This window comes from Alistipes sp. (assembly GCF_020026455.1).
In the GTDB taxonomy this organism is placed as follows: domain Bacteria; phylum Bacteroidota; class Bacteroidia; order Bacteroidales; family Rikenellaceae; genus Alistipes.
Window position 1 is genome coordinate 1 of the sequence record NZ_JAHHQJ010000016.1, and the last position, 82,519, is coordinate 82,519.

The window sequence follows — 82,519 nt, forward strand, 5'->3', positions numbered from 1 at the left end:
TGCTGTTTTTTGGCGGCCGGTTTTTTGTCTGTCGACTTTTTGGCGGCCTGTTTTGTCCGCCGACTTTTTGTCTGTCGGTTTTTGGGCGGTTGGTTTTTGTTCGTCGCCCCTCGATCAGCTGGTTTTTGCCCGCCGGGAACCGATGCAGCCATGCGCTGCTGCCGCTGTTCCGGGATATTTTTCCCTCCCCGGGTTTTTTCCAAAGGGGAACAATAACCCCCGCCCTCTTGTCGAGAGGGCGGGGGCTGTTGTGTCGAAAACTCCGAAAACGAGGTTGCGGCCTCTCCCGACGGGCCTGACTTCCGCTTCGTGAGCGATTAATTTCCGGGATTCACCCCATTGGGGCCTTCGCTCCGCACGCCCCCCCCCGGAACCGTGCCGCGCACCTATTCCAGTGTCCGGGTATCCTTGAAATAGATCTCCAACAGCTCCTTGGCGGCGATGAACGACGAAATTTTGTCCTCCAGCACCCGCTTCTCATACTCCCCGATGCGCGCCTCCACGGCCGGATCGCGGTAGAAACTCCCGCGCAACGCCTCGTTGATCGACTCGTACATCCAGTATTTGTTCTGCCGGTTGCGGTTGTACTGGAAATAGCCGTTTTTCTGAATGTGCTCGAGGTACTCCTCCACGCCTTTCCAAACCTCCTCCAGTCCCGTCCGGGCGACCGCCGACGAGGTGTAGACCTTGGGCCGCCATTCCGATTCGGGCAGGGGGAAAAGTCGCAATGCGCTCTGGAACTGGGTCTGTGCCAGTTCGGCCTTGTGTATGTTCTCTCCGTCGGCCTTGGTGATGACCATCAGGTCGGCCATTTCCATGATGCCGCGCTTGATGCCTTGCAGTTCGTCCCCGGCGCCGGAAATCTGCAGCAGCATGAAGAGGTCGACCATCGAGTGCACGGCGGTTTCCGACTGTCCGACACCCACCGTTTCGATGAAGACGACGTCGAAGCCCGCAGCCTCGCACAGCACGATCGTCTCGCGCGTCTTCCGGGCCACTCCGCCGAGCGATCCGGCCGAGGGTGAGGGGCGCACGAAGACCGACGGGTTGTTGCAGATGCTCTCCATGCGGGTTTTGTCGCCGAGAATCGAGCCGCCGCTGCGCTCCGACGACGGATCTATGGCCAGCACCGCCAGTTTGTGGCGCAGCCCCGCGACCATGTTGCCGATGGCCTCGATGAAAGTCGATTTGCCGGCTCCCGGAACGCCCGTGATGCCGATGCGGACCGATTTTCCGGCGTGTGGGAGGCACGCTTCGATGATCTCCTGCGCCTGTGCATAGTGCTCGGGGTTCGACGACTCGACGAGCGTGATGGCCTGCGAGAGGGTGGTGATGTTGCCGGCGAGAATGCCCTCGACATACTCGTCGGTAGAGAGTACCCGCTTCTTGCGCCGCTTGAAGTAGGGGCTTATTATTGGTTGTGCTTCAACTCCTTGCGTTACGTTTAGCGCAGTGTCGTGATGCGTGTCGGCATACTCTTTTTCGTAATGGTCTATCCTGGTGAATGACATGGTGCGTCAGTGTGTTGGTTGTTCGATTATTTTTTCATTGATTTGCAGTGAGTTGCCCATCCACAGGGCGCGATACCTGGCGTCGGTCAGCACTCCGAACGGCAGGTAGTTGACGCCGAATGCCGTGAAGATCTTTTCGGCGTTGAGACCCACGGAGATACGCTCCGAGAGATAGGGGCGCAGCAGCGGGGCTATTTTCTCGGGGCTCTCCTTCGTCAGGATGATCACGCGCAGTTTGGTTCCCGGTTTGGATGTGATCTCCTTCAGACGTTCGAGCGAGGTTTTGCATGCGGGATTCGCCGAATGGAAAAACTCGATGTAGGTCGTCTGGGCCGGGCCGGGCTGGCGGTTGTCGAGCCATGTCTGGATTTTGAGGTCGGGAACGCGTTCGTCGAGGGCGATGTTCTGGGCCGTGGCCCGCGCGGATGCGATTCCCGTGGCCAAAAGCCATATAAGCAGCACTTTCTTCATAGGAGGCCTTGTTTTATTCGTAAAGATAACAATTTTTTGGCATATGAGCCAATTTTTTGGGGGCAACTTATGAAAATCGGGTTCGGTGCGGGTTCGGAAGCACCTTGCGAAGTCTGCTTGCGAAGCCCTTCGGATATCTTGTGTTTCGGTATTTTGTAACGAAATAAAACTGTTGTTAAACAGATAAATAAATCAATTTATCTACACCGTAGCTTTAAGTTGTCGGGAGGTTGCTCTGCGCGACTTCTGAGGCATCTTGCAAAGTCTGCTTCCGGAGCTCTTTAGATGTGTCATGATGCAATTTTTTGACGAGAATAAATTGCTTATAAACAGGAAAGTAAATTTATTTATCTCTACTGTAACTTCAAGTTATGGGGAGGGGCTTTGAGAATTGATGATGGAGGTATTCCGGTCTGCACTCCGACGGGTCGATCGTGGTTCCCGGTCGGGGTTCCCGGGCGGGCGCTCGGGGGCGTTGGTGGGCGCTCGGGGCGTGGAGTTATGCGGAGCCGGATTGGAGTGTCTGCGCTTGGATCATCCCCGCGCCTCCGGCCTTCACGCCGCAGGCGGCCGCAGCAAAGCGACTTTTCGGACATTTCCTGCGAATTTCAGGTTTGAAGTTATTTCCAAAAAAATGCTCCGAATTTTGGCGGTTCTGGAAGATTGGATTATATTTGTGTTCGCAAAATAACAACGAAGGAAATAACATCTCAAATATTCACTAACTTAAATTTAAATTTTGTTATGAAAGTTTCTCACATCGAGCATCTTGGCATTGCCGTGAAGAGCCTCGACGAGGCGATTCCCTATTGGGAGAACGTATTGGGCCTGAAGTGCTATGCCATTGAGGAGGTCGCCGACCAGAAGGTTCGCACGGCGTTCTTCATGCTGGGGCAGACCAAGATCGAATTACTGGAGCCTACTTCGGAGGAGTCGACCATCGCAAAGTACATCGAGAACCGCGGTGTCGGCATTCACCACATGGCGCTGGCCTGTGAAAACATCGAGGAACAGCTCGCAGACGCCGAGGCCCAGGGTATCCGTCTGATCGACAAGACCCCCCGCAAGGGCGCCGAGGGCATGACCATCGCCTTCCTGCACCCCAAATCGACCCAGGGCATTCTGACGGAGCTTTGCGAAAACAAAAACAAGTAGGATTATGAACCAGATACAGGACAAGATCAACAAACTGATCGAGAACCGCGAAACGGCGCGTCTCGGCGGCGGCCAGAAGGCGATCGACAAACAACACGATAAGGGTAAGTACACGGCCCGCGAACGTATTCAGATGCTTCTCGACGAAGGTTCGTTCGAGGAGTTCGATATGTTTGTGACCCACCGCTGCTACGATTTCGGCATGGATCGTAAGCACACGTTCGGCGACGGAGTAGTCACGGGCTACGGCACGATCGACGGACGTCTGGTCTACGTTTTCGCCCAGGATTTCACCGTGACGGCCGGTTCGCTGTCGCTGTCGATGTCCGACAAGATCTGCAAGGTGATGGACATGGCCATGCGCAACGGCGCACCCTGCATCGGCATGAACGACTCGGGAGGTGCGCGTATCCAGGAGGGTGTAAACGCCCTGGCCGGGTATGCCAACATCTTCCAGCGCAACGTGATGTCGTCGGGCGTCATTCCGCAGATCTCGGCCATCTTCGGCCCCTGCGCAGGCGGTGCGGTCTATTCACCCGCGCTGACCGACTTCATCATCATGAAGAAGGAGACCTCGAACATGTTCCTCACCGGCCCGAAGGTCGTGAAGACCGTGACGGGAGAGGACGTGACGCAGGAGCAGTTGGGAGGCGCCCAGATGCACACCACCAAGTCGGGCGTGGCACAGTTTGCCGTCGACACCGAGGAGGAGGGTATCGAGCTGATCAAGAAACTGATCTCCTACATGCCGCAGAACAACATGGAGGATGCCCCGCTGGCGGTCTGCACCGATAAGATCACCCGTCTGGAGGATTCGCTCAACGAGATCATCCCCGACAGCGCCAACAAACCCTACGACATGGCAGAGGTCATCCGCGCCATCGTCGACAACGGGGAGTTCCTCGAATCGGCTGCAGGCTATGCCAAGAACATCATCACCTGCTTCGCACGCTTCAACGGCCAGTCGGTGGGTATCATCGCCAACCAGCCCAAGTTCATGGCCGGTGTGCTGGACATCAATGCCAGCCGCAAGGCTGCACGCTTCGTACGTTTCTGCGACGCCTTCAACATTCCGATCGTGACGCTGGTCGATGTGCCGGGCTTCCTGCCGGGTACGACCCAGGAGTACGGCGGCGTGATCACCCACGGTGCCAAGTTGCTGTTCGCCTACTGCGAGGCCACCGTGCCGAAGATCACCGTGACGCTGCGCAAGGCATACGGAGGCGCTTACATCGTCATGTCTTCGAAGCACATCCGCGGCGACATCAACTACGCATGGCCGACGGCCGAGATCGCCGTGATGGGCGCCAGCGGTGCTGTCGAGGTGCTCTACGGCAAGGAACTGAAGGAACTGGCCGACAAACCGGAGGAGAAGGCCAAGTTCATTGCGGAGAAGGAGCAGGAGTACAACGACAAGTTCTCCAACCCCTACAATGCCGCACGTTACGGCTATATCGACGACGTGATCGAGCCGCGCAACACGCGTTTCCGCGTGATCCGCGCCCTGCAGTCGTTGGCTACGAAGCGGTTGCAGAACCCCGCGAAGAAACATTCGAACATTCCTCTCTAACAGACTGAAAAGATGACTATACTGACAGTTATGGACTGGGGATGGTCCGAGGTGCTTTGGGTGTCGCTGATCGGTTTTTCGCTGGTGTTCATCCTGCTGGTGGCGCTGATTTTCATCATGAAGGCCTTCGGGGCCTGCTTCCGGGCACGTCCGGCAAGCGGCAAGAAGGTCGACGTCACGCCGATGATCAGCGAGGAGGAGATCGCAGCCATCGCTACGGCGCTCAAGATCTACAAGGGCGCCCTGCACGACCGCGAGTCCGAGGTGCTGACCATTCTCAACATCAAGCGGGCCTATTCGCCCTGGAATTCGAAAATTCACGGTTTAACCCAGCTTCCCGACCGGAGATAGGTCCCTGCGTCGGAACAAGACAACCCAAAAAAGAAAATGAAAGATTACTCTTTGAAAATCAACGGACATAATTACAATGTCCAGATCGACGACGTGAACGAGGCTTCGACGGTAGCGCACGTCGTGGTCAACGGCGTGGATTACGAAGTCGAGATCGAGGGCTCGAAAACCTCGACGATCTCCAAACCTCAGGTTGCACCGGCTCCCAAGTCGGCCAACAGCGCCATGATCACCCCCGCGACGGCCGCACCTTCGCCGCGCATCGCTCCCGCAGCTGCGGCGGCGGGTTGCAGCGTGAAATGCCCGCTGCCGGGTACCGTGTTGAGCGTCAAGGTGGCTGTGGGCGACAGCGTCACGGTCGGACAGACCCTCGTCGTGCTCGAAGCCATGAAGATGGAGAACAACATCGACGCTGACCGCGCCGGTGTCGTGAAGCAGATCCTCGTGCAGCAGGGTGCTACGGTCATGGAAGGCGACGTTTTAATCGTAATCGGATAGGACTATGTGGAATGCATTGACTTCCGGCTCCAATTTCGTGCTGGAAAGCCTTGAAACCTTTGCCGAATCGACAGGCGTGGCCGGTCTTTTCGCCAATATGGGGTGGGGCAGTCTGATCATGATCTGTGTGGCCTTCTTTCTGCTGTATCTGGCCATCAAACACAAGTTCGAACCGCTGCTGCTGCTGACCATTGCCTTCGGCATGCTGCTGACGAACCTTCCCGGAGCAAACCTCTATCACACGGAGCTGTTTGCCGGAGGACATGTCCACTGGGATATTTTTGTTGCCCAGGCGGGACTCCTCGACTACCTCTATCTGGGTGTGAAGCTCGGCATCTATCCCTGCCTTATCTTCGTGGGCGTGGGCGCCATGACCGACTTCGGACCGCTGATCGCCAATCCCAAGAGCTTCCTGCTGGGTGCTGCGGCGCAGATCGGTATCTTCCTGACCTTCATCGGCGCTTATGCGCTCGGATTCTCGCCTTCGGAGGCCGGTTCGATCGGCATCATTGGCGGTGCCGACGGCCCCACGTCGATCTATCTCACCGCAATCCTGGCTCCCGAGTTGCTCGGCCCGATCGCCGTGGCCGCCTACTCCTACATGGCTCTTGTGCCGGTGATCCAGCCGCCGATCATGCGACTGCTGACCTCCGAGAAGGAGCGTAAGATCAAGATGCGCCAGCTGCGTCCGGTGTCGAAGACCGAGAAGATCCTCTTCCCGCTGACCATTACGGTGATCATCGCCCTGCTGCTGCCGTCGGCCGCTCCGCTTGTCGGCTGCCTCATGCTGGGTAACCTGATGAAGGAGTGCGGTGTGGTGGATCGTCTGTCGAAGACGGTGCAGAACGAGCTGATGAACATTGTCGTCATCTTCCTGGGTCTCACGGTGGGAGCTACGGCTACGGCCGAGGCGTTCCTCAATCCGCGGACGCTGTTCATCCTCGTGCTGGGTGTGATCGCTTTTGCGATGGGAACCGCCGGCGGTGTGCTACTCGCCAAGCTGATGAACCTCTTCGCCAAGGACGAAAACAAGATCAACCCGCTGATCGGTTCGGCCGGCGTTTCGGCCGTCCCGATGGCCGCCCGCGTGTCGCAGACCGAGGGTCAGAAGGCCGATCCCTCGAACTTCCTGCTGATGCATGCCATGGGTCCCAATGTGGCCGGTGTGGTCGGTTCAGCAGTTGCTGCGGGTATTCTGCTCTCGTTCCTCGGATAGGAAATAGCATTCCGGGTGCAGTGCCCGGAGTTTGACTAAGGGAGGGTCCGGATTTGCCGGGCCCTCCTTTTTGATTTTTTGCTCTCCGGTCTTCTCCTTTTTATGGTGTTTTCCTTTTTTGGGGGGGGCTTGGGGCGAGTCTTTCTTTGGTGTTCTCCTTTGGGGGACTTGGGGGAAGTTCTCCTTTTGCATATTCTCCTTTGGGGTTCTTCCTTTTTTATGTTCCCGGACCGTTGCTGGCTGTGTCTCGCTTGTCCTATTGACGAATCTGAAAACTCCCGCCTTACCGTGTGGTGACGCTTGGCTTTGCGTTGCAGCCCGTTGTTGTTGTCCTGCGCCGCACTGGGCTCTGTGGCGGGCGGCCACGGGCGCAGCGGAAGCTGCCGGAGCGGCGAAATCCCGAGAAAACGCCCTGCGGCGTTATAAGGCAGTCCGGGGAGTGCGCTTCTGATTCGTGATGCCTCAATGCCCCTGAATTCGGGGCCGTTGCGGTTTTTTTGCGCGGTTTTCGATTTTGATTTTCATTTGTTTTTGCAGATCGAAAACTTTTTCGTACCTTTGCGCACCCGCAATGTGCGGGAAACGGATTACAATAAGTTAAATTAAACGTAAAAACAGTGGATTCATTAAGCTACAAGACTATCTCGGCGAACGCTGCGACCGTCACCAAGGAATGGGTGGTGATCGATGCTACGAACGAGGTATTGGGACGTCTTGCATCGCAGATCGCGAAGATCCTCCGAGGCAAGAACAAGCCCAGCTACACCCCCCACGTTGACTGCGGTGACTACGTTATCGTCATCAACGCCGAGAAGGTGAAGCTCACGGGCAACAAAATGACCGACAAGGTCTACACGCGTCACACCGGATACCCCGGCGGCCAGCGTTTCGCTACGCCTGCCGACTATCTGGCAAAGAAACCGACCTTCCTCATCGAGAAGGCCGTCAAAGGCATGCTGCCCAAGACCCGTCTGGGCGACAAGCTGCTGTCCAACCTGAAGGTCTATGCCGGCGCAGAGCATCCCCACGCCGCACAGAACCCGAAGACTATTAAATTAAACGAGATTAAGTAAGAGTTATGGAAGTTGTAAACACCGTAGGTCGTCGCAAGGCCGCTGTGGCTCGCGTATACGTGAAGCCGGGTAAGGGTCAGATTACAATCAACCGCAAAGCGCTTGAAGTTTACTTCCCGCTCGAAATTCTCCAGTATCAGGTGAAGCAGCCCCTGCTGGCTACCAACACGGCGGAGAATTACGACATCGTCATCAACCTCGATGGCGGTGGTATCACGGGACAGGCTTCGGCCGCTCGTCTGGGTATCGCACGCGCTCTGTGCGAAATCGACGCCGAGATGCGTCCGGTGCTGAAGAAGGCCGGATTCCTCACGCGTGATTCCCGCGAGGTTGAGCGTAAGAAGCCCGGTCAGCCCGGTGCACGCCGCAAGTTCCAGTTCAGCAAGCGTTAATACGCACGACCGGAATTTCGGCAACGCACGGCGTCGGTTTCAAACCATGCGGACTACCTGTATATTATATATTCACGTATTACCGTCCGGTTGCCGCGCCGCGGAAAACTCCCCGGGACCGGCCAGGCTGCTACCCGGAGTGTTGAAGAAAAGAGAATTAAAATTAATCAACGAATTGAATTAAAATGTCACGTACAGATTTTAATACATTATTGGAAGCCGGTGCGCACTTCGGTCACCTGAAGCGCAAATGGAACCCCAAAATGGCTCCTTACATCTTCATGGAGAAGAACGGCATCCACATCATCGACCTGCACAAAACTCTCCTGAAGATCGATGAGGCTGCTGCGGCCATCAAGCAGATCGCCAAGAGCGGTCGCCGCGTGCTGTTCGTAGCAACCAAGAAGCAGGCCAAGGAGATTGTTGCCGAAAAGGTGGCTGCCGTCGGTATGCCCTACGTCACCGAGCGTTGGGCTGGCGGTATGCTGACAAACTTCCCCACCATACGTAAGGCCGTCAAGAAAATGGCTACCATCGACAAGATGGCTTCCGACGGCACGTTCGATAATTTCTCCAAGCGCGAGAAGCTCCAGATCTCCCGCCAGCGTGCGAAACTGGAGAAGAACCTCGGTTCGATTGCCGACCTGACGCGTCTCCCGGCTGCTCTGTTCGTCGTGGACGTTCAGAAGGAGGCCAACGCCGTGAAGGAGGCAAAGCGCCTCAGCATCCCCGTATTTGCAATGGTAGACACTTGTTGTGATCCGACCGACATTGATTACGTTATCCCTGCAAATGACGATGCCACCAAGTCGATCGCCGTGGTTCTCGAAGCCATGTGCGCCGCTATCGCCGAGGGCACCGAGGAGCGCAAACTCGAAAAGGAGAAGGAGGCACAGGAGGCTGACGCCGAGGGTGCAACCGTAAAGAAGGAGGGCAAGCCCCGCATCAAGAAGGCCGTGAAGGCTGCGATCGATGCCGAGGAGGCTGTCGTGGCAGAGGTTGTCGCCGCTGTCGAGACTCCCAACGAGGAGGCTGTAGCCGCTCCGGCAGAAGCAGCCGAGACCGCCGAGGAGAAGGCGGAATAATTGAATTTACGAACCTTATAGAGAAAGGACAAGATTATGGAAATCAAAGCTGCTGATGTAATGAAGCTCCGCAAAATGACCGGCGCCGGCATGATGGACTGTAAGAAAGCCCTCATGGAAGCCGAAGGTGATTTTGCTCGCGCTCAGGATATTATCCGCGAGAAAGGTAAGCTCATCGTTGCCAAGCGCGCCGACCGCACCGCTACCGAGGGTGTCGTCGTTACGAAGATCGTAGGCCAGAAGGCTTACATCCTCTGCCTGGCATGCGAGACCGATTTCGTGGCTCAGAACTCCGAATATACGGCTTCGGCCGAGGCCATGCTGGAGGTTGCCGTGAAGAACGACGCTGCCGACCGCGATGCGCTGATGGCTGCTAAAAATGAAGAAGGCCGCACCGTCGAGGAGATGGTGACCGAGAAATCGGGTCAGACGGGCGAGAAGATCGAGTTGGCCTACTACGGCCGTATCGAGGCTCCCTACTGCGCCGCTTACGTGCACTTCAACAAGAAGCTGGGTACGATCCTGGGCTTCAACAAGGAGATTCCCGCCGAGGTTGCTCACACCGTGACCATGCAGGCTACGGCCATGGCTCCCGTTTCGATCTCGGAGGCTGACTGCCCCGCAGAGGTTGTGGAGCACGAGCGCAAGATTGCCGTGGAGGCCATGAAGCAGGATCCCAAGAACGCCAACAAACCCGAGGCTATTCTGGAGAAGATCGCCGAAGGAAAGATGCGCAAGTTCTTTGAGGAGAACACGCTGCTGGCCCAGCCGGTGGTAGGTGAGAAAGAGTCGATCGCCGACTATATCCACAAGGCGGACAAGGAGGCTACGGTTGTGGCTTACAAGCGGTTCGCTCTGGGCGAGTAGGCTTCGATCCCGGACGGAAAATTCCGCATATCGTTCGAAATCCCCGAATGGGACGTACTTCGGTACTCCCGTCCGGGGATTTCTCTTGTTGCGTGTACCGTCTCTGCTTGAAATCTGTAGCGGGAGTGTTCCTCTGCCGAGCAGAAACCCGTGGCCGCCGGCATGGGGCCTGTGCACGACAAGCCCGGGCCCGCCGGGGAGTGGGAGGCTGGTTGCTGCCGGCCTTGTGCGAGCGGGAGAGTGTCGCTTTGTCCATTGTGCGGTCGAAGGTGTGAAGCGGGAGAAGCGGAGGAGTACCGGGGAGCGGTGGAAAATGCGGCAGCTGCGGCGGAGTATGGCGCAGGATGCAGAGCCATGGTGCGCAACATGTGGTGGGCAGAGGTGAGCGGTCGTGCTGCGATGGCGGAATGTGGGGACTACGGCGGCGAATGTGGTGCGAAATGCACAGTGATGCAGGGTCGCGGCGGAAAATGCGGTGAAATGAGGTGGCGGTGGAATGCTGCTGCGATGGTGGAATGCGGGGCCTGCGGCGGATGCAGAGGCCTGCGCGGATGCAGCGGCCTGCGGCGAAATAATGCGGGGGCGGAGTGTTGCGGAAAGGGTGGGTGGAGCCTATCAGGGCTCCACCTTTTCGATTTTACCCAGTTTCACATACCACAGATAACCCTCGGCCGGGGCATAGCCCATTTCGCCCAGCAGGCGGAGGTATTCGCGCATCTGCCGCCGGTAGCGTTCGGCGTCGTGCATGCCGAATTTGTAGTCGACGACGATGACCCGCCGTCCGTCGATCATCACGCGGTCGGGACGCCGTGTCGACGCTCTTCCGGGGATGATGATTTCGTTCTCGTTGCGCACGCGTTCCCAGCCTCCGCCGAACCATTCGCGCACCTCGGGGAGTTCCAGGGCCCGGGCGATCATTTGACGCAGGGTCGCGGCCTCGGATTCGGACAGCGTGCCGTCGGCCTGCATGCCGCGCACGGCCTCGTGGATCTCGGCTTCGTCGTCGGCCTGCTCGAAGGCCTTGTGCATCAGGATGCCGAGGTTCCGGGGCGAGAGTTCGACCTGGCCGTCGTCCTCGAAATAGCGTTGCGAGGGGAGCCGCAGCCGCAGATCAGCCTGCGCCGTGGGATACTCTTCCAGGATGACGTGCTCGGCCTCGGAGCGTTTCGATCCGCCCGCGATGGGTCCCGCAAACTCCCCGAAAGTGTAGTGTTCGCCCGTCTCGTCGATGGTGCAGCGGCCTTCGAAATCGCCCGCCAGCGCCTTGTCTCCCTCGGTGGTGATGCCCTGGAGCAGCAGTCCCCCGACCGTGCGGCCGCCTTTCTGCGGGATGAAGATGTGCAGCGACTCGGCGGCGCGCGTGAGGGCTACGTACAGCAGGTTGACGTTGTCGACGTGGGCGTAGACCAGCTCGCGGAAGTATTCCGGAGAGAAGTCCGATTCGCCCATCGCCTTCTTGTACCTGACCGGGAAGCGGCCGATGGCTTCGGCTCCGTTGCCGCGGGCCTCGGCCCAGACGATGTTCTGCACCGCGCCGCTCGATTTGGGGTCCAGCGGCCATGAGCAGTAGGGGATGATAACGGCCCGTTTTTCAAGCCCCTTGGCCTTGTGGACGGTGGTGATCTCGACCGTCGCAACGCTCTCTCCGACCGACAGCGAGCGGTTTTTGCCCGTCTCCTCCCACCAGCGGAGGAACAGCGCGATGTCGGCGATTTTCGTCGCGCAGAACGCGATGATCTGCTCGTGGATGGCCTGAAGATAGGCCGTCTGCCGGCGGTCGCCCTGCAGGGAGTGGCGCATGACGATCCGTTCGAACGCCTCCTCGGGCGACAGAAGCCGCACCGAGCGGAAAAAGTCGCGTTCCGGGTCGTCGAGCGGCCGGTCGAACGGGTGGCCGAGGTAGTGGTTGTAGACGGCGCGCGAGAGCGAGTCGTCGGGATTGAGCGCCAGCCGCAGGGCCGCGGCGATGAACGAACTGATGGGGGCGTTGCCCACGATCAGAGCCTCCTGAGTCATCACGTCGAAGCGGTAGCGCGGCTCCTCGTTGCGGCGTTTGAAGTCGAGCAGCTCGGCGGCGACCTTCGCGCCGTCGGTGGCCCCGCGCACGAGGATCATGATGTCGCACGGGCGGAATCCCTTGTCGATCAGCGCGCAGATGCGTTCCACGACGGGTGGACGCTCGGCGAAAGTCTCGATCGAGACATAGCCCGGGTGTTCGGCCTTGCGGCGCGGGAGCTGTGCGTGTCCGCGGTAGGCGTCGGCAAGGGTGTCGCGCAGTGCGGCGGCCTCCGCAGGGGCGATGGAGCCTTCCTCGGAGGCTTTTGCGAGGGTTTCGTTCAGCGCACGGTTGTCCGCCGCGACGATCCGTTCGATGATGTTGTTGTTGAAGGCGACCACCGCCGGGAGGCTCCGCCAGTTCTCCCGCAGCACCTCGACTTCGGTGTCGCCCGCACCCAGCGCCTGCTGGGCCGCGTCGTGGAGGATCTTCCAGTCGCCGCCCCGCCAGCGGTAGATCGACTGCTTGATGTCGCCCACGATCAGCACCGAGGTCGCCTCCGACTGCGCCATGGCGTTTTGCAGCAGGGGCAGGAAGTTTTCCCACTCCTTCAGGGAGGTGTCCTGGAATTCGTCGATCATGAAGCGCTCGAAACGGTTGCCCACCTTCTCGTAGATGAACGGCGCGTCGTTGTGGCCGATGAACTCCGAGAGGACGTATTTGGTTTCCGAAAGGAGCATCATGTTCTGCTCGTCGCACAGCTGCTGCACCCGCTTGTAGAGATCCGAAAGCAGGGCAAAGCTGCGGTAGTTCTCCTTCACGAGGTCACAGGTGTTCCAGCTCCTGCAGTTGGTGTCGTAGATGTCGCACATCTCGTGCAGCAGGGGCTGCAGCTCGGGGGCCAGCGCCTGAGCGGGAGATCCCTTGGCGGCCCAGCCTTCGGGCGAGGCGGCCATCTTGGCCACCGTCGCGCCGTAGGGTTTCAATTCGCCCGCGGCGACGGTGAAGAACCAGTTGGCGAAGCTGCGGCTCTTGCCCGAAAAGTCGGCGGCCGTAAGCCCGGCCCGGGAGATGATCGCAACGGCCTTTGCGGCGGTCTGCTGCAATTGTGTTTTGGTCGCCGCGGCCTCTGCCGTGACGCGCGATACGATCCGTCCCAGCTCTTCGCGCGAGCGCGACACCGACAGCACATCCTTGTTCTTCTCCTTGAAGAGCTCGCCGCCGAGCGACAGGATCCCGTCGCGTATGTCCCATTTGCGGCCTTCGTCGATACGCTCCTGCACGAACTCCGTGAGCCAGCGTTGCAGGTCGCGGTCGACGGTGATCTGTTCGATGAGCGTGTCGGCGCCCTTCGACAGCACCGACGTCGTCTCGATCTCGACGTTGTAATTGAGGTCGATGCCCAACTCCTTGATGAAGGCCCGCAGAATGCGCTGGAAGAAGGTGTCGATGGTCAGCACCGTGAAGCGCGAATAGTCGTGCAGGATTTTCGAACGCACCTCGGCGGCACGTTTGCGCACCGAGCGCTCGTCGAGCGAGAGCTCGCGGCAGAGGTTGGCCAGATAGGGACTTGCGGCTCCCGAGGCCAGGAGGTGGATCTCCTTCAGAATACGCGATTTCATCTCCTCGGTGGCCTTGTTCGTGAAGGTCACGGCGAGGATGTGGCGGTAGAGACCCGGTTGCTCGATCACGTCGCGGACGTATTTGTAGGCCAGCTGGTAGGTTTTCCCCGATCCGGCACTTGCATTCAGAATCTTCGCTCTCACTGTCCGAAATTTCGTTTTAATGGGTAAAAATACAAAACAAATCCCGAACTTCGCAATAATTTTGTAATTTAGCGGAGCTAAAACAAGATCTTGATATGAAGAAAATGATTCTGACGGCCGTGATGCTGGCCGCCGCAGTGCTCTGTCGGGCGCAGCAGCCCGCCGAAAGCGGGGAACACCGCGAATGGCTCACGTCGTTTACGGCCGTCGAGGTGTCGGCGCCGCTCGACGTCAAATTCGTGCAGGTACCCGATACTGAAGCCCCCAAGATCATCTACGACACCAAAGGTTCCTATACGACCAAATTCCGCGCCGAGGTGAAGGACAAGGTCCTGCACATCACGGAGCGCTCCGATGCCCGCCGGCCCGAACGTACGTCGGTGACGGTTTATTACAACTCGCTGGAGCGCATCGCCATTGCCGACGCCGTGGCGACGTTCGACAGCACGCTGGTGGCCACGGTCCTCGACCTGACCGTGGGCGGCATGGCGCAGGTGAAGGCTCGGATGGATGTCAAGGATCTGAAAATGGAGCTTACGGGCAAGAGCTCGGCGACGCTGACGGGTGCGGTGCGCTATCTCTCGCTGTTCGTCTCGACCGGAAAACTCGACGCCGCAGCTCTGGAGGTGATGGCCGCCGAGGTCAATGTCTCCAGCTCGGGTATGGCCGCACTGTGGGTGACCGACCGTTTCCTGGGCAAAACCTCGACTGGGGGCAAGATCACCTACAAGGGGTCTCCGTCGATCGTGCGCAGCGGCGCGAAGTTCATGGGTGGCGACATAACCCGTCTGGAGTAAGGTTTCTGGCGCTCCGGCGGGGCGTTGAGCCGTTGCCGGGGTGCTGTTTGCGGCTTCCGGCCGCGCCGGTCGTTCCGCTCATCCCCCGAATCTCCGCCCCGGGCAGGGGCTTGTTGGTCTCGCTATGAAAACTTTCCTATCCGAAGTCGCCCGCGACCTTTACGAACGCTACGGCGAAGGGCTTTCCGAAAGGGCGATCCTCTTTCCGTCGCGTCGTGCGCGGCTGTTCTTTGTCGATGCCCTGGCGCAGATCGCCGGGCGCCCGATGTGGCAGCCGCAGTGGGTTACGGTCGACGACCTGACGACCGAGATCTCGGGGCTCCGCACCGGGGACCGCGTGCGGCTGATCACCGAACTCTATAAAATCTACTCGGAATACCACGCCGAGCCGTTCGACAAGTTCTATTTCTGGGGCGACATGCTCTTGACGGATTTCGACACCATCGACAAATACCGGATCGACGCCGCGATGCTGTTCCGCAACATCTCGGAGATCAAGGAACTCGAGGCCGATATTTCGTACCTTACGCCCGCGCAGCTGCAGATCCTGCGCTTCTGGTCGACACTCGCCGACGAGACCGACCTCTCGGAGGAGAAGCGCCGCTTCCTGGCAATCTGGAAGACCCTGGGGCCGGTTTACGCCCGCTTCCGCGAACGGCTCTCCGAACTGGGCATCGCCTACAACGGCATGGTCCAGCGGGCCGCCGCCGACCGCATCCGCGGTGGGGGATATGCCTTCGCCGAGGCACGGCGCTATGTCGTGGTGGGATTCAACGCCCTGTCGGAGTGCGAAAAACAGCTGTTTCGATTCCTCTCGACGGCTGCCGAGACCGATTTCTACTGGGATTACGATTCCTACTACAAGGACCGCCCCGAGCAGGAGGCCGGGATGTTCGTGCGCGAGAATGTCGTGCAGTTCCCGCCGAGCGGAGAGGTGTCGCATGACAACATGGAGCGCCCGAAGGAGTTGACCGCCGTGGCCGCTGTGTCGAATGCCGTGCAGTGCAAGCATGCCGCCGCAATCCTGCGGGAACTGGCCGCCCGGGGGCCGCTGGACAAGCGTACCGCCGTGGTGCTGACCGACGAAAACCTGCTCCTGCCGCTGCTCTATGCCCTGCCGCCCGAGATCGGGAAGGTCAACGTCACGATGGGCTATCCGCTGCGTGCCAGCCTGGCCTACACCTTTATCGAACGCCTCGTGGAGCTGCAGGCCCACCGCCGCACGAAGGGTGCCGGCTGCACGTTCTACCATGCTGACGTCGTGGGCATTCTCGCGCATCCCTACGTTGCCGACAGCGACCTCCGCGAGACCCGCGCCATGCAGGACGAGATCGTGCGTGAACGGCGCATCTCGGTTGACGCCGCATGGCTGGGGCGCAACGACCTGCTGCGGATGATCTTTTCGCCCGCCGCCGCGTGGCGCGAACTCTCCGACTGGCTGCTGCGGGTCGTAGCCGCCGTGGCCCGGACGCCCTACGAGGGCGATGACAGGCGTCAGCGGGTGGAGTTTCTGGCCGTGATTTCGGAGGAGATTTCCAAATTGTGCAATTCGCTGGATCAGTGCGACATCGAATTGACGACGGAGGTTTACACCTCGCTGCTGCGCCGCCATTTGCAGACCGTGCGCATCCCCTACGAAGGCGAGCCGCTCGAAGGGCTTCAGGTCATGGGGATCCTCGAAACCCGCAACCTCGATTTCGAAAACGTCGTCCTGCTCTCGATGAACGACGACAACTTCCCGGGCAACCACATGGCGCAGGCGTCGTTCGTGCCCTACAACCTGCGGGCGGCCTACGGACTGCCTACGCCCGAACATCACGAAGGGGTCTATGCCTACTATTTCTATCGCCTCGTGCAGCGCGCCCGGCGGGTGTGGATGCTCTACTGCTCGCACGCCGACGACAAATCGACCGGCGAACCGAGCCGCTACATCTACCAGCTCGACTACGAGAGTGGATTCCCGGTTCGCAAGGTCGAGGTGGGGGTGGATGTCAACCTTGCCGAGACTGATCCGATCGAGGTGGCGAAGGACGAGGGAATCATGCGGCGTCTTGGGCGCTTCACCGATCCTGAATCGAAGGCCTCGCTCTCGCCGACGGCTTTCTTCCGCTATGTGGCCTGCCCCCTGCGGTTCTATTTTCACTCCGTGGCGCGGCTGCAGACCGACGACGAGATCGCCGAGGAGGTCGACGCCCCGATGTTCGGTACGATTCTCCATGCCGCGGTGCAGAAACTCTATGCCCGGATCGTGGGTGAGGCGCACCCCGGCGAGACCCTGCGGGCGATGATCCGCACGGGAGAGATCGCCGCGGCGGTCGAGGCGTCGATCAACGAGAATTATTTGCAGGATCCCGAGGCCACGACCGACGACTATACGGGCAACCTGCTGTTGGTCAAAGATATCGTTACGCGCTACCTGCGGGGCGGGGTGATGCCCTACGATGCGGCGCACGATGGCTTCACGGTCACGGGGCTGGAGCAGGATGTGGCCTATTCGTTCCCGTTCCGGGCGCAGGGCCGGGCGCAGGCCGTGAAGTTCGCCGGCATTGCCGACCGCATCGATGTGCTGGATGACGGAACGCTGCGTGTGGTGGACTACAAGACCGGGGCGCCGCATCTGGAGTTCGCCGGGGTGGAGAGCCTTTTCCGCGGTGAGGGCAAACAGCGGCTTTCGAACATCGTCCAGACCCTGCTCTATGCCATGATGCTCTACCATACGCGCGGCGTTGATGCCGAACCCGCGCTCTACTACGTGCGGGCGATGAACCGTCCCGACTACCTGCCGACGCTCGACGACAAGCAGACGGGCATCCGCGGCGGGCGTTACACGCTCTATGCCGAACGCTTCGAGGAGTTGGTGGGCGAAACACTGGCGGAACTCTACGATCCGGCGGTTCCCTTCCGCCAGTGTGAGGACGCCGACACCTGCAAGTTCTGCGATTTCAACGTGATTTGCAAGCGGTAGCTTTGCGCCTGCGGCCTTTCGGACGGCTTTTCAGAAGGTTTTTCGGACAGCCTTTCGGACGGCCTTTCGGATGACCCTTCGGGCGGCTGTTGGCTGTTATCGGGAGGCGTTTCGGACGGTGGTCGGCTGTTGCCGGAGAGGCCTTTTGGGCTGTGGTCGGCTGTTGCCGGGGGAGCTTTCGGGACTGTCCGGAGTGGTTCGGAGCCGGCGGAACTGTCGGGTCTTGTCAGGGTCTGTCGCGGGCGGCCGGGAGTAGTTGGGGCCTTGTCGGGAACGGTCGGGCTCTGCTGGGACTGGTCCGGAGCCGATGGAAGCAGTCGGGAACAGCTGGAGTTGGCCCGGAGCCGGCGGGTGCGGCCGGGCGTTATCGGGAGCAGTCGGGAGTCAGAGTTTCACTACGAAATAGGATGCGCCGCTGCGGCGTGCCGCCTCGATGCCGATCGGCGAGTCTTCGAAGATCAGCGTCTGGCGCGGTGTACAGCCTTCGCGGCGCATGGCCTCCAGAAAACAATCCGGAGCGGGCTTCGGATGCTCCACATCGGCGCCCGAGAGGATGCCGTCGACACGGCCCAGCGGTGCTGCGGGGCCTTCTTCGTCGGCATGGGGCCCTGTGACGGATCTCTCGTCCCCTGTTGCGGGGCCGCCGATTCCCAGATGGCGCATCACGTTGTCGATGTTGGCCCGGCTGCCCGTCGAGACCACCCACACACGGCCGCCGCCGGCACGGAACTGTTGGCAGAAGTTCCACAGGGGCTCGTTGAGCCGCACGGTGTCGAAAAACGTGGGGTAGAGGGCGATTTTGCGCAGACGCAGCCGTTCGCGCTCGGCGGGGTCGGCGATTCCGAAGCGTGTGAGAAACTCGTTGCACCGCATTCCGAAGTAATTGGCGGCGTATTCCTCCTCGGAGAGGGTGTAGCCCGCTTCGGCGAGGGCTGCCACGTAGGAGAGCGTGTTGGCCCGCCGGGTATCGGCCAGCGTGCCGTCGAAATCCAAAAGGAGCAGGCGTATTTGCATGGCGGATTATTTGTCGGTCGTCGGTTGGTAACTCTGCATGGTGCGAATATGCCGCCGGGTGCTCCGGACGGCTTCGATGCGCCGGATGACTCGGATCTCCCGGATGCCCCGGCGGGGTAGTTTGCCGCTGGAAAAAGGCTCGGGAATGCTGCCGAAATCCGTTCTCTGATTGTTGGCCATGCTCCGGGGATTAGTCGAACGACTGCATGCCGGTCCGGGCGATGCGCATCAGGCGTTGGTACTCGGCAGGGGTCAGCTCCATGAAGAAATAGTGGATCGGGTCGACGCGCATGCCGTCGAGCCGCACTTCGTAGTGGAGGTGGGGCGCCAGCGAAAGACCCGTGTCGCCCGAGAGGGCGATGATGTCGCCCCGCCGCACGCTCTGGCCCTTGCGGACGTTGATCTTGGAGAGGTGGCTGTACGAGGTTTCGTAGCCGTTGCCGTGGTCGATCACCACGGTCTGCCCCTGCGTAGCGTTGCGCTGCGTCGCATCGCGCACCACACCGTCGGCCGTGGCGAAGACACGCGAACCCTCGGGGACGGAGTAATCCACGCCCTGATGCGATTGCAGCGTCTTGTAGAAGGGGTGGATGCGCATGCCGTAGGAGGTTGTCAGCAGCGTCAGCTGCTTGTTGATCACGGGCTGGATCGAGGGGATGTTGTCGCACCTGCGGCCCGCCGTGTCGATGCGTGCCTGCAGGTCGAGGTACGAGGCGTTGAGTCTTTCGAGCTGCTGTTCCATCTTGTTCACCCGCTCGCGCAGTTCGCGTTTAAGCTGGCGCGTCGAGCGTCCCACAATCTTTTCGTAGGTCGAACTCTGCCGCTGTTCGTGCTCCGAGTCGAAATCGTAAGGCTCCGACTCGAAGAGGATGCGGAAGACGTTGCGGTCGCGTTCCGAGAGGTTCCCCAGGACGGTTGCCAGCGAGTCGTAGCGGGCCGACAGCACGGCATATTCGCGCTGCAGACGGTCGGTCGAATGCTTCATCTGGTATTCGAACGGCGTGTCGAAGAAGATCGAGAAGCCCACGTAGTAGAGCACCGCCATCCCCAGCCACACGAAGAGGTGGACCGTGGCGCGGATGATCCGTTGCTTGCGCCGTTTGCGCCTGCGCAGACGCTCTAAATCCTTTTTGCCAGCCATGTCAAAGCTTTTCGAAGTTGGTCTCGCGCATGTTCTCCATCAGGCGTTCGTACTCCTCGGAAGTCATGTTGCGGTTGAAATAGTTGATCGGGTTGACGGGCACGCCCTTGTGGATCACCTCGTAGTGGAGGTGGGGGCCCGTCGAACGCCCCGTGTTGCCCGTTTTGGCGATGATCTGGCCGCGCGTGACGCGCTCGCCGGGTTTCACAAGCACTTCGTTCAGATGGGCGTAGCGCGTCTTGTATCCGAATTCGTGGTTGAGCAGCACCTGCTTGCCATAGCCGCCGTTGAAGCCCTTGTCGGCGGCGATCTCGACCACGGCGTCGCCCGTGGCATAGACCGGAGTGCCGCGGTCGCAGCCGAAGTCGACGCCCGTGTGGGGGCGGATGTAGCCCAGCACGGGGTGCATGCGGCGTGTGCTGAAGGCGCCGATGTGGTTGTTGTGCAGCGCCGAGCGGTCGATGGGCCAGATGGCCGGGACGGCCGCCGAAAGCCGCTCCTTGTTCCTCGAGAACTGCTGCAACTCGTCGAACGACACCGATTCGAGGTAGATCGTCCGGGCCAGGGCGTCCAGCTGCCGCCATGTGCCGATCATCAGCGGGGCGTAGTCGTCGGCGGCAAGCGGAGCGTATTTGGCTTCGGGGTAGGGCTGCCACACGCCCGGGATCGAGAGCGTGTCGGTCGAGAAGAGCGAGCGGTAGACGTAGTTGTCGCGGTGGCGTATTTCGTCGACGTGCTGCTGGGCGCTGCGGATGCGGTCCTGGAGGATGCGGTATTTGATCACCAGCTCGCGGTTGTCGCGCAGGATGCGGTACATCTTGGGGGTGTAGAAGAAGTAGGAGAAGAGGACGTTGGCGATCGACACGAAGATGAATCCGATCAGGATTTTGCGGATCAGGCGGTAGGTCCGGAGCCGGAACGGAGCCGTCATCACGCCGTGTGTGAGCAGCTGCGCCTCGTGCGTCAGCTCCTCTGCACCGGTCCGAAGTGTTTCGCTCCCGAATCTGTGTCCTTTTTCGCCCATCGCGGAAAAATCTCCTTTAATAGGATGCAAATTTAGTTTAAAATGTGTAATTTTGCAACCCGAAATCAAGAACGTAAAAACAGGATAAATCAATATATCATGGAGTCAAATAAAATTCGTCAGGCCTTTCTCGACTTCTTCGAGTCGAAAGGACATGCTATCGTGCCTTCGGCCCCGATGGTCGTCAAGGGCGACCCCACGCTGATGTTCACCAATGCAGGTATGAACCAGTTCAAGGATATCTTCCTGGGCAATGTGCCCCGCAAGTATCCGCGTGCGGCCGATACGCAGAAGTGCCTGCGCGTTTCGGGCAAGCACAACGACCTGGAGGAGGTCGGCCACGATACCTACCACCATACGATGTTCGAGATGCTGGGCAACTGGTCCTATGGCGATTACTTCAAGAAGGAGGCGATCGAGTGGGCCTGGGAGCTGCTCCACGATGTCTACGGGCTGCCCGCCGAGCGGATGTACGCCACGGTGTTCGAAGGTTCGGAGGAGGACGGTGTGCCGTTCGATCAGGAGGCTTACGACTACTGGCTCCGCTTCCTGCCTGCGGACCACATCATCCGCGGCAACAAGCACGATAACTTCTGGGAGATGGGCGAGACGGGACCTTGCGGACCCTGCTCGGAGATCCACTTCGACTTGCGCGACGAGGCGGAGATCGCCGCAAAACCGGGTCGCGAGATGGTCAATGCCGGCCATCCGCAGGTGATCGAGATCTGGAACCTCGTTTTCATGCAGTTCAACCGCAAGGCAAACGGTTCGCTGGAGGAACTTCCCGCGCGCAACGTCGACACGGGTATGGGCTTCGAGCGCCTCTGCATGATTCTTCAGGGCAAGAAGTCGAACTACGATACCGACGTTTTCCAGCCCACGATCGGCCGCATCGCCGAGCTGTCGGGCAAGAAATACGGCGAGGAGCCGAAGGCCGACGTGGCCATGCGTGTGATCGCCGACCACCTGCGCGCCATCGCCTTCTCGATCGCCGACGGACAGCTGCCCTCGAACGTCAAGGCGGGCTATGTCATCCGCCGCATCCTGCGCCGCGCCGTGCGCTACGGCTACACCTACCTCGGCTTCACCGATCCGACGCTCTGCCGTCTGGTCCCCGGGCTGGTCGGGCAGATGGGCGGCCAGTTCCCCGAACTGAAGGCCCAGCAGGGACTGATCGAAAAAGTGATCGAGGAGGAGGAGTCCTCGTTCCTGCGAACGCTGGCCACGGGTATCAACCTGCTGGACGGCGTGATCTCCAGAACCAAAGGCGAAGGCAAGGAGCTTATTTCGGGCAAGGATGCCTTCGAACTCTACGATACGTTCGGCTTCCCGATTGACCTCACGGAGCTGATCGCCCGCGAACAGGGCGTCGGCGTGGACCTCGCCGCATTCGAAAAGGAACTGCAGGCCCAGAAGGAGCGGTCGCGCAATGCCGCCGCCGTCGATACCGACGACTGGGTGGAGCTGTTCCCCCTCCGCGAGAGCCTCTTCACGGGTTACGACACGCTGACCGAGAAGGTCCGCATCGCACGCTACCGCCGCGTTACGTCGAAGGGCAAGACGTCGTACCAGCTGGTCTTCGACCGCACGCCCTTCTACGGCAATTCGGGCGGTCAGGTCGGTGACATCGGTTCGATCGAGAGCGCCAACGAGCGCATCCCGGTTGTGGCCACCGAGAAGGAGAACGGCCTGATCATCCATATCGTGAACCAGCTGCCGGAGAACCCCGAGGCCGAATTTACGGCCCTGGTGGACCCCGAAAAGCGGCAGGCTGCGGCCAACAACCACACCGCCACGCACCTCATGCACGAGGCGCTGCGCAAGGTGCTCGGCACGCACGTCGAGCAGAAGGGTTCGCTGGTGACGCCCGAAATCCTGCGTTTCGACTTCTCGCATTTTCAGAAGGTGACGTCCGAGGAGCTGCGCAAGGTGGAGCAGCTCGTCAACCGGGCCATCCGCGCCAACTACCCCCTCGAGGAGAACCGCGAGGCGACGAAGGAGGAGGCCGAGAAGTGCGGAGCGATGATGCTCTTCGGCGAGAAGTACGGCGACAAGGTCCGCATGGTCCGCTTCGGTACGTCGGTCGAGCTGTGCGGCGGTACGCACACCCGAGCCACGGGCACTATCGGTTTCTTCAAGATCCTCTCGGAGAGCGCCATTTCGGCCGGCGTGCGCCGTATCGAGGCTGTCACGGGCGAGCAGGCCGAGAAGGTGCTTTATGCCGCCGAGGACACGATGCGCAATATCGCCGAATACCTCAATAACCCGCAGGTCGTGCAGGCCGTGAAGAAGATGCTCGAAAGCAACGAGAGCCTCTCGAAGGAGGTCGAGGCGATGCGTCGCGAGCAGGTCGCCCAATGGGCCGACAAGATCGCCGCATCGACCCCCGAGCGTAACGGCATGCAGCTTTTCGCCACGCAGACCGACCGTCGTCCCGACTTCGTGAAGGACCTGGCCTACAACCTGCGCCAGCGCTCGCCGAAGCTGGTCTTCGTCGTGGGCTCCCTCTGGGAGGGAAAACCGACGCTGACGGTGATGCTGGGCGATGAGATCGCGGCTTGTGGCGTGAATGCCGGAGCCGTTGTGCGCGAGGCTGCGAAGCTGATGCAGGGCGGCGGAGGCGGACAGGCCTTCTTCGCGACGGCCGGAGGTAAAAATCCCGACGGACTGCAGGCGGCCATCGACAAGGCCGTGGAGCTGATCGCAGCCCAGGTAAACTGATTGCTGCGGCCCTCGCCGGGGCCGGAGTTTTGATCCGGGGCCGGATTGTGGTGCTGAGACTGGAATTTGGACCCGCGGCAGGGGTTGAGACCCGGGGCCGAAAATTGGAGCCGGGGCCGAAAATTGGAGCCGGGGCCGGAAGTTGGAGCCGGAGCGGTTTGCAAACGCGGGCGAAGGCCGTGACGGCAGCGTCCGCAGACAACGAAACGAGTATGAATTAGAATAGGATAAGCTATGAACAACAAGGTATTACTTATGATCCTCGACGGCTGGGGAAATGGCCGTCACGACAAGGCGGATGTCATTTCGACCGTGCATCCCGAATATATTTCGGCCATGACCGAAAAATACCCCCACGCCGAACTGCGCACCGATGGTGAGAACGTCGGTCTGCCCGAAGGACAGATGGGTAACTCGGAGGTGGGCCACCTCAATATCGGCGCCGGCCGCGTCGTTTATCAGGATCTCGTGAAGATCAACCGCGCCTGCCGCGACAATTCGATCCTGCAGAATCCGGAGGTGAAAGCCGCATTCGAATATGCCCGCGAGAAGGGCGTGAACGTGCATTTCATGGGCCTCGTGTCGGACGGCGGCGTGCACTCGTCGCTGGAGCATCTCTTCAAACTCTGCGACATCGCCGCCGAATACAAGATCGAAAATACGTTCGTGCACTGCTTCATGGACGGCCGCGACACCGACCCGCGCAGCGGCAAGGGCTTCGTTGCCGACCTCGAGAAGCACATGGCCGCATCGACGGGCAAGGTGGCTACGGTCATCGGCCGTTACTATGCCATGGACCGCGACAAGCGCTGGGAGCGTGTGAAAATCGCTTATGACGCGCTGGTGAACGGTATCGGAGAGAAGGCGTCGGACATGGTCGACGCAGTCCAGAAATCCTACGACGAGGGCGTGACGGACGAGTTCATCAAGCCCGTCGTGCGCGTCGACGAGAACGGACAGCCTGTCGGCATGATCCGTCCGAACGACCTGGTGATCTTCTTCAACTACCGCAACGACCGCGCCAAGGAGCTCACCATCGTGCTGACGCAGGAGGATATGCCCGCCGAGGGAATGCACACCATGCCGCTCTACTACTGCTGCATGACTCCCTACGACGCCAAGTTCACGGGCCTGCACATCCTTTTCGACAAGGAGAACGTGCCCGACACCATCGGCGAGTGGGTTTCGAAGCAGGGGCTCCGCCAGCTGCGCATCGCCGAGACCGAGAAATACGCCCATGTGACGTTCTTCCTGAACGGAGGCCGCGAGGAGAAGTTCGAGGGCGAGGAGCGCATCCTCGTCGCATCGCCCAAGGTGGCGACCTATGACCTCCAGCCCGAAATGTCGGCTCCGGAAGTGGCTGAAAAACTGGTTGCCGCACTGGGCGAGAAGAAATTCGACTTCATCTGCCTGAACTTCGCCAACGGCGACATGGTGGGCCATACGGGCGTCTATGAGGCGATCGTGAAGGCCGTGAAGGCTGTCGACAAGTGTGTCTCCGAGGTTGTGGAGGCCGCCCGGGCCAACGGTTACGAGGTGGTGATGATCGCCGACCACGGCAATGCCGACAACGCTGTCAATGCCGACGGTACGCCCAATACGGCGCACTCGCTCAATCCGGTTCCCATCGTGGTGGTGTCGGACCGCGTGAAGTCGGTCCGCAGCGGCATTCTGGCCGACGTGGCTCCCACGGTGCTGAAGCTGATGGGGCTGGAGCAGCCTGCCGAAATGACCGGAGAGGCACTCGTCACGTTGAAATAACCGAACTCCCTGCATTGCAAAAACCCCGGCTCAAAGGCCGGGGTTTTTCGATTTAGTAAAGTTCTATGAATTCGTAGGAGTTGCCGACTGCGGCGAGGTATTTCAGAAACTCCTCCTGCGGGATGACCACCGTTGCGCGGTTGTCGTTGGGGTGGAACGAGTAGGCGGGGTAGTGGCGCAGGTTGATGTCGAGGAACAGGTGGACGTGGTTGTCCCGATCGTTGATCAGCCCGAAGGGCGACACCGAACCGGGCTGGAGTCCCAGCCAGCGCTCCATGCGTTCGGGCGAGGCGAACGTCAGCTTTCCCTGGTGAAGGCGGGTTTCGAGGTCGCGGATGGCCAGCGAGCGTTCCGAATCGAAACACACAAGGTAGTGGCGGTTGCCCTTGTGGTTGCGGAAGAAGAGGTTCTTGCAGTGTTTCGAACCGTCGTTGCGCCACCATTGGCGGGCTATTTCGATGGTCGGGGCCTCGGGGTGTTCGTACCATTCGTAGCGGATGCCGCGGGCGTCGAGAAAGTCGAAAACGGGTTGTTTGCGGTCCATGATTCAGGCGTTGAAATGTCCGCGCAGGCGCAACGACGCTCTGCGCAGTGCGATTCGCAGGAAGAGGAGTGTCGCACTCTCCGTTCCCTTCAGAATGCGGTCGAGCAGAGGACGCTTCAACAGCGGATGCCAGCGGGGTGTGTACGTCTCCGCACCGAACAGCTCCGGGCGGGCGGCGATCGCTCCGAGAACGCTCCGACGCTCGCCGAAGCGGATGTTGTTTGCAGCCCGGAGCAGCGTGTCGCGAACCAGGCTTTGGCGCAGGGCGAAGAGGTAGGCTCTGTCCGTGATGGCGAAGCGTTCGGCCAGCTGCGGTATGAAGCGGTCGAGCCGCTCGGCGGCATCGATGAGTTCGCCGGCCGGCATGGGGCGTGTGCTGAGCGTATTCAGCCCGCGGCGCATGTAGTGCATGTAGAGGCCGCTGCGCCAGATTACGGACCGCATCCGGCTGATGCAGGTGAAGAAGAAGAGGTGGTCTTCGCGGGAGTAGAGATGCTCGATGAAGCGAATTCCGAGACGGCGGAGCGTTTCCGTGTGGTAGAGCTTGCAGACACTGCATCCGTCCTGCAGAAATTGCTGTGCCATGGCTGGTGCAGTGTCGTCACCGATGGTGAAGGTCCTGTCGGCGTAGCTGAACATTGCCCGGTTCGGCTCCGACGGCTCGGCCTCCGAAAAGTCGAGCAATATGCCCTGCATGACTATTGTTTCGGGCCCCGGAGCCGAATCGCGGAAAAATTCGGCCAAAAACTCCTTTTCGGCCCAGTCGTCGGCGTCCATGAAGGTGATGAAGCGTCCGCGGGCGTTGTCGATGCCCGCATTGCGGGCTGCCGAGACCGATGCTTCGGGAAGCACCAGGGTCCGGATCCGTTCGGGATATTCCGCGGCATAGCGGATACAGCGCTCCTGCGAATCGTCCGACGAGTTGTTTTCGACCAGGAGGAGCTCGAAATCGCTGTAGCTCTGGGCCAGCAGGCTCTCGACGCATGCTCCGAGGTAGGGCGCGGCATTGTGGACCGGGATTACGACCGTGAGGTTGGGCTGGGACATCGGTTATCGGTTTTGAGGGGTGTAGAAATCCTGAATGTTTCGTACGATGCACGCCACGAGTTGTTCGATCGCCTCGACGGGCGACCAGGCGTTGTGGGGCGAGAGCAGCAGGCGGTCCGGTTCGCGGATCGAGAGCAGGGGATTGCCCGTGTCGAGGGGCTCGTGTGCGAAAACGTCGAGCCCCGCTCCGGCCAGTTTTCCGGCGTCGAGAGCCGCAGCCAGCGCCGCCTCGTCGACGATGCTGCCGCGCGCCACGTTGATCAGGATGGCCGAAGGTTTCATCAGCGCCAGTTCGCGTGCGCCGATCAGGTTGCGCGTGCGGTCGTTCAGCGGGGCGTGGATCGAGACCACGTCGGCCCATCGGAGCAGTTCGTCGAGCGGCTTTTCGGGATAGGCTTCCTCGCGCACGACGCCCGAAGTGGAGCTGTAGGCGATGCGGCATCCCAGAGCCTCGGCCACGCGGGCGACGTTGCGGCCGATGTTGCCCAGCCCGACAATGCCCCAGTTCGAACCGTAGAGCTGGTGGGTCGTGCGCCCGAAGTGGTATTGCAGGGGCGATCCCGCATAGGAGGTCTTGGTGTAGCGGTCGTAGTAGACATTCTGTCGCAGCAGGCCGATGGCCGCGCCGATGGTGGTCTCCGTCACGGCATGGGTCGAGTAGCCCACGGCATTCTTCACCGTGACGCCCTGCTCGGCCGCAGCGTCGAGATCAATGTGGTTCATGCCCGTCGCCGCCACGCAGATCAGCCGCAGGCGGGGCAACTGGCGCAGGATTTCGCGGCGGAAAGCCACCTTGTTGGTGATCACCACGTCGGCTTCGCGGCAGCGGTCGACGATCTCCTCGCGGGTCGTGGTCCGGTAACCCGTGTAGTTGCCCAGCGCGCGTATGGATCCGAGGTCGGCCTCTCCGAGGCTGTACTCGTCCAGAAATACGATGTTCGGTTGCATATTCTTCGTGTTTTTTGTAAGTTGCGTTCGGCAGCGCGGACTCGGGTCTCCACATGCGGAGCGGTCCCGCCGCCCTTGAAAGGGGGTGTTTAGCCCTCCAGTTCTCCGATCAGGCCGCGGATGACCACCGATGCGCATCCGATTCCGAACAGCGCGGGGATGTAGGAGATCGTCCCGACGTTCGACTTCTTGTTCTGCTCCTCACAGAGGATCATGGCCCCTTCGCGCATCGGTTCGGGCGAGAATACGGCCCGAAATCCCCGGCGGATGCCGATTTTGTGCAGCCGCTTGCGCAGCATGTGGGCCAGCGGGCAGTGGTGGGTCTTGGCGATGTCGGCGATCGCGAGCTGGGTGGGGTCGGTCTTGGCTCCGGCGCCCATCGAGCTGACGAGCGGCAGTCCGCGTTCCAGCGAGGCGGCGATCAGCGCCAGTTTGGGCGAGAGGGTGTCGATGGCGTCGACCACGTAGTCGTAGCGCGCGGCGTCCAATAGGATATAGGTCTCCTCGTCCTTGATGTATTTGTTGACCACCGTGAGCTCGATTTCGGGGTTGATGTCGCGCAGGCGTTCGGCCAGCACCTCGGCCTTCGGACGGCCGACGGTCGAGTGGAGGGCCACCAGCTGGCGGTTGATATTGCTTGTGTTCACCGTGTCGGCATCGGCAATGGTCATGCGCCCCACACCCGCCCGGGCGATCATCTCCGCGGCATAGGCCCCCACGCCGCCCAGCCCGACCACGAGCACGTGGGCCTGGCGCAGCCGCTCCAATTTCTCGCCTCCGAGCAGCAACTCGGTTCTTTCCAGCCAGTTATGTGTCTGTGTTTCCATTTGTTCCTGTTGTTTGTCGTTCTTCGTTCGCTCTGCTCCTTCACGTCCGGCGTGTTTGCTGCATTCCTCTCGTCTGCCTCGTTGGTCTCGTTCGGCGTACTTCATTCCGATCCGTCATTTTCGGCTCCCTCGGGCGGGCGAGGGCCTGCGGCGCTCCCGGAGAACGGACGGTTTCATCCGTCGGTGAATATTCGGTTGTAGTTATCTAAAATTCCGCGTTGCAGCTCCTCCTCCGGAACGCCTCTTGCCACCGCCGCCCGGGCGTAGATTTCCGCAATGGACACGGGACTGTCGTCGGTCTCCAGAAAGAGCTGTGCGAGCGGTGTCTCGCGCAGCGCCGCAAGGGTCTTGGGCGATGCGAAGGTGCGCTCGCCGAACGAGAGGCAGTAGCCTTTGGCCAGGGCCTGACGCGCCTGCTCGGGCGAGCCGATGAATCCGTGGAAAATCACGGCCCGGGGTTCCGAGGCCGCCAGTTCGCGCATCAGCGGCTCGAAGGCCCTGACGCAGTGGAGCACCACCGGAAGCCCCCGCTCGCGGGCCAGCCGCAGCTGGATCCGCAGTGCGGACAGCTGAGCCGCACGGTCGGCGCCGCGCACGAAATCGAGTCCTGTTTCGCCCACGGCCTGCGCCCCGTCCAAGCGCTGGCCGAGTGTTGCGGCGTCGTGTGTTGCGGCATTCCACGGGTGCACGCCCGCCGTGCGGAGTTCGATCCCCGAACCGGTCGGGCGATGGGTGTGTATGTTGACGTAAGGGAGCATCCGAATTGCAAATGTAGGAATTTTAGCGGAAGCATTGCGAATTTGGAGCCAAATTTTTGCCCTTCGCACCGGGCGTCCGACGGTGCGGTGCGGGATGTTTTCCGGAGACGGTCTCCGTCCTGGATTTACTCGGGGTGCTTTCACATCGGAAGCGTTTGTGGCGTTTTTCTTTTACCCCGAAAGAGGATGCCCCGAATTTTAATTAAATTTAAGAAATAATGGGCTGGTCATGGGGAATTTCGGGAAAAATTTCGTACTTTCGCACGCGAATTAATTGTTAGCTTACTAACAGCCGAACTTAAATTCCAAACATAACAATCAAAATCATTAACCATGTCGAAAATCATTACACTACGCAAGGGTTTAGACATCAATCTGGTGGGCAAAGCCCTGGAGTCGCTCGCGGATGCACCGCAGGCTTCGGAGTATGCCCTATCGCCCCTCGATTTCGAGGGCGTGACACCCAAACTGCTGGTTAAGGAGGGCGATCGGGTGAAGGCCGGTACGCCGTTGTTCTTCAACAAGTACAACGAAAGCGTGCTCTTCACGTCGCCCGTCAGTGGTACGGTGGCCGCCGTCAACCGCGGAGAGAAGCGCAAGGTCCTCTCCGTGACGGTGACTCCCGACGCCACCCAGGAGTACGAGGAGTTTCCGAAGACCGATTTGGGGTCGGCTTCGCGCGAGCAGATCGTCTCCCTGCTGCTGCGGTCGGGTCTCTGGCCGATGATCGTGCAGCGCCCTTACGGCATCATCGCCGATCCCAGCGACACGCCGAAAGCGGTCTTCATCTCCGCCTTCGACTCCGCACCTCTGGCCCCGGATTACAATTTCGTGCTGAAGGCCGAGCAGAAGAACCTCCAGACGGGTATCGACGTGATGCGCAAGCTCACTCCGGGCAAGGTGCATCTCTCAGTGCGCGCCAAGGCCGAAGGGTTGATGCCCTCGCTCCAGGGTGCCGAATTGCACGCCTTTGCGGGCAAGCACCCGGTCGGCAATGTCGGCGTGCAGATCCACCACGTGGACCCGGTGAACAAGGGCGAAGTGGTGTGGACGGTCAACATCCAGGATCTGGCCATCATCGGCCGCCTGTTCAACGAAGGCCGTGTCGACATGACGAAGATCATCGCCGTGGCCGGTTCGGAGATCGAGCATCCGCAGTACGTCCGCATGGTGGGCGGCGCGAAGGTCGACTCGCTGGTCAAGGGCAACGTGAAACCGCAGAAGGAGGGCGACAGCGTCCGCTTCATCTCGGGCAACGTGCTCACCGGCACCCGGACTGCACACGACGGATTCATGGGCTTCTACGCCAATCAGCTGACCGCCATTCCCGAGGGCGACAAGTACGAACTGCTGGGCTGGGCGATGCCCCGTCTGGGCAAGTTCTCCGTGTCGCGCGCCTATTTTTCGTGGCTCTGCCCGAAGAAGGCCTACAACCTCGACACCAACATGAACGGCGGCGAGCGTCCGTTCGTCGTGACGGGGCTCTACGAGCAGTATCTGCCGATGGACATTTATCCGATGTATCTGCTGAAGGCCTGTCTGGCGGGCGACATCGATCGGATGGAGAACCTCGGCATCTACGAGGTCACCGAAGAGGACTTCGCGCTGTGCGAGTTCGTCGATCCCTCGAAGATCGAGATTCAGCAGATCATCCGCGACGGTATTAACTTAATGATCAGGGAGGCTTAGAGATGGGACTTCGTAAATTCATGGACAATATCAAGCCCACCTTCTCCAAGGGTGGCAAGCTGGGCTTTCTGGAGTCGACGTTCGACGCGTTCGAGACGTTCCTCTTCGTACCCAACACCACGACCTCGAAAGGCGCGCACATCCGCGACTGCAACGACATGAAACGTACGATGATCATGGTCGTCGTGGCGCTGATGCCGGCTTTTCTGTTCGGATGTTACAATACGGGCATCCAGGTCGGACTCGAGGGCTTCTCGGCCTTCTTCTACGGACTGGTCCGCATCCTGCCGATGGTCTGCGTCTCCTACATTGTGGGTCTGGGCATAGAGTTCGGATTCGCACAGGCTCGCGGCCACGAGGTCAACGAGGGTTTCCTCGTCACGGGTCTGCTGATCCCGATGATCTTCCCGGTGTCGACGCCGCTCTGGATGGTCGCCCTGTCGACGGCTTTCGCCGTGATTTTCGGCAAGGAGGTCTTCGGCGGTACGGGCATGAACGTCTTCAACCCCGCGCTGCTGGCGCGTGCCTTCGCCTTCTTCTCCTACACTCCTTCGATGTCGGGTGAAACGGTGTGGTACTCCGACTGGACGATGATGGGCGCGAAGATCGACGGCATCACCGGCGCTACGGCCCTCGAGCAGCTCGGATCGACCGGGGCGATGAACTTCTCGCCGCTGGACGCCTTCCTGGGCTTCATCCCCGGATCCTTCGCCGAGACTTCGACGCTGGCCATTCTTCTGGGCGGCGCCATCCTCCTGTTCACGGGCATCGCCTCGTGGCGCACGATGGTGTCGGTGTTCGTCGGCGGACTGGCAATGGGCTACCTCTTCCAGGCGCTCGGCGTGACGGTCTATCCCGCCTGGTATCACCTGATCATCGGCGGCTTCGCCTTCGGCGCGGTCTTCATGGCCACCGATCCCGTGACTTCGGCACAGACCAACACGGGTAAATACATCGTCGGTCTGATGACCGGAGCGCTGGCCGTGCTGATCCGCGTGGTCAACCCGGCCTATCCCGAGGGCATGATGCTTTCGATCCTCTTCATGAATGCGCTGGCGCCGCTGGTCGACTACTATGTGGTCGAGGCCAACATCTCGCGCCGCAGGAAACGTGTCAAACTCGCAAAATAGGGGAGACTGTTATGGCAACGAAAAAATTCAAATGCAACGTCTGCGGCTACATCCACGAAGGAAACGCCGCGCCCGCTAACTGCCCCGTCTGCGGAGTTCCCGCCTCGGAATTCACCGAGCTGAAGTCGGAGAAAAAGGGCCTGTTCAGCGACAAGAACGGCAATGCCTATATTATTATGTATGCTACGGTGATGGTCGTCATCGTGGCCACGCTGCTCGCACTGGCCGCACTGGGACTCCAGAAGCGTCAGTACGAGAACGAACTCAACGAGAAGAAACTCGCCATCCTGGCGTCGCTCTCGGCCGGTGACAAGTCCTACGACGCGTTCATCGATGCCTATGTCGTCGACAGGGAGGGCCACCGCATCGAAGGCGAGAATGTCTTCGCGCTGCTCAACGATCTGCCGGGAACCTTCGAGGCGGGCAAATTCCCGATCTTCGAGGCCCGGGACGGCCGCGTGGTCATTCCCGTGACCGGCATGGGTCTCTGGGGTCCCGTCTGGGGCTATGTGGCTCTCGAAAATGACATGAACACCTTGGCCGGCATCATCATGGCCCACAAGGGCGAGACCCCGGGTCTGGGTGCCGAGATCGCGACGCCCAAGTATCAGGCCAAATTCGTCGGCAAGACGATCTTCGACGGCAGCGAGTTCGTTTCGGTGACGCTCCGCAAGGGCGGCGCCAAAGATCCCGCACACGAGGTGGATGCCATTTCGGGCGGTACGAAAACCTCGGACGGCGTGACGGCGATGCTCTTCGACAGCCTGAAGAACTACCTGCCCCTGCTGGAGGCCAAGCGCAACGCAGCAGCTGCCGCTGCCGCTCCGGCCGAAGGGGAAGTGTCTAACGAAGAAAATGTAGAAAACAATGAGTAAGATGGAAAAAGAGCCTTTGTTTTCGGCAAAGAACCTCAAATACCTGACCGGTCCGTTCTCGGCGAACAACCCGGTCATCGTGCAGATCCTCGGTATCTGCTCGGCGCTGGCCGTCACCGTACAGCTCAAGCCCGCCATCGTCATGGCCCTGTCCGTGACGGTCGTTACGGCCTTCTCGAACCTGGTGATGTCGCTGCTGCGCAACGGCGTTCCCTCGCGCATCCGCATCATCGTCCAGCTGGTGGTCATCGCCGCGCTGGTGATCCTCGTCGACCAGGTGCTCAAGGCCTTCGTCTATGAAGTCTCGAAGCAGCTGTCGGTCTACGTCGGACTGATCATCACCAACTGTATCGTCATGGGCCGCATCGAGGCCTTCGCTCTGGCCAACAAGCCTTGGGCTTCGTTCCTCGACGGTATCGGCAACGGTCTGGGCTACGGCCTGATTCTGGTGATCGTGGCCTTCTTCCGCGAGCTCTTCGGTTCGGGCAGCCTTCTGGGCCTGCGCATCATCCCCGAGAGTTGGTACATGACCGAAGAAGGCGGCTTCTATTCGAACTGCGGCCTGATGCTCTTCCCGCCGATGGCGCTGATCATCGTGGGTTGCATCATCTGGGTGCACCGTTCGCGCAACAAGGACTTACAGGAAAAATAGGAGGATAACGTATGGAATCATTGAATATCTTTATCCGGTCGATCTTCATCGACAACATGGTCTTCGCCTTCTTCTTCGGCATGTGCTCCTACATCGCCGTGTCGAAGAGCGTGAAGACGGCTCTGGGCCTCGGCGCCGCCGTTACGTTCGTGATGGTGATGACCGTTCCGCTGAACTACCTTTTGTACGAATACGTGCTGAAGGCCAATGCGCTCATCGAGGGCGTGGACCTGAACTTCCTGTCGTTCATCGTCTTCATCGCCACCATCGCGGCCTTCGTACAGCTGGTGGAGATGATCGTCGAGAAATTCTCGCCGACGCTTTACAGCCAGCTGGGTATCTTCCTGCCGCTGATCGCCGTGAACTGCGCCATCATGGGCGGCTCGCTGTTCATGCAGCAGAAGGTCGACAGCGGCGAGTTGACGTCGCTCTGGCAGACGGTCGTCTACGGCCTCGGCTCGGGACTGGGCTGGTGGCTGGCGATCGTGATGATGGCCGCCATCCGCGAGAAGACGACCTATTCGCACATTCCCGCGGCGCTGAAAGGCCCCGGCATCGCCTTCATCATCACCGGTCTGATGGGTATCGCCTTCATGATTTTCTCGGGCATTCAGTTCTAACCTTTAAAAAAGAGATTCCGATAAATGACTACAACGATTTTAATAGCGATTGCGGCCTTTTTGGCCATAACGCTCGTGCTGGTCGCACTGCTTCTCTATGCGAAGGCGAAACTGACCTCCTCGGGCGACGTCGTGATCGACATCAACGGCGGCGAGAAGGTCATCACAACCGAAAGCGGATCGACGCTGCTTTCGACGCTGGCCAACAACAAGGTCTTCCTTCCTTCGGCGTGCGGCGGCGGCGGCTCGTGCGGCATGTGCAAATGTCAGGTGCTCGAAGGCGGCGGCGATATTCTGCCCACCGAGACGGGCTTCATTTCGCGCAAACTGGCCAAGGACCACTGGCGCCTGGGCTGTCAGGTGAAGGTCAAGGAGAACATGAAGATCCGTGTTCCCGAGGCTGTGCTGGGAGTCAAGAAGTGGGAGTGCACTGTGGTCTCGAACCGCAATATCTCGACTTTCCTCAAGGAGTTCGTCGTGAAGCTGCCCGAGGGCGAGAACCTCAAGTTCCGCAGTGGCGGCTACATCCAGATCGACATCCCGAAGTACGACGCCATCAAGTTTTCGGACATGGACGTGGACGAGAAGTTCCGCGCCGACTGGGACAAGCTCAAGATCTGGGATCTGGTCACCACCAATCCCGAGCCGACGTTCCGCGCCTACTCGATGGCCAACCATCCTGCCGAGGGCAACATCATCATGCTCAACATCCGTATCGCCACGCCTCCGTTCGACAGGGCTACGGGCGGTTTCATGAAGGTCAATCCGGGTATCTGCTCGTCGTATGTCTTCTCGCGCAAGCCGGGTGACAAGATCACGATTTCGGGTCCTTACGGCGAATTCTTCCTGCCGGACAACCTGCCCGATACGCAGGAGCTGATCTTCATCGGTGGCGGTGCGGGTATGGCTCCGATGCGCAGCCACCTGATGCACCTGTTCAAGACCGAGAAGACCCGGCGTCCCGTGTCGTTCTGGTACGGCGCGCGTGCACTGAAGGAGGTTCCCTACCTCGACGAGTTCCACCAGATCGAGAAGGATTTCCCCAACTTCGGGTTCAATCTGGCGCTCGACCGCCCCGATCCCGAGGCGGATGCCGCCGGGGTGAAGTACACGCCGGGCTTCGTGCACAACGTGCTTTACGAAAATTACCTCAAGAACCATCAGGCTCCTGAGGACTGCATCTACCTCATGTGCGGACCTCCGATGATGATCGCTTCGGTTGTCAAGATGCTCGACAACCTCGGTGTGCCGCCTGAGAATATTCTCTACGACAACTTCGGTTCGTAGCGGATGCCATGATCCGCAAGGCGCCGCCGGCGTCAGCAAAGCTGGGAGGAAAGTACCTGATTTATCGGGGCCTTTCCTCCCTCTTCGTTTCGGGGGGCTTTCACCTCGTGGGCTCTTTGTTTCTGCCGTCCCCGCTATTTCTGCACCCTTTCTTTGTTTTGAAGGCTTCTTTGCTCCTGTGCCCCTCGCCGTTTCTGCCCCTTTCCGTCTCTGGTTTTCTCTTTGTTTCGGGGCCTGTTTTGTGAATCACTGCCGGGGATCGTGGAGCTCCGGGGCGGTCGTCACGGGACGAGAGGCACGATGCCGCGGAATTTCGGGGCCGCTCTTTCCGCACCGCGCCGCAGCGACTGCCCTGTATCCGGCAAGGCCCGGGCTGCATCCTTCCGCTGTCAGCAAAACACCCCGCAGATCAGTTGCGATCTACGGGGTGCTCGGCGTCGGTAGGGCTTCCGCTGCGTCATTCGATGCCCTCGAACAGATAGGGGGCGTAGTTGTATCCTTCGGCCTTGTAGACGGCGACCAGAGCCGGGATCCGGCGCACGAAATCGGTGTAATCCTTGCGGTCGTTGGCCCATCCCGTCTCGGCGAGAGCCGCCATGCGCGGCAGGACCATGTGCTGCGCGTGGCCGATGTCCGCAATGTACTCCGTCCAGAGGTTGCACTGCACGCCCCTGATCCGTTTCTGCTCGGAGGGCGTGAGCCGGTCGCAGGGATCGAGGCGGTAGGCCTGCCGCACCGAGACGTAGCGGGTGTTGCCCAGCGGTTCGTAACGCTCCGGGTCGGAGGTCTGGCTGTAATCGAAGTAGCAGTACCATTTCGGTGTCATGATGACCGGATTTCCGCGCTGTGCAGCCTTGATTCCGGGCTCACTTCCGTTCCACGACATGATGTTCGCGGTCTTCGAAATGCCGCCCTGGAGGATTTCATCCCAGCCGATGATCTCCCGGCCGCGGGCGTGCATCCAGCGTTCGATGCGGTGGATGAAGTAGCGCTGCAACTGGTATTCGTCCTTGAGTCCCTCTTCGCGGATGCGCTGCTGGCAGTGGGGGCACGTCTTCCAGCGCCCTTTGGGACACTCGTCGCCGCCGATGTGGATGAGCTTCGAGGGGAAGAGTGCGAGCACCTCCGCAAGGACGTCCTCGATAAACGAGAATGTCGTCTCCTTGCCCGCGCAGTAAACGTCGTCGCTGATGCCCCAATGGGTCCATACGGCATAGGGACCTCCCGTGCAGCCGAGCCACGGATAGGCGGTCAGCGCCGCCAGTCCGTGTCCGGGCATCTCGATTTCGGGAATCACCTCGATATGGCGGTCGGCGGCGTAGCTGACGATTTCGCGGATCTCCTCCCGGGTGTAGAACCCGCCGTAAGGCTTGCCGTCGTAAACGCCCGGTTTGTTCCTGTCGTAGCGTCCGACGATCGTCTCCGCGCGGCAGGAGCCGATCCGCGTGAGCAGCGGGTATTTTTTGATCTCGATCCGCCATCCCTGATCATCGGTCAGATGCCAGTGGAACTTGTTGATCTTGTGCAGCGAGAGGATGTCGATGTAGGTCTTCACATCCTCGACCGGGAAGAAATGGCGGGAGACGTCGAGCATCGCCCCGCGGTAGGCGAACGTGGGTTTGTCGCGGACGATGCAGGCGGGAATTTCACCTCCGGCGATCAGCTGCTGAAGGCTTCGAAGTCCGTGCAGCACCGCCTGGGGAGTCGATGCCGTGATGGTAATGCGCCGTTTGCCGACTTCCAGAAGGTACTCTTCGGTGTCGTAGCCCGGTTGCAGTTGCAGCGTCACGGCCTGTTTTTCGGGCGTGGCGGTGACGGTGGGTTCGGTCCCGGTGAGCTTGCCGACGGCGCGGGCGAAAATCTCCGCGGGCGTGTGCAGGCGTTCGTCGGTGACGACGACGGGGGTTCGGGGTGTCAGCCGGAACGATCCCGGCAGTTCTTCGACCTCGGCGGGTCGGGGTACGATGCGGACGCGTTCGTCTGAGGCGGCAAATCCCGGCAGACAGGCCCGGAGGGCGAAAATCAGGAATAAAAGGTATTTCACGGTTTGGATTCTGGTTGAGCGGTCCGGAGCATCCCGTCTGCACCATGTTCTGCAGACGGGGTGTTCCCGGATCGGATTATTTGTTGTAACGCACGCCGATGTAGGAGAAGGCCACCTCTCCGGAGGTGATGATCTGGTTGTCGAACTGGCCGTCTTCCCGGCCGCCGGCTTTCTTGTTTGCGGCCGAGAAGCGGATGCAGACGTCGTCCTTGCCGAGCAGTTCGAGCGGCAGGGGTATGTCTATGTACTTGTAGCCGGCGCACTGCCAGTACAGGGTGTACGACCAGTTCACGATGTCGGGAAGCTGGAATTCGGTGATCGGGTTCCAGTCGTCGCGGTTGTTGTCGCCGTGCTCCGACCAGTCGACCCGGATGTAGCGGGGGCCTCCGATGGTGCGGTTCTGCATGGCTACCTGGAGCGAGAGCACCCGGGTCGCGATGCCCTGCGTCGAGAAGTGGAGCAGCCACGCTTCGCTGCGGTCGGTTTCGGTGTTCCACCACTGGCATTTGTTGGTCCAGGCCGAGAATTCCGCAGATGACAGATTCCCTTTGCCGTCGTTGTTGGTTTCCTTGTCGGTGCACATCTGTTTGCCGTTCTCGACGACGCCGTTTCCGTTGACGTTGCCCGTGTGGATGCCCGACGTGGGGCCCGTCTTGTCGAGATTGTCCTTGTTGCCGATGGGGCCGAGGTAGCTCGGGTCGCTGGTTCCCCAGCCTGCGTCGCCCGTCTTTTCGTCGGGATGCGTGAAGGTCAGGTAGCCGTTGTCGCCGGTGGTGGGTCTGAAGATGTGGCTTTCGAGTTTGCCGTAGCGGTATTCGGTCAGGAGCGCCGAGAACCCGTTTTCGAAATCCTCCGCCAGGGCGATGTCCTTGCGGGTGAGGTGGCGGATCTGGTAGCGGCCGATGTCGCCCATGTCCCTGGATCCCATCCATGCGAAGCGGTCGTGGCTTTCGTGGACCACTATCCCCGAGATATTCCCCGATCCGTAGGGCAGCATGCGGCCGTCGCGGCGGTATTTGCAGGTGGTGTTGGTCAGCATGTAGAAACTCTCGCCGTTCCGGTCGCGCACCAGCAGCGGGTATTTCGTCTCGCGGTTGGCCCCGGTGTTGCGGGCATAGCCTTCGTTGATCGGCGTCAGACTGCCTTTGCGCACGGGAAGCTCGCAGTCGGCCAGCGTCACCCAGGTGTATATGTCCATGTCGGTCAGCTCGCTGTAGTGCTTCACCTTCTGCGGAATGTCGGCCGCCGATCCCGCAACCGAGGACATGACCATCGCCGAGGTGACTTTCCTGAGTATGTAACGTTCGGGGTTCGACTCCGCCTCGACTGTGACGCCCTTGAGCAGGAGTCGGACCTTGCTGTAACGTTCGAAGATGTTGTCGTCTTCGCTGACGGTCTTGATCATGAATCCCTGCGAACCGTCGAGGCTCTGGATGTAGGCCGTGCGGTAGGTCTCGGTGTAGTCGATCGAGGTTTGCCCCGTCATCGTATTCTCGCCGTTGTTCCCGTTGCCGATGTCGCTGATGATGCGTCCCTCGATGTAGACGTCCTTGTTCACGATGCCCACCAGGTCGCGCACCTCGCCGAACGAAATTTCGCGGCCGAATTCGTTGTTGGCATTGGCCTGCGTGAGGTAGACCGTCGACGAGATGGTCTGGTTCCACCCGTCGCGGTAGCTGAGGGTGATGCGGGCGTTGCGCAGGGCTTCGGGGTCGGCATTGGGGGCGGTCTGGAGAATCAGGAAGCCGTTGCTGATGTCAAGGTCCGAAATCCACCCGCCCTCGTCGGTGCTCGTGTAGACGACCGACTGGCGGAGGTCCTCCGGCTCGAGGTTGGTGGCGAGCTGTGCCGTTGCCTGTCCACCGTCGCCGAGCACCATGATACTGCGGGTCGAGAAGTCCAGTTTCGGGGTGATGAATCCCTTTTGTTTGATGTATACGGTGTCCGCGCGGTTGTGGGTCCGGAGCCGGATGCCCTCCATGCGGGGGAAGCCGTCGTTGGTCGTGGCAACTACCTTGAATTGGTCGTCGCCCGTGAAATGCGTTCCGCGTCCCTCGGTGTCGATCGTGAGCCACCCGTTGTCGGGATTGATCAGTTCGATGTCGTAGGGCTGGTTGGAGAGAACGCCTACGTTGGCCCAACTCGTTTTCCAGTCGAAGACGTATTCCTTCTTTACGGGGCCGAATTCGGAGATGCGGGTCTCTTCGCCGTTGTCTTTTTCGCAGGCCGTGAGCACCAGCCCGCCCAACAGCGGGAGCAGCAGCCTTCGGTACAGTGATTTTATCTGTTTCATCGTGGTCTGGATTTGGTTTCGCGCATCGGCAGGGGAGAGACGTGCCCTCCCCGCCCGAGCGGTTTATTTGTTACTCTTTACGGCTATGGTTCCGAAACGCATCGGCGAACGCCTGTTGGCCGCCATGTCGGAGGTGATCGTGCCGGTGTCACCCTCGTCCACCGTGGCGGTATTCGAGGCGATGCACTGCGTGCTTCGGGCCTTGATCAGCAGGGTGACCTCCGGACGGTTGCGCAGGGCGTCGGGCAGGATGAACACGCGGTCGGCATAACCCGGAACGGCACAGTAGGAGAGGTCCTTGCCGCCGGCTCCCTGCCAATAGACGAACGGACGGCAGCAGAAGTCGGATTGGGGCAGCACGGTGAAATTCACCCCGTCGGTCGAGTACTCCACCTGCCAGTAGACGGGTCCGTAGATGCTCGTGCCGCCGGCGTTGCCCTGCGAGTTGGTGAAGTTGAGCGAGAGGTTCGCGCCGGCGCCCTCGGTCGAGAATTTCAGAGCCACGGCGTAGCCCGTATTCCGGTCGAAGTCCCACCAGAAGCTATTCTCGAATTTCAGGGCGTTCCTGCTGTTCAGGGCGGCACCGGTCGTGAGTCCGTTGTACTCGTTGTCCAGGAGGAATTTGGCTGCGGGGTCGGTGCACCAGAGCGAGCCGTTGCCCGTGTCCGGGGCGATCGTTCCGTCGGCGTTGGTCCTGATCTCGGCGTTGTCCCAGTTCCACTCCACGAGCGTCCGGCGGTTGGAACCCGACTCGGAAGGTGCCAGGTCGATATCCTCCTTTTCGAGCACACGGATCGAGTAGCGGCCGATGTACCCTTGGTTGGTGTAGCCGTAGCGGGGCTGCAGGTCGTGGACGATGATGCCGCTCAGCGTGCCTTTGCCTTTGGGCATGCCGCTGCCGTCGCGCCGCCAGGGGGTCTTGTTGTTGATCAGCATCGGGATCGTGCCGCCGTCCCCGTCGCAGAGCATTCGGGGGACGCAGCTGGTGTGGTTGGCCGTCCCGAAATAACCTTCGTTGACGTTGGTGTAGCTGCCGTCGGGCAGGGCGAATTCCACCTCCCGGAGCGAGACGCAGGTGTAGATATCCTCGTCGGTGAGCTGACCGATCGACTTCTCCTTGCGGATCAGATCGCTGGCCGTGCCGGGTGTCTGGGCGACGATGTTGGCCGCCGTCAGCCCGCTGAGTGTGTAGCGTTCGGGAGCGGCCTCCTTGGTGAGGGTCACGCCGTTGAGCGCTATTTTCACCTGCGCGTATCGTTTCAGCGTGTTGTCGTCCGCCGCGGTGAATTGCAGCCGGTATCCGTAACTGCCGTCGAGCATCTGCACATAGGCCGTCTTGGCATTCACCGTGTAGTCGGTGGCGTTGCGTTCGGTGTTGGGCGTTGTCTCCACGTTGGCATTGTCCCTGTCGCTGATCACAATGCCCTCGAAACAGGCTTCGGGATTGTTGATCACGATCTGTCCGCTCTCGCCCTTGATCAGCGTGCGGAAGTCGGCTTCGTAGGTCTGTTCGACGGTGAACGGCGCTGCGGGCGAGAGCGCTCCGGACGTTCCCGGCAGCGAGAAGGCGATCGAGGCCCTGCGCGGACCTTCCGAGTCGTTCTCCTTCACGTCGAACGAGAGCATCTTGTCGTCGAGCGTGATGTTTTCGATCCAGTCGGACGACGTTCCTTCGTAGGTCGGCGTGCAGACCACCTTGTCGAGCAGGTTGCCCAGGTTGTGCTTCAGCTCGGCCTTGATGGTCGTGGCCTTGCGCGTGGTCCTGGCGCGGTCGGGCGCGAAGGTCATGCGGGCCTCGTCGGGGGTCTGCGTGACGGTCAGCGTGACGGCGTGTTCCCTCTCCCTGGCGTCGATATAGGTCAGCGTGATTGCGGCCTGCCGTTTGCGCGGCGAATGGTTCTCCAGCGTGCTGAAGGTGACGGCGTCGGTTTCGACCGTCAGGTTTTCGATCCACTCCTCGTCCGGCTCGGGGGTTTCGTCGTCGTCCTCGTCGGGGATCACCGAATAGACGATGGTGTCCCGAATCTGCCTGTAATCCTCCCGGAGGTTGTTGTCGAGGCCGATGCGGAGGTCCCAGGGATTGCTGAAAATCTCGATGCGGCTCTCCTCCAGCGACAGGATGGGATCGCTGCCCTCCTGCGTCATGCGTATCGCCTGTTCGAGCCCGCCGCGGGTGAAGATGATGTCCACGGCACGCGGCACGCCGTAGTTGGCGCCGTATTTGAACACCACGGGGGTGTTTCCCGATCCGTTCAGGCGGTTGATGGAGGCCCATTCCACGTCTTCCGACAGACGGACCGACCATTCGCCCGTGGAATAGATCCGCACCTGGGTGGATCCGGCATCCGAGGTCAGCGTGTACTGGTTGGAATCCACATTCAGCGGCAAGTCCATCTCCGAATTCATTTCGCATCCGGTCGGCAGGAGCAGCGCCGCGACAACGGGCAGGATGCCCGTGCGCCACACTTTGCAGATGCTGTCTGTAAGGGTATTTTTCATCGTTGTGCTTTTTTGTTCGTTCCGTCGGCCCTACATGCCGTATTCGTTATAGGCCTTGTTGTCGAGGGCTCCGCCCGAATAGACGACCTCCTTGTCGGGGATCGGGTAGTATTCGTGACAGGGGAGCATGTTCTCCTTGAGTGTGGCGTAGTTGGTATATTCGTAGGTCATCCGGTACCATATTCCCCAGCGTACCAGGTCGAATTTGCGCTGGAATTCACCCAGCAGTTCGCGTCCGCGCTCCTTCTGAATCTCCTCCATGAGGGCCTCCCGGTTCTTGAAGACGTAGGGGTTTGTCCCGGCGCGTTCCCGGACCATGTTCAGGTAGCGGACGGCCTCGTCGCAGTTCTCCGTCTGGGCATGGCACTCCGCCATCATCAGGATGGCGTCGGCATAGCGGAACACCTTCTGGTTGGAGAAGTCGGCGGTGTTCTGCATCCCCGGACACCAGAATTTGGGGCCGAGCCACGGACGGGTTCCCACGCTCGAGAAGGGCTTGCCGTCGTATTCCCACGCCATGTTCAGCGTTTTGCGCCTGTCGTTGCTCTTTTTGGTCTGGAGACCGTCGCAGAAGTAGCTGTTGGGGCGCATGGAGGTCCAGGTGGTCATGCCCGTGCCCATTTCGGGGATCTCCACCCCGTCGTAGATGCCCTTTCCGTTGTGGCGCGGGGTGGTGATGGCGGCCACGTTGGTCGTGACGGCCAGTCCGCCGGGGGTGTAGGTGCGCTGCACCTCGAAGATCGACTCCGGGGTGTTCTTGCGGCGGAACATGATCTCCTCGAGCGGATATTGTTGCAGGTCGCCGTAGATTTTCTCCAGCTCGCCGAGCGCCTTGAGGGCGTCGTCCCAGCGGTGGTTCCACTGCGCTAACTTGGCAATCATCATCCATCCCATCGCGGCACCCATGCGGTTGTCCGCAACCTCCGACGAACGCACCTGGTCCATCGAGGGGACGTAACGCTGCAATTCGTCGATCAGCATGTCGCGTGTCTCCTTCGCCGACATGCGGCCCATGTGGGCGATCTCCTGCATCACCTGTTGGTCGGTGACCTCCCTGGTGTAGAAGGGCACGTCGCCGAAGACGCAGGTCAGCAGCCAGTAGTAGAACGAGCGGATGACCACACCTTCGGCCAGCAGCGGCAGCTTGTCGGCTTGCGTGGCCTCCTTGATGTCGTTCAGGGGCGAACGTTCGATGGCGGCGATGGTTGAGTTGCAGTACATGACGCCCTTGTAGCACTGGGTCCATATCTTCTGCCCGTTGAGCGGTTTTGCGGGGGATATGTCGAGTTGGGCATCCTTGGTTCCCGAGGCGATGTACATCAGGTCGGTGACGCCTTCGGTCATGATCAGGAAACAGTAGTCGTAGATGCTGTTGATCGGTATGTAGCAGGCGTTCAGGCCCGCCAGACATTGCGCCCGGGTCTTGTAGTACTCCTTGGGTCCCACGAACGAGGTGGGGTGCTCGTCCAGGTCGCATGCGCTGAGTAGCAGGGCTGCGGCTGCCGTAGCGGCCAGCAGGTATTTTTTCAGGAAATTGTATGATTTCATGGTCTTGGGCTGTTAATATCTGATCTGGAGGCTGAACGTGATGGTCCGGGGCTTGGGATAAGCGCCGATGTCGACGCGGCGCAGGGCCGAGTTGGAACTCGATGTCGAGACGTCGGGGTCGAATCCGTTGTATCTCTTCCACAGGTAGAGGTTTTCGCCGCTGACGCTCACGCGGATGTCGCGCAGGCGGTTTTTGGTGACCTTGCGCATGTCGAAGGTGTAGCTCGCGGAGATGTTCTTCAGCCGCAGGTAACTTGCATCGTGCACCAGCCTATCGCTGGGCAGGGCGTCGTAGCTGCCGGCCATCGGCAGGTTCGAATCCGGGTTGCGGACCGGATGCCAGGAGTTCTGCATGTACTTGTATTGGTTGGTGTTGGGCGAAGCGTTGCCCATCCAGAGTTCGGCGACGTTGTAGATCTTGCCGCCGATCGAGTAGTTGAAGAAGACGCTGAGTGTGAAGTTGTGAATGTTGAACGAGTTCTGAATACCGCCGTAGAGATCCGGGTCGGCCGATCCGAGGTAGACCAAATCGTCGCTGTTCAGCGCTCCGTCGTGGTTGATGTCCTGATAGCGGGCATATCCGGGCTTGAAGGTCTTTCCGCTGGCCGAGGCGTATGCCTTGGTGATCCTGTTGCGCTCCACCTCCTCTTCGTTGTGCCATACGCCGCCGTAGCGGAATCCCCAGAGGGCGTTGAGCGTGTAGCCCTTCCTGTAGCCGTACATCATGTAGGTGGTCCCCGACGACGAGGGTGACGAATAGGCCGTCACGAAGTCTTCCGAGGCGATGTCGTCCACCATCTGCTTGTTGCGCGACAGGGTGAGGGTCGTCGACCACCGGAATTTCGGGCGTACGATGTTGCGGCTTTCGATGGAGAGTTCCCAGCCCTTGTTGGTGGTGCGCCCGGCATTGGCGAAGTAGTTGGTGTAACCCGTCTGCGAGGCTACCTGCACGGTCAGCAGCAGGTCGCGGGTCTTGATCCGATAGGCGTCGGCCGTGATGTTGAGCCGTCCGCCGAACAGCGAGATGTCGGCTCCGAGGGTGTACTGGTCGGAGGTCTCCCACGTCAGGTCGGGGGATGCCAGACGCGACGGGTAGACCGCCAGCTGCTGCGAGCCTCCCATCAGGTAGCCGCTCGTCGAGTTGCCGACGGCCGCCAGCGACCGGTAGGCCGATATGGCGTCGTTGCCGGTGCGTCCGAGGCTGGCTCTCAGGGCCAGTTCGTCGATCCACTTGACCTGCTGCAGGAACTTTTCGTTGGCGATGTTCCAGCGGAGGGCCGCCGAGGGGAAGAAACCCCATTTCCGGTTGGCGGCGAAGTTCGAGGCGCCGTCGTAACGGGCCGTGAATGTGACGTAGTAACGCTCCTTGTAGTTGTAGTTCAGTCGTCCGAACACCGACATCTTGGTCCACTCGGTGTGGTTGGTGCTGATCGAGGTGTTCTGCTTGTCGGGCACTGCGGCCATGTTGTTCCAGGTGAGCTCGTCGAGCGTGTATCCACGCCCGGTGATGCTCAGGTTGTTGTCGTATTTGACCTGTGCGGTGTATCCGCCCAGCACGTCGAAATTGTGGCCGCTCTTGGGGCGCAATTCGTAGTAGAGCGTATTCTCGCTCGAGAAACTCGTGTCGTCGTACTCGTCGCGGCTGGCATAGCCGCCTTCGTTCTCCTTCTTGGCCGGCAGGTAGCCCGGCTCGTAGTAACGTCCGTGGCGCTGGTAGGAGTAGTAGGTGAACTGGCTGCGCAGTTTCAGGCCCTTGACCGGAGTTACCTCGACGAATGCGCTGTTGTTGAGCGAAATGCGCCGGGCATTCTTGAGGCAGTGGTCGAGCATCAGACGCGGGTTGTTGAATTTCTGGCCCGAATACCACAGGTCGTTCATGTCGGATGTGGGCGTGAGGAACGGGCTGAGGAATATGGCGGCGCTCCACCAGTTGGTTCCGCCGATAGAGGCCAGGTTTTCGTCCTGGTCGCGGTAGGTGTAGCTCAGGTTCAGCCCGGCCTTGAGCCATTTGGCGAATTCGTGGTCGACCTTCAGACGCGCCGAGTAACGTTTCAGCCCGCTGTTGTCGATGATACCCTGCGTCTCGTTGAATCCGGCCGAGGCATAGTAGGTGCTTTTGGCGGAGGCTCCCGAAATCGAAAGGTCGTAATTCTGATAGAGCGCCGTGCGTGTGATGGCGTCGATCCAGTTTGTGCCGGCCCCTTTGGCTTCGGGGTTGGGGTAGGGGTATTTCGACATCGGCGAGTCGGGTTCGATTTTGTCGTTTCCGTCGGCGCCGGAGAAGAAATAGGCGTAGTCGTTGCGGTAGCGGGCAAACTCCGTGGCGTTCATGATGTCGAGCTGGCGCGGGAGCTGCGAGAAACCCAGATCGGTCTTGAAGGTGATGTTGGGCCGTCCGTCCATGCCGCGGCCCTTCTTGGTCGTGATCACGATCACGCCGTTCGAGCCGCGTGCACCGTAGATGGCCGTTGACGAGGCGTCCTTCAGCACCGAGATCGATTCGATGTCCGCCGAGTTGATGTCGTTCAGGTCGTGAATGCCGTCGATGACGCCGTCGACGATGATCAGCGGTTCGTTCGACGCCGAGATCGAGCGTGTGCCGCGGATGCGGATCGAGGTTGTGGCGCCCGGCTCTCCGGTTGTGGCCATGATGTCGGCCCCGGCGACACGGCCCTGGAGGGCCTGGTCGACCGAAACCACCGGCACGTCCTTGATGTCGCTCATCTTGACGTTGGCCACCGACCCCGTCAGGTCGGTTTTCTTCACCGTGCCGTAGCCGATCACGACCACTTCGTCGATGGTCTGCCTGCTCTGCTCTAGCTTCACGTCGACCCTCGTGCGTGTGCCGACCTTTTCGGTCCGGGGTTCATAGCCGATGTACTGGAATGTCAGCGAGGCCCCCTCGGGAACCTGGATCGAATAATCGCCCGCGGCACTGGTGCTGGCGCCGGTCGTCGTGCCTGTCACCAGTACGGTTGCGCCAATCAGCGGCTCGCCGCTCTGGTCCGTGACCGTTCCGGTCACGGTGTGTTTGGTTCCGCTTTTCTGCGCGAAGGCGGGTGTTGCCGTCAGCGCTCCCGAAACCAGCAGGATCAGTAACAAGATGTATTGTTTCATGCGAATAGTTTTTTTAGGTGCGACTCCTGTGCCTATTTCCCCGAGGGGTAGTGGCGGAATTCGATCATGACGGGGTAGTGGTCCGAATAGTTGTCCGTAAATTTGTCGTAGATGATGCGCGAGTCGGTGATTTCGCGCATCACGGCCTGCGAGGCGTAGATGAAGTCGATCCGCTGGGGCTGGCCGCCTGTCTCGCTGTTGCAGCGGGTGGGCATGGTGTGGAAAAACTGGCTGTGACGGTCGCGCAACGCATCGGAATAGCCGCTCCGGAGCACCGTGGAGTGGGTTTCGTAGTATGTTCCGGCGGGCATCGCGTCGGCATCCTTGGGCGAGAAGGAGTTGAAATCGCCGGCCATCAGCCACAGCGGTTCCGCCGGATAGCGGCGGATGGTGCTGTCGAGGATGCAGTTGATCTCCCGGTCGCGGTAGGTATTGCCTGTTCCGGCAGCGCCCTGCCCGTTGGGATAGGTCCCGAACGGATAGAGGTGCAGCACCACGATGTTGATGTCCTTGATGCGGGTGTGGATGGCTCCGTGCCAGAGCGGGAGGTCTTCGAGCAGGCGGTTGCGCAGTTCGATGGGGTATTTCGACGTCAGTCCCACGGGAAATCCGCTCTCTTTGCAGAGTACGGCGTAGGGATGCCCGTAGCGGGCGGCAAGAGCCGAGAGCGACTCCCCGGTGAATCCGTTGCATTCGCAGAGGGCCATGAAGTCGGGGTCCTTCTCCTTCACCCAGCCGACGAAGTTGTCGAAATCATGCGCTTGGTCGAGCTTCATGCCTTCGAGCAAGTTGTAACTGATCAAACGCAGGGTCTCGGGCTTTGCGCTCGTCCCGGGATCGGTCGTCAGCTCCTCGTCCGGAAGTGCCGGGTCGTCGTCGCAGGCCGGCATCAGGAGCGCGGCGGCCAGCAGTGCGCCTCCGAAGGCCAATCGGCGCAGCATCTGTATCGTGTCGTATGTTTTCATGTCGTTTGCTGGTTTATTTGTTGTAACGCAGGGCGGCGTAGGAGACGGTGAATGCGTTGGCAACCTGCCCGTTTGCCGCGATGGTCGCCGAGTCGTAGCTCGTCGCCGTTCCGATCCTGTTCCGCACGGGGCGCAGACGGATCCATGCCACACTCTGTCCCAGAATCTCGGTGGGAACCTGCATCCACACGCTCTTGTCGCCCGAGAGCTGTTCGGGCTGCATGTTGCCCCAGTTGCCGTTGTCGGGAACCGTGAAGTCGGTGAGTTTTTTCCAGTTGTCGCCGTCGAGCGAATATTCCGCCGTCCAGTAGCGCAGTCCGCCCTGTCCCGCGTGGTAGCGGCAGGTGAAGACGAAGGCGCATTGCGCGGAGGCGAGCCCCTGCGTCGAGAACTCGAAGATCAGGGCATGGCCCGAGTTCTTCGCCGTGTCCCACAGCAGCTTGTGGCCCCACGAGGCGTTGCCGATGGTCAGCCCGTCCTCTTTGGCACGGTAGGCGCTGCCGACGGCCAGCCAGGCGTAGGTGCTCATGAACGAGAGCCCCGAGCCGGTCGTTGCGGCCACACAGTGTGCCTTGCCGGTGTCGTTTGCCGGATGTGGATACTGCGGGAATGCGTAGGCCCGGGGATCCTTGCTGCCGTCGGGGCTCCACTCCACGGCCACGGCCGAGAACCCATTGGCGGCCGACTCGTCCAGCGCGATGTCCTCGCGTGTCGCGTTGCGGATCTGGTAACGGCCGATGTCGCCGTCCCGGTCGAAGAAGGTGTACGGCTCGTGTACGATGATGCCGGTGATGGTTCCTTCGCCGTCGGGCATCTCCTCGAAACGCCAGTCGCAGCCGTGGTTGGTCATCAGGTAGATCCTGTCGCCGTGACGGTCGAATATGGCCGTGGGGTAGTAGTTGTTGTAACTGTTGGTGTAGTTGATGTGCACGGGGATGAAGCGCCCGGTGCGCACGGCCGTCTGGCAGCGTTTGAGCGTCACCTGGGTGTAGAGGTCGGCGTCGGTCAGCTGGTCGATGAAGCGCCGTTTTGCGGGCAGCTCTTCGGCCGTGCCGGCCTCTTTGGTGACGATGTGGTCCTGCGTCACGCCGCTGAGCGTATATCGCTCGGGGTTGCTCCGCTTGGTCAGCGTGAGGCCCTTGCACCAGAGTTTGAGCTTGTCGTAGCGTTGCAGGTTGTTCTGCCCGGCGTCGGTCGTGACGAGGGCGAGGCCCAGCGAAGCATCGGCATTCTGCATGTAGGCCGTGCAGTCGTTGATCCCCAGGTCGGGTCTTGTCGCAGCCTTGAGCATGGGGCTTCCGGCCATGTTGGGCGAGGTGCGGTCGCTGACGACCGTGCCGCTTACGGCGATGTCGCGATCGAGGGTGATCTCGCCTTCCGCATCAGCAATCAGTCCGCGCAGCTCCTCGAAGCTCACCTCGCGGGTCTCCGCCGTGCCGCCCGGTATGCCCTGCGTGACCGTGAAATGGGTCGTATACCGATCGCCCCAGTCGTCCTGGAATTGGAGTTGGAACCGCGCCGTGCGAGGCTCGAAGCCCGGGTTGTCGGCGATCCGGAATCGGAAGTACCTGAAATCCCGGGCATAGCTGACGCTGTCGGCCCAGGGCTCGGCGGCGGAATGCTCGTCGTAGGTGACCGACCAGTCGATCTTCTTCGACAGCGGGATGTTGGTGTCGATCGCGACGGAGTCGAGCGACCCCACGGCCGAGTATTGCTTCCCGGCGTGACGGAACTCCAGGAGCGGCGTCGTGCCGTACTGCTTCAGATAAATCGTGTCGACGACCTGCTGCCGGGCCGATGAGACGAGAATGGTTCCCTTGCGGGGCAGCGAGTTGTTGGTCCGGTAATTGAGGGTGAACGATCCTCCGGTTTCGCCGCTGTCGGCACCGTCGACCGCTACCCAGCGTCTGGTCTCGGGCGTGAGACGCACCTGCCACGCCCCGGAGGTCGCCACCTTGATGGTGCGGGATCCCGCATCGCTGGAGACGAAGAGTTCGCTGCCGGCGCCTTTCGAGCCGATTGCCGGCTCCGTTTCATCCTTGCTGCACCCTCCTCCGAGCAATAGAGTCGTGAGGGCGAAGGCGCAGATCGGACCGGAGTGCCTGGTGTAGAATTTTTTCATCGTATCTTTTCGTTATTTTATGGTTGCGGGGTCGTCTGTTCCCAGGGGAGTTTGCCGAAGAGGTCTTCGTAATCGTACCATTTCAGGCGCAGCACGTAGAGGTTGTCGATGAAAATCCGCGAGTTGCCGCTTTCCAATTCGTATTTGCCGGCCATCAGTTCCACGCGCGTGTTGCTCGTAAAGGGATTTTTGGGGTGGGAGAAGATGATGAACTCCTGCTGGGAGTTTTTCCACATGGTCGTCGCAAGCTCCTCGGCCGTGGGGTCGAAGTGCCCCACGCGGAGGGTTTTCTCGGTCGTTCCGTCGGCGAACTGCCCGCCTCCCGTGACCCGTACACTCAGCTCGTCGTTGTCCTTCGTGCCATCGGCCGCCGCATAGGCGACGGCATTGAACCGGACCATGGCGGCCGTGTCGTTCCGGATCCCCGGCTCGTACGGGGTCAGCAGGTTGGCTCCGTGTCCGGCCTCGTCGCCGAGTTGGATGTAGCCGTTTTTGCCATAGCAGTAGACCGTGCCGCCTTCCTGTGCGGGAGTCGATTCCAACCCCATTTTTTTCTGGTCGGCCGTCCAGTTGTCGATCGGGGTTTCGCCGCGGGTCTGCAGGGGATCTGCCGATCCGTACTTCAGCCAGTCGAAGCTGCCCTCGTAATCTTTGGTGTATTTCGGGAATCCCTGTGCGACGGCGATGAATTCATTGAGAAATTCGACGTCGGTGTGCAGCGAGATGCACCCTTTCCGCTCCACGCACGACGTCGTGTGCGGGGTGATCCGCAGGACCAGTTCGTCGATGCCGGGTCTGACGCCGCGTCTGATTTCGTCGACGCTGAGCCATTCCCCGGCCGGCCGTTCGCCGGCTTCGTCCTTTTCGCCTTCGAATCCGACCCGATAAGGCACATTACTTCTGATGTAGACGGACCTTTTGAACGGAGCGCCTTCCTGCTCTTTCGACGCTCTGACGGGGATGTGCAGGGTTCCCGTCAGCGCTTTTTCGAATTCGGGCGAGTCCGACCACTCGATGTATTCCCTGCGCGAGTAGTCCTTGTCGTCGTCGCAGGCTGTGCCCAGGGAGAGCGTGCCGGCCAGCAGCAGCGCAATCAGCGGGGTGGCACTCCTCTTCGGATTTTTCAGCGATGGAGTTGTTCTCATAGCATTTCGGTTAATTGGTCTGAAAGGGTTTGGAAAATTTTGGTTAAATTTCGGACGGATATTCGAAAAAATTTGCATTACAAAGATAGGCCTTAATAAATAGCCGGAAAGGGCTCTGTCCGAAAATGTAAACGCTTTTTGAGTATATGTTATTTGTAATCAGATGGTTGTTGATCTACATCCCGCTGTGTTATGTAAATGGCGAAATATTTGATTTTTACTTTTTAACACGTTTGTAACATAAATACACTTCTCTTTTGTTTTCTTTTGTGTTGCTAAAGTGCTATTTTTGCATAAAACCGAACCCTGAAATGAAAATCCTCCTTCTTGCCGCAGCGCTGTTTTCCGTGCTGTCCGCGGCTCCGGCTTCCCCGGGAGAAAAGACCGACCTGCAGGAGATGTTCCGCAGTTTGGACCGGGTGATCGCCCGCAGCGACGAATATGCTGCGCGGCGCGAATCCCGCATCGATTCGCTCAAGCGCGCCCTGACCCGCGCGGGGCTGTCGCCGCGCGAGCGCTACGATTTGACCGAGCGGCTTGCCGAAAATTACAACTCCTACCAGAGCGACCTGGCGCTGCTCTACCGCCGGCAGAGTCTTGCGCTGGCCGAAGAGACCGGCGACAACGACCTGATCATGCGTGCCCGCTCCGGGATAGCGCTCTGCTACAGTCTGGGCGGGCGTTTCTACGAGGCCGAGGCGATCTTGAGCGGCATCCGCGACACGGTGCACGTCAGCCGCCGGACGCTGCAATCTTATTATGTCGCCCGGCATCGCATGAACCGCGAACTCTACTCCCTGACCGAGCCGGGCGAACGCCGCGACCTTTTCCGCCGGCGCGAACGTTATTATGCGGTCCGTGCGGCGCAAATCAGCGAGGATGTTTCCACGAAACTCTACTACGGGTATATGGCTGCCATTGTCCGCAGGGACTGGACCGAGGCTTCGGCTCTCTGCAACAGCCTGCTGGCCTCGGTTTCTTCCGATTCCCACTTCTACGCCAAGGCCGCCAACCACAAGGCCCAGCTCGAGGGAAAAGCGGGGCATTCCGACGCGCAACTTGCGTGGTTCATCCGTTCGGCCATGGCCGACATCCGTTCCGCCGTGCGTGACCACGGGGCGCTGTGTGCGGTCTCCGAGGAGCTCTTCAATCGGGGCGATGTCGATCGGGCGATGAATTATATCCGCGTGGCGATCCGCGATACGCGTTTTTTCAACTCCCCGAGCCGGTCGTGGCGCGATATGGCTATCCTGCCGCAGATCGAGGCGGCTTACAGCGAGCGCAACGCCCGTCTGCATACGATGTACATCGTGCTGATTGCCGTCATCCTGCTCTTTTTCGTTTCGGCCGTTGCCGCGGGGCTCTACGTGCTGTCCCGCAACCGAAAGCTCTGCGCCGTGCAGCAGACCCTCCGCGAGTCGAACGACAAACTCAACCTTCTGGCCCGGAGCCTGAGTGAGACGAACGACCGCCTGAGTGCGCAGAACCTCCGGATCGCCGATGCCAACCGGATCAAGGAGGTCTATATCGGGGGCTTTCTCCAGACGATTTCGGAATACATCAACAAACTCTCGGGGATCTATCAGTATGTCAACAAGATGCTGCGCGACGACCGGATCGCCGAACTTCGCCGCGAATATGCCCGCAGCAACGTCCGCAACGACGAGCTGAAGGAGTTCTATGCGCTCTTCGACAAGACCTTCCTCGGGCTTTTCCCCTCGTTCGTCGAGGAGATGAACGCGCTGCTTGCCGACGAGGCCCGCACCGAGGGACGCCACGACGGCGAGCTGACCACCGTGCTGCGCATCTACGCGCTGATCCGCCTGGGCGTCACCGATACGGCGACCATCGCCGCATTGCTGCACTGTTCGATACGCACCGTCTACAACTACCGTTCGTTCACCCAGCGCCACGCACGGCCCGACGTCGGCGATCTGGAACAGCGCGTGCTGCTGATCGGGCTGAGCGGGACTTCCGCCCGGTCGTGACGGCAGGGGATGAACTGCAGAGCGTCGAATAGCGTGCCCCGGCACTTCCGCCCCTCCCCGGGGGACACGGCGGTTGTTACGGAGTGCTACTTCTCTTTTTTATGGGTGTACTCCTGCAGGACATAGGTCGTGAAGATCGGGAAGAACATCATGCCCAGCGACGGAAGCAGCACGCTGAAGACCTTGCCGACGGCCGTGACCGGGAAAATCTCCGCTCCGACGGTCGTGACGTTCATCCACGCCCACCAGATGGCATTGCCGAATCCGTGGAGCCTGGGGTTGACGAGCACCTCGTAGTCGTAGAACACCAGTCCGGAAATGTAGGTGAAGACGACGACGGTGAAGATATAGGCGAAAAAGAGCCTCCGCATCCGGTTTTTGGAGGCCAGCCACCGCACGATGATCACCATGGCCAGGAAGGCTCGGAGCAGGGGGATGAGACCTACGAGCGTTCCCCAGTCGTGGTCCACGCCGACGCCGCTCCATGCCAGAATGTTCAGGTAGGGGATGGAAAGCAGCAGAAACAGCAGGTTGTGTCCAAAAAAACGGCCCGGGCATTCGGCCGTGGCCCAGCGGACAAGGAAATCGCACATGAAAACGAGGCAGACGACGAACTGGATCGCAAGATAGGTGCGGGACATGTGGACGTGGTCGCCGGCAATGATCTCCCAGGAGATGGCCACCAGGAGCACCAGTCCGGCTATGAGTTTGACGATGCCGAGCGTGTTGCGGATTCCGGCACGCGTCGATTGGGTGAGAACCATAGATCGGGGTTTTTGCGTAGAGTGCTCAAAATCAATGCCACAACCCGAAAATGTAAATTTTGTGGTGTTTTTTTGCCGAAAGATTTTGCACGATTGAAAATTTCTATTACCTTTGCACTCGCATTTCAGCAATGGCGGGTTAGCTCAGCTGGTTAGAGCGCATGATTCATAATCATGAGGTCCCGAGTTCAAGTCTCGGACCCGCTACGGAAGGAAACGGAGATCTCTGCGATCTCCGTTTTTTTGTTTGAGACTTTCTGTTCCCTCGCTATCCGGAAATCCCCGGGTGGATTCCGGGAAACAGACATGATTTGCGGCCACGGCATTCATTATGGAGAAGAAAACGATATTGGCGGTCGGAGCGGTCGCAATGCTGGCGCTCGCCGGATGCTCCGGAGGGTTCAGCGCCGCAGAGAGGGCGACCATTCGCGCCGGGGAGGGCGGAATCATGCGCGTCCTGACCGTCGGAAGTCCTTCCGATTCGCTGGTCCTGCGCCAAAAGGCCGCTCCCGTGACCCGGCAGCTGCTCCGGACGGATGACTGCGCCCTTCTGCGGCGCAGGATGCTGGCCACGGTGCAGGATCCGCAGAATCCGGGTGTGGGCATCGCCGCCCCGCAGGTGGGGATCCTCCGGCGGATGATCGTCGTGCAGCGCTTCGACAAACCCGGGGAACCGTTCGAATGCTACCTGAACCCGGAGATCGTCGCATCGTCGGCCGCCACCGCCCCGGGACGGGAGGGCTGCCTCTCGATTCCGGGATTTGCAGGCATGGTGACGCGGGCGCAGCGGATCGTATTGCGCTACCGCGACGAGCGGTTCGCCGAAAAAACGGAGACAATCGCCGGATTCACGGCCGTCATTTTCCAGCACGAGACGGATCATCTCGACGGTATTCTCTATACCGACCGGATGGACGAGGCCCCCACGCCGGAAGGCTAGCCGCTCCTGCCCGGCCGGCACCTGTCCAGTTCCCTGCCCAACCTCGCCCCGCCCGGCCTTCTGTCCGACCTCGTTTGGATCGGCTTCGCTCCGCTCCACCCGCCCCAGCTCCATCCGGCCCAACTCTGCTTGGCCCTGTCCGGTCCAGTCTGGCCCCGGCTCCACCCGGCTCAGCTCGGCCCTATTCCGCCCGCCTCCTGTCCGGATCGACTTTCCCCCCCCCAGAAAAAAACGTCCGCAACGCCTGAAGGCGCTGCGGACGGAATGGTGTCCGAAAGTGAGATTGCGTTATTCGATCTCCATCAGAATGGCGTCGGTGGCCACAGTCTGCCCCGGCTCGACCAGAATCTGCTTGACCGTACCGGCGAAATCGCTCGTGATGGCATTTTCCATCTTCATCGCCTCGAGAATGGCGACCTCCTGCCCGGCCTTCACCGTGTCGCCGACCTTCACATTCAGTTCGATGACGCGGCCCGGCAGCGGTGCCGTCACGGTGTTGCCCGTGATCACAACGGGGGCCTCCTCGACCTTGGCGACGGGTTCGGCCGGCTTCGCCGCCGCATAGGACTTCACCTTCAGGTTGGTCAGGAACGTCTTGGCTACCATCGGGAACAGCTCCAGCAGCAGCACCTCCTTTTCATCGGCGGCGAGTTTCACGCCTCCGGCCTCGGGCAGCTCGGGGTTGGGCTGCATCCGGTATTTCGAGGTGTCGTAAGGCGTCTCCTCACGCACGCCGCAGATCTTGAACCGGAATTCGGGGTCAATCTTCACCGGCGTCTTGCCGTATTCGCCCTTCACGAGTCCCACGAACTGCGACGACTTGTTGGAGTACATCGGACGTCCGGCCTTCTCGTCGAGGGCGCAGTTGACGGCCTGTGCCCCCACGATCTGCGAGGTGGGCGTCACCAGCGGCGGCAGACCCGCAGCCAGACGCACCGAAGGGATTAGCTCCATGGCTCGGGGCAGAATCTCCTCGGCCTTGAGCTGCTTGAGCTGGGCCACCATGTTCGAATACATGCCGCCGGGAATCTCGGCCTTCTGCACCAGCTCGTTTGGAGCCGGGAAACCGAAATAGGCCTCGATCTTGCGGCAGGTGTCGATCGTGGCGTTCTCGTCGTCGCGTTGTGCTGCGGCGATCGCCCGGTCGAACAGGGCGTCGATCTCGGCGGGAAGCGTGTCGGTTAGCGGGTTGAACGGCTTCGGCTCGGGTTTCTCGACGCCGAAGACCGACTGGTTCAGCTCCTTGCGGATCTCCCGCAACTGGACGTTGATCTTGGCCACAGCCTCCATGTTCACACCCGTTTCGATGCCCAGTTTCTTGCAGAATACGTGGATCAGCTCGATGGCCGGGGCTCCCGTTCCTTCGGCGAAGTACCAGCAGTTGGTGTCCACGACGTCAACTCCGGCGATGATGGCCGAAAGCACCGAAGCCAGTCCGTAGCCCGGCGTGCAGTGGGTGTGGAAATCGACGGGAACCGAAAGGTTCTTCTTCAGCAGACGCACCAGCGTGGCGACGCGGCGCGGGGGAATCAGTCCCGACATGTCCTTGATGGTGATCATGTCGGCGCCCAGTGCGGCCATCTGACGGGCCTTGTCGAGGAAATAGGCGTCGGTGAAGACCGGCTTGGGATTCGACTTGCCCGTTAATTTGGCCCAGAAGCCCAGTTCGGGATATTTCGGGTCTACGGTATAGCAGACCGCACAGTCGGCTATTCCGCCGTACTGCTTGACGTATTTGACGGTCGATTTCACGTTGTCGACGTCGTTCAGGGCGTCGAAGATGCGCATGATGCCCAGCCCGCTTTGGATCGAGTTGCGGCAGAATCCGTCGATGATTTCGTCCGTATAGGGGGAGTAGCCGAACAGGTTTCGGCCGCGCGAAAGGGCTGTGAGTTTCGAGACGTCGCCCACCGCCTTGTGGATGGTTTCGAGGCGCGTCCACGGATTCTCGTTCAGGTAACGCATCACCGAGTCGGGAACGGCGCCACCCCATACTTCCATTGCATAGAAATTGGCATCTTTGTAGAACGGCAGGCAGCGGTCGATCTGCTCCTGGTTCATACGCGTTGCGAAGGACGACTGCTGGCCGTCGCGCAACGTAAGGTCTCTGATTTTGAGATTTCTCGCCATATTGTAATATCAAGATTTTTAGGGTTCTTTGGCATGAATCCTTTGTTATTTCAATAACAAAGGTACTAAACCCTCCCGAAAATGCAACTTTTTTTCGGGGAATTTTCAGGAAAAGGCCTTGTGTGCTTTCTGACGAGGCCCGGGGCGGTCATCCCTCCGACCCTCTTCCGGGCAGGAACACTTCCCGGTCGGGGAGTCCGTCGAGGTACCTGCGTTTGAAGATGTTGACGCAGAAGACAAACAGGGCCAGCATCAGCGGCCCGAAGATAACCCCCATGAATCCGAAGAGCGAAAGGCCGATGAAGACCCCGAAAATGGTGATGAGCGGATGCACGTCGGCCATTTTCCGCTGCATGACCATCCGCACGAGGTTGTCCACCTGCGTGACGACGAGCGTGCCGTACATCACCAGCCCGATGCCCGCTCCCCAGTTGCCTTCGAGCGCCATGTAGGCGGCCAGCGGAAGCCACACGAGGGCCGTTCCGACAATGGGCAGGATCGTGGCGAAGCAGGTCATCACGCCCCAGAAAATCGGTTCGTGAACGCCGAAGATCAGGTAGCCGGCATAGGCTACCAGTCCCTGCGAGACGGCCAGCAGCGGAATGACGATGGCGTTCGAGCGCACGATCATCTGTATTTCGTGCATCACGCTTCCCGCCGCGCTGCGGTCGAACGGCAGGATTTGGCGGCAGTAGTTCTCCATGCGCATGCCTCCGATCAGCATGAAGTAGAGCACGAAGAGCAGCACGACGAGGTTGACGGCGAAATTCAGGATGCCGCCCACGAGCCACTGCCCGGCTCTGGGGAGATAGGCCAGCACCGACTGCAGGTTGCTCTCGGACCAGAGATCGTATCCGGTTTTCTGCTCGATGAGTCCGGCCACGTGCCGGACGGGGGTGATGACCGACTGCGGGTCGAGGGCCGCGCCCTGGATTTTGTCGACGACCATCCAGACGATCAGGCTGATCGGCACGAGGAAGAAGAGGATCGCCTCGCCGAGCAGCAGCGAGGCTGCAAGGCTCCGCCGCCACCGGCGCCGTTCGCTCAGAAACCGCATCTGGCGCCGCAGCAGGATGTAGATCGTCATGGCGCCCAGCAGTCCGCCCAGAAACGGTGTCAGTTCGGCGAAGATCGTGATGCCCAGTCCCGCGATAAGCACGAAGAGCGAGTAGCGCCAGTATTTTTCACGCACCGAAAGCATACCCCGGCCTTGCACAAGGAACGTGCCGCGGGCTTCCGGGGCGGGACCTCGAAATGTCACAACAATGTCATCTGAAAATTTGCGGTGTTCTATTGCGGCGCACAAATATTTGATATATATTTGCGGCATGGAAAGAAAGGCCGAAATCGTCAGCACGAACATCCTGGAAATGAGCATCCGCCATTGGCGAAGGGTTCTTTCTGAAGACACATACGATTGACGAGGGATGTTCCTGCACGAGGAGCGTCCCTCGCTGTTTTCTCAAACGGGCCCCTTGGCGGGCAAGAGCAATGCGGCAAAAACACGGACAAGCGAAACATTGACAATGCAAATACCCAAAAAATCCTTTATTCACAAAAACCAATGTTTATGAAGAAATTTTTTCTTTTCATGCTTTCGGTCTTCGCATTTTGCGCAGCCGATGCACAGGTGACGACATCGGGAATGAACGGTACGGTTACCGACGCCGACGGGCAGCCGCTCGTTGGTGCCACGGTCGTTGCCGTGCATACCCCTTCGGGCACGCAGTATGGCGCCGTCACCGGCAAGGACGGTGACTACAACCTGCAGGGACTGCGCACGGGAGGCCCCTACACGGTGACTTTCTCGTTCGTAGGCTACCAAAGTGTCGAATTCCCGGGCCTGATGCTGTCGCTGGGCCAGACGCTCCAGCGCGACGCCTACCTCAAGGACAGCCAGCAGCTCGATGCCGTGGTCATCACGGCCGACGGCAAGAACAGTTCGATGAACGTCAACCGTGCGGGAGCCATCACCAGCATCTCCAACGAGCAGATCGAGCTGCTGCCTTCGGTCAGCCGCAGCATGAACGACGTCATGCGCCTCACGCCGCAGGCTTCGTCGACAACCTCGGGACTGGCCATCGGCGGCGGTAACTACCGCCAGTCGTATGTGACGGTCGATGGTGCGGCATTCAACAACATGTTCGGTATCGGCGGCAACCTGCCCGCCGGCGGTTCGCCCATTTCGCTCGACGCACTGGAGCAGGTGTCGGTGTCGGTAACCCCCTTCGACGTGCGCCAGAGCGGCTTCACGGGAGGTGCGATCAATGCCGTCACCAAGTCGGGAACCAACGACCTGAAGGTCTCGGCCTACCTCTACTCCAAGAGCGACCAGCTCCAGGGCGACAAGTACGACGGCGGCAAGCTGTCGCTGAGCGAGATGCGCAACAACACGCTCGGATTCAGCATCGGCGCCCCGATCGTCAAAAACAAGCTCTTCGTGTTCGCCAACTTCGAGCGCGAGTGGAACACCACGCCGGGCAACTCCCGTCTGGCCCGCACGAGCGAAAGCCAGGAGTTCGGCAAAAACCAGCAATACAACCGCCCGACGGTCGATCGGCTCGACGAGATGAGCAAGTTCCTGATCGACAACTACGGTTACAATCCGGGCCCCTACCAGAACTATTCGGTGAAGACGCCCGGCTACAAGCTCATGGCGCGCGTGGACTGGAACATCAACCGCAACCACGCACTGAACGTGCGCTTCAGCCGGACGCAGAACAAGTATTCGTCGGGTCCGTCGTCGTCGATCTCGCCGATCAACTCCAGATACACCTACGACAGGGACAACTACGGCCGTAATTCGGACTACGCCATGTATTTCGGAAATTCGCGCTACTACCAGGAGCAGAACTTCACGTCGGTAGCCGCCGAGCTCAACTCGCGCTTCATGGACAGCCGTCTGACCAACACGCTGCGCTACACCTATTCGCACCAGTACGAGCCGCGCAGCTACGACGGCAGCATCTTCCCGACGGTGGATATTCTGGAGTCCACCGATGAGGGCACGAACGCCTTGTACGCCACGTTTGGTCTCGATCCCTTCACCGAAGGCAACCTGCGCGAGGTGTCGACGCACATCGTGACCGACGAAATCGGCTACACGCTGGGCAAGCACCGACTGGTGGCCGGTCTGCAGTTCGAGCACAACCTGACCACGAACGGTTATCTGCAGGGTGGTGCAGGATACTATGTCTACGAGAGCTGGGACGACTTCAAGAACAACAAGACCCCGCTGGCTTTCCGCATTGCCCACGGCAACAACGACGCATTGTCGCAGGCCTTCCCCCAGTTCACCTACATGCAGTACTCGGTCTATCTTCAGGACGAGATCAACCTGAGCGAGCGCTTCCGTGCAACGGTCGGCGTGCGTTTCGAGATCCCGGTCTATCCGACGATCTCGGGCAACGAGAACAAGGATTTTACGCAGATCTTCGCGGAGCACGGCGGTTACAAAACCTCTGACATGCCCAAGGCCCGTCTGTCGGTGGCACCCCGCGTGGGCTTCAACTGGGACATGACCGGCGAACGCAAGTATATCCTCCGCGGAGGTACGGGTGTCTTCAACGGCCGTCTGCCGTTCGTATGGCTTGTGTCGGTGGCCGGAAACAGCAACACCATCCAGAACGGAATTACGCTCCACCGCGACGATAAGGATCGGACGACCCCCATGCCGTCGTTCCACACCAATGTCAAAGACATGCTGGAAGACGTCTACAAGGGAGCCTACAAGGGACAGGACCTGGCGGCCAACACGCAGCCGACCATTCTGGACAAGAACCTCAAAATGCCCTCGACCTGGAAAAGCTCGCTGGCCCTGGATCTGAAACTTCCGGGCGATGTCAACCTCAATATCGAGGGAATCTACAACATGGACTTCAACTCGGTGACCGTCACCAAGCTCGGCATGGTCGAGAAAGAGGGTGGCATCCAGCTTCCGGGCGAACCCGCAGCGCGTACCTACTGGGAGGGTGCCAATATCAAGAATAAGGACGGCGCAACCGTCAATCCCTACCTGATCAACAACACCGACGGCCTGGACGGATACTACGCATCGGTTTCGGCTCAGGTGTCGAAAAACTGGGGCTTCGGTCTCTCGTTGATGGCTGCCTATACCTATTCAAGCGCCAAGAACGTGATCGACGGCATCGGCGATCAGGTAACCTCGGCCTTCAACACCAACACGTTCAACAGAAACGGCTCGAACGTTCCCGAACTGGGCTACGCCTCCTACGTGTCGCCCCACCGCATCCTGCTCAACGTCGGCTACCGCCTCCAGCAGAAGTTCGGTGCATCGAACTTCGGACTCTACTACGAGGCTTTCCGTCAGGGATATATCGGTCGTTACTCCTACTCGCGCTACTCCTACACGATGTACATGCAGAGCGGCAAGTACCAGAATCCGGTGACGAACGACCGCGGCGCCGTGAACCTGATCTACATCCCGACCCGCGAGGAACTCGACGGCATGCCGTTCTCGTCCGACGAGAACAAGGAGGAGTACTGGAAATTCATCCAGAACGACGACTATCTTTCGAAGCACACCGGCGAATACTCGAAGCGCGGCGGCGCCGTGATGCCCTGGCAGCACGTGCTGAACTTCCGCTTCTCGCAGGACTTCTACGTCAACGTCAAAGGCAAGCGCAACACGATCTCGCTGGGTCTCGACGTCAACAACATCGCCAACATGCTCAACCGCAACTGGGGCAATGTGAAGCAGATCAGCTCGACCAATATTCTGAAATACGAGAAGGGTACCTACACGTTCAACAAACCCACGTGGACGAAGGTTGCAGGTACGGCATCGACCTGGTCGGCAATGTTCAGCATCCGCTATACGTTCAACTGATCTCCCCGAGAGAGATTCCAAAAAGAAGAGACCGGCGCAAGCCGGTCTCTTTCTTTATATTATGGTATGCAGCCCGATTAGAGCAACATCTTGCGCAGCTTGTCGCACGCGGCTGCGGGATTGCGGTGGTCGAATACGAAGCCGCTGATGCCCAGTGCGGCGGCCGCCTCGATGTTCTGTTGCCGGTCGTCGATAAAAAACGTCTCGGAGGGGATCAGTCCATAGCGTTCGAGCAGAATCTCGTAGATGCGCGGCTCGGGTTTCACGGTGTGCTCCTCGCAGGAGACCACCTCGCCGTCGAAAAGCCCGTAGACGGGGAATCGGCGCAGAAAGTCGATGAACTCGCGCGACATGTTCGAAAGCACGTAGAGCCGGTATCCCGCCGCTTTCAGCTCGCCGACGAGCTGTTCGGTCGGCTTCACGGGTTCCTGCAGGTCGACGGCCAGCCGAAGGAGTGCGGCACAGGTTTCCCGGGAGCGTCCGGTCATTTCGCTGATGGTGTCGGTCACCTCGTCGAGCGTCGATGTGCCGCGGTCGTATTCCTCCCAAAATAGGGGCATGCGCGGGGCGCGCAGAAAACCGAAGAATTCGATCAGTTCGGGGGGACACTTGCTTTTATCACGGGCGAAAAGTACTCCGCCAAGGTCAAAAACGATGTTTTTCATGGGGGCAAATATACGAAAAAAATCCGTTGGCGCGGGCCCGCCTGGGGCTCGGACCTCTCCAACACGATGAAACCCCGCTCTTTTCTCCTTTCTCATGACGCGGGCCCGCTTGGGGTCCGGACCTCTCCAATGCGATGGAAACCCGCTCTTTTCCCTTTCTCCGTGACGCGGCCCGACCCGGAGGGGAATCCTTATTTTCCCTCCGGGCCGGACCTGACAGGGTGAAAGCCCGTGCGCAGCGACAATCAGAACAGGTGGAAGACTACCGTAAGCCCGGCCGTCACGATCGCAACCATCGACATGAGCTTGATGAGGATGTTGAGCGACGGACCCGACGTATCCTTGAAGGGATCGCCGACCGTATCGCCCACGACCGTGGCCCGGTGGCAGTCGGAGCCCTTGCCTCCGAAGTGCCCCTCCTCCACCATCTTCTTGGCGTTGTCCCAGGCTCCCCCGGCATTGGCCATGAAGATCGCCAGCACGAACCCGGAGCTCAATCCGCCGACCAGGAGACCCATTACGCCCGCCACTCCGAAGACCAGTCCGACAACGACCGGCGCGGCGATGGCCAGCAGGCTCGGGAACAGCATTTCGCGCTGTGCCCCGCGGGTTGAAATGGCGACACAACGCGCATAGTCGGGCGTTCCCTCTCCCGTGAGGATGCCCTTGATCTCGCGGAACTGGCGCCGTACCTCCGCCACCATGCTCTGCGCGGCGCGGCCCACGGCATTCATCGTCAGTCCGCAGAAGAGGAACGACATCATCGCGCCGACGAAGACCCCGATCAGCACCGTGGGGTTCATCAGCGAAACGCGGTAATATTCCATGAAGTCGAGAATCGAGGCGTCCTGCACGAAACACATCGACCCGTCGGCCATTTCGAGCATCGTCGTTCCGTTGTGGATCAGCCCGATGCGGATCTCCTCGATGTAGGAAGCCAGCAGCGCGAGGGCAGTCAGGGCGGCCGAGCCGATGGCGAATCCCTTGCCCGTGGCGGCCGTGGTGTTGCCCAGGGCATCGAGGGCGTCGGTGCGTTTGCGGACCTCGGGCCCGAGGCCGCTCATCTCGGCATTGCCGCCCGCGTTGTCGGCGATAGGGCCGTAGGCATCCGTGGCCAGCGTGATCCCCAGCGTCGAGAGCATGCCGACGGCCGCGATGCCGATGCCGTAGAGCCCCATCGACATGTTCTGCGGAGCCATCATGTTTCCGATGTCGAAGCCGATGGCGCAGAGGTAGGCGAGGATGATCGCCACACCGATCGTCGCGACGGGTATGGCCGTGGAGATCATTCCCGAGCCGATGCCGGTGATGATGACTGTCGCAGGCCCTGTCTGGGCGCTTCCGGCGATCTTCTGCGTCGGCTTATAGGAGTGCGACGTGTAATACTCCGTGGCCTGGCCGATGACGATCCCCGCCATGAGCCCCGTGATGACCGAGAACGAGAGCCCGACCCAGTTCTCGACACCCAGCAGCCAGAGGATGCCGAACGTGGCGGCGGCGATCAGCAGCGAACTGAAGTTGACACCCACTCCCAGCGAGCGGAGCAGTTCGCGCATCGTGGCCCCCTCCTTCGTGCGCACGAGGAAGATGCCGAGGATCGAGAGCAGGATGCCCGCCGCAGCGATCAGCATCGGGGCCATCACGGCCTTGATCTGCATCGCTTCGGAATCGGCCGAGGCGAAGGCCGCGGCACCCAGGGCCGCCGTTGCGAGGATCGACCCGCAGTAGCTTTCGTAGAGGTCGGCACCCATGCCGGCGACGTCGCCCACGTTGTCACCCACATTGTCGGCTATGGTCGCGGGGTTGCGCGGATCGTCCTCGGGGATGCCCGCCTCGACCTTCCCGACCAGATCGGCGCCCACGTCGGCCGCCTTGGTGTAGATGCCTCCGCCGACGCGCGCAAAGAGCGCCTGCGTCGATGCGCCCATGCCGAATGTAAGCATCGTCGTGGTGATGACCACCAGTTTCTGCGGCCCGGTGATCTCGATGAAATGGTTCAGAATGACGTACCAGAACGAAATGTCGAGCAGGGCGAGCCCCACGACCACGAGCCCCATCACCGCACCGCTTCGGAACGCGACCTTCAGCCCGCGGTCGAGCGACTGCCGGGCGGCGTTGGCCGTCCGGGCCGAAGCGTAGGTTGCGGTCTTCATGCCGAAGTAGCCAGCAAGTCCCGAGAAGAATCCGCCCGTGATGAAGGCGAAGGGGACCCATTCGTTCTGCACCCCGACGTCGTAGGCCAGCCAGGCGAAGAACAGCGCCAGTACCGCGAAGACGATACCGACAACCTTGTATTGTTGGCGCAGGTAGGCCATGGCGCCCTTGCGCACGTGCGCGGCGATCTCGCGCATGCGCGGCGTACCCTCGTCTTCGCGTTTCATCAGCTGGTAGAACGCCCAGGCAAAGGAGAGGGCGACGACAGACGCGGCGGGTACGATCCAGAAAATCGAAGGAATGTTCATATTTTAGATTTTTTGGGCGTGACTTGCCCGGTTGGCGAATACTTTTCAGCGAATTATTTGAGCAGCCGGTCCACCGCTTCGGCTCACATGCCTGCATACTCTCGCGCGCTCACACAGTCTCGCTTGCACTCATCCTCACGCGCGTTCACTTGCCCCCCCCCCTCGTTCGAATTGCTGCGTTTTGCGCTGCCGTGCCGTCAAATAACTCTGCTTTTGCAAATATAGCATCTTTTCCCAATGTATGAACTGTCGGCGGTGATTTTTGCAAAATATGTTTGTTTTTCATCGTTCTCCTTACTGATTGATTATAAAGATCCTAATTCCCAAGCATCGGGTTTTTCCCAATGGTTTGAACCCGGCCTGTTGATAAATCGGCAGCCCTTCTGCAGAAGCCCCAAGACCCCGTTTTTTGTTCCTTCAGCCTTTGCCATATGAAGTGAGTAGCCAGCCATTTCGCTCCCATATTCCCGTTTTCTCTTTTCTGGTGGAGCCGACAGGTCGAAAAATCGTGCCAGATTCTTCCAACCAAGCGGTCGGCAAATCCGCCGCCCGTTCCTTACTTTCGTGGGCAGGGCATCGGGCGCATAAGGAATGGAGCGAAGAAACCCCAATGAAAAAACATCTCGTTACTTTAGGAGTTTTCTCTTCAGAACCGTGCGTCATCCCAACTACATCCTCAATATCGTGCCCGAACTTATTGGCGTGGCGCTGCTTTGTAATGCATGGAAGACCCTCTATATCGGTTTCCCTCTGTATCTGTGCCTGCTTGTCATTCGCATCAGACAGGAAGAATGCGCCATGAAAGACCTTTGGGATACGATATGACCTAAGGCACAGGAGCCTCCATGCTCATCCTTTTTGGGGCAATCATATCCATAACCCGACTCGGCCTTTCATAAGTCACTTCATTGGGTGAATGTGCAAAAAAATACAGCGTTCTGTTTTGAACCCTGTATTTTTTTCTTGTCTGGTGTTTCTTTCTTGCGGTATTTTGCATTTGTTATTTCTGGGTCACACTAAAACGCGCATCCCAAGGCAATCCGTATGCCGTGGTGGTTGCGTTCCGGCACATGCTCCGCTTCCAGAGCGTGTGCAATACCGTAGCAAAGTGTCCCGAAAAGTCTCAATCCTTTGCCGCCCACCTGTCTGGCGTATTGAAAAGCGATCTCGCCCTTGACCTGTCCGGCTGTCAGGTACTCAAACTCGTGCCGCAGGAAGGTGTCCATCGTCTTGGGCGGGGACTGGTCCGCCGAAGGGGTGGCGTATGTGCCGTCGATGTTCCTGTCCCCTCCGCCAAAACCGTATCCTCCGCCCAGCCGGATGTTGTAGCAGTCTCTCCTGGCGGTGAAGTTGCGCTCGAGGGCGAGCCGCACCGCAGAGGTGTGCAGCCGCTGGAGACGGTAATAGGGATGGCGGGAGGCGGTCTGCTCCCGACGGTAATGGTCGAGGGCCACGCGCGCAATCCACACGGGTACCCCGTGCCTCTGGCCCAGGTAACCTGTATAGCTGGCGGTAATACGGCTCTTGACATGTTCTGCCACATCGAGCGAACCGTAGTATGCCACATCCGTTTTTCCGCCCGACTCGTTTTCGTAGCGGTAGATGTTTTCCGAATTATGGAGCAGCTCCCGGTCGTAAGAGAGCCGGAAAAGGTGCCTGTTTTTTTTCTGCACGACAGTGAGTGCCGCCTTGCAGGATAAAAGGCCTGCATTGTGCTGGCTGTACACCACGCTGGAGGGGGATTTTGTGCCGTACTGACCGCTGCGCCACTGATAGCCGAACTCACAGAAAAGACTTACCCTCCCGGACAATCTCCAATCCGCCTGCAGGGCCCCTCCGTGATACTTGTCAATCAGAGGCTTGTCCTCGTACTCCTTGGTATAGCCGTTTTCGCCAAAAGCCTCGCGCTGGCCGAAAAATGCGCCATGACTGACCAGGGTGTAGAAAATCTCGTCGCTCTGGCTGTATGTATCGAACAAAAGCCCCTCCACACGGCGTCGGTAGCCGTAATTCGCTCCCATCTGGAAATCGGGATGCGGCTTGTAGATCAGGCCTGCCGACACACGCATGTCCAGCAGGTCGTTGACATGTCGCAAGTCCTTCTGTTTGGCATAGTTGGCCGATGTGTAGGATGCCTCCGCTCCGGCGGTGAACCTTTGGGACAGCCTTACACCCACACCTCCCTTTAGGTTGTAAGTTTCCCGTTTCTTGGTACCCCGGTTGTCATCCGTGTATTCCACCATGTCGAACGGCGTTTGCGTGGGATCGATGAAATAGGAGCCGCCCATGTTTTTTCCGGTGAAGCTGCTGTAATCGACCTTGCCATAGAGGACTACCGACGGGGAGAACGGATAAAAAGATTCGACCTGTGCTCCCATTTCGAGCGAATTGGGGGACTGATAGTAATCCACCCAGCCTCCCTTTCCCTTGTCGGCATATAGGAGCGCCTCAAAGCGCTTCGAGGCGGAGACAGTCAGCAATCCCGCGGCATTTTCACTTTCCAGCCACGGGTTCAGCTCCTGAATATGGCGGATCTCCCGCCACTCCGACGCGTCGGGCACGGCAGATGCAGCGAAGGCGGAGCTGTATGCTCCGCCCGCCAACAAGCTGGTAAGAATCATTTTATTTATTCCCATTATTCGCCTCAATACGCTTATTGCCTGATCGACGCCCGACTTCTCTGGTGGAAGTCATTCGTTGAGTTGTTGGTATCCATATAGATGATGCGCGCGCCGTTCCTGATGGAGGCTTCGGCATCAATGCCGCTCGGATCGGTGCTGTTCTCAACGCCCATGGCATAACCATACACCAGCTTGCCCTTGTTTTCGGGCAGCGCTTCGGTCGCCTCCTTGTTTACATTGCGGTACAGAGAGTAGGATTTTCCTTGTGATGTCATGATATATCCCGCATCCACGGCCGGAGTCAAACGCTTCTTGTTCAAACCTTCATATTTCGTGTTAAATACCTCTATTCCGTCCAAAATCCAATCCGTGGGAACTTTGGCGCAGGCATAGACGATATTGCCCTCTTTGCCTGCGGTATAGTGGTAATCCGTTCCGCTTGCAAACTCCACGGGGGACTGGCCCTTGGTGGAGAAAACGAAAAATGCAGGAGAAACCTGTGACAATGCCCATCCGGTACCCTGACCGTACTTGTACGCTTTAAACCAGCAGTCGGTCGGGATCTTCTCCGAAGGGGTAGGGTAGTAACTCGTATGCGAAAACACATCGATGTCATAGCATGCATAGTCCGCCGAACTCAAATCCACAGCCTGCGAATAGGTTTTGGTGTGGTCGATGGCCCCGTTCATGGCAACCACCACATCCGAATACGGTTCGATGACCATATGCTTGGGCAGATACCAGATAGCCTGACCTGCCGGAATATAACCCAGGTCGGCATACGAAAGTTTTCCGTTGACGTAATCGTTGGTTTGCGAGTTCGCGTTGTAGGGATTGACCATACCCAAACAAAAATTGCTCAAATCCAGCCGCGATGATGAATTGTTGTACAATATGACATACTTGTCCATTGCAAAAGTCTTGCTCGGGTCATCGTCCTTCGGACAACCTCCCACATACAGCTCCTTGATAACCAGCTGTCCCGACTTTGACTCCGTCAATGCGAGATCGACGACTCCGCCGCCGATCCAGCCATCCGTGATGGTGATGCCGCTCTGGATGCCGTTGAAGATATACGAATAGCCGTCCAATGCTCTTGTCTCGCTGGCCGAGGCTTCGTAGATACCTGCCGGAACATCGAAGATAGCGACGCCTTCGGCATCGGTCAAGTCGGTGTAAATCGATCCCATCGTATTGGCCAGCTTGACCTCCACACCCTCCGTGACGCCGATCGGGCTGCCTTCGGGATAGCGTAATTGCACCTTCACGCCGAAGGTCCTGGCCTGTTCGGAATCGCTCTTTTCGCATGAGGCGAAGAAGACCACGCTGCATAAAATGCCAATCATCAGTACGAAAATCTTTTTCATCTTGCTTTTGTTTTAATTGTTATACTTGGTTGTTACAGTTTTAATCTCAATGACAGTCCATAGTAGAATTTCGGAATGTAGGAGCTGCCGTAAAGCGAAGACTTCAAACCTGCCTGGGATGACCTGACGATGCCGACATGGTTGAAGAAGTTATTGGCAAAGAACGAGATGGAAGCATAGTCGCCGATCTCCTTTGTCAAACTGAAGTTCGCCGCGAAGTAGGAGGAGATGCGGTTGGGATTGAAATAATAGGAGGTGTTGGACTTGACCACCATCTTTGCCAGTTCGTTATACAGGGCCTTGTCATTTTGCTTTGCCCAGGCGAATTTCTCGGCAAAGGGTATTTTCACTTCGGGGGCCTCCCATGTGGTATAGTATTCCGGATAGACCGCCACATAGTTGTCTTTGCCGTAGAGGTTTCCACTCGTCCCAAAAAAATCACCGCCGTTCTTCAATGCCACGCCCCGATAATTTCCATTGCTGTACTCGCTCAGATTTTGGCTGTAATCATAGAGAGAGGCCTCGATCCTTACCGAGAAAATCATCCTGATTTTTGGAATATGTGTGATAACGGTCAGATTCATATTCAACTCTTTGGTGAGCGAACCGTTCGATACCGAGGCGGAAGAGGCATAAGAGGTCGAGGCTCCCGAACTGCCGAGGTAATATCCCACATACTTGTAGGGGTTGCCGTCGGCCATCGTTGAGGCGCTGCTCGGCATGGAGGCCACCGGGGTTTCGTCCAGACCCTTGTAATAGTAGAATTTGCCGTCCAATCTCACGGTCGTATTCAGGGGGTGTATCCTGGCAAAATCCACCACCCACTCCAGCCCCATGCGCTCGACGGGAGAACCGTTCGTATAGCGAAGGTTGCTTTTGAAGGTATTCCTCTCCTTGTATCCCAGCTGCTGCGTGGGATGCGTGCCCGTTTTATCGATGACGCTTACGATGCCTGTTTTCTGATCGATGGTATATTGTCGGTCCCCGGAGGGGATGGGACACCCCTCCAGGTGTACCTGTGAGGTTTGCTTGTAGGTGTACGGCGTATATACTGCCGTGCAGATATAGGGGTTGCGGGTTACATTCCTGAACGCGGAAAGAGATACTTTCGTACCGCGGATGTCCGCCTCCAGACCCAATTCCAGCTGGTTGGAGTATTGCCATTTCAGGTCGGGATTGTACATCGCCTTGGAGGGGATGCTGTAATAGGCATAGAAGGTCGTGCCGTCGCCCGTCGTCCCCGGAGCGAAGGCGAGCTTGTCGGTATAGGAGGCGGAGGGGTAGAGCACCTCGAAGGAAGGCAGCTTCACCGACCTGCCCCAACCGGCATAGATGCTCAGGTGCTTTATCCATTGCTCCTCACGGTCGCTCCACAGCATGTACCTGGCATTGAAACGCGGGGAGAGGCTGCCCGCTGTCCCGTATTCGGACTTTCTGATAAAGGTCATGTCGGCGCGAAGACCTCCTGTCACCCGCACACTGCCACCCCTGTCGTTCACGGGAAGAGAGAGCTCCTCCTCGATGTAGGCCGCCAGATTGTTCAAAAAGGGCAGCCCGTCGTAGCGATACTCCCGCCATGACGGAGCGACACGCATGTCTTCGTAATAGAGCCCGCGCCCCTTGTTGCCGCTGCTCGTGAAGTCAATGCCGGCCAACACTTTGTTCTTCACGCGGCCAAAGTCTCCGGCCCAATCCGCTCTCAGCTTCAAGGCGTAGTTCAACGGCTTGCTGTCGTTGAATTTCACTTCGTACCAATAACCCGTGGGCCCCAGGATAATCTCCGCATTGGGATTCCGGTCATACTCCGTCGCGATGAAATAGCCTTCTTGGGTGGCGTGGATCAAGGGCTGTGTGGAGGAGGAGCTCTTGTTGGTGCTCACTTCGGAGAGTCTGTCGGCATAAGAGACCGAGGCCCTGAACGAGAGCGAGGAGATCCACGGCTTGTTGAGCAGCCAGTCCAGGCCGATGTTTCCACGCAAGGCATAATCCCTTGTCTTGTTATAGGTGTCGGTAAAGGCGTCGGGGTCGGCCTTTGAATTGTAGCCTCCGAAGTTTCCGCTTAGGCCGGCCGTAAACGACAGAGGATGTCCGCCGTTGCGGTTGAAGGTGTTGGCATAGAGCAGTGATGCGGTATTGCGGTCGTAGGCGGTATAGGGGGATGCCAGATTGGAGGTGGACTTCGCGCGCTCGAAACCGACGTTGAGCGTCCCTCCCTTGTCTCCCAGACTAAATCCCTTGCTCAGGGCCATAAGCTTCGTTTTCGGTTCTGCCGAGAACTCGACATGAAAGGGCGTGCGCCCCTTCTTCGTGTTTATCTTGACGATTCCGTTCGACAAATCGCCGTACTCGACCGAAGGGATCCCTGTAATGATCTCCACCGATTCAATGTTGGAGATGCCGATATTCCTGAGACCGGGGCCTTTGGTCTCTCCCATGGAGGCGTTGTTTTCCAGACGGACACCGTCAACGGCTACCGCCGTGCCGAAAGAGGCATTGCCCATCTCTCCGCCGCCGGCACGCAGGGCAATGCGGGGATCGGAGACTGCCAGATTGCCGTCGTGGACGGTCTTTCCCCCGGGCAACAGCGTGCCTATGGCCCCGATATTCTTGATTTGCGCATGATCCAGCGTTGTCCGGTCGATGGTGTAGGTGGTGGTCTGGCCGCTCCTCTTGGTCTGGGCTGTAACCACAACCTCTTCGAGCATCAGGTTGTTCTCCTGCAGGGCAATCTCCAGATCTTTGCCCTCCGAGGGTAGGTCGACTTCCAACTCCCTCTCCTTATACCCGATGATGGATACCTGCACCTTGACCTTGCCGACAGGTACCTGACGGATGGTGAACTTACCCTCCCGGTCGCTCACGGCCCACAATTTGCTTTCAGGCAGATAGACCGTGGCAAACTCGACGGGCATGCTGTGCTTCTGACTGACAATATAGCCGGAAAACTCACATCGCCCGGAAGCGTCATGGGGCTTTCCGTCGCTCTTCTCTTGTGCGTCAATGTGGAAGGTTACAAACAGAAACGGGATTAACAGTATATATAACTTCATTAACATCCGGATTTGATGCAAAGATACGGCCGATGAAAAAGCCCCGCAATCGTTAAAAATCGGTATTTAGCGGATGCCTTATAGTTAAAATCAAGTATGTGTGATTGAGTTTTAGGTATTTAAACCATAAGCGATTTTATCCCCTTGCATCGTGTGCGACACAAGAGAGAAGAATGGAACGCTATGCATGAAACGACCCGGAGAGCAATACCTAAATCTTCTTTAGGTATTGCTCTCCGGGTGTTTCGGACCAATATCAGAGGTTTTCCCTCCGATGCATCAATCATCCTGTCCGAGGCCGTAGCATATCGCCTTTTCGTTTCACCTCCCTGGAGAGGGACGGCTTCCTCTGTTTTCTCATAATCTTACGGTTGGCGCTATGAACCGTAAAATCCGAGACATCCTTTATTTACAGCCAGATACCGCCACTTTCCGCATCTCCGGCCTTATAGGTATAGGTGTGGAAATCCTGTAAGGCCTCAGCCCTTGTGATTCCAAAGGTTTTCATAATGGAATGAACCACCTTGTTGCTGTCGTCATCCAGCGAATCTTCCGCGCCACAGTGAATAATCCCTTACGTCCGTTCGCGCCGTAAGATGTCGTCCTCCGCCTATTTCTTCTGCTCTTTCAGCAGGTCGCGGATTTCGGCGAGCAGCAGCTCCTCCTTCGTCGGTGCGGGCGGTTCGGGGGTCGGAGCCGGGGCCTCTTTTCTTTTCTTCATCAGACGGTTCATCAACTTGACCATCAGGAATACACAGAAGGCCAGAATCGCGAAATCCACACACTGCTGGATGAAAGCGCCGTAGTTCCAGTAGATCGGTTCTGCCGCCACGGCCGCCTGTGCGGGATTGCCTCCTCCGGTTGCCAGATCTCCCACGGAGTGCATGGCGCTTGACGTCACGTCGCGGATTTTCGAGATGTCGAGCCTCAGCTGCGAGAAATCCGCATTGCCGATCAGCGCACCGATGGGCGGCATCAGGATGTCGTTGACGAGCGACGATACGATTTTGCCGAATGCTCCGCCGATGATCACACCGACGGCCATGTCCATTACATTGCCTTTGAGGGCGAACTCTTTGAATTCTTTGAAAAAAGCCATATCGTTTGAGGATTTGAGTTTCTTAAGTCCTAACAAAAGTAGCTGTTTTTTTCGGGAAATCCAATAAGCCGTACGGATCTTCCGCCGGTTGTTTTCGGCCGGTAAAAACAGCGCCTGTCCGCCTCCGTCTCCGCCTTTTTTTTATATCTTTGTGATCCGAACCCAAATACATCTTTATGACACCTGCTGCTGTTACTCTCACTGTTCTGGGCTATATAGCCGTTCTTTTCGCCGTCGCATGGGCCTCGGGCCGCCGTGCCGACAACGCCGGTTTCTTCACCGGCAACCGCCGCACGCCGTGGTACATGGCCGCCTTCGCCATGATCGGCGCCGCAATGTCGGGCGTGACCTTCATTTCCGTTCCCGGCTCTGTTGCCGCCGACTCGTTCTCCTACATGCAGATGGTCGCGGGCTTCACGGTGGGCCAACTGATCGTGGCCTTCGTGCTGATCCCTACGTTCTACCGCCTGCGGGTCGTCTCGCTCTACGAGTACCTCGACAACCGCTTCGGTGTCCGATCCCACCGCACGGGGGCGTGCTTTTTCTTCGTTTCGAAGATGCTGGGCGCCGCGTTGCGCGTCTATGTGGTCTGTGCCGTGATGCAGCTGCTGGTCTTTTCGCACTACGGTTTCCCGTTCTGGGCCAATGCCCTCGTCACGATGTTTTTCATCTGGCTCTACACGCGGCAGGGTGGTGTCAAGTCGCTGATCTGGACCGATACGCTCAAGACATTCTGCCTCGTTGCGAGCCTCGTGCTGTCGATCGTCTTCATCATGCGGGGGCTCGACCTCTCGTTCGCCGATACGGTCCGCGAGGTCTCCGCGTCGCCCATGTCGCGCATCTTCTTCTTCGACGACCCGGCTTCGGACCGCTATTTCTGGAAGATGTTTGCCGCCGGCATCGTCCTGCTGGTGGCCATGACCGGACTCGACCAGGACATGATGCAGCGTAACCTGAGCTGCGCTACGCCGCGCGACTCACAGAAGAACATCGTGCTGACGGCCGTGAGCCAGATTTTCGTGATCTTCCTGTTCCTCGTCCTGGGTGTGCTGCTCTACCTGTATCTGGAGCGCAGCGGCATGGATGCACCCGCCAAGAGCGACCAGGTCTTCTCGCTGGTCGCCGTCGAAGGAGGGCTGCCGCTTATCGTTGGTATTCTGTTTGTTGTAGGACTTATATCAAGTACTTATTCAGCGGCCGGATCGGCCCTCACGGCCCTCACGACCTCTTTCACGGTGGATCTTCTCGAAGGCACGAAACGCTATGGTGACGTGCGCCTCACGCGCATCCGCCGCGGGGTCCACGTGGCGATGGCGCTGCTGATGGCCGGGATGATCCTGGCCTTCGAGTACTGGGCCAACGACAGCGTCATCAATCTGGTTTACAAGGTCGCCAGCTATACCTACGGCCCGATTCTGGGCATGTTCGTCTTCGGGATGTTCACGCGGCTGAAGGTCCGCGACGGCTGGATGCCGCTGGTGGCCCTCGCGGCCCCGGCATTGAGTGCCCTGACGCAGTGGTGGGCGCTGAAGGCCTGGGATTATCAGATTGGCTTCGAACTGTTGATTTACAATGCCGCCTTTACGATAATCGGCATGCTTCTGCTCGTGAAACGACATGAAAAATAGTATTTTATACGCTCTTATTTCGCTCTTTGCTTTAGGTTCTGCCTCGGCAACGGAAATCGGCTCCGCAACGCGGCGGGAGATCGGCCGGACCCTTTCGCGCATCGTTTCGCGCGAGGTGACGAGCGGTTACCAGAAACCGACGCCGATCACCGTGCGTGTCCAGACTGTCAAGGCCTCGCGCGGCCGGGTGCGGATCTACGCCACGGCGGCATTGGCCAACTATCCCTTCCGCGAGGAGAACCTGCGGGCCATGCGCGACTCGGTGCGCGCCCTGCTGCCGCATGAGTTCCGCAAAGCGGCCGTCGAACTCTATACCGAAGGGCGCGAGGTCTCCGAGCTGATTCCGCTGGCCTGCCGCAACGCCACGCAACTGCGCAAGGCGGTCGATGGCAAGAAGATCGTGCTTTTCACCAACCGCTCCGAGCGCCCGCTCGTGACGCGTCTGTCGGCTCCCGAGACCCCCGAGCGGGGACTTGCGGGGCGCCATATCGCCCTGTGGCAGAGCCACGGACGCTATTTCGACCGGATGGAGAACCGTTGGAAATGGCAACGTTCGACTCTCTGGCAGACCTGCGAGGACCTTTATACGCAGAGCTATGTCTTGCCCTACCTGGTTCCGATGCTCGAAAACGCCGGAGCCTGCGTCTTGCTGCCGCGTGAGCGCGACGTGCAGCGGCACGAGGTGCTGGCCGACAACGACAATGCCGCACAGTATGCGGAGACGGGGGCGTGGGAGAGCGGCGGCACAGGCTTCGCACACCTCCGGCAGGTCTACCATACGGGCGAAAACCCCTTCCGCGAGGGCACGACACGCCGCGTGCGCACCGTGACCGGTGCCGCCACGGGTCGGGCCGTGTGGCATGCCGACATCCCCGAGCGGGGCGAATATGCAGTGTATGTGAGCTACGAATCGACGCCCGAGAGCGCCGACGATGCGCATTATACGGTCCGCCACCTCGGCGGCGAGACCTCGTTTGCCGTCAATCAGACGATGGGCGGCGGGACATGGATTTACCTCGGGCGCTTTCCGTTCGCCGCCGGACGTCAGCAGATCGTGAGCCTTTCGAACCGTTCGCGGACGGGCGGACGCATCGTCTCGGCCGATGCGGTGAAGATCGGCGGCGGCTATGGCAATGTGGCCCGCACGTCCTGCGACTCGCTGCTCCGGCCCGGTGCGGGGCTCGCCGGGGAGACGAGCGGTTACCCGCGTTTCTGCGAGGGGGCGCGCTACTGGCTCCAGTGGGCGGGATTCCCGGAGGAGGTCTATACGCCCAAAAACAATACCGATGACTACAAGGACGACTACATGTCGCGGGCCCATTGGGTCAATGCCCTGATGGGCGGTTCGGAGCGTCAGCCCGACTCTGCGGGACTGCGCATTCCGGTCGACATGGCGCTGGCGTTTCACTCCGATGCCGGGGTGCGCGACGGCGACGACATCATCGGCACGCTGGCCATCTTCTTCACCCGCGAAAATCAGGGCAAATTCCAGGGCGGGGCCGACCGTTATCGTTCGCGCGACCTGGCGGATCTCGTGCAGACGCAGATCGTCGCGGATATCCGCCGCACCTGCGAACCGGACTGGAGCCGCCGCGGGCTGTGGAACCGCTCCTACTACGAAGCTCGCGTGCCGGGTGTCCCGACCATGCTGCTCGAACTCCTGTCGCACCAGAATTTCGCCGACATGCGCCTGGGGCACGACCCGCGTTTCAAGTTCCTCGTGAGCCGGGCTGTTTACAAGGGAGTCCTGCGCTACATCAGTTCGCAATACGACCTGCCCTATGTGGTCCAGCCGCTGCCGGTCGAGGCTTTCGCCGCGGAATTTGCCGGAGCCGACCAGGTCGCGCTCTCGTGGAGCCCGACGATGGACCCGCTCGAATTGACCGCCGCACCGACGGGCTATGTGGTCTACACGCGTAGGGACGACGGCGGGTTCGACAACGGCCGCCTTGTCGACAAACCCCACCTGACGGTCCGTCAGGAACCGGGTCATGTGTACAGCTATCGGGTCACGGCCGTCAACGAGGGAGGCGAGAGCTTCCCGAGCGAGACTCTCGCGGCCTGCCGCATGCCCGACGAAAAGGGCTGTGTGCTGATCGTCAACGGATTCGACCGTGTGAGCGCCCCTCACTGCGAACGGAACGATTCGCTGGCCGGATTTCGCATGGACCTCGACGGGGGCGTTGCCGACCGGCAGGATATCGCCTTCGCCGGAGCGCAGCGCATCTTCGACCTCGCGCAGGCCCGCTGTCCTGTCGACAGCCTTGCCCTCGGGGCCTGCAACTGCGACTGGGAGGCCGACGTGATCGGCGGCAATACGTTCGATTATCCGGCCCTGCACGGGCGTTCCGTTGCGGCGGCGGGCTATTCGTTCTGCTCGACCTCGGCCCGGGCCGTGGAACGGGGAGAGGTCGGGTTGGAGAACTATCCGGCCGTCGACCTGATTCTGGGCAAGCAGCGCACCACGCCGCTGGGGCGCGGTGTGTGCGAGGAGGCCTTCCGGACCTTTCCGCCGGAGTTGCAGGCCGCCCTGCGGCGTTATCTGGCCGGCGGTGGCGGGCTTTTTGCTTCGGGGAGCTACGTGGCGGGCGACCTCTGGGCCGAAACGGCTCCGGAGCAGGGGCGCGCCTTCGCCCGGGAGGTGCTCCGCATCGACTCCGACGGGAGGCATCCCTCGGACCGCGGACGGGTGCGGGTCATGACCTCGGAAGGGGCCTTTTCGCGCGGCGAATACCGCTTCAATACCGAATACCGTCCCGATGCTTACATCGTCGAGCAGGTCGATGCACTGAAGCCCGCGGGTGCGGGGGCGTTTGCCGTGATGCGTTACGACGACAACGGCCGCACGGCGGCCGTGGCCTGCGATGCCGGAGGGAGGACTTTCGTCGCGGGATTCCCCTTCGAGTCGCTCACCGACAGCAGGCAGCGCGACCGGCTGATGCGCGATGCCCTGCGATTCCTCCTGAAGCAGAATGGTAAATAAATCGTATAATACGTTGAAAAATTTTTAGTTATGTCGTTGGAACAGCAGATTTCAAAAGGAATCATGGAGGCCATGAAGGCCAAGGATACGGTGCGCCTGAGCGCGCTGCGCAATGCGAAGAAATACATCATCGAGGCCAAGACCGCAGGTCCGGAGATCGCCGAACTGCCCGATGCCGATGTGCTGAAGATCATCGCGAAGCTCGCCAAGCAGGGGAGTGATTCGGCGGCGATCTTCTCCGAGCAGAACCGCCCCGACCTGGCGTCGGAGGAACTGGCCCAGGTGGCCGTTTTTCAGGAATTTCTGCCCAAGCTGCTCTCCCCGGAGGAACTGACCGCCGAGATCAAGGCCCTGATTGCCGAGGTCGGCGCCACGTCGATGAAGGAGATGGGCAAGGTGATGGGGCTGGCATCGAAGAGGCTTGCGGGCCGCGCCGACGGCAAGGACATTTCGGCAAAGGTCAAGGAGCTGCTGGCTTAAGATGCAGCTGTCGGAATACCTGCACCGCAACGTGAAGACCTTCGCCATGCCGGCGGCCATGGTTGTCGGGGCGTTGCTGTGCCGTCCGCTCTCAGAACTGGAGGAACTCTCGGGGCGGATGATCACCCCGACGCTGATCTTCCTGATGCTGTTCGTCACCTTTTGCCGCGTGAAACCCAGCCAGATGAGGCCTTCGATGCTTCATGTGTGGCTGCTGTTGGTTCAGGCGGTGGCCTGCATCGGGATTTTTCTGCTGTTGCATCCGCTGAACCCCGTTCTGGCCCAGGGGGCGATGGTCTGCGTGCTGGCTCCCGTGGCTATGGCCGCGGTGGTCATCGGCGGCATGCTGGGGGCCAACGTCGCCACGATCGCCACGTACAGCCTGCTCTGCAACATGACCGTCGCGCTGCTGGCCCCCGTGATTCTGGCCTTCACGGGGACGGGGACCTGCACCTTCACGCAGATCCTGGCCCGCATCGCGCCGCTGCTGGTGATGCCGTTCGCCGCGGCGCAGTTCTGTCGGCTGGTCATCCCGAGGGCGGCGAAATGGGTCGGCGACCACAGCCAGATCTCGTTCTATATGTGGCTGGTGTCGCTGACGGTCATCATCGGACGCACGACGGCCTTCATCATCGATCTGCACGAGGCCTCGCTCTCGACGGAATTGTGGCTGGCCTTTGTCGCACTGGTGATCTGTCTCTGTCAGTTCAAGGTGGGCCGCATGCTGGGCCGCCGTTACGGCGATCCTCCTGCGGGAGGACAGTCTCTCGGGCAGAAAAACACGGTCCTTGCAGTGTGGATGGCTCAGTCGTTCCTCGACCCGATCTCTTCGATCGCCCCTACGGCCTATATCGTGTGGCAGAATCTGGTCAACAGTTTTCAGCTGTTCAGGAACGAGAGCCCGAGGTGTAAATAACCGTGGCCTCTACGCCGTTCTTGCATCGAAAACCGTTTGTCGGGCCTGCATGTGCGGTTTGGGTGTAAGCGACATCAGACGGTTAAGATGGGAATCGGAAGGTGGGTCAGATTGACGAATGCCGCCTTCCTGCCGGATCGGGGCACGGACATTAAGATTGCAGAGGAGCTTATGGGGCCTAACAACATCAAGACAACGGAAAGACAGGTACCTATAGCCGATACATTCAAAAGCAATAGCTAAAGTCCGTTGGATGACCTGTTGACAGAAGAGGGATACTTCGGAAAAATAACAGCCAAATCGGCTGATAGTATAACATGTTTGCCCTGCATGGGCAACAACTATAGGGTGTAAGTCCCGAACGAGCCTTGATAGTAGGAATCGTTAGCCAAGGGCAAGGGTGTCCACCGTGAGGGGAATCCGAAGGAAGCCGGAGGCAAAGTCCCGGTCTGACGCACAGAAACCGGATATAAGGCATGTACAAGTGGACGAGTCTGCATGTCAAGATGAAGTCCGATACTATCCGAAACTTGTATGTGTAAATCCGGCAGATGGATGGGATGAAAGTTGTTGTTCTTAACGGGGGAGGTCTTCCGGACACGTATTCGTAACAGGCGTGGTTGAAACAAGATTTGCCGGAAGAAGTCAGCAGATTCCATAGTAGCTTCGACTGCCGGAGTGAAGGGATGAACATTAAACGGTCTGACAACTATGTATTAAGACGGATGCGTAGAAAGCAGCCAACCCCGAAAGGGGGCTTCCTGTCGAGAGAGTATGTTGGAAACAGAAATGGCGACAGACAAGTGCATAGCATTCTCTTGCATATATGGAAGAATACGACCAAGTGTATAACATAATAAATAAAGAGAAACAGTATGCTCGAAGAAATATTGAGTGCCGGGAACATGAGAGCCGCCTACAGGCAGGTCGTTTCCAACAAGGGAGCGGCAGGCATTGACGGTATGGGAGTGGATGAACTCCATGACCACTTATGTAAGAACTGGTCTGCCATCAAGTCGCAGATACAGTGCGGTACATATATTCCCTGTGCAGTCCGTAAGGTGGTGATACCGAAGCCCAACGGAGGGAAACGTATGCTGGGCATACCTACCGTTACCGACCGTCTGATACAACAGGCAATAGCCCAAAAGCTGAACCTGCTGTATGACGGAAGTTTCAGTGAAAGCAGTTTCGGTTTTCGCCCGGGACGCTCTGCCCACCAAGCAGTGGAACGTGCGCTTGAATACTTTGAAAACGGCAAACGTAAGGTAGTGGAGATGGATTTGGAAAAGTTCTTCGACCGAGTGAATCACGACAAGCTGATGTCCATCCTCCGCGAACGTATTACGGACAAGCCATTATTGAAACTTATCAGGCGATACCTGCAAGCAGGTATAATGGAGGGTGGTCTGGTCAGCCTGCGCACGGAGGGCACTCCGCAAGGCAGCCCGTTAAGTCCCATACTCTCCAACATCCTGCTTGACAAGATGGACAAAGAGCTGGAGAAGCGTAAACTCAGTTTCGTCCGCTATGCGGATTTGCAGTATCTACGTCAGAAGCCAGCGTGCGGCGGAAAGGGTATTGCAGAGCGTTACACGATTTCTGGAGGATAAACTCCTCTTGCGTGTAAACCGTGAGAAAAGTAAAATCAGCCGTCCCGACCAATGCCATTTGCTCGGCTTCGGCTTCCGTTACAAGAAAGGCGGTTGCATACCCCGGGTATCTGAGCGTCCGAAAGAAAGGCTGAAAGAAAAGATTCGTGCGATAACCAAACGTAACCGTGGGGTCAGCATACAGCAAGTGCTGGAAGAGTTGAACATGGTTACACGGGGATGGATAAACTACTTCCGTATAGCCGGATGCAAGACCTTTCTTGCAAGGCTGGACGGATGGATACGGATTCGGCTGCGAACCTATATTTGGAAACAATGGCAGTTTATCCGTACACGTATCAAGAAACTGAAACAGTTTGATATACCCGAATGGGTTGCACTGACGGTAGCTAAAACTCGGAAAGGAGTTGTACGTATCGCTTCCACTGCGTTAAGTACAATCATGACGAGTGAGTATCTGAAAGGACTTGGCTTTATACCCATGTCCGAATATTATTATGTTAGAACATCATGTTTAATGAACCGCCGTGTACCGAACGGTACGCACGGTGGTGTGAGAGGTCGAAACGGGAAATAATCCCGTTTCTCCTACTCGATTACCAGCAAAAAAGAAACATAAAATGAAAAAGGAAAAGAAATTTTTTATAAATGGGCGAGAAAATGAGATTCTTCTTAAAGATTGGGATACTTCTGATGGGTGTATAGCCACTGACAGAATCACAGTAGATGGCTTACCGGTAGGATATATGTATCGTGAAAAGCCGGAAGATGGAGCTTGGTTCGAAGGATATGATAGTGGCTGGAGGTTTACGGCAGGTGATGAGAGTGACGAGTATATGCAAAAGGCCGATAATAGCGGAATCTATAAACTAAATACCATCTGCCAGTACGATCCTGATATAATTCCTTTACTTCATGCTCCATACGGTACGGCTTATATCAGAGATGAAAATGGTGTGTTTCAAGAAGAGCCATTTGAACCCTTGGAAGAATGATGCTGGTAACAAACGGCTCAACCTCCTCAAAAAGGTCGGTTAGCCACCAAACAACATAAATCAAAAGAATCGTAAGCGTCCGATAAAATACATATTGTAGCGCAGCTTCGGCCTCGCTAATTTTGTATAAAAAAGGAAACGCATATGATGTCAAGTTCAGAAGTCAATGAAATCGTCAGGTACTGCCATGAAAACGGACAGAGCTACAAGGAAGGTCTTAAAGAACTGGGAATATCGTCCTGGAAGTTCTACGATGCAAAACGGCACTATAGCCGGCAAGAAACCGGCGAAGGGAAATTCCTTCAGCTGACGCCAGGCAACAGCGAACAGCTGTCAGAGATCTTCGGAGGTTTCAGACCGATCGGTTCTCGTCGGAAAAGATCCGGTAAGGAGGAAAACCGGCCACACCGGTCAATATCGAAATGAAAACACTGGCAGGACTTTCCCTGTAGTTTTTCCGATCGAACTCATCTTTTTATATCTTC

General features: G+C 59.2%; 60 protein-coding genes and 1 tRNA gene. 31 read left to right on the forward strand and 30 right to left on the reverse strand.

Going from position 1 to position 82,519, the window contains the following annotated elements; genetic code table 11:
* The 3 genes from QZ460_RS08855 to QZ460_RS08865 form a co-directional block, all read right to left on the reverse strand.
* The coding region (locus QZ460_RS08855; protein WP_290541217.1) for a hypothetical protein at positions 1–203 on the reverse strand (203 nt) is incomplete at its 3' end.
* A 183-nt stretch (positions 204–386) separates the two neighbouring features.
* Positions 387–1,511, reverse strand: a complete 1,125-nt coding sequence (gene meaB, locus QZ460_RS08860; RefSeq protein ID WP_290541218.1) for a methylmalonyl Co-A mutase-associated GTPase MeaB — start codon at positions 1,509–1,511, stop codon at positions 387–389.
* Positions 1,512–1,517: 6 nt separating this feature from the next.
* Entirely contained in the window at positions 1,518–1,982 is a 465-nt protein-coding gene (locus tag QZ460_RS08865) for a hypothetical protein (protein ID WP_290541219.1), read from the reverse strand.
* Positions 1,983–2,726: 744 nt separating this feature from the next.
* Here QZ460_RS08865 and mce point away from each other — a divergent pair.
* The 9 genes from mce to tsf all read left to right on the forward strand — a co-directional run bounded on the left by mce (position 2,727) and on the right by tsf (position 10,189).
* Positions 2,727–3,137 (forward strand): methylmalonyl-CoA epimerase, encoded by a 411-nt coding sequence (gene mce / locus QZ460_RS08870; protein ID WP_290541220.1) that lies wholly within the window; start codon positions 2,727–2,729, stop codon positions 3,135–3,137.
* A gap of 1 nt (position 3,138) precedes the next feature.
* Positions 3,139–4,707, forward strand: coding sequence for an acyl-CoA carboxylase subunit beta (locus QZ460_RS08875; protein ID WP_290541274.1), 1,569 nt, complete (start codon positions 3,139–3,141; stop codon positions 4,705–4,707).
* A 30-nt stretch (positions 4,708–4,737) separates the two neighbouring features.
* Positions 4,738–5,058 (forward strand): OadG family protein, encoded by a 321-nt coding sequence (locus tag QZ460_RS08880; protein ID WP_366935007.1) that lies wholly within the window; start codon positions 4,738–4,740, stop codon positions 5,056–5,058.
* Between the two features lie 36 nt (positions 5,059–5,094).
* A complete protein-coding gene (locus tag QZ460_RS08885; RefSeq protein ID WP_290541222.1) occupies positions 5,095–5,556 on the forward strand; it encodes a biotin/lipoyl-containing protein in 462 nt (153 codons plus the stop codon).
* A gap of 97 nt (positions 5,557–5,653) precedes the next feature.
* On the forward strand, positions 5,654–6,772 hold the full coding sequence (locus QZ460_RS08890; protein WP_366935008.1) for a sodium ion-translocating decarboxylase subunit beta: 1,119 nt from the start codon (positions 5,654–5,656) through the stop codon (positions 6,770–6,772).
* A gap of 617 nt (positions 6,773–7,389) precedes the next feature.
* A complete protein-coding gene (gene rplM / locus QZ460_RS08895) occupies positions 7,390–7,845 on the forward strand; it encodes a 50S ribosomal protein L13 (protein WP_290541224.1) in 456 nt (151 codons plus the stop codon).
* A 5-nt stretch (positions 7,846–7,850) separates the two neighbouring features.
* Positions 7,851–8,237: a 30S ribosomal protein S9 gene (rpsI, locus tag QZ460_RS08900; RefSeq protein ID WP_022061029.1), complete on the forward strand. Its 387-nt coding sequence runs from the start codon at positions 7,851–7,853 to the stop codon at positions 8,235–8,237.
* Positions 8,238–8,422: 185 nt separating this feature from the next.
* On the forward strand, positions 8,423–9,322 hold the full coding sequence (gene rpsB / locus QZ460_RS08905; protein WP_290541225.1) for a 30S ribosomal protein S2: 900 nt from the start codon (positions 8,423–8,425) through the stop codon (positions 9,320–9,322).
* Between the two features lie 36 nt (positions 9,323–9,358).
* Positions 9,359–10,189, forward strand: coding sequence for a translation elongation factor Ts (gene tsf, locus QZ460_RS08910; protein WP_290541226.1), 831 nt, complete (start codon positions 9,359–9,361; stop codon positions 10,187–10,189).
* Between the two features lie 615 nt (positions 10,190–10,804).
* Here the strand turns inward: tsf and QZ460_RS08915 are convergent.
* Complete coding sequence (locus tag QZ460_RS08915) at positions 10,805–13,951, reverse strand: exodeoxyribonuclease V subunit beta (RefSeq protein WP_290541227.1); 3,147 nt, start codon at positions 13,949–13,951, stop codon at positions 10,805–10,807.
* Between the two features lie 95 nt (positions 13,952–14,046).
* Between QZ460_RS08915 and QZ460_RS08920 the strand changes: the two genes are divergently transcribed.
* Positions 14,047–14,748: a DUF2807 domain-containing protein gene (locus QZ460_RS08920; protein ID WP_290541228.1), complete on the forward strand. Its 702-nt coding sequence runs from the start codon at positions 14,047–14,049 to the stop codon at positions 14,746–14,748.
* A 124-nt stretch (positions 14,749–14,872) separates the two neighbouring features.
* Complete coding sequence (locus tag QZ460_RS08925; RefSeq protein WP_290541229.1) at positions 14,873–17,713, forward strand: PD-(D/E)XK nuclease family protein; 2,841 nt, start codon at positions 14,873–14,875, stop codon at positions 17,711–17,713.
* A gap of 384 nt (positions 17,714–18,097) precedes the next feature.
* Here the strand turns inward: QZ460_RS08925 and QZ460_RS08930 are convergent, their stop codons facing one another.
* The 3 genes from QZ460_RS08930 to QZ460_RS08940 all read right to left on the reverse strand — a co-directional run bounded on the left by QZ460_RS08930 (position 18,098) and on the right by QZ460_RS08940 (position 20,892).
* Positions 18,098–18,727, reverse strand: a complete 630-nt coding sequence (locus QZ460_RS08930) for an HAD family phosphatase (protein ID WP_290541230.1) — start codon at positions 18,725–18,727, stop codon at positions 18,098–18,100.
* 190 nt (positions 18,728–18,917) lie between these two features.
* Complete coding sequence (locus tag QZ460_RS08935; protein ID WP_290541231.1) at positions 18,918–19,868, reverse strand: M23 family metallopeptidase; 951 nt, start codon at positions 19,866–19,868, stop codon at positions 18,918–18,920.
* A 1-nt stretch (position 19,869) separates the two neighbouring features.
* On the reverse strand, positions 19,870–20,892 hold the full coding sequence (locus tag QZ460_RS08940; RefSeq protein ID WP_290541232.1) for a M23 family metallopeptidase: 1,023 nt from the start codon (positions 20,890–20,892) through the stop codon (positions 19,870–19,872).
* A 99-nt stretch (positions 20,893–20,991) separates the two neighbouring features.
* On the opposite strand from QZ460_RS08940, the gene alaS reads away from it, so the two are divergent.
* Both alaS and gpmI read left to right on the forward strand, forming a co-directional pair.
* A complete protein-coding gene (alaS, locus tag QZ460_RS08945; protein ID WP_290541233.1) occupies positions 20,992–23,613 on the forward strand; it encodes an alanine--tRNA ligase in 2,622 nt (873 codons plus the stop codon).
* Between the two features lie 234 nt (positions 23,614–23,847).
* Entirely contained in the window at positions 23,848–25,374 is a 1,527-nt protein-coding gene (gene gpmI / locus QZ460_RS08950) for a 2,3-bisphosphoglycerate-independent phosphoglycerate mutase (protein WP_290541234.1), read from the forward strand.
* A 52-nt stretch (positions 25,375–25,426) separates the two neighbouring features.
* Here gpmI and QZ460_RS08955 read toward each other — a convergent pair whose 3' ends face one another.
* The 5 genes from QZ460_RS08955 to QZ460_RS08975 all read right to left on the reverse strand — a co-directional run bounded on the left by QZ460_RS08955 (position 25,427) and on the right by QZ460_RS08975 (position 29,498).
* Positions 25,427–25,918: a prolyl-tRNA synthetase associated domain-containing protein gene (locus QZ460_RS08955; protein ID WP_290541235.1), complete on the reverse strand. Its 492-nt coding sequence runs from the start codon at positions 25,916–25,918 to the stop codon at positions 25,427–25,429.
* A 3-nt stretch (positions 25,919–25,921) separates the two neighbouring features.
* Positions 25,922–26,965, reverse strand: coding sequence for a glycosyltransferase family 2 protein (locus tag QZ460_RS08960; protein ID WP_290541236.1), 1,044 nt, complete (start codon positions 26,963–26,965; stop codon positions 25,922–25,924).
* 3 nt (positions 26,966–26,968) lie between these two features.
* On the reverse strand, positions 26,969–27,913 hold the full coding sequence (locus QZ460_RS08965) for an NAD(P)-dependent oxidoreductase (RefSeq protein WP_290541237.1): 945 nt from the start codon (positions 27,911–27,913) through the stop codon (positions 26,969–26,971).
* Between the two features lie 89 nt (positions 27,914–28,002).
* Positions 28,003–28,740, reverse strand: coding sequence for a tRNA threonylcarbamoyladenosine dehydratase (locus tag QZ460_RS08970; RefSeq protein ID WP_290541238.1), 738 nt, complete (start codon positions 28,738–28,740; stop codon positions 28,003–28,005).
* Between the two features lie 173 nt (positions 28,741–28,913).
* Complete coding sequence (locus QZ460_RS08975) at positions 28,914–29,498, reverse strand: TatD family hydrolase (protein ID WP_290541239.1); 585 nt, start codon at positions 29,496–29,498, stop codon at positions 28,914–28,916.
* Positions 29,499–29,831: 333 nt separating this feature from the next.
* Between QZ460_RS08975 and QZ460_RS08980 the strand changes: the two genes are divergently transcribed.
* From QZ460_RS08980 to nqrF, 6 genes are read left to right on the forward strand one after another with little or no spacing between them, the layout of a single operon-like run.
* Positions 29,832–31,187, forward strand: coding sequence for a Na(+)-translocating NADH-quinone reductase subunit A (locus QZ460_RS08980; protein ID WP_290541240.1), 1,356 nt, complete (start codon positions 29,832–29,834; stop codon positions 31,185–31,187).
* 20 nt (positions 31,188–31,207) lie between these two features.
* Positions 31,208–32,317: an NADH:ubiquinone reductase (Na(+)-transporting) subunit B gene (gene nqrB, locus QZ460_RS08985; protein WP_290541241.1), complete on the forward strand. Its 1,110-nt coding sequence runs from the start codon at positions 31,208–31,210 to the stop codon at positions 32,315–32,317.
* Between the two features lie 11 nt (positions 32,318–32,328).
* Positions 32,329–33,192, forward strand: coding sequence for a Na(+)-translocating NADH:ubiquinone reductase subunit C (locus QZ460_RS08990; protein ID WP_290541242.1), 864 nt, complete (start codon positions 32,329–32,331; stop codon positions 33,190–33,192).
* Position 33,193: 1 nt separating this feature from the next.
* Positions 33,194–33,844 carry an NADH:ubiquinone reductase (Na(+)-transporting) subunit D gene (locus QZ460_RS08995; RefSeq protein ID WP_290541275.1) on the forward strand — a complete coding sequence of 217 codons (651 nt, stop codon included), beginning with the start codon at positions 33,194–33,196 and terminating at the stop codon, positions 33,842–33,844.
* Between the two features lie 11 nt (positions 33,845–33,855).
* Positions 33,856–34,464, forward strand: a complete 609-nt coding sequence (nqrE, locus tag QZ460_RS09000; RefSeq protein WP_290541243.1) for an NADH:ubiquinone reductase (Na(+)-transporting) subunit E — start codon at positions 33,856–33,858, stop codon at positions 34,462–34,464.
* 24 nt (positions 34,465–34,488) lie between these two features.
* Entirely contained in the window at positions 34,489–35,751 is a 1,263-nt protein-coding gene (gene nqrF, locus QZ460_RS09005) for an NADH:ubiquinone reductase (Na(+)-transporting) subunit F (RefSeq protein ID WP_290541244.1), read from the forward strand.
* Between the two features lie 457 nt (positions 35,752–36,208).
* Here nqrF and QZ460_RS09010 read toward each other — a convergent pair whose 3' ends face one another.
* From QZ460_RS09010 to QZ460_RS09045, 8 genes are all read right to left on the reverse strand, one after another.
* Complete coding sequence (locus QZ460_RS09010; protein WP_290541245.1) at positions 36,209–37,795, reverse strand: beta-N-acetylhexosaminidase; 1,587 nt, start codon at positions 37,793–37,795, stop codon at positions 36,209–36,211.
* 76 nt (positions 37,796–37,871) lie between these two features.
* Positions 37,872–40,088 carry a DUF5689 domain-containing protein gene (locus QZ460_RS09015; protein ID WP_290541246.1) on the reverse strand — a complete coding sequence of 739 codons (2,217 nt, stop codon included), beginning with the start codon at positions 40,086–40,088 and terminating at the stop codon, positions 37,872–37,874.
* 63 nt (positions 40,089–40,151) lie between these two features.
* The gene (locus QZ460_RS09020; protein ID WP_290541247.1) at positions 40,152–42,587 is read right to left on the reverse strand and encodes a BACON domain-containing carbohydrate-binding protein; all 2,436 of its coding nucleotides are present in this window, start codon (positions 42,585–42,587) and stop codon (positions 40,152–40,154) included.
* A 30-nt stretch (positions 42,588–42,617) separates the two neighbouring features.
* Positions 42,618–44,135 (reverse strand): RagB/SusD family nutrient uptake outer membrane protein, encoded by a 1,518-nt coding sequence (locus tag QZ460_RS09025; protein ID WP_290541248.1) that lies wholly within the window; start codon positions 44,133–44,135, stop codon positions 42,618–42,620.
* Positions 44,136–44,147: 12 nt separating this feature from the next.
* Complete coding sequence (locus QZ460_RS09030; protein ID WP_290541249.1) at positions 44,148–47,252, reverse strand: TonB-dependent receptor; 3,105 nt, start codon at positions 47,250–47,252, stop codon at positions 44,148–44,150.
* 32 nt (positions 47,253–47,284) lie between these two features.
* Positions 47,285–48,217: an endonuclease/exonuclease/phosphatase family protein gene (locus QZ460_RS09035; protein ID WP_290541250.1), complete on the reverse strand. Its 933-nt coding sequence runs from the start codon at positions 48,215–48,217 to the stop codon at positions 47,285–47,287.
* Positions 48,218–48,230: 13 nt separating this feature from the next.
* Entirely contained in the window at positions 48,231–50,339 is a 2,109-nt protein-coding gene (locus tag QZ460_RS09040; RefSeq protein ID WP_290541251.1) for a DUF5689 domain-containing protein, read from the reverse strand.
* Between the two features lie 17 nt (positions 50,340–50,356).
* Positions 50,357–51,484: a hypothetical protein gene (locus QZ460_RS09045; protein ID WP_290541252.1), complete on the reverse strand. Its 1,128-nt coding sequence runs from the start codon at positions 51,482–51,484 to the stop codon at positions 50,357–50,359.
* Positions 51,485–51,795: 311 nt separating this feature from the next.
* Between QZ460_RS09045 and QZ460_RS09050 the strand changes: the two genes are divergently transcribed.
* A complete protein-coding gene (locus QZ460_RS09050) occupies positions 51,796–53,472 on the forward strand; it encodes a DUF6377 domain-containing protein (RefSeq protein ID WP_290541253.1) in 1,677 nt (558 codons plus the stop codon).
* A gap of 86 nt (positions 53,473–53,558) precedes the next feature.
* Here the strand turns inward: QZ460_RS09050 and QZ460_RS09055 are convergent, their stop codons facing one another.
* Positions 53,559–54,236, reverse strand: coding sequence for a potassium channel family protein (locus QZ460_RS09055; protein ID WP_290541254.1), 678 nt, complete (start codon positions 54,234–54,236; stop codon positions 53,559–53,561).
* A 133-nt stretch (positions 54,237–54,369) separates the two neighbouring features.
* Here QZ460_RS09055 and QZ460_RS09060 point away from each other — a divergent pair.
* Positions 54,370–54,443: transfer RNA gene (locus QZ460_RS09060), tRNA-Met, on the forward strand.
* A gap of 124 nt (positions 54,444–54,567) precedes the next feature.
* The gene (gene def, locus QZ460_RS09065; protein WP_290541255.1) at positions 54,568–55,176 is read left to right on the forward strand and encodes a peptide deformylase; all 609 of its coding nucleotides are present in this window, start codon (positions 54,568–54,570) and stop codon (positions 55,174–55,176) included.
* Positions 55,177–55,464: 288 nt separating this feature from the next.
* Here def and QZ460_RS09070 read toward each other — a convergent pair whose 3' ends face one another.
* Positions 55,465–57,306 carry a biotin/lipoyl-containing protein gene (locus QZ460_RS09070; RefSeq protein ID WP_290541256.1) on the reverse strand — a complete coding sequence of 614 codons (1,842 nt, stop codon included), beginning with the start codon at positions 57,304–57,306 and terminating at the stop codon, positions 55,465–55,467.
* 148 nt (positions 57,307–57,454) lie between these two features.
* Positions 57,455–58,507 (reverse strand): AI-2E family transporter, encoded by a 1,053-nt coding sequence (locus QZ460_RS09075; RefSeq protein ID WP_290541257.1) that lies wholly within the window; start codon positions 58,505–58,507, stop codon positions 57,455–57,457.
* Between the two features lie 369 nt (positions 58,508–58,876).
* On the opposite strand from QZ460_RS09075, the gene QZ460_RS09080 reads away from it, so the two are divergent.
* Positions 58,877–62,155, forward strand: a complete 3,279-nt coding sequence (locus QZ460_RS09080) for a carboxypeptidase regulatory-like domain-containing protein (protein ID WP_290541258.1) — start codon at positions 58,877–58,879, stop codon at positions 62,153–62,155.
* 77 nt (positions 62,156–62,232) lie between these two features.
* On the opposite strand, the gene QZ460_RS09085 is transcribed toward QZ460_RS09080, so the two are convergent.
* From QZ460_RS09085 to QZ460_RS09095, 3 genes are all read right to left on the reverse strand, one after another.
* Positions 62,233–62,820: an HAD family phosphatase gene (locus QZ460_RS09085; RefSeq protein WP_290541259.1), complete on the reverse strand. Its 588-nt coding sequence runs from the start codon at positions 62,818–62,820 to the stop codon at positions 62,233–62,235.
* A 245-nt stretch (positions 62,821–63,065) separates the two neighbouring features.
* Complete coding sequence (locus tag QZ460_RS09090; protein ID WP_290541260.1) at positions 63,066–65,282, reverse strand: sodium-translocating pyrophosphatase; 2,217 nt, start codon at positions 65,280–65,282, stop codon at positions 63,066–63,068.
* A gap of 145 nt (positions 65,283–65,427) precedes the next feature.
* A complete protein-coding gene (locus QZ460_RS09095) occupies positions 65,428–65,568 on the reverse strand; it encodes a hypothetical protein (protein ID WP_290541261.1) in 141 nt (46 codons plus the stop codon).
* 305 nt (positions 65,569–65,873) lie between these two features.
* On the opposite strand from QZ460_RS09095, the gene QZ460_RS09100 reads away from it, so the two are divergent.
* Positions 65,874–66,107: an isoprenylcysteine carboxylmethyltransferase family protein gene (locus QZ460_RS09100; RefSeq protein ID WP_290541262.1), complete on the forward strand. Its 234-nt coding sequence runs from the start codon at positions 65,874–65,876 to the stop codon at positions 66,105–66,107.
* Between the two features lie 191 nt (positions 66,108–66,298).
* On the opposite strand, the gene QZ460_RS09105 is transcribed toward QZ460_RS09100, so the two are convergent.
* The 4 genes from QZ460_RS09105 to mscL form a co-directional block, all read right to left on the reverse strand.
* Complete coding sequence (locus tag QZ460_RS09105) at positions 66,299–67,903, reverse strand: DUF6850 family outer membrane beta-barrel protein (protein ID WP_290541263.1); 1,605 nt, start codon at positions 67,901–67,903, stop codon at positions 66,299–66,301.
* Between the two features lie 32 nt (positions 67,904–67,935).
* On the reverse strand, positions 67,936–69,270 hold the full coding sequence (locus tag QZ460_RS09110) for a DUF4876 domain-containing protein (protein ID WP_290541264.1): 1,335 nt from the start codon (positions 69,268–69,270) through the stop codon (positions 67,936–67,938).
* Positions 69,271–69,302: 32 nt separating this feature from the next.
* Positions 69,303–72,320 carry a TonB-dependent receptor gene (locus tag QZ460_RS09115; RefSeq protein WP_290541265.1) on the reverse strand — a complete coding sequence of 1,006 codons (3,018 nt, stop codon included), beginning with the start codon at positions 72,318–72,320 and terminating at the stop codon, positions 69,303–69,305.
* A 610-nt stretch (positions 72,321–72,930) separates the two neighbouring features.
* Complete coding sequence (gene mscL / locus QZ460_RS09120; protein ID WP_290541266.1) at positions 72,931–73,419, reverse strand: large conductance mechanosensitive channel protein MscL; 489 nt, start codon at positions 73,417–73,419, stop codon at positions 72,931–72,933.
* Positions 73,420–73,595: 176 nt separating this feature from the next.
* Between mscL and QZ460_RS09125 the strand changes: the two genes are divergently transcribed.
* From QZ460_RS09125 to QZ460_RS09155, 7 genes are all read left to right on the forward strand, one after another.
* A complete protein-coding gene (locus QZ460_RS09125) occupies positions 73,596–75,047 on the forward strand; it encodes a sodium:solute symporter (protein WP_290541267.1) in 1,452 nt (483 codons plus the stop codon).
* Positions 75,037–78,030 (forward strand): xanthan lyase, encoded by a 2,994-nt coding sequence (locus tag QZ460_RS09130; protein WP_290541268.1) that lies wholly within the window; start codon positions 75,037–75,039, stop codon positions 78,028–78,030. The genes QZ460_RS09125 and QZ460_RS09130 overlap by 11 nt, the downstream gene beginning before the upstream one ends.
* A gap of 30 nt (positions 78,031–78,060) precedes the next feature.
* Positions 78,061–78,510: a GatB/YqeY domain-containing protein gene (locus QZ460_RS09135; protein WP_290541269.1), complete on the forward strand. Its 450-nt coding sequence runs from the start codon at positions 78,061–78,063 to the stop codon at positions 78,508–78,510.
* 1 nt (position 78,511) lies between these two features.
* Positions 78,512–79,426: a transporter gene (locus QZ460_RS09140; protein WP_290541270.1), complete on the forward strand. Its 915-nt coding sequence runs from the start codon at positions 78,512–78,514 to the stop codon at positions 79,424–79,426.
* Between the two features lie 875 nt (positions 79,427–80,301).
* Positions 80,302–81,039 (forward strand): reverse transcriptase domain-containing protein, encoded by a 738-nt coding sequence (locus QZ460_RS09145; RefSeq protein WP_290541271.1) that lies wholly within the window; start codon positions 80,302–80,304, stop codon positions 81,037–81,039.
* A gap of 7 nt (positions 81,040–81,046) precedes the next feature.
* Complete coding sequence (locus QZ460_RS09150) at positions 81,047–81,616, forward strand: group II intron maturase-specific domain-containing protein (protein WP_290541272.1); 570 nt, start codon at positions 81,047–81,049, stop codon at positions 81,614–81,616.
* 43 nt (positions 81,617–81,659) lie between these two features.
* Positions 81,660–82,034, forward strand: a complete 375-nt coding sequence (locus tag QZ460_RS09155) for a DUF2185 domain-containing protein (RefSeq protein WP_290541273.1) — start codon at positions 81,660–81,662, stop codon at positions 82,032–82,034.
* Positions 82,035–82,519: the final 485 nt, after the last annotated feature.

What these genes read in the sequence shown, in the direction of transcription:
- meaB (WP_290541218.1), bottom strand. Translation starts at nt 1,511, where the DNA reads ATGTCATTCACCAGGATAGACCATTACGAAAAAGAGTATGCCGACACG.
- QZ460_RS08865 (WP_290541219.1), bottom strand. Translation starts at nt 1,982, where the DNA reads ATGAAGAAAGTGCTGCTTATATGGCTTTTGGCCACGGGAATCGCATCC.
- mce (WP_290541220.1), top strand. Translation starts at nt 2,727, where the DNA reads ATGAAAGTTTCTCACATCGAGCATCTTGGCATTGCCGTGAAGAGCCTC.
- QZ460_RS08880 (WP_366935007.1), top strand. Translation starts at nt 4,738, where the DNA reads ATGGACTGGGGATGGTCCGAGGTGCTTTGGGTGTCGCTGATCGGTTTT.
- QZ460_RS08885 (WP_290541222.1), top strand. Translation starts at nt 5,095, where the DNA reads ATGAAAGATTACTCTTTGAAAATCAACGGACATAATTACAATGTCCAG.
- QZ460_RS08890 (WP_366935008.1), top strand. Translation starts at nt 5,654, where the DNA reads ATGGGGTGGGGCAGTCTGATCATGATCTGTGTGGCCTTCTTTCTGCTG.
- rpsI (WP_022061029.1), top strand. Translation starts at nt 7,851, where the DNA reads ATGGAAGTTGTAAACACCGTAGGTCGTCGCAAGGCCGCTGTGGCTCGC.
- rpsB (WP_290541225.1), top strand. Translation starts at nt 8,423, where the DNA reads ATGTCACGTACAGATTTTAATACATTATTGGAAGCCGGTGCGCACTTC.
- tsf (WP_290541226.1), top strand. Translation starts at nt 9,359, where the DNA reads ATGGAAATCAAAGCTGCTGATGTAATGAAGCTCCGCAAAATGACCGGC.
- QZ460_RS08920 (WP_290541228.1), top strand. Translation starts at nt 14,047, where the DNA reads ATGAAGAAAATGATTCTGACGGCCGTGATGCTGGCCGCCGCAGTGCTC.
- QZ460_RS08925 (WP_290541229.1), top strand. Translation starts at nt 14,873, where the DNA reads ATGAAAACTTTCCTATCCGAAGTCGCCCGCGACCTTTACGAACGCTAC.
- QZ460_RS08930 (WP_290541230.1), bottom strand. Translation starts at nt 18,727, where the DNA reads ATGCAAATACGCCTGCTCCTTTTGGATTTCGACGGCACGCTGGCCGAT.
- QZ460_RS08935 (WP_290541231.1), bottom strand. Translation starts at nt 19,868, where the DNA reads ATGGCTGGCAAAAAGGATTTAGAGCGTCTGCGCAGGCGCAAACGGCGC.
- QZ460_RS08940 (WP_290541232.1), bottom strand. Translation starts at nt 20,892, where the DNA reads ATGGGCGAAAAAGGACACAGATTCGGGAGCGAAACACTTCGGACCGGT.
- alaS (WP_290541233.1), top strand. Translation starts at nt 20,992, where the DNA reads ATGGAGTCAAATAAAATTCGTCAGGCCTTTCTCGACTTCTTCGAGTCG.
- gpmI (WP_290541234.1), top strand. Translation starts at nt 23,848, where the DNA reads ATGAACAACAAGGTATTACTTATGATCCTCGACGGCTGGGGAAATGGC.
- QZ460_RS08955 (WP_290541235.1), bottom strand. Translation starts at nt 25,918, where the DNA reads ATGGACCGCAAACAACCCGTTTTCGACTTTCTCGACGCCCGCGGCATC.
- QZ460_RS08960 (WP_290541236.1), bottom strand. Translation starts at nt 26,965, where the DNA reads ATGTCCCAGCCCAACCTCACGGTCGTAATCCCGGTCCACAATGCCGCG.
- QZ460_RS08965 (WP_290541237.1), bottom strand. Translation starts at nt 27,913, where the DNA reads ATGCAACCGAACATCGTATTTCTGGACGAGTACAGCCTCGGAGAGGCC.
- QZ460_RS08970 (WP_290541238.1), bottom strand. Translation starts at nt 28,740, where the DNA reads ATGGAAACACAGACACATAACTGGCTGGAAAGAACCGAGTTGCTGCTC.
- QZ460_RS08975 (WP_290541239.1), bottom strand. Translation starts at nt 29,498, where the DNA reads ATGCTCCCTTACGTCAACATACACACCCATCGCCCGACCGGTTCGGGG.
- QZ460_RS08980 (WP_290541240.1), top strand. Translation starts at nt 29,832, where the DNA reads ATGTCGAAAATCATTACACTACGCAAGGGTTTAGACATCAATCTGGTG.
- nqrB (WP_290541241.1), top strand. Translation starts at nt 31,208, where the DNA reads ATGGACAATATCAAGCCCACCTTCTCCAAGGGTGGCAAGCTGGGCTTT.
- QZ460_RS08990 (WP_290541242.1), top strand. Translation starts at nt 32,329, where the DNA reads ATGGCAACGAAAAAATTCAAATGCAACGTCTGCGGCTACATCCACGAA.
- QZ460_RS08995 (WP_290541275.1), top strand. Translation starts at nt 33,194, where the DNA reads ATGGAAAAAGAGCCTTTGTTTTCGGCAAAGAACCTCAAATACCTGACC.
- nqrE (WP_290541243.1), top strand. Translation starts at nt 33,856, where the DNA reads ATGGAATCATTGAATATCTTTATCCGGTCGATCTTCATCGACAACATG.
- nqrF (WP_290541244.1), top strand. Translation starts at nt 34,489, where the DNA reads ATGACTACAACGATTTTAATAGCGATTGCGGCCTTTTTGGCCATAACG.
- QZ460_RS09015 (WP_290541246.1), bottom strand. Translation starts at nt 40,088, where the DNA reads ATGAAACAGATAAAATCACTGTACCGAAGGCTGCTGCTCCCGCTGTTG.
- QZ460_RS09020 (WP_290541247.1), bottom strand. Translation starts at nt 42,587, where the DNA reads ATGAAAAATACCCTTACAGACAGCATCTGCAAAGTGTGGCGCACGGGC.
- QZ460_RS09025 (WP_290541248.1), bottom strand. Translation starts at nt 44,135, where the DNA reads ATGAAATCATACAATTTCCTGAAAAAATACCTGCTGGCCGCTACGGCA.
- QZ460_RS09030 (WP_290541249.1), bottom strand. Translation starts at nt 47,252, where the DNA reads ATGAAACAATACATCTTGTTACTGATCCTGCTGGTTTCGGGAGCGCTG.
- QZ460_RS09035 (WP_290541250.1), bottom strand. Translation starts at nt 48,217, where the DNA reads ATGAAAACATACGACACGATACAGATGCTGCGCCGATTGGCCTTCGGA.
- QZ460_RS09040 (WP_290541251.1), bottom strand. Translation starts at nt 50,339, where the DNA reads ATGAAAAAATTCTACACCAGGCACTCCGGTCCGATCTGCGCCTTCGCC.
- QZ460_RS09045 (WP_290541252.1), bottom strand. Translation starts at nt 51,484, where the DNA reads ATGAGAACAACTCCATCGCTGAAAAATCCGAAGAGGAGTGCCACCCCG.
- QZ460_RS09050 (WP_290541253.1), top strand. Translation starts at nt 51,796, where the DNA reads ATGAAAATCCTCCTTCTTGCCGCAGCGCTGTTTTCCGTGCTGTCCGCG.
- QZ460_RS09055 (WP_290541254.1), bottom strand. Translation starts at nt 54,236, where the DNA reads ATGGTTCTCACCCAATCGACGCGTGCCGGAATCCGCAACACGCTCGGC.
- def (WP_290541255.1), top strand. Translation starts at nt 54,568, where the DNA reads ATGGAGAAGAAAACGATATTGGCGGTCGGAGCGGTCGCAATGCTGGCG.
- QZ460_RS09070 (WP_290541256.1), bottom strand. Translation starts at nt 57,306, where the DNA reads ATGGCGAGAAATCTCAAAATCAGAGACCTTACGTTGCGCGACGGCCAG.
- QZ460_RS09075 (WP_290541257.1), bottom strand. Translation starts at nt 58,507, where the DNA reads ATGCTTTCGGTGCGTGAAAAATACTGGCGCTACTCGCTCTTCGTGCTT.
- QZ460_RS09080 (WP_290541258.1), top strand. Translation starts at nt 58,877, where the DNA reads ATGAAGAAATTTTTTCTTTTCATGCTTTCGGTCTTCGCATTTTGCGCA.
- QZ460_RS09085 (WP_290541259.1), bottom strand. Translation starts at nt 62,820, where the DNA reads ATGAAAAACATCGTTTTTGACCTTGGCGGAGTACTTTTCGCCCGTGAT.
- QZ460_RS09090 (WP_290541260.1), bottom strand. Translation starts at nt 65,282, where the DNA reads ATGAACATTCCTTCGATTTTCTGGATCGTACCCGCCGCGTCTGTCGTC.
- QZ460_RS09095 (WP_290541261.1), bottom strand. Translation starts at nt 65,568, where the DNA reads ATGAAAAACAAACATATTTTGCAAAAATCACCGCCGACAGTTCATACA.
- QZ460_RS09100 (WP_290541262.1), top strand. Translation starts at nt 65,874, where the DNA reads ATGGAGCGAAGAAACCCCAATGAAAAAACATCTCGTTACTTTAGGAGT.
- QZ460_RS09105 (WP_290541263.1), bottom strand. Translation starts at nt 67,903, where the DNA reads ATGATTCTTACCAGCTTGTTGGCGGGCGGAGCATACAGCTCCGCCTTC.
- QZ460_RS09110 (WP_290541264.1), bottom strand. Translation starts at nt 69,270, where the DNA reads ATGAAAAAGATTTTCGTACTGATGATTGGCATTTTATGCAGCGTGGTC.
- QZ460_RS09115 (WP_290541265.1), bottom strand. Translation starts at nt 72,320, where the DNA reads ATGAAGTTATATATACTGTTAATCCCGTTTCTGTTTGTAACCTTCCAC.
- mscL (WP_290541266.1), bottom strand. Translation starts at nt 73,419, where the DNA reads ATGGCTTTTTTCAAAGAATTCAAAGAGTTCGCCCTCAAAGGCAATGTA.
- QZ460_RS09125 (WP_290541267.1), top strand. Translation starts at nt 73,596, where the DNA reads ATGACACCTGCTGCTGTTACTCTCACTGTTCTGGGCTATATAGCCGTT.
- QZ460_RS09130 (WP_290541268.1), top strand. Translation starts at nt 75,037, where the DNA reads ATGAAAAATAGTATTTTATACGCTCTTATTTCGCTCTTTGCTTTAGGT.
- QZ460_RS09135 (WP_290541269.1), top strand. Translation starts at nt 78,061, where the DNA reads ATGTCGTTGGAACAGCAGATTTCAAAAGGAATCATGGAGGCCATGAAG.
- QZ460_RS09140 (WP_290541270.1), top strand. Translation starts at nt 78,512, where the DNA reads ATGCAGCTGTCGGAATACCTGCACCGCAACGTGAAGACCTTCGCCATG.
- QZ460_RS09145 (WP_290541271.1), top strand. Translation starts at nt 80,302, where the DNA reads ATGCTCGAAGAAATATTGAGTGCCGGGAACATGAGAGCCGCCTACAGG.
- QZ460_RS09155 (WP_290541273.1), top strand. Translation starts at nt 81,660, where the DNA reads ATGAAAAAGGAAAAGAAATTTTTTATAAATGGGCGAGAAAATGAGATT.